The organism is Pseudomonas sp. F007 (assembly GCF_057814275.1).
The window spans coordinates 54646-167875 of the sequence record NZ_JBVATA010000007.1; the positions used below are offsets into that span (position 1 = coordinate 54646).

Sequence of the window (113230 nt, forward strand, 5' to 3'; positions counted from 1 at the left end):
CCACTTGGCCGCTTCCCAGTACTGCACGCGGCTGTCGTTGTAGCCGGCGATCACCAGGGTCGCCGGATAGGCCTGTGGCGCGACGTTTTCATAGGGCGCGTAGGCCTTGATCCGCGCATAGACCTCGGGTTCCTGTGGGTTGCCCCACTCGTCGTATTCGGTGACGGTCAGCGGCAGGTCCGGGTCGAGCATGGTGTTGAGTACGTCGACGAACGGCACTTCGGCAATCGCCACGGCGAACAGGTCCGGGCGCTGGTTGAGCACCGCACCGATCAACAAACCGCCGGCGCTGCCACCGCTGATCGCCAGTTTCGAGGATTCGGTGTAGCCCTCGGCGATCAAATGTTCGGCGCAGGCGATGAAGTCGTCGAAGGTGTTCTGCTTGTGTTCCTGCTTGCCGGCGCGGTACCAGGCTTCACCCAGTTCGCCGCCGCCGCGCACATGGGCGATGGCAAAGGCCACGCCCCGTTCGAGCAGGCTCAGGCGGGCGTGGGAGAACCACGGGTCGAGGCTTTCGCCGTAGGCGCCATAGCCGTACAGATAGAGTGGCGTCGGCTGGCCGAGGTGTTCGCGCTTGACCACCAGGCTGATCGGCACCTGCGTGCCATCCGGCGCGGTGGCCCACAGACGTTGGCTGACGTAGGCGTCGGCATCGAACGGGCCGAGCACCGGGGTTTCTTTCAGGACTTTCTGCTCGCCGCTGGCCAGCTCCAGTTGGCGCACCTGGGCCGGACGATTCAGCGCCTCGTAGCGCAGGCGGATCCTGTCGCTGACAAATTCCAGACTGTTCTGCACATACAGGCTGTAGGCCGCGTCCGGCAGTTGCACGCGATAGGCCGGCAAGCCTTGCGGGTGCACTTCGATGATCGGCAGGCCGCCGATGCGCAGGCTCAGGGTCATGGCCGTGGCGTTCAGGGTGACACCGTCGAGCATCACGCTGTCGCTGTGGGGGATCAGGTTCTGCCAGTCGCTTTCGGTAGGCACCACGTCGGTGTCGGCGGCCTGGTACAGGGCAAAGTTGATGCCGTCGCGGTTGCTGCGAATAAACCAGCTCCACTGGCCGTCGAGCTTGCCGTGATCGACCTCGTACTCGTGGTCTTCGACCCGTGGCGCCAGGCAAGTGAAGGCCTGCTGTGGCTGCGCCGCATCGAGGGCCCAGACTTCGCTGGTGGTCTTGCTGCCCAGCGCCAGCAGCAACTGGCGCTCGGAGCTGGAACGATAGCAATGCAGAAAGAAACGGCCGTCCGGCTCGTGGAACACTTCTTCGGCGGCGGTGCCGTCCAGGCGATAGCGATACAGCTTGTGCGGGCGATGGGTGTCGTCCAGTTCGGCGAAGAACAGCGTCAGGCTGTCGTTGGCCCAGGTCATGCTGCCGTCGCAGTCCTCGAAGCTCAGTTCGCTGACCTTGCCGTTGGACAGTTCCTTGACGAACAGGGTGTAGATCTCGTCGCCACTGGTGTCGAGGCTGTAGGCCAGGCGCTGGTGGTCGGGGCTGACGCTGAACGCGCCGAGGGAGAAAAAACCACCATTGGCCAGTGCGTTGGGGTCGAGCAGCAGCTCTTCGGCGCTTTCGTCGACCTGCTGGCTGTCATCGGCCGGACGCGGGCAGCGGTAGTGCCGGGCGTACTCGTCGCCGGCGGTGGTGCGGGTGTAATACAGGTACGGCCCCCAAGGGGAGGGCAGCGACAGGTCGGTTTCGAGGATCCGCCCCTTGATTTCGTTGAACAGGGTTTCCCGCAACTCGGCCTGGTCGGCGAGCATGGCTTCCTGGTAGGCGTTTTCCGCCTTGAGGTAATCGAGCACCGGCGCCGTGTCCCGTTCCTGCAGCCAGGCGTACGGGTCATCGCCGGCGGCCTGGCGGGCAATCGGGGCGCTGGGGACGTGGGCGGACTGGGGCATGGGCAGCTCTCGGCAAGGATGCAAAAAAGGCTTCACGGACGGCGGGGCAGCCTGATCGGTGAAAAGCCGTTATCATAAGCGCCTCTTTGCCTGCCATGCCATGGACACCATGACCGAGAACGACTATCTGATCGCCTGGGGCCTTTACGCCTTTGCCGCTGTGGGCTGCCTGCTGGTGTGGATGCGCATGACCCGCTGGATGTGGCGCTACCTGCGCGAGCCGCTGCGGGTGATCGTCGCCGTGCTGCTGTTCAGCCCGACCATCATCGACCCGGTCAAGGAAAAATTCGCCCCGGCCATCGCCATCACCGCCCTCGACCTGCTGTTCAAGGTCGGCAACAACGCCTGGCGGGCGATTTCCGACCTGTTCATGTACGGCATCATCGCCCTGGGCCTGTACCTGGTGTTCGTGGCGATCCGCCTGCCGATCGAGCGCGCCTCCCGGGCTCGCCAGCAGCAGGCTGCCGCTGCCCAGGCCGCCGCCCGTGCCGCAGATATCGAAGACGACCAGCCCTTCGGTGGTGCCGGCGATGACCGTTACGGTCGTCCACCGGTGCCGAGCAACCCTCAGCGTTCGCGCGTCGAACCGCGTATTTGACCGTCCTGCATTGATCCGAGAGTTCTGCCATGTGTGAGTTATTGGGCATGAGCGCCAATGTCCCGACCGACATCGTCTTCAGCTTCACCGGGCTGATGCAGCGCGGCGGGCGCACCGGTCCGCACCGCGATGGCTGGGGCATCGGCTTCTACGAGGGGCGCGGCTTGCGCCTGTTCCAGGACCCGGCGGCCAGCTGCGATTCGCAAGTCGCACAACTGGTGCAGCGGTACCCGATCAAGAGCGAAGTGGTGATCGGCCACATTCGCCAGGCCAACGTCGGCAAGGTTTGCCTGTCCAACACCCATCCGTTCGTCCGCGAGCTGTGGGGCCGTAACTGGTGTTTCGCGCATAACGGCCAACTGGCGGATTTCCAGCCCTCGGCCAGCTTCTACCGACCGGTGGGCGACACCGACAGCGAAGCGGCGTTTTGCGATCTGCTGAATCGGGTCCGCGAGGCTTTTCCCGAGCCGGTGGAGATCGAGCAACTGTTGCCTACCCTGGTAGAGGCGTGCGCCGAATACCGCAGCAAAGGCGTGTTCAACTGCCTGTTGAGCGATGGCGACTGGCTGTTCTGCTATTGCTCGACCAAGCTGGCGCAGATCACCCGGCGCGCGCCCTTTGGTCCGGCGCGGCTGAAGGATGTCGACGTGATCGTCGACTTCCAGGCCGAGACCACGCCCAACGACGTGGTGACGGTGATCGCCACCGAGCCGTTGACCGAAAACGAAACCTGGACCCGCTACGAGCCGGGCCAATGGAGCCTGTGGCGGCGCGGTGAATGCGTCAGCCACGGCCAGACCGAATAGGGAAACTCGCGATGCTGCTCAGTTATTTGCGTCTGGTGTTGTTCGCCGTGGGCCTGTTGGTGGGCGTTCAGGTGCCGGGCTTCATCAACGACTACGCCCAGCGTGTCGAAGCCCATCTGATCGAGGCACAGACCAGCCTGCGCGGCTTCCAGGGCACCGCCGAGCAATTCTTCAAGGGCGACCTGCAAGCGCTGGTGGCCCACTATCGCGCCAGCGAAGACCCGATCTTTCGCAGCGATGCCGACAGCCTGAACACCCTGCTGGTGCGCCAGGTGGCCTTGGACAAGCAATTCCAGGCCATGCAGGGGCCGTGGTACATCCGCTTCCTGCAGGTGGTGCTGGCCGCCGATCCGGATATCCGCAAGGAAACCTGGAACGGCTACAGCTACCAGTTGCTGCTCACCCCCGAAGCCATGGGCTGGGGCCTGGGCGGGGCGATGTTGCTGTCGTTCGGCCTGGAGTGCCTGTTCCGCCTGATCGACTGGGTGGTGCTGGGCGGCAAGCGCCTGCGCCAGAGCCGGCCAATCGAAGAGCGCGACCTGCGCGGGCTTTAATGCCGAAGAAGGGCCGATCGCCCGCGCCGGAACCGTTCCTTTGCGGGCGAAGGTCTACCAGTCGAGCGAGTAGCTCATGCTCAACGTCCGGCCTTCGGCGTTGGCATAGGGGGCCTTGGCGTTGGACTGGGCGAACAGGTTCTGGTAGTTGCGATTGGTCAGGTTGAACACCCCACCCTCAAGCCGGCCGACCGGCAGTTGCACGGAGCCGAGCAGGTCCACCAGGGTGTAGCCATCGATGTCGCGTCCGTTGTCATCCTTGAGGGCCGCGTCGTAACTCGCCAACTGCATGCCCTGCAGGCGCAGTGTGTAATCGTCCTCGGTATAACCGACGAACAGGGTGGTTTTTGCCGGTGAGATACGCGTGGCTGGCAGGTCGATCCATTTGCCGTTCTGCTGCGTCTCGCCCTTGGCCCAGGCATAAGTGCCGCCCACCGACCAGTGATCGGTGGCGCGATAGGTCAGGCTGTTTTCGATGCCGCGAACCCGTTCTTTCTGATCGATCAGGCGCAGCACGCGCTCATTGGCATCGTAGAACTGGGTCACGTCCGAGGTGTTTTCATAGACAGTGACATCGGCTTGCCATTGGTCCCAGTCGCCACGCCAGCCCAGCTCGTAGCTGTCGACCTTGATGGCCTGGGCGTCGAGGGTCTGGATGTCAAAGGAGCTGTTCACATCACGCAGGAAGCGCTGGATGTCCGGCAGTGAAAATCCCTGGCTGTAGTTGACGAAAACATCCTGGTTCTCGCTCAGGTGATAGACCGCCCCGAGGTTGTACAGGGTGGCGTCGTATTTCAGGGTTTCGCCGGGCAGGGTCGCATAATTGCCGGTCTGGACGATCTCCCCATAAGCGATGCTGTCGGAAACCTCGCTTTCGATCCATTCACGGCGAATACCGCCGCGCACGGTCCAGTCGGCGATGTCCCAGGACATTTGCCCGTAGATGGCCTTGGTGGTGGTCTCGGTATCCGGGCCCAGTTCGAAGGTGGTGCCGGTCTTGGTGTAGTCCAGGCCCTTGACGCTGTACTGGTCGCCGCGTTGAGTGGAGCGCTCGTTGTCGTAGTCGGCCCCCCAGACCAGGTTGCCCGTGGCACTGCCGATGGCGGGGAGCGGTGTGTCGACCGCCGCGCGCAGGCCATAGACATTCTGCACGCTATTGTTGTCGGAGATGCCGGCGAAGCCTCGCGACACGTCAGGGAAAAACAGCGCGTCAGCGCGGCGCCAGTAGCTTTCCAGTTGCAGGCCCTGGCCGTGGAAGTCCTTGTCGGTGTAATTGAGGTTGACCGCCTGGTTATGGGTATAGGGCTGATCGTCGAGGTGCAGCCCTTTGATTGCAACCGCTTCCTGCTTGTTTTTCGGGTCTTTGGTGTAGCCGGTGTCCTGTTCGTCCTTGTAGTCCTGGAGCGACAGGCTGACTTTCCTGTTCTCGTCCAGCTCGTAACCGAAACGACCTTGCAGGTCATAAGTCTCGGTGTCCATGTTGCTGCCCTGGGAAGTGTCCTGAGGGATGCGGTCACCGTTGCCGTCAAACTGATCGTTGCGTTGCGTCAGGTCGGCAGACACATACCAGTCCAGGGCATCCTTGCGCCCGGTGGCACTCTGGAAAGCCTCGTAGGCGAAGCCTTTGCGGTTGAAGTTGTTGCCTGTGGTCATCCCCAGTTTGCTGCTGTAGGCAGCGTCCTGGCCCTGATTGCGCTTGGTGATGATGTTGATGATGCCGCCTGAAGCACCGGCACCGTAGACACTGCTGGCACCGGAGACCACTTCGATGCGTTCGATGCTGGCCGGGGAGATGCTGTTGAGCTGGCGGAAATTGTCGCGCGTGGCGTTCTGCGATACACCGTCGATCAATACCAGCACGCTGCGCCCGCGCAGGGTCTGGCCGTAGTTGCTCATCCCGCCGGTGGACGGTGCAAGGCCAGGCACCAATTGCCCAAGCATGTCGGAGACCCGCCGACCCGCGCCGCTTTGCTCACGGATTTGCTGTTCGTCGATCACTTGGACCGAGCCCGGGATCGAGGCAATGCTCGCTTCACTGCGGGTTGCGGAAACGACGGTGGCCTGGAGGTTCAGGGCGTCGGATGGCTGTTCGGTGTCATCGGCCCAGCTGTGGGCACTGAAGCCACCGAGCAATGGAATCAACAGGCAGAGTTTGGTTCGGGTCATGAGGTCGTCTTTTTCTAGTTTTGTTGAGCGTGGGTAGATAAAGGTGTGGGAGCGGGTGTCACGGTGAATGCCCGCACCCAACGGATGCCGAGGGCCGCCAGTGCGTAGGTCAGGGCCACCAGCCAGAAGCTGTGGGCCAGGCCAATCACACCCAGGCCGACTCCGCCGAGCACAGTGCCGAGCAAGGCACCGGCCTTGGCCGCGCTGTTGCCCAGGCCGAGGGCAAAACCCTGCTGGCTGGCGCACACGGTATTGGCGATCAATGCATAGGCAACGGGAAGCAGGGCGCCTTGCCAGATGCCCCAGACCAGCCGGCTGGCGAGAAACCCCAGCCATTCGTTGGTCAGTGCTGTGGCGGCCAGCGTCAGGGCACACAGCCAGGCGACACCCTCGATGACGCGCAAGGTGTAGGCCGGTTGCCAGCGGTCGAACAAACGTCCCCACAGCGGTGCGCAAATCGCCAGGCTCGCGGCACTCGCGGCGTAGGTGGCGCCGATCAGCCAGCCCGGAGCGTGCAGGATGTTGGCGACGTACAGGGCGTAGAACGGCTGCGGGATCATCTTCGCGGCCTGGATCAACACGATCACCAACAAGATTGCATTCAGCCAGCCTTTGGGCAGGGCCACCGGCGCGGCGTTTTTTCGCTGTGAGGCCCGCGCCCTGTCGGCCGGCAGGAAAAAACTACCCAGCGCGCATAACAGGCAAATCGCCGTTGCGCCGTAACAGAGCAAGGCGAAGCCCGAGATGTCCATCAGCCAGCCGCCCAGCACTGGGCCGATCAACGAGCCGACGGCGGTCGCCGATTGCAGGCGGGCCAGGGTATGGCCTCGTCGGGAACTGTCGCAGCAGGCCAGGGCATAGGCCTGGGCCGCGGCGAGGAAACCGGCCAGGGCGCCTTGCATCACGCGAATGGCCACCAGCAACCAGGGGTCGTCGGTGATGGCCGCGAGCCCCTGGCAGAGCGCCAGCGCCAGCAATGCACGGATGATCATCGGCTTGTGCCCGGTGCGGTCACCCAGGCGACCCCACGCGGGCGTCAGGAGCATGGCCGCGAGCATCGGGCCGGCATAGACGAGTGCCGATAACAGGGCGGTGTAGCCAGCACCCTCTGGCCCGAGCAGATGCTGGATCTGCAAGGGCCAGAACGGGCCGCTCATTTCCATGGCGCCCATCGAGACAAACTGGATGACGATCAGCAGTCTCAATGCACGCCCGTCAGCGAGCATCGGTGCGGGCTCGCAGTGGGTTGTCGAGGCGTCCGACAATGTCGGCATGACTGTCGAGCAAGCGCATGCGCATGAACGACTTTGCCGGCCAGTCCTGCTCCAGCAAGGCCTGGCGTTCGCTTTCCCAGCGTGCCGGTTCGACGCGCTCGCGCACGCTGTCGAAACACTGTGCAACCTGCGTTGCCAGGCGATCCCAAAGGATGCTTTGCGACACATTCCAGAGGCGGGCACAGAGCAATGTCAGTTCACCCAAGTGACACATGAACGTGGTGTGCAGGAGCTTGTCGCGGACAAAACCTGCGTCGTCGTACAGGGTCATTTTCGGATCGTGCAACTGGATATCCAGGCCCTGGGCGTGGAGGGTCTTGCGATCGATGCGAATGTCACCAAAGTCCCGCAGCAACAGGCGATTCAACTGACCGTCAGCGCCCATCACCATGAAGCTGTTTTGCTGGTGGGCTTCGAACGCCACGCCATATATCAGGTAGATGCCCAGCAGCGCCGGCACGGCAATCGACAGGTAATCATCGAAGAACGCCTGCATGGCCGCGCTGTCATCACGACCCTGAGCCAGTTGGACCCAATCGCGCAGCAGCGGTTGTTCGAATTCGTTGACGGCGAACAGGCTGCCGACCGGTACCGCCAACTCGCCTTCCTGCAGCAGCGTCAGAGGGTTGTCACGGTACAACACGCCGGCATGCCGGGAGCGCTCCTCGTCTACCGGTTGTGCGGCGTAGTGCACGCCGATGCGCTCCGGCACGATGTTCAACAGGCGCTGAATCTGCGGTTCCTGGTCGAGAATCTGCAGTAGCAGCTGGCTGATGCGCGGGCCCATGCGAGCCGAGCGTGGCGACACGGTGCGTTGCACGCTGGTCAGGCGCAACGCCACTGGCAGCTTGACCATCGGCGCAACGCGGCTGACCTGCGGTAAAACCGTGCGAAAGGACATGGTTGGGTGGCCGGTGAAGGCGACGATGTCAGTGATGATCAGCAGGTTGTCCGCAATCTCGTTGGCGAACGAATGTGGCAGTTCCTCATGGGCTTGCCAGGGGTGCGCCGGCAACGGTAGGTAGTCCGCTACGTCCAGGCCCCGCTGATGCAAGTGGTGCCGTAATTGCTCGGCGGCCTGGGGGAAGTGGCCTTGCCACCAGTCCCGGTAATCGGCGGTGCCGGCCAGCGCTTCGACGTGGGCGTACTGGCGGTGCAGGGCGCACAACACGATCGGAAAGCTCGCTTCGAACTCGGGCGAGAACGCGATGACCTGAGCGGCACTCAAGCCCAGCTTGGTCTTGTAGTTCGGGTGCCATGGATGGCCGAGCGTGCCCCATTGTTCGAGCAGCGATGTCGGGTTCGGGTGCCCGGGACTGGCGTGGAGCCAGGCCAGCAGGTTGTTGTCGTGCTCAGCGCCGATTTGCTCCCTCAGGCGCTCGGTCCAGCCATGGTGGAACGCCAGGCACAGTGTGTCGTTGCTGAAGCTGTCATCCAGCTCCAGTGCCAGACGTTCCAGGACCTGAGCAGAAGCCGGTGGGTTGAGCAACGTGCCCAGGTGCTCGAGCAGCTCGCTGGGCAACTGGATCTTGTGCGGTTGGCGGTCGAGGGTGTGCAGGACGATGCTGCCACGGACATCCCAACTGTTCATCCGCGTGCCGCAGAGGTGATCGAAGTAGAGTTGCGCTCCGTCGCCAAGTGTTAGCCAGCAGTGGTTGTTGTCGTCGAACGTGCAAGCGTCGGGGGTAATCAGGCCTTCGCGAAACAGCGCCTGGATCAGGCGCTGGAAACTGCGTTGGGCCGCGGGAGCCAGGGCATTGCATAAATGATCGAGAGTGATGCGGTGGGACTGGAAAGCCTCGGTGTTGAAGGCTTCGCTCCAGCGAGTGAGCAACTGCTGTTGTTTTTGCGTATAGGCGCGCATCAGGCCCTGTTCCTTGAGGCTGAGGTTGACTGAAAGCGCGCGGAGAATACCAATTAAAAAGGCTAATGCAAATGATATAGATTACTATTTGTGAGTCTTTTCCTTCAGACCCTGTCCAACGGTTTGCTCTGCACCATGTACTGCTCGCCTACTTGCTGTGCATAGCGCTCCACCACGTGCTGGCACAAGGTCACGATTTCCTCGACCCATTCGGCCCCCACCCGCCACGACACCACCACCTGCAGATTGGGGGGGCGCTGGTCGATGGCCAGCAGGGTCAACTCGCCACGCGCCAGCTCTTCGCTCACCAGCACCGGCGGCAAGGCGCCGATGCCGAAACCATCACGCAGCAGGCGAGTGATCGCCGACACCGAGTTCACACAGTTGAGCCGTGGCGAGGGCACGCCGTTGGCCTGCATCAGGCTGAGGACTTCCTGGTGTGGGTGGGAGTTTTTCGAGTAGGTGATGACCCGCTCCCGGGCCAGTTCGGCGAGGTCGGCGTAGTCGCGGTTGTAGATTGACTGGCTGGCGACGATCCAGCCAATCGGGTGGCTGGCCAGCTCCAGGCTGCGCACGTTTTCCTGGCGCAGCAGGTCGGTCTGCAGGGCCAGGTCGAGAAAGCCTTTTTGCAGTTGATCGCAGAGGTTGAGCGAGGTGTCGGCCACCAGCTCGATTTCCAGCAGCGGGTAGTGATCGGTGATCTGCGCCACCAACGGGCTGAGCCAGGTGTGAATCACTGTGTCCATGACCCCGATGCGAATCCGTCCGGCCTTGCTCGAACGGGTTTCCAGTGACTGCTTCAATGCCTGCATGGTGTCGAGCATGCGCTCGGCATAGTCGAGCACCTTGAGCCCTTCGGGAGTCAGTTTCACCCCTCGCGAATCACGCAAGAACAGCTTCACCCCGAGCTCGCCTTCGAGCACCGCGATGCGGCTGGAAATCGAAGCCTGGGTGGTAAAGAGCTTGTCGGCGGTCAGGCGGAAACTTTTCAACCGGGCGACCCAGACGAAGGTTTCGAGGAACTTGAGGTTCATGTGATCAACTTTTTCTTATGCCTTGGCGCGGGTTTTATTAGTTGGACGGGCAGGGCGGTGCCATCGAAAAATGTGCCAGGACCCACGATATGCGTCGTAGCGGTCCAGAACAATACCAATAAAAAATCTGCGGAGAATCGCCATGAGTGCGCCCGACACGACCGATGCCATCCAGCCCCAGGTCGGCAGCCGCCCCGGTCCCTTTGACTGGTATCGCAACATCAACCAGCAAGAGCGCCGGACCTTCTGGAGCTGCAAGATCGGCTACGGCCTGGATGGCATGGACACCCAGATGCTCAGCTTCGTGGTGCCCACCCTGATCGCCATGTGGGGCATCACCACCGGTGAAGCCGGCTTGATCCACACCAGCACCCTGATCGCCTCGGCCATCGGCGGCTGGGTCGCCGGCATCCTCTCGGACCGCATCGGCCGCGTGCGCACCCTGCAACTGACCGTGCTGTGGTTTGCCTTCTTCACCTTCCTGTGCGGCTTTGCCCAGAACTACGAACAACTGCTGATCGCGCGGACCCTGATGGGCTTCGGCTTCGGTGGTGAGTGGACCGCAGGCGCCGTGCTGATCGGCGAAGTGATTCGCGCCAAGGACCGCGGCAAGGCGGTGGGCATGGTGCAGTCGGGCTGGGCGCTGGGCTGGGGCCTGACGGCGATCCTGTATGCCGTGCTGTTTTCCCTGCTGCCACCGGAAGACGCCTGGCGCGCCCTGTTCCTGCTGGGCATCGTGCCGGCGATCTTCGTGATCTTCGTCCGCCGCCTGGTCAAGGACCCGGAAATCTACCGCGAAGCCAAGGCCAGACAGGAACCGAGCAACCCGTCGAAGTTCTATGAGATCTTCGCCCCGGGCATGCTCAGCACCACTATTCGCGCCTCGTTGCTGACCACCGGCGCCCTCGGCGGTTACTACGCGATCACCTCCTGGTTGCCGACCTTCCTGAAAAACGAACGCGGCTTGAGCGTGCTCGGCACCGGCGGCTACCTGGCGATGGTGATCGTCGGCTCTTATGTCGGCTACGTGATCAGCGCCTACCTGACCGATCTGCTGGGGCGCAAAAAGAACTTCATCCTGTTCGCCGTCGGCTCGTTCACCATCGTCCTGCTCTACACCCAACTGCCGGTGAGCAACGGCGTGATGCTGTGGCTGGGCTTTCCACTGGGGTTCTTCGCCTCGGGGATTTTCAGCGGCATGGGTGCGTTTCTGACCGAGCTGTTCCCGACGCGGATTCGTGGTTCGGGCCAGGGTTTCTGCTACAACGTGGGCCGGGCGCTGGCGGCACTGTTCCCGCTGCTGATCGGTCTGTTGAGCCAGAAGGTGCCCTTGAGTGTCGGCATCGGCGCGTTTGCCGCGGTGTCCTACGGCGTGGTGATTCTCGCCGCCCTGAGCCTGCCGGAAACCCGTGGCAAGCAACTCGACGCGCAGTAACTGTTAGTCTGCGAGGCATTCGAAAGGGACTTCGGTCGAAACACTAAAAATTCACAGGAGCACTCAACGTGAGCCGCCTGTTATTGAATTGCGACATCGGCGAAAGCTTTGGCAGCTGGACCATGGGTCTGGATGCCGAGGTGATGCCGTTCATCGATTGCGCCAACATCGCCTGCGGGTTCCATGCCGGCGACCCGAGCACCATGCGCAAGACTGTGGCCTTGGCCGTCAGCCACGGTGTGCAGATCGGCGCCCATCCGGCTTATCAGGATCTGCAGGGTTTCGGCCGGCGCTCCATGGCCTACAGCGTCGAGGAAGTCCGCGACCTGCTGCATTATCAGATCGGCGCCCTGGATGGCATTTGCCGGGCGCAAGGCACGCGGGTGAGCTACGTCAAACCTCACGGCGCGCTGTACAACGACATGATGGCCAACCCGGCGCAGTTGCGCGCGGTGATCCAGGCCGTGGCCGCCTACGACCCGCAACTGCCGCTGATGCTGATGGCCACTCGCGACAACAGTGCGGCCCAGGTGCTGGGCGATGAGTACGGCGTGACGCTGTGGTTCGAAGCCTTCGCCGACCGTGCCTATGACGCCGCTGGACGCCTGGTCTCGCGCAACCTGCCCGGCGCCGTGCATCACGACCCCGCGACAATTGTCGCCCAGGCCCTGACCATCGCCCGTGGCGGCGAGTTGGTTGCCAGCGATGGCAGCGCCCTGCGCCTGCAGGCCAATACCCTGTGCGTTCACGGCGACAATGCCAGTTCGGTGGCGGCCGTGCAGCGTATTCGCGAGGCACTGAAACAACAGGACGCCTCATGAAGCCACGGATTGAAGTGGTGGCCCTCGATTGCCTGATGGTGCGGCTGTTCGATGAAATCGCCGAAACCAACATGCCGTGGATGCTCGCGGCCTGCGGGCGATTGCGCGAAGGTTTCGGCAGGCATTTGATCGATCTGGTGCCGTCCTATACCACGTTGATGGTGCATTACGATCTGTTGGCGTTGAGTCCGGCGCGGGCGCGAGATTTGATTGCTCAGGCCCTCGACGGTCTGCGACCTGACGCCCAGGGCCAAGGCCGCAAACATGTGTTGCCGGTCTGGTATGACCCGAGCGTCGGGCCGGAATTGCACTTGCTGGCGCAGCGCAGCGGCCTGAGTGTCGACGACGTGATTGCCCGCCACAGTGGCCGCGACTACCAGGTATTCGCCCTGGGTTTTGCGCCGGGCTTTGCCTTTATGGGGCTGGTCGAAGAAGCGCTGGCCGCGCCACGCCTTGATACGCCGCGCAAGCGCGTGGCGGCGGGCAGTGTGGGCATTGCCGAGCGGCAGACGGCGGCCTATCCGCTGGTCTCGCCCGGTGGCTGGAATCTGATCGGCCGCACCCCGGCGAAACTGTTCGACCGCGCGCGTGACGGCTACAGCCTGCTGCAACCCGGCGACAGCGTGCGCTACGAGGCGGTCAGCCACGCCGAGTTCATCCGCCTGGGCGGCGACGACACACCTCTGGAGACATCGGCATGAGCCGCTTGAGCGTTGAAGCCAGCACCGCGCTGTGCCTGTTGCAGGACGGCGGACGTTTTGGCGTGCGGCATCTGGGCGTCACCCAGGGCGGCGCGGCGGACTGGTTGTCGATGGCCTGGGCCAACCACTTGCTGGGCAATCCGTCGGGAGCGGCGGTGGTGGAAGTGACCCTCGGCGGCCTGACCCTGGAAGCGCGTGACGATTGCTGCCTGGCCCTGGCCGGCGCCGACCTCGGTGCGTTGCTTGATGGCCAGCCATTGGCGCCGTGGCGCAGCTTCACGGTGCGCAAGGGCCAGCGTCTGCAGTTCAGCCAGCCACGTCTGGGTGTGCGCGCTTATCTGGCGGCGCCCGGCGGCTTCAATGCGCCGACGGTGTTGGGCAGTTGCGCGACGGTGGTCCGCGAGGAGCTCGGGGGGCTCGATGGCTTGGGCCGACCCTTGGCCCGTGGCGCCGAGCTGAGTTATTCGGGGACAGCACAGGGTTTGCGTGAAGTGCCGCAGGTACAACGCCCGGACTTCAGCGACACGCAAGCGCTGGATCTGGTGCTCGGTGCCCAGCATGGCGAATTCAGCGGGCAAAGCCTGTTTGACGCCTTCAACCGCACCTGGACCCTCGACAGCCGCGCCGACCGCATGGGCATCCGCCTGCTCGGTCCGGCGTTGCACTATCAAGGCAAACCGATGATCTCCGAAGGCATCCCCCTCGGCGCCGTGCAAGTGCCGCCCGACGGCCAGCCGATCGTGCTGCTCAACGATCGCCAGACCATCGGCGGCTACCCCCGTCTGGGCGCGCTGACCCCACTGTCCCTGGCCCGCCTGGCGCAATGCCAACCGGGGCAAACAGTGCGCCTGGCGCCAGTGTTGCAGGACACCGCGCATCGACAGCATGTGGAGTATCTGCGGCGCATGAGCGGGCACTAAAATCGCGGCGGTGCCCCTGTTCCACAATGGGCCTGGGTGGATGCTGGTCTTGTGGTCCACCAGAAACCCTGTAGGAGCCAGCTTGCTGGCGAAGGCGGTGTATCAGTCGACATCGATGTTGACTGAGCAACCCTCATCGCTGGCAAGCCAGCTCCTACAGTGGTTTTGGGTGGATGCTGATCTTGTGGTCCACCAGAAACCTTGTGGGAGCCAGCCTGCTGGCGATGGTCGCGCCGCTTATTTGGAGAGAAACCGCATCCCTTCCTCCAACCCGCGCAAGGTCAGGGGGTACATCTGGTCTTCGATCAGATCACGCACGATGCCGGTGGAGGAGGTGTAGTTCCAGGTGTCTTTCGGGTAGGGGTTGATCCAGATGAGCTTCTTGTACTTCTCCATGAAGCGCTGCATCCACACGTAGCCCGGCTCTTCGTTCCAGTGCTCGACGCTGCCGCCGGCCTGGGTGATCTCGTAGGGGGCCATGGCGGCGTCGCCGACGAAAATCACTTTGTAGTCGGCGCCGTACTTGTGCAGCAGGTCCATGGTCGAGGTGCGCTCTGAGCCACGGCGCATATTGTTTTTCCACACCGATTCATAAATGAAGTTGTGGAAATAGAAGTACTCCAGGTGCTTGAACTCGGTCTTGCAGGCCGAGAACAATTCCTCGCAGATCTTCACGTGGGCGTCCATCGAGCCGCCGATATCGAACAGCAGCAGCAACTTGATGGTGTTGCGCCGCTCCGGGCGCATCTGGATGTTCAGCAGGCCGGCATCGCGGGCGGTGTGGTCGATGGTGCCGTCGATGTCCAGCTCTTCCGCGGCGCCCTGGCGAGCGAACTTGCGCAGGCGACGCAGGGCGACCTTGATGTTGCGCGTGCCCAGCTCGACCTGGTCGTCGAGGTTTTTGTACTCGCGCTGATCCCAGACCTTGACCGCCTTGCCCTGGCGTTTGCCGGCATCGCCGACCCGAATGCCTTCCGGGTTGAAGCCGCCAGAACCGAACGGGCTGGTGCCACCGGTGCCGATCCACTTGTTGCCGCCGGCGTGGCGTTCCTTCTGCTCTTCGAGACGCTTCTTGAACTCTTCGATCAGCTTGTCGAGGCCGCCGAGAGACTGGATTTGTGCGCGCTCTTCATCGGTCAGCGAACGCTCGAACTCCTTGCGCAACCAGTCTTCGGGAATCAGTGCCTGCAGGTGATCGTCGAGTTTTTCCAGGCCGTTGAAATACGCGCCGAACGCCCGGTCGAATTTGTCGAAATGTCGCTCGTCCTTGACCAGGATCGCCCGCGACAAGTAATAGAACTCGTCCATGTCGGCGAAGGTCACGCGCTGTTTCAGCGCGTTGATCAGGTCCAGCAGCTCGCGCACCGAGACCGGCACCTTGGCGGCGCGCATTTCATTGAACAGGTTGAGCAACATGGCATCAGTCTCTTAACGGGTGCCGCGACGGCTCATGAACGCCAGGCGCTCGAGCAGTTGCACATCCTGTTCGTTCTTCACCAGGGCGCCGGCCAGCGGCGGAATGGCCTTGGTCGGATCGCGTTCGCGCAGCACCGCTTCGCCGATGTTGTCGGCCATCAGCAGTTTCAGCCAGTCCACCAGTTCGGAGGTCGAAGGTTTTTTCTTCAGGCCGGGCACCTTGCGCACGTCGAAGAACACATCCAGCGCTTCGCTGACCAGGTCTTTCTTGATGTCCGGGTAGTGCACGTCGACGATCTTCTGCAGGGTCGGACGATCCGGGAAGGCGATGTAGTGGAAGAAGCAGCGGCGCAGGAAGGCGTCCGGCAGCTCTTTTTCGTTGTTGGAGGTAATGATGATGATCGGGCGTTGCTTGGCCTTGATGGTCTCGTCGATTTCGTAGACGTAGAACTCCATCTTGTCGAGTTCTTGCAGCAGGTCGTTGGGGAATTCAATGTCGGCCTTGTCGATTTCGTCGATCAGCAGGATCACCCGCTCCTCGGACTCGAAGGCTTCCCACAGCTTGCCCTTTTTCAGGTAGTTACGGATGTCATGCACCTTGTCCACGCCCAGTTGCGAGTCACGCAGGCGGCTCACTGCGTCGTACTCGTACAAGCCCTGGTGGGCCTTGGTGGTGGACTTGATGTGCCAGGTGATCAGGCGGGCGCCAAAGGATTCGGCCAGTTGCTCGGCGAGCATGGTCTTGCCGGTGCCCGGCTCGCCCTTGACCAGCAACGGCCGCTCCAGGGTGATGGCGGCGTTGACGGCCAGCTTCAGGTCATCGGTGGCGACGTACGCGCGGGTGCCTTCGAACTTCATCGGTAATTCCTCGAACGGTAACGCCGACCTGCGCCGGGCAGGGCGGGACAAGTAAATGCAATAGCCGACTATAACGCGGCGCCCGGTCGAGTGGGAACGCAGACGGCTTATTCAGTCTCTGAATGGGGCGTCACACGGTGACTCAGTCAGGCGTCGGCTTGGGCTGCTCGTAGCGGGCGTTGAAGGCCTGGATAAAACCGTTGCGCAGGATCTGCAAAAACGCCTGGAAGGCACTGATGTCCTGATTGTGCACACTGCCACTGAGCTCGACGCGGGTGGCGAACTGGTTTTTCGGCTGGTTCTTCAGCAGATTTTCGCTGGTGCCTACCAGCGCCTCCCACACCGAGCGCAAGATGCTTTTCTTCTCGTTCTGCACGTCCTGCTGCCAGTTGAACACCTCGACATCGCGCAATAACGGCTTGATGTAGCCCTTGAGTTGGCCCTTGTTGGCCTGGGCCTCGATCACCACATCGCCGTGGCCGGCATTGAAGTCGAACTTGCCGTAGGCCGAGGCGAAATCGTTGAGGCGCTTGAGTTCGATGTCCTTGACCCGCAGGCGGAACTCGAACTCCTCGAAATTGCTCATCGGGTCGAAGGTGGCGGTGCTTTCCAGCGGCGCATGTCCGAGCAATTGCGCCGTGCCCTCGAAGCGCGCGTCGCGGCGGCCCTTGAGGTCGACCACGTTGGTCAGGTTATAGAGGCTGGCGTTGACCTGGCTCGCCTGCATATTCACCGGTGGCTTGGAGTTGAAGTTGCGAAAGGTGATCTTGCCGTCACTGATGCGCACCTCATCAAGGGTGATCGGCAGCAACTTGCTCAACTGCGCGCGCCAGTCGGTGCCCTGACCGGTCTGCGACGCCGCTTTGTTACCGCCGTCGACGAAATTCAGCTCCGGGTTGACGAATTGTGCACGCGCCACCACGGCGTGGTCGTACCACAGCGAATGCCAGCTGACGGCGAGGTCGATCAGCGGCGCCTTGAGGAACGGCACCGGTACCTTGCCGTCGACCTTGACGATCTGCAGCCCGTTGATCCGGTAGGCGCCGCGCCATAACGCCAGGTCAACGTCGGTGATCTGGCCGCGATAGTCGCCCATGTCGGCGAGTTTGTCGTTCAGGTAGTCGCGCACCAGGTAGGGCAGGGCGATATGCAGGGTCACCAGCAGGAGCACGATGGCAGCCAGCGACCAGAGCGGCCAACGGTATCGACGTTTCATGGCGTCTCCCTCGGGGTTGTCTGAAACGGTGGACTACAGGCAGGCGCAGACGTTCGTCCCGACTGGACGCACAGGAGTGCGAGGCATACCCTTGGACGCTTCTTCAACGCTGTACAAGGACCCAGCCATGAGCCGTATTTTTGCTGACAACGCCCACTCCATCGGCAATACGCCGCTGGTGCAGATCAACCGCATCGCGCCGCGCGGCGTGACCATCCTGGCCAAGACCGAGGGGCGCAACCCGGGTTACTCGGTGAAGTGCCGGATTGGCGCGAACATGATCTGGGACGCTGAAAGCAGCGGCAAACTCAAGCCGGGCATGACCATCGTCGAACCGACTTCGGGCAACACCGGCATCGGCCTGGCCTTCGTCGCAGCGGCACGCGGCTACAAGCTGATGCTGACCATGCCGGCCTCGATGAGCATCGAGCGGCGCAAGGTCCTCAAGGCACTGGGCGCCGAGCTGGTCCTGACCGAGCCGGCCAAGGGCATGAAGGGCGCGATCGACAAGGCGGCGGAAATCCTCGCCAGCGATCCGTCGCGCTACTTCATGCCACAGCAGTTCGAGAACCCGGCCAACCCGGCCATTCACGAGAAAACCACCGGTCCGGAAATCTGGAACGATACCGACGGCGCAGTGGATGTGCTGGTAGCCGGCGTCGGCACCGGCGGCACCCTCTCCGGTGTGTCGCGCTACATCAAGTTGACCCAGGGCAAGCCGATCCTGTCGGTTGCAGTGGAACCTGTGGCTTCGCCCGTGATCAGTCAATTTATGGCCGGCGAGGAAATCAAGCCGAGCCCGCACAAGATCCAGGGCATCGGTGCCGGGTTTGTGCCGAAGAACCTCGATGTGGCGATGGTCGATCGGGTGGAGTTGGTGAGCGACGACGAGTCCAAGGCCATGGCCCTGCGCCTGATGCAGGAAGAAGGCATTCTCTGCGGGATTTCTTCCGGCGCGGCGATGGCCGTGGCGGCGCGCCTGGCCGAGACCCCGGAAATGCAGGGCAAGACCATCGTGGTGATCCTGCCGGACTCCGGTGAACGCTACCTGTCGAGCATGTTGTTCAGTGACCTGTTCACCGATCAGGAAAATCAGCAGTAATCGAGTGCTGTGGGCTGTGGGCTTTTTAACTGTAGGTGCGAGCCCGCTCGCGAAAAACTCAAGGACGCCGCGCTTATTCAGAATGATCGCGTCATCGTTGACGATTATCGCGAGCAGGCTCGCTCCTACAGGGGGCGGTGTCAGCAGGTGTTCAGCACGCCTGTGTTAACAAGCTCTTTGTTGCGCAGCCCTCAATACTGAATGTACAGATGTGCGGTTTATCTTTTGGCTACTAATGTGGATTATGGCCGCCTGCCACGTCGGGTAAATGGCGATGCGCAGTGAAGTATTTTCTCAAGGAGTGTTGCATGAGCTTTTCTTTTGCCGCCAAGGCCTCACTGTTGCTGCTGTTTATCGGCAGCACGCTTTATGTGCACTTGCGTGGCAAGGCGCGGTTGCCGGTGCTTCGGCAATTCGTCAACCACTCGGCGTTGTTCGCCCCCTATAACGCGCTGATGTACCTGTTTTCCGCGGTGCCGTCCAAGCCGTACCTGGACCGCAGCAAGTTCCCCGAACTGGACGTCCTCAAGGACAACTGGCAGGTCATTCGTGAAGAGGCCATGCACCTGTTCGACGAGGGCTATATTCGCGCCGCCGAAAAGAATAACGACGCCGGCTTCGGTTCGTTCTTCAAGAAAGGCTGGAAGCGTTTCTACCTCAAGTGGTACGACAAAGCCCTGCCATCGGCCGAAACCCTGTGCCCGCGCACGGTCGAACTGGTCAACAGCATTCCCAATGTCAAAGGCGCAATGTTCGCCTTGTTGCCCGGCGGCAGCCATCTCAACCCGCACCGCGACCCCTTCGCCGGCTCCCTGCGTTATCACCTGGGGTTGTCGACGCCGAACTCGGATGACTGCCGGATCTTTGTCGACGGTCAGGAATACGCCTGGCGCGATGGCGAAGATGTGATGTTCGATGAAACCTATGTGCACTGGGTCAAGAACGAAACCGAGCAGACCCGGGTGATTCTGTTCTGCGACATCGAGCGCCCCCTGAGCAATCGCTTCATGACCCGCATCAATCGCAGTATCAGCGCTTGGCTGGGTCGCGCCACCGCCCCTCAGAATCTGGACGACGAGCGTGTGGGCGGAATCAACCGGGCCTATGCCTGGAGCAAGAATTCCAGCGACAAATTCAGCGCCGTGTTCAAGCAATGGAAACGCCGCAATCCCAAGCTCTACCGCATCCTGCGCCCGGTGTTGGCGGTGGTGGTGCTGACGGCGTTGGGGTATTGGTTGTTCGGCTAAAAGCCCGGTACACCCCCGTTGTAGGAGCTGGCTTGCCAGCGAATTTTTCGTTAACGATAACGCGCCCATCCTGTTGAATCGCGGCGGCCTCTGGTTTTTCGCTGGCTAGCCAGCTCCTACAGGTACGGTGGTGAGCACCCATCCCAATCATTGCAAAATCTATCCAGCGCTGGTTATAGTCAGCGCTCTTGTGTCCACCCCCATCAAAAAGATCAGCCCATGCCTGCATCCCTTATCAACGCGGTAGTCGATTCAGCGGTCAACGCTGGCGTCGTGCCGTGCGGGAATCAGCAGCCTGCGCAGATCAGTCACTACCCCCCTCCTGTCAGTCGCACCCCAGTGTGCGCGGTGGTGTCCCCACCGGGTGTTGGCGTCTCGGGCTGATCAGCGCTCCTTGCTGATTCCTGTGCCTGCCTGAACCAGAAAAACTGAATTTCAGCTGCGGCTGAGTTGGCTTATTGCCTGATGACAGGTGGTTTTCATGTTGCACATTTCGAAAAAATCCGCGCTTGCGGCGGCCTCCACGAGCCTGTTTGTTTTGCTCTGGAGCAGTGGGGCGATCTTCTCCAAGTGGGGTCTGGCCCACGCTTCACCCTTTGCCTTTTTGTTGATTCGCTTTGCCATTGCCCTGGGCGGCCTGGTGCTATTGGTGCCGTTGCTCAAGCTGCGGTTGCCCCAAGGGCGCCAGCCAATGCTCTACGCGGCGGCGACCGGCCTGGTGCTGCTGGGCGCTTATCAGATCTTTTATCTGCTGGCGCTGGACCTCAAGGTCACGCCCGGGGTCATGGCGACGATCATGGGGGTGCAACCGATCCTCACCGTGGTGCTGATGGAGCGCCAGCGTTCCTGGAGCCGGATGTTCGGTCTGGCGCTGGGGCTGGCCGGGTTGATCATGGTGGTGTACCAGAGCATCGGTCTGGCCGGGACGTCCCTGGCCGGGATGTTGTTCGGGCTGCTGGCGCTGCTGAGCATGACCGCAGGTTCCATCATGCAGAAAAACATCACTCGCGATCCCCTCGGCACCCTGCCGGTGCAGTACCTCGCCGGGCTGTTGCTGTGCGGGATTTTCGTGCCGTTCCAGCCGTTCCACTTCGAACACAGCGCCGGGTTTTTCCTGCCGGTGTTGTGGATGGGCCTGGTGGTGTCGTTGCTGGCAACCCTGCTGCTGTATCGGCTGATCGCTCGCGGCAACCTGGTCAATGTCACCAGCCTGTTCTACCTGGTGCCAGCGGTGACGGCGGTGATGGACTACCTGATCTTCGGCAATCGCCTGGCGTTGTTGAGCCTGCTGGGCATGGCGCTGATCATCGTCGGCCTGGTGTTTGTGTTCCGTAAACCGAGCTGAGTCGAGGCCAGGCGCGTGGGCGATTCAAGGACGAATCGCCCCCCGCGCCGGACGCAACACCAGCCACAACGCTGCGCCGATCAACACTCCGCCATACAGGTGCGGCAGCGACAGTGGCTCGCCGAGAAACAACGCGCCCCATAGCACGCCGAATGGCGGGATCATGAAGGTCACGGTCATCGACTTGACCGGGCCGATGGCGCTCAGCAGGCGGAAGTAGAGGATGTAGGCAAACGCCGTGCAGCCCAGTCCCAGGCCCAGCAGCGACAACCAGACGTTCCAGCCGCCCCAACTGGCGGGCGGCTGACTGATCGCGCTGTAGGCGAACAACGGTAGCAGCAACAGGGTGGCGCCGAGCATGCTGCCCAGGGCCGAAAGGCGGCTGTCGAGGCCGCCTTGCTGGTCGAGCCAGCGCCGTGCGAGGAAGCCGGCAAAGCCATAGCAGGTGGTCGCCAGCAGGCAGGCGAGGGCGCCCATCAACAGTTCTGCATCGAAGGCCACCGGCCCGGCGCGGGTCAGGATCGCCACGCCAAACAGGCCGAGGGCAACCCCGGCGAGTTTCGACAGGCTCAGCCGCTCATGGAAAAACAGACCGCCGATCAGCACCCCCATCAGCGGGGTGGTCGCGTTGAAAATCGCCGAGTAACCAGCGGGCAGCACCTGCGCCGCCACCGAATACATGGTCGCGGGGATCCCCGAGTTGATCACCCCGAGCAACAGCACGGTCTTGAACTTGCCGCGAAAATCCCACGAGGTGCGCATCAGCACCAGGATCACCAGCAGGCCGGCGGCGGCAATCGACACCCGGAAAAACGCCGTGGGAACAGTGCCGATCTCCGGGGCGACAATGCGCATGAACAGAAAGCTCGCGCCCCAGATGGCGGCAAGCGACAACAAACGCAGAATATCGACGGGGTTCACAGCGCGTTCCTTCCTTAATCAGCGCGCCAGTGTCGCCGTCCGTCCCGGCCAAGGCAATGGTTGCGTTGCGTAACAATTGACCTCTAAGCTCAGCCTCCAACGACAAGAATCTTCCCGCAGAGGTCTTCCCATGCCGCAGCCCTGGCCCGCCGCCGACATCGCCCGTATGATCCTCGACGGTTTCGACGACTACCGCGAGCATTTCCGCCAGATCACCGATGGCGCCCGTGCGCGCTTCGAGCAGGCGCAGTGGCAGGAAACCCAGGTGGCTTCGGCGGCGCGGATCAACCTCTATGAAGAGAAAGTCAGTGAAACCGTGGGCCGGCTGCGCATCGCCTTCGACGAGCAGACCCTGGATGTCAGTTGCTGGCCGCTGGTCAAAAGCGCCTACATCAGCCTGATCGACCTGCGCTTCGACGATGAGCTGTCCGAGACCTGGTACAACTCGATTTTCTGCGGCCTGTTCAGCCATGACCTGATCAGCGACGGCTGCATGTTCATCCACACCACCCGCCCGAGCCTGCGTCGGGCGCGGGCGGCGCAGACCCGCACCTACAAGCCGCAAGGCCAGTTATCGGGGATGCTCGCGAGCATTTTTGCCGACTTCAGATTCAGCGAAGACTATGCCGACCTGGCCGGTGACCTGCGTCGGTTGGAAGCGCAATTGCGCGAGAACCTGCCCGACTGGGTGTGCAAGGACCCGAACCTGGCGGTCGAGCTGTTTTCCTCGGTGCTGTACCGCAACAAGGGCGCCTACCTGGTGGGGCGCATCTACACCGCCGATGAGCAATGGCCGCTGGTGATCCCGCTGCTGCACCGCGAGGGCCGGGGCATTCAGATCGATGCGTTGATCACCGACGAAGCCGAAGTGTCGATCATCTTCTCCTTCACCCGCTCCTACTTCATGGTGGATGTGCCGGTGCCCGCCGAGTTCATCGGCTTTTTGCGGCGGATCCTGCCGGGCAAGCACATCGCCGAGTTGTACACCTCGATCGGCTTCTACAAACACGGCAAGTCGGAGTTCTACCGGGCGCTGATCAACCACCTGGCCAACACCGACGACCAGTTCATCATGGCCCCCGGCGTGCGCGGCATGGTCATGAGCGTGTTTACCCTGCCGGGCTTCAACACTGTGTTCAAGATCATCAAGGACCGCTTCTCGCCGTCGAAAAACGTCGACCGCGCCACGGTGATCGAAAAGTACCGGCTGGTAAAAAGTGTCGACCGGGTCGGGCGCATGGCCGACACCCAGGAGTTCGCCGACTTCCGTTTTCCACTGAGCAAGTTCGACCCGGCGTGCCTCGCCGAACTGCTGGAAGTGGCACCCTCGACCGTGGCCGTCGAAGGCGATACGGTGTTGATCCGCCACTGCTGGACCGAGCGGCGGATGACGCCGCTGAACCTGTACCTGGAAAACGCCAACGACGCCCAGGTGCATGAGGCGCTGGAAGACTACGGGCTGGCGATCAAGCAGCTGGCGGCGGCGAATATTTTCCCCGGCGACATGCTGCTGAAAAACTTCGGCGTCACCCGCCATGGTCGGGTGGTGTTCTACGACTACGACGAGATCTGCTTCCTCACCGAAGCCAACTTCCGCCACATCCCCGAGCCGCGTACCCCGGAGGACGAAATGGCCTCCGAGCCCTGGTATTCGATCGGTCCGCTGGATGTGTTTCCCGAAGAATTCCCGCCGTTTCTGTTCGCCGATGCCGGGCAGCGCAAGTTGTTCGATCAACTGCATGGCGAGTTGTACAACGCCGATTACTGGAAAAGCCTGCAGGAGGCGATTCGGGCGGGGAAGGTAATTGATGTGTTTCCATATCGGCGCAAGGGGCTGGATAACGAGTAGTCCTGCATTCGACCCTCTGTAGGAGCCGGCTTGCCGGCGAAGGCCATCCTGAGCCTTGCATCGCCAGTGCGGGCGCCTTCGCCGGCAAGCCGGCTCCTACAAGGGATCTCGTTCACCCTGTAAATCTGCGACAATCGCCGACCTGCGCCACTAGACGACTGAATTGCGTACCCGATGACCGACGAATCGCCCTCCATCGACAAACTGCTGAAAAACCTTGATCACGCCATGCTCGCCGACCGCCACCGGCTGCGGCGGCAGTTGCTTGAGCTGCGCAAGAAACCCGATGAGGCCAAGCTGGCCCAGTGGGTGGCGCGGATGCAGGCGTCCTGTGATCAGGTGCTGGCGCGCAAGGCCAGCCTGCCGCAGATCCGTTACGACGACAGCCTGCCGATTGCGGCCAAGCGTGACGAAATCAAAAAGGCGCTGGAACAGCATCAGGTGCTGATCATCGCCGGCGAGACCGGATCGGGTAAAACCACCCAGTTGCCGAAAATCTGCCTGGAAATTGGCCGCGGCCAGCACGGTTTGATCGGCCACACCCAGCCACGGCGGATTGCGGCGCGCAGTGTTGCCAGCCGGGTTGCCGAAGAGTTGGCCACGCCGCTGGGCGCATTGGTCGGCTATCAGGTGCGGTTCGAGGACCAGAGCGACGCCAACACCCTGATCAAGCTGATGACCGACGGTATCCTGCTGGCGGAAACCCAGAACGACCGCTACCTCGAGCGCTACGACACGATCATCGTCGACGAAGCCCACGAGCGCAGCCTCAACATCGACTTCCTGCTGGGCTACCTGAAAACCCTGCTGCCACGGCGCCCCGACCTGAAGGTGATCATCACCTCGGCGACCATCGATCTGGAGCGTTTCTCCAAACACTTCGACGACGCGCCGATTGTCGAGGTCTCCGGCCGGACCTTCCCGGTGGACACCTGGTATCGCCCGCTGACCCTGGAGCAGGACGAGGAGGGCAACCGCGTCGAGGACGACCTGACGGTGGATCAGGCGATTCTCGCTGCCCTCGACGAAATCGCCGCCCATGAACGCAGCGAGCGCCGCAGTCCCGGCGACGTGCTGGTGTTCCTGCCCGGCGAGCGCGAGATTCGCGACGCCGCCGACATGCTGCGCAAGGCCCAGCTCAAACACACCGAGATCCTGCCGTTGTACGCGCGCCTGTCGCCGGCCGAACAGCAGCGGATTTTCCAGTCGCACCCGGGGCGGCGCGTGGTGCTGGCGACCAACGTCGCCGAAACCTCGTTGACCGTGCCGGGCATCCGTTACGTGATCGACAGCGGTACCGCGCGCATCAGCCGCTACAGCTACCGGGCCAAGGTCCAGCGCCTGCCGATCGAAGCCATTTCCCAGGCCAGCGCCAACCAGCGCAAGGGCCGATGCGGACGGGTCGAGCCGGGGATCTGCATTCGCTTGTACAGCGAAGAAGACTTCATCGGCCGCCCGGAATTTACCGATCCAGAGATCCTGCGGACCAACCTGGCGGCGGTGATCCTGCAGATGCTCCATCTGCGTCTTGGCGAGATTACCGACTTCCCGTTTATCGAGCCGCCGGACGGCAAGGCCATCAGCGACGGCTTCAACCTGCTGCAAGAGCTGTCGGCGGTGGACCGCAACAGCCAGCTGACGCCGCTCGGTCGGCAGTTGGCGCGCTTGCCGGTTGATCCGCGCATGGGTCGCATGCTCCTCGAAGCGGCCAAGCTCGGCAGCTTGCAGGAAGTGCTGATCGTCGCCAGCGCGATGTCGATCCAGGACCCGCGCGAACGTCCACCGGAACGCCAGCAAGCAGCGGACCAGGCCCACGCGCAATGGAAAGATCCCGACTCGGATTTCGCCGCGCTGGTCAATCTGTGGCGGGGTTTCGAAGAGCAGCGCCAGGCCCTGACCGCCAGCCCGCTGCGCAACTGGTGCCGGAAGAATTTCCTCAATTACCTGCGCCTGCGCGAGTGGCGTGATTCCCATCGCCAGTTGAGCCTGATCTGCCGCGACATGCAGTTGAGCCTGAATAAAGAACCGGCGGACTACCCGAAACTGCACAAGGCGGTGTTGGTGGGGCTGCTCAGCCAGATCGGCCAGAAAACCGAGGACGGCGACTACCTCGGTGCGCGTCAGCGGCGCTTCTGGATTCACCCGTCCTCGGGTCTGGGCAAGAAGCGCCCGCAGTGGCTGATGACCGCCGAACTGGTGGAAACCACCAAGCTCTACGCGCGCATGGTGGCGAAGATCGACGCCGACTGGATCGAGCCGCTGGCCGGGCACCTGATCAAGAAAAACCACTTCGAACCGCATTGGGAGAAGAAGCGCGGGCAGGTGGTGGCTTACGAGCAGATCACCCTGTTCGGGCTGATTGTGGTCGGGCGCCGGCCAGTGCATTACGGTCCGGTCGACCCAGTGGTGTCCCGTGAGCTGTTTATCCGCGAAGCGCTGGTGCGCGGCGAAATCCAGTCCAGGGCCAAGTGCCTGACTGCCAACGCACACTTGCTTGAGCAGCTCGATGAACTGGAGGCCAAGGCCCGCCGTCGCGACATCCTCGCCGACGAGGAAACCCTGTTCGCCTTCTACGACGCGCGGCTGCCGGCGGAGATTCACCAGACCGCGACCTTCGACAGTTGGTACAAGGTCAACAGCCAGAAGAATCCGCAGTTGCTGATCATGCGCGAAGAAGACGTGCTGGCCCGTGAAGCCAGCGAAATCACCGCGCAGCATTACCCGGACACTCTGCACATCGGTGATCTGGAATTGGCCCTGAGTTATCACTTCGAACCCAATCACCCGCGTGACGGCGTGACGCTCCGGGTGCCGGCGCCGCTGTTGCCAATGTTGCCGCCGGAGCGCCTGGAATGGCTGGTGCCGGGGATGATCGAGGCCAAGTGCATTGCCCTGGTGCGCAACCTGCCCAAGGCCCTGCGCAAGAATTTCGTGCCGGTGCCGGACTTCGTCAAGGCTGCCTTGCAGCGCATGACCTTCGCCGAGGGCTCGCTGCCCCAGGCGCTGGGGCGTGAGTTGTTGCGCATGACCGGTGCGCGGGTCAGCGATGAAGCCTGGGCCGAGGCCGCCCAGCAGGTTGAAAGTCACCTGCGGATGAACCTGGAAATCGTCGACGCCCAGGGCAAGTTCCTCGGTGAAGGTCGCGACCTGGCCGAGCTCACCGCGCGTTTCGCCGAAGCCAGCCAGGCCGCGTTGGCGGTGCCGCAAACCGCGAAAAGCCAGGAGCCGGTGCAGCCGAAAGCCTTTGCCGCGGTCGCCGAAAAAACCCAGCAGAAGATCGCCGGGCTGTCGATGACGGTCTATCCGGCATTGGTGGAAGAGGCGGGGACGGTCAAGGAGGGGCGCTTCTCGACCCCGGCCGAAGCCGAGTTCCAGCATCGTTGGGCCTTGCAGCGCTTGTTGCTGCAACAGCTGGCGGAGCCGGCGAAGTTTCTCCGGGGCAAGTTGCCGGGCCTGACCGAGCTCGGTTTGTTGTACCGCGATCTGGGCCGAGTCGATGCGCTGGTCGAGGACATCCTGCTGGCCAGCCTCGACAGCTGCATTCTCGAGGGCGAAGACCCTTTGCCCCGCGACGGCGCCGGATTGGCCTCGTTGGCCGAGCGCAAGCGGGGTGCCTGGACCGAGCACGCCGAGCGGGTGGCGAAGCTGACCCTGGAAATCCTCAAGCTCTGGCATGGCCTGCAAAAACGCTTCAAGGGCAAGATCGACCTGGCGCAAGCCGTGGCCCTCAACGACATCAAGCAGCAACTCAGCCATCTGGTGTACCCGGGCTTCGTCCGCGAGACGCCGATGCAGTGGCTCAAGGAGTTGCCGCGTTATCTGAAGGCGGTCGAGCAACGCTTCGAGAAAATCGGCGCCCAGGTCCAGCGTGACAGGGTGTGGAGCGGCGAATTGTCCGGCCTGTGGACGCAATACCAGACCCGCGCCAACAAACACGCCCAGGAAGGCAAGCGCGATCCGCAGCTGGAGTTGTACCGCTGGTGGCTGGAGGAGTACCGGGTGTCGCTGTTTGCCCAGCAGTTGGGAACCAAGGTGCCGATCTCGGACAAGCGCCTGAGCAAGCAGTGGGCGCAGGTAGAGCCGTAACCGCCGCCGCCCCCTGTAGGAGCGAGCCTGCTCGCGATGGGGCCATTTGATTCAGCATTGATGTTGATTGATAGACCGCTATCGCGAGCAGGCTCGCTCCTACAGGGGGTATGGCTTCAAACCGGCGTTATCCAGCAAACCACGCCAACTCCCACGCTTTATGGCAAACTTCGCCACCATAAACGCCGTTTTCGCGACCCAGAGCCTGGGCTCGGGTCGTAACGCGGAATAAAGCGACGCCCCGGTCTGCGTCCCAGGATGGGCTTGGACCCTTTACGTGTTGGTACGTCGGTGCCAATACTTTCTGCCTGAACAGATTAGAGAAGCGACCATGCATAACGTCGTCATCAGCGGCACCGGCCTGTACACCCCGGCCAACAGCATCTCCAACGAAGAGCTGGTGCAGTCTTTCAATACCTACGTCGCGCAGTTCAATGCCGACAATGCCGAGGCCATCGCCCGGGGTGAAGTCGAGGCGCTGACCGAATCCAGTGCAGCCTTCATCGAAAAAGCCTCCGGAATCAAAAGCCGCTTTGTCATGGACAAGGAAGGCATCCTCGATCCAACGCGCATGGCGCCGCGCCTGCCGGAACGCTCCAACGACGAATGGTCGGTGCTCTGCCAGATGGCCGTCGGCGCTGCCGAACAGGCCCTGCAACGCGCCGGCAAGACCGCCGCGGACATCGACGGGGTGATCGTTGCCTGCTCCAATCTGCAGCGCGCCTACCCGGCCATCGCTATCGAAGTCCAGGAAGCGCTGGGCATCCAGGGTTTCGGTTTCGACATGAACGTTGCCTGTTCGTCGGCGACCTTCGGCATCCAGGCCGCCGCCAACAGCGTGCAACTGGGCCAGGCCCGGGCGATCCTGATGGTCAACCCGGAAGTCTGCACCGGTCACCTGAACTTCCGTGACCGCGACAGCCATTTCATCTTCGGCGACGCCGCCACCGCGGTGATCATCGAGCGCGCCGACCTGGCAACGTCCGCGTACCAGTTCGACGTGGTCAGCACCAAGCTGCTGACCAAGTTCTCCAACAACATCCGCAACAACTTCGGCTTCCTCAACCGCGCGGCGGAAGAGGGCATCGGTGCCCGCGACAAGCTGTTCGTGCAGGAAGGGCGCAAGGTATTCCGCGACGTTTGCCCGATGGTCGCAGAACTGGTCGGCGCCCACCTGGAAGAAAACAGCCTGAACGTCAGCGACGTTAAACGCTTCTGGCTGCACCAGGCCAACCTGAGCATGAACCACCTGATCGTCAAGAAGCTGCTGGGTCGCGAAGCCAGCGAAGAAGAAGCCCCGGTGATCCTCGACACCTACGCCAACACCAGCTCGGCCGGTTCGGTGATTGCCTTCCACAAATACCAGGACGATCTGCCGGCCGGCTCCCTGGCGGTGCTCAGCTCGTTTGGTGCCGGGTATTCGATTGGTAGTGTGATCCTGCGCAAGCGTTGATCCGCAAGTCATGTTGTAAAGGCTGACGGCCTCTTCGCTGGCAAGCCAGCTCCTACAATTTTTGTGTTGTTCGTGAATCTTCCATACGACACAGATCCTGTGTAGGAGCTGGCTCGCCAGCGAACCGCGGTGCCCCTGACACCCCCTAAAACCCCTCTAGCTCGCCTCTCCCAACCCATCTCCCGACGCGTAGCAGATTTATTTCGAATCGAAGTAAAAAAGTTCCGTTGTCATCAAATCTTTATCTAATGGCAACTTGCCTGCAATACCCCCTCGCCAAGATTCCCTCCCAACACAAGCGGGCCTGAACCGCGTGTTTCAGCTTAAGACCACCAATTAGGGGAACTCTTCGATGATCCGTAAGCACTTCGCCGGTTTTGCTGCCAGCGCACTGGCCATGGCAGTGACCGCCCAGGCTTTCGCAGGCACCGTCACATCCGATGGCGCCGATATCGTAGTCAAGACCAAGGGCGGCCTTGAGGTCGCAACCACCGATAAAGAATTCAGCTTCAAGCTGGGCGGTCGTCTGCAGGCTGACTACAGCCAGTTCGACGGTATCTACACCAAGAACGGTGACACCGCGGACGCGGCTTACTTCCGTCGTGCGTTCCTCGAATTGTCCGGCGTGCTCTACACCGACTGGGCCTACACCATCAATTACGACTTCTCGCACAACACCGGCGACTCCGATAACGGCTACTTCGACGAAGCGTCGCTGGCCTACAACGGTTTCAAACCGGTTTCGATCAAAGTCGGCCGTTTCGACCCGGACTTCGGCCTGGAAAAAGCCACCAGCTCCAAGTGGGTCACCGCGCCTGAGCGCAACATGGCCTACGACATGATCGACTGGGCCAACAGCCACCAGAACGGCCTGGGCCTGCAAGCCTCGAGCACCTTCGCCGAATCGTTCTACGCCTCCGCCGGCGTGTTCAGCAAAGACACCGACGACACCGACGGCAACAGCGTCAAGCAGGTCAACGGTCGTTTCGTCTTCGCCCCGATGCACGAAGCCGGCAACGTGCTGCACTTCGGTGTGAACGTCGCTTCCCGTGACGTCTCCGACACCACCTTCGACTCCCGCTATCGCACCCGCATGGGCATGCGCGGCGTGGAAACCCTGGGCGGCAACGATGCCGGCAGCAACGGCAACCGTCCGGTACTGGGTGGCAACTCGGCATCGCCGGCCGGCTCCTATGACACCGACACCGCGTTCGGCCTGGAAGCCGCTTTCGCCATGGGCCCGGCGTCGATCCAGGGTGAATACATCACTCGCAAGACCAAGGCTGACGACAACGCGTTCGACGACATCAAGGGTCACGGCTTCTATGTACAAGGTGCCTACACCCTGACCGGCGAATCCCGCGGCTACAAGGTCGGCAAATTTGACGCAATCAAGCCACAGAACAAGTCGATTGGCGCGTGGGAAGTGTTCTATCGCTACGACAGCCTGACGGTCGAAGACGACAACATCACCGCTCCGACCCTGACCCGTGACGTCGGCGATGCTGAAGCCAAGGTGCACACCCTGGGCGTCAACTGGTACGCCAACGAAGCGGTGAAAATCTCCGCTGCCTACCTGAACGCCAAGACCGAAAAGGTCACCAACGCCACCGCTGCCAGCGGCACCACCCCGGCCCAGCGTACCGGCGACGACAGCGGCGACGGTTTCGTGGTTCGCGCGCAATACGTGTTCTAAAACGCAGTAAATCGCAGCAAGAGCTCTTTCTTCATCCGTTAAAGCTCCTTTCGTTTCACCCCGCCTCGGCGGGGTTTTTTTATTTCGGCAAGCGTCGGGGATGGGCGATACTCGGCGGGTCTTGAAGTTGCACCCGCGGGGAACAGCATGCCGTTACACGTTTTGGACAGTCTGTCCGCCATTGCCGCGCACGAGTGGGATGCCCTGGTGCCCGACTCGCAACCGTTCCTGCGTCATGCCTTTCTGAGCGCCCTGGAAGACAGTGGCAGCCTCGGTGCCCACAGCGGCTGGCAGCCGGAGCACCTGCTGCACATCGAAGACGGTCGCCTGTTGGCGGCATTGCCCAGCTATCGCAAATGGCATTCCTACGGTGAGTACGTGTTCGACCATGGCTGGGCCGACGCCTGTGAGCGTGCCGGGATTGCCTACTACCCCAAGCTGCTCACGGCCGTACCGTTCAGCCCGGTCAGTGGTCCGCGTTTGCTGGCCGCGAGTGTCGGGGACGGTTTTGAACTGCTCAACAGCCTGCCGGGCTACCTGGAGATCGAAGAACTTTCCAGTGCCCATATCAACTTCACCGACCCCTTCACCGACGCCGCGCTGGCCGGGCAAGCGGGGTGGTTGCAACGCATTGGCTGCCAGTATCACTGGCAGAACCGTGGTTATCGGGATTTCCAGGACTTCCTCGACGCACTGAGTTCGCGCAAGCGCAAGCAGATGCGCAAGGAGCGCGAGCAGGTGGCGGGGCAGGGCATCGAATTCGAGTGGCTGCGCGGTGAGCAACTGGACCAGGCGCAGTGGGATTTCGTCTACGCCTGCTACGCCAATACCTATGCCGTACGTCGGCAATCACCTTACCTGACGCGGGAATTTTTCAGCCTGCTGGCCGAGCGCATGCCCGAGGCGATTCGCGTGGTGTTGGCGCGCCAAGGCACGCGACCGGTGGCCATGGCCTTCAGCCTGGTGGGTGGCGACAGTTTTTATGGGCGTTACTGGGGCTGCCTGGCGGAGTTCGACCGCCTGCATTTCGAGACCTGTTTTTATCAGGGCATGGACTATGCGATCGCCCAGGGATTCCAGCGTTTCGACGCCGGCGCCCAGGGCGAGCACAAACTGATTCGCGGTTTCGAACCGGTGATCACTCATTCCTGGCATTACTTGCGCCATCCCGGGCTGAAAGCGGCGGTCAGCGACTTTTTGCAGCGTGAGCGCGAGGGCGTGCTGGCTTATGCGCAGGAAGCGAGGAACGCCTTGCCCTATCGGCAAGGCTGATCCTCGCACCGCAACCTAGTCGGACTCTTTGCCCAGCCAGCGATACAGCACCCCACCGACCACCGCGCCAAGCAGCGGCGCGACCCAGAACAGCCACAACTGCTGGATCGCCCAGCCGCCGACAATCAGCGCCGGCCCGGTGCTGCGCGCCGGGTTGACCGAGGTGTTGGTGACCGGAATCGAGATCAGGTGGATCAGGGTCAGGCCCAGGCCAATGGCAATCGGTGCGAAGCCGGCCGGGGCGCGTTTGTCGGTGGCGCCGAGGATGATCAGGATGAACATCGCGGTCATCACCAGTTCGGTGACAAAACCCGAGGCCATCGAGTAGCCGCCGGGGGAGTGGTCGCCATAGCCGTTGGACGCCAGGCCGCTGGCCAATTCGAAACCGGGCTTGCCGCTGGCGATGAAGTACAGCAGCGCTGCGGCAATCACCCCGCCGAGCACCTGGGCAACGATGTAGGCCGGCAGTTCGCTGGCCGGAAAGCGTCCGCCGACCACCAGCCCCAGCGACACCGCCGGGTTGAGGTGACAACCGGAAATGTGGCCGATGGCGAAGGCCATGGTCAGCACCGTCAAGCCAAACGCCAGGGCAACCCCCAGCAAACCGATCCCTACCTCAGGGAACGCCGCCGCCAATACCGCGCTGCCGCAACCACCCAACACCAGCCAGAACGTACCTACCAACTCTGTAGCCGAACGTTTTAACAGAGACATTTGAGAGTACCCTTTCGAGTTAACGCTGCCGTGTGCCCCCGCAGATGGACTACAGAACCATCTCCAGAACCTGTGCTGAGTACAGCAGGCTTTTTGCGAAATTCCAGCCGCACAGAAAAACGCCAGAGGCCCTGTACTGGGGCTCTGGCGCTTGAGGGGGAGCGCTTTCGGGGATCAATCGATGCCGACAAACCCGCCGGTCTGGTGCTGCCACAGCCGTGCATACAAACCGCCGTGGGCCAGCAGTTCGGCGTGGGTGCCGCTTTCGGCGATGCGCCCGTGTTCCAGGACCACCAGCCGGTCCATGCGCGCGATGGTCGACAGGCGGTGGGCGATGGCGATCACCGTCTTGCCTTGCATCAGGGTTTCCAGGCTTTCCTGGATCGCCGCTTCGACTTCCGAATCCAGCGCCGAGGTCGCTTCGTCCATGATCAGGATCGGCGCGTCCTTGAGCAGCACCCGGGCAATGGCGATGCGTTGGCGCTGGCCGCCGGAGAGTTTCACCCCGCGTTCGCCGACATGGGCATCGAAACCGGTTCGGCCTTCGGCGTCAGACAGCAGCGGGATGAACTCGTCGGCGCGAGCCTTGTGCACCGCTTCCCAGAGTTCGGCGTCACTGGCGTCGGGTTTGCCGTACAGCAGGTTGTCGCGGATCGAGCGGTGCAGCAGCGAAGTGTCCTGGGTGATCATGCCGATGCGCTCGCGCAGGCTTTCCTGGGCGACGTGGGCAATGTTCTGGCCGTCGATCAGGATCTGCCCGTCCTGCACGTCGTACAGGCGCAGCAGCAGGTTGACCAGAGTCGATTTGCCGGCGCCGGATGGCCCGATCAGGCCGATCTTCTCGCCGGGCTTGATGGTCAGGTTGAGGTCGCTGATGACCCCGCTGCGCTTGCCGTAATGGAAGGCCACGTGCTCGAAACGCACCTCGCCACGGCTCACTTCCAGGCGCGGCGCCGCTTCGCGGTCGGTGACGCTGATGGGCTGGGCGATGGTCTGCAGGCCGTCCTGGACCATGCCGATGTTTTCGAAGATGCCGTTGACCACCCACATGATCCAGCCCGACATGTTGACGATGCGGATCACCAGGCCGGTGGCCAGGGCAATCGCACCGACCGAGATCAGCGACTGGGTCCACAGCCACAGCGCCAGGCCGGTGGTGCCGACGATCAGCAGGCCGTTCATGCTGGTAATCACCACGTCCATGCTGGTCACCACGCGCCCGGCCAGTTGCGACTTCTCGGTCTGCTCGGCAATCGCTTCGCGGGCGTACTGCTGCTCGAAGTTGGTGTGGGCGAACAGCTTGAGGGTGGTGATGTTGGTGTAGCCGTCGACGATCCGCCCCATCAGTTTCGAGCGCGCATCGGAGGACACCACCGAACGCTCCTTGACCCGGGGTACGAAGTACCAGAGGGCGGCGATGTAGGCGGCGATCCAGCTCAGCAGCGGGATCATCAGGCGCCAGTCGGCCTCGGCGAACAGCACCAGCGAGCTGATCGCGTAGATCAGCACGTGCCACAGCGCGTCTACCGCCTGCACGGCGGAGTCGCGCAGGGAGTTGCCGGTCTGCATGATGCGTTGGGCGATGCGTCCGGCGAAATCGTTCTGGAAGAAATTCAGGCTCTGCTTGAGCACGTAGCTGTGGTTCTGCCAGCGGATCAGGCTGGTCATGCCCGGGCTCAGGGTCTGGTGCACCAGCAGGTCGTGCAGGCCGACAAATACCGGGCGCAGAATCAGCGCCACCACCGCCATCCACGCCAGTTCCCAGCCATGCTGCGCGAAGAAGTCGGGGTTCGGTGCACCCTGGGCAAGGTCGATGATCCGGCTCAGGTAACTGAACAGCGCCACTTCGACCAGCGCGGCAAACAGCCCGACCAGCAGCAGCGCGACGAAACTCGGCCAGACCTGGCGCAGGTAATAGATATAGAAAGGCAGGACCCCATCCGGCGGGGCCGCCGTCGGGGCTTCACGAAAAATATCGATGAGTCGTTCGAAGCGGCGATAAAGCATCAGTCAAACGCCCGCGGGCGGGCTCTCCTTGTCGTTGATGCGAGCGGCGCGATCAACCGGTCGCTGCCGCTCAGGACGCCTGGTACAGCTTAGTCGATGCGCTTGGCGGACTTGATGATGACCGGGTCGATGGGCACGTTCTGCATGCCTTGTTTGGTGGTGGTCGCCGAGTTGACGATAACGTCGACCACGTCCATGCCCTTGACCACTTTGGCGAACACTGCATAACCGGCGTCGCGGCCCGGGTTCAGGAAGTCATTGTCGGCGACGTTGATGAAGAACTGGCTGGTGGCCGAGTTCGGATCGGAAGTACGGGCCATCGACAGAGTGCCACGGACGTTATGCAGACCGTTGCTGGCTTCGTTCTTGATCGGGTCCTTGGTTTGTTTCTGCGACATCTGCTGGGTGAAGCCGCCGCCCTGGACCATGAACCCCGGGATCACCCGGTGAAAAATGGTGTTGGTGTAGAAGCCGCTGTCGACGTACGCAAGAAAGTTCTTGGTGCTGATCGGGGCCTTGACCGGATCCAGTTCGATCTCGATCTGGCCGTTGGTGGTGTCGATCAGTACGTGGGGGGCCTTGGTCACGTCAGCGGCCATCAGGTTGGCAGCGAACAGCACGGAGCCGGCCACGAGGGCGATTTTTTTCAGCATGGGTCAGTGATCCTGGTTGGGTGTATCGATAGTGGTTAGAAACTCGAGCACGGTCTGGTTGAAGCGTTGCGGCTGGTCCAGCGGGGTGGCATGGCGTGAATTCTCGATCACCACCAGCCGCGCATCGGGCAGCAGTTTGACATAGGCCTCTTTCAGCGCCACCGGCGTGTAGTCGCGGTCGGCGCTGACGATCAGGGTTGGACAGGTGACTTTCGCCAGTCGTTCCTGAACGCCCCATCCCACAATGGCATTGAAGCTGGCGAGATAAGCACGTTTGTCATTTTTTGCCCAGCGTTCGGCCATTTTCTGCCGCAGTTCGGCTTGATCCGGATGGGGGAACAGCTTGGCGCCCAGCGCCTTGCCAATCGCCCCGAGGCTGAGCAGGTGCATCAGGCTCCAGCGCTTGAACCATTGCCAATAGTCGTCGGCCGAGCGCAGCTTGACCTGCGGCCCGCTGTTGACGATGGTCAGGCTCTTGAGCAGGGCCGGTTGATCCACCGCCAGTTGAAAGCCGATCATCCCGCCCATGGACAACCCCACCAGGTGGGCCGGGCCGAGGTTCAGGTGTTCGATCAAGGCCACCAGGTCGGCGCTGAAGCCGGCAATGCTGTAGCGCTCCCGGGGTTTGTCGGAGCGGCCGTGCCCGCGCACGTCGGGAACGATCACACGGTAATGCGCCGACAACTCGGCAATCTGTTTCTCCCAGTCGAGAGTGCTCGACCCCAGGCCATGGACTAGCAGCAGCGGGGTGCCGTGGCCGTATTCCTCGTAGTGCAGGGTGCAACCTTCATGCTCGAAATAGGCCACGGTGCAATTCCTTGTCAGGCTTGTTCGGGGGCGGCGAACGGGGCGTCCAGCGGTGCGGTGTCGAAAGTGCGCAGCAACTCGATGAGAATCTGCGTAGCCGGGCCCAGGGGTTTGTCCTTGTTCGAGTAAAGATAGAAGCTGGGATTGCGACTGCCACCCTGATCCAGTGGCAGCGGCTTGAGCACGCCTTCTTTGAGCTCGCGCTCGATCATGTGCCGTGGCAACCAGGCGAAGCCCAGGCCGCTGCCGACGAAGGTCGCGGCGGTGGCCAGGCTGCCGACGGTCCAGCGCTGTTCGGCGCCGAGCCAGCCGACGTCACGGGGCTGCTGCCGGCCGGAGTCGCGGATCACCACCTGCAGCTGGCTTTCCAGGTCCTGGAAGTTCAATTCGCGATTGAGTCGGTGCAACGCGTGTTCGGGGTGGGCGACGGCGACGAACTCGACGTCGCTGAGTTCTGCACCGAGGTAGCCGGGAATACTGAAGCTGCTGATGGCCAGATCCGCCACGCCTTCGTGCAGCACCTCTTCGACCCCGGACAGCACTTCTTCGCGCAGGCGCACCCGGCAGCCACGGCTTTGCGGCATGAAGGCGGTGAGGGCGCGGACCAGGCGGGCGCTGGGGTAGGCGGCGTCGACCACCAGCCGCACCTCAGCCTCCCAGCCCTGTTCCATATGGTGCGCCAGGTCTTCCAGCTGGCTGGCCTGCTTGACCAGTTGCCGCGAGCGCCGCAGCAGCACGCCGCCGGCTTCGGTCAGCACCGCCTTGCGCCCATCGATGCGCAACAGCGGCACGCCGAGCTGGTCCTGCATGCGCGCCACGGTGTAGCTCACTGACGATTGCGAGCGGTGCAGCGCTTCGGCGGCCTGGGCGAAGCCGCCATGGTCGACCACGGCTTGCAGCGTGCGCCATTGATCAAGGGTCACGCGGGTCGCTTTCATGAGGGTTCCTCTTGTCCTAAGCTGGCGCCTCCCATTGGAGGCTGCCGAATGAAAAAAATCTGTTGTCTGGTGCTGGCGATGTTGCCGTTGAGTGCGTTTGCCTACCCCATCGATGTCGAAAAACAGCTCAACGGCCTGAAAATCGACTACACCACCTACGCCACCGACTACGACATGGGCTCGATCACCCTGAGCAACTACGGCGACCAGGCCGCCGACTGCAAGGTGATCTTTCGCAACGGTCCGGAATCCCCGCGCACCCGGCGGGTCAGCCTGGAACCGGGGAAAAACACCGAGCTGTCGGCCAAGTTCAGCCGCAAGATCATCAAGCTGTACCTCACCGTGAACTGCAGCCCGAAATGAGTTCGAGCGGAGCGCGTCGCGGGGCATGCTTCGCTTATAAACGAATTTCTTGATGGGTTATAGCAGTTATTTGCGCTTTTTCATCGATATGACTCTGTTTAATCTTCACTCCATCGACTTACCGCATTCACCGATGGAGCCTACAAGCCATGTCCCGTGTTCTGATCATCGAAAGCAGCGCCCGCCAGCAAGACTCGGTCTCCCGACAACTGACCCAGACCTTCATCGCCCAGTGGCAAGCCGCGCACCCGGCTGACCAGATCACCGTGCGTGACCTGGCCGCCCACCCGGTGCCACACCTCGACGCCAACCTGTTGGGCGGCTGGATAAAGCCTGCCGAGCAGCGCACCGAGATCGAACAGGCTTCGCTGGAGCGCTCCAACCTGCTGACCGACGAACTGCTCGCCGCCGATGTGCTGGTGATGGCCGCACCGATGTACAACTTCGCGATCCCCAGCACCCTCAAGGCCTGGCTTGACCACGTGCTGCGTGCCGGTGTGACCTTCAAGTACACCGCAACCGGCCCGCAAGGTCTGCTCAGCGGCAAGCGTGCCTATGTCCTGACCGCTCGCGGCGGCATCTACGCCGGCAGCAACAGCGATCACCAGGAACCGTACCTGCGTCAGGTCATGGGCTTTATCGGCATCCACGACGTGACCTTCATCCATGCCGAAGGCCTGAACCTGGGCGGCGACTTCCACGAGAAGGGCCTCAACCAGGCCAACGCCAAGCTGTCCCAGGTGGCTTGATATGTTAATCGCCAGATAATCCCTGGATGGTCTAGTGATCAGGCGCACCCCTTCAAGGTTCCACGCGCATCGAACCTCCCTTTGCACTTGTTGCTCCTGAGTGCTCCAGCCCGATTGCACGCTTTAGCGAGATCGGGCTTTTTTTTGCCTGGGGTTTTTACCCGAAACCCGCGCTTCCCTGTAGGAGTTGGCTTGCCAGCGATAGACGTCAACGATGACGCGGGCTGTCTGAATAATCGTGGTGTCCTGGTGTTTTTCGCTGGCAAGCCAGCTCCTACAAGGGACCTGTACCTCGCGATCAAGGGCAAAACCCGTTATCGTCGCCGCCATCAAAAATGAGGCGCATATGGGCTATCTACTTGTTGTCACGCTGATCCAGGCGTTTTCCTTCAGTTTGATCGGCGAATACCTTGCTGGTCATGTCGACAGTTACTTCGCGGTGCTGGTGCGGGTGCTGCTGGCCGGGTTGGTGTTCATCCCACTGACCCGCTGGCGTTCGGTGGAGCCTTCGTTCATGCGCGGCATGCTGGTGATCGGCGCCCTGCAATTCGGCGTGACCTATGTCTGCCTGTACCTGAGCTTCCGCGTGCTGACGGTGCCGGAAGTGCTGCTGTTCACCATCCTCACCCCACTGCACGTGACCCTGATCGAGGATGCGCTGAACCGCCGCTTCAACCCCTGGGCTCTGGTCGCGGCTCTGGTCGCCGTGCTCGGCGCCGCCGTGATCCGCTACGACCGCATCAGCCCCGACTTCCTGATGGGCTTTTTGCTGCTGCAACTGGCCAACTTCACCTACGCCGCCGGGCAAGTCATGTACAAGCACCTGGTCGCCCGCCACCCCAGCGACCTGCCGCATTACCGGCGCTTCGGCTACTTCTACCTCGGCGCCTTGCTGGTGGTGTTGCCGGCGTTCCTGCTGTTCGGCAAAAGCAACTTTCTCCCCGAAGCGCCGCTGCAATGGGCCGTGCTGCTGTTCCTCGGCCTGGTCTCGACGGCCCTCGGCCTGTACTGGTGGAACAAAGGCGCCTGCCTGGTCAACGGCGGCACCCTGGCGGTGATGAACAACCTGCATGTGCCGGTGGGGCTGTTGTTGAACTTGCTGATCTGGAACGAGCATGAAGCGCTGGGCCGGTTGTTGTTGGGGGGCTTGGTGATCATCGGCGCGGTGTGGATCAGTCGGCTGGGTGTGCGCCGAAAATCTCTCGCGTAAGAGGGTTCCGTAGTCCAGTTCTGAAAATTCAAAGCGACCGGTTTATCGGTTGTAGTGCCCAAAATGCATACGTAGGTTTGGCCTCTTGAGGGTTGGCAATTTGCCAGGTCTGCACATGAGGAAAACCTACGAATGCACACGCCAAAAACGTACCTGGCGAAGCCCGCCATCCAACAGGCGCTCACACAGATAGACCTGACCGAGCCTGCCTCTCCTGAACACGCCATTCGGCTGTTGCTCACTCAAATCCTCGACGGCCTCGCCAGCAAAGGTTGGCCGACTGCGCAAATCCAGACCGGCCCACGAATCGTCTCTGCCCAAGAGAACTACGGCCTGCTGGGCTACGACCCCGCTGAAATCACCCTGGGCAGCGAACACACTCGATGGGTCGATGAGTCTTCGTTGCTGCGTACCCAGACCACTAGCCAGATCCCAGCGGCACTGCAACGTGCAGCGGAGCAGCGTCGGCCAGGTGAAACCGTTCTGCTGGCAGCGCCCGGAATCACGTTCCGGCGTGACAGTCGCGATCGGTGGCATTGCGCCGAACCGCATCAGATGGATATCTGGGTCCTGGGCGAGCCGGAGCTGGCGACGCGTGAGCACCTGTTGCGGCTGGTCGGCGACATTCTTCAATTAGCGGTGCCTGATGCCGTCTGGGTCCATAGCGACAGCCCACACCATTACACCGAGGGTGGAATCGAGATCAATGTGCTCAACGATGGGCAACCGGTGGAGGTGCTGGAGTGCGGCTGCATCGCGAAATCGTTGTTGCAACGCTTGCAAATCGATCCCGCGCGCCATGGTGGCCTTGCCCTGGGCATGGGGCTGGATCGCCTGACCATGTTGCGCAAAGGCATCCCTGATATTCGTTTGCTGCGTGATGACAACGAGCGGGTGCAAGCGCAGATGCATGACTTGCTGCCCTGGCGGACCGTTTCACGCTTGCCCTCCATTACCCGGGACATATCCCTGGCGGTCACCCCGGGGCAAAGCGAGGAACTATTGACGGAAAAAATGCTGCTGGCCGCGGGAGAATGTTCAGGCTGGATCGAAGAGATGCAGATAATCGGACGCTGGGGCGAAGCGCAACTGCCAGCGCAGGCCATCGCGCGACTGGGGCTGTTGCCCGGCCAGGAAAACGTCTTGCTGCGGGTGGTTCTGCGCGATTGTTCGCGCTCGATCACGGCCGCTGAGGCCAATGCGCTGTACCAGCGAATTCAAGCGGCGCTGCATGAGGGCACCCCTGGTGCTGGCTACAAGATGGAGCTTCATCAGGGTTAGCACCTTTGCGCAGCGGCGCGACGCTCGTCCTCAACTAAAGCGCCGCATTTTTCCAAAGGTGCCATCTTGCATTGCTTCGCGGTGATGCAGCCTGATCAACCCGTGTGCTTCTCCAACTGCGCTACAGAGCTGGCCCCCAGCACCGCCGGCAGAATCCCGGCGCGCAGATCATTGCCACTCGGCTGCTGATACAGGCTCAAGCCGAACTCCGGCAGCACCGCCAGTAGATAATCGAAAATATCGCCCTGAATACGTTCGTAATCAGCCCAGGCGGTGGTGCGGGTGAAGCAGTAGATTTCCAGCGGGATGCCCTGGGCGGTGGTCTGCATCTGGCGGACCATGCAGGTCATGTTCGGCTGGATTTCCGTGTGGCTCTTCAAATAGGCCAGGGCGTAGGCGCGGAAGGTACCGATGTTGGTCATGCGCCTGCGGTTGGCGGACATCGCCGCGACATTGCCCTGGGCTTCGTTCCAGGCCTTGAGCTCGGCCTGTTTGCGGCCCATGTAGTCGGTGAGCAGGCGTACCTGGGTCAGGCGCTGTTCTTCGTCATCGGTGATGAAACGCACGCCGCTGGCATCGATGAACAGGCTGCGCTTGATCCGTCGGCCACCGGCGGCCTGCATGCCGCGCCAGTTCTTGAACGACTCGGACATCAGGCGCCAGGTGGGGATCGAGACGATGGTCTTGTCGAAATTCTGCACCTTGACCGTATGCAGGGTGATGTCGACCACGTCGCCATCGGCACCGACCTGGGGCATTTCGATCCAGTCGCCGACCCGCAGCATGTCGTTGCTGGTCAACTGCACACTGGCAACGAACGACAGCAGGGTGTCCTTGTAGACCAACAGAATCACCGCCGACATGGCGCCGAGGCCGGACAGCAGCAACAGTGGCGAACGGTCGATCAGGGTCGCGACGATGATGATCGCGCCAAACACGAACAACACCATCTTCGCCAGTTGCACATAGCCTTTGATCGAACGGGTGCGCGCGTGTTCGGTGCGCGCGTAAATGTCCAGCAGGGCGCTGAGCAGGGCGCTGATGGCCAGCGTCAGGAACAGGATGGTGAACGCCAGGGCGAGATTGTCGAGGAAGTTCAGGGTGATTTTGTTCAGTTCGGGAATCAGGTTCAGGCCGAACTGCACCACCAGCGAGGGCGTCATCTGCGCCAGGCGGTGGAAGACTTTGTTGTGCAACAGGTCATTGACCCAGTGCAGGGTCGGCTGCCGGCCAAGTAACTTGACGCCTTGCAGGATCAGGTAGCGCGCCACTCGTCCGACGATCAGCGCCACCGCCAGCAAGGCCAGCAGGGCCAGGGCGGAGTACAGGCGCGGGTGCTGTTCCAGGGTGATCCAGAGTTCCTGGGTGTTGAGCCAAAGCTGTTTGAGGTCCATAAGCTAAAACGATTCTTCTGTAGGGCAGGGCGGGCTCGATTAGAGCATTTACGGGCTGACAGGTCAGGTCCTGGGTCAAGTCAGCGAAGAAAATACCCAGTCTTTGTGTCCGTTTGCACAAAGAAACTCGGCCTGAGCGCTCGAAATTGTTACCCTATGCAGCTGATTTTTTGTATTTCCTCGAGGTAGCACCCGTGTTTTCCCAATTCGCCCTGCACGAACGCCTGCTCAAAGCCGTGGCCGAGCTTAAATTTGTCGAGCCAACGCCAGTGCAAGCAGCGGCTATTCCGCTGGCGCTGCAAGGGCGTGATCTGCGGGTGACGGCGCAAACCGGTAGCGGCAAGACCGCTGCATTCGTCCTGCCGATCCTCAATCGCCTGATCGGCCCGGCGAAGATCCGCGTCAGCATCAAGACCCTGATCCTGCTGCCGACCCGTGAACTGGCCCAGCAGACCCTGAAGGAAGTCGAGCGCTTTTCGCAGTTCACTTTCATCAAGTCCGGCCTGATCACCGGCGGCGAAGACTTCAAGGTCCAGGCCGCGATGCTGCGCAAGGTGCCGGACATCCTGATCGGCACGCCGGGGCGGATGATCGAACAACTGAACGCTGGCAACCTCGACCTGAAAGAAGTTGAAGTGCTGGTCCTCGACGAAGCCGACCGCATGCTCGACATGGGTTTTGCCGACGACGTCCAGCGTCTGGTCGACGAGTGCCCGAACCGTCAGCAAACCATGCTGTTCTCCGCCACCACCGGTGGTTCGGGCCTGCGCGAGATGATCGCCAAGGTGCTTAACAACCCTGAGCACCTGCAGCTCAATGCGGTCAGCCAGTTGAACGACACCACCCGTCAGCAGATCATCACTGCCGACCATAACCAGCACAAAGAGCAGATCGTCAACTGGCTGCTGGCCAACGAGACCTATCAGAAGGCCATCGTCTTCACCAACACCCGGGCCATGGCTGACCGCATCTACGGTCGTCTGGTGGCGCAGGAATACAAGGCGTTCGTCCTGCACGGCGAGAAAGACCAGAAAGATCGCAAGCTGGCGATCGATCGCCTGAAGCAGGGCGGGGTGAAGATCCTCGTTGCCACCGACGTTGCCGCCCGCGGCCTGGACGTTGATGGCCTGGACCTGGTGATCAACTTCGACATGCCACGCAGCGGCGACGAGTACGTGCACCGCATCGGTCGTACCGGGCGTGCCGGCAACGATGGCCTGGCGATCTCGCTGATCTGCCACGGTGACTGGAACCTGATGTCGAGCATCGAGCGCTACCTCAAGCAGAGCTTCGAGCGCCGCACCATCAAGGAAGTCAAAGGCACCTACGGCGGACCGAAAAAGGTCAAGGCTTCGGGTAAAGCCGTTGGCGTGAAGAAGAAAAAGACCGACGCCAAGGGCGACAAGAAGAAGTCAGTGGCCAAGACCCCGACCAAGCGCAAGAGTGCCAACCGGCCGAAGGCCGAGGCGCCGTCGCTGGTCAGCAATGACGGCATGGCCCCGCTCAAGCGCCGCAAGCCGGCTGCTGAGTAAGCCCCTGTAGGAGCGAGCCTGCTCGCGAAAAACGTCAACGATAACGCGTGTATCCAGGATGCGCGCGGTGTCCTTCGGTTTTTCGCGAGCAAGCTCGCTCCTACAATGATATCGACGATCAACTCTCGGCCTTCTGCTCCGCCGCATCCAGCTCCTTGAGCCGCTGATCAATCAGCTGGCACTTGTCCGGCAAATCAGCCGCTGCAGTCCCCAGATCCATCTTCTGCAATTCCTCATTCATCTCCTTGGCCTTCACCGGATTCTGCTCGGTGAGCTTGGCGACCCGTTGCGCCAGTTCTTCACGTTTGCTGGTGGCTTCCTCCGGCGTGCAGGCCCAGGCGGGCAGGGCGCTGCACAGGGTGGCGACAAGGGTCAGTTTCAACAGGCTGTTCATGGGCGTGGCCTCGGTTGGCGGAGTTAACCGGTTGAGGGCCACGGACGCACAATAGTTCAGCCGGAGTGACAGCAACTGACGGCAGCCTTTTCCTCGTAACGGTCGTGATGGCGTACCCATTCCATGATCTGGTCCTCGTTGCGCCCCTTGGGCATCAGGTCGAGGTAGTTGTAGGCGCCCACCAGCAGGTCCAGGCCACGGGCGTAGGTGGAGTAAGTGTGGAAAATCTCGCCGGCTTCGTTGCGATAAAACACGCTGAGGCCGGGGAGTTCCTGTTCGACGCCGTCGGTTTTTTCGTAGTTGTAGGTCGCGGTGCCTGCCGCTACGTCTTCGGCTCGGGCGGTGACGCCAAAGTCGTAGTTGAAATCGCAACCTTCTGACGACACCCAGTCGAATTTCCAGCCCATGCGACGCTTGAACGCCTGGAACTCGGCGAATGGCGCGTGGGAAACCGCCACCAGCGCCACGTCGTGATGGGCCAGGTGCTGGTTGGCACCGTCGATATGGTCCGACAGGAACGAGCAGCCCGGGCAGCCTTCGTCCCAGCCGTCGGCAAACATGAAGTGGTAGATGATCAATTGGCTGCGGCCGCCGAACAGGTCGGCCAGCTTCAATTCGCCGCCGGCGCCCTGGAAATGGTAGTCCTTGTCGATTTTCACCCAGGGCAGGGCGCGGCGCTCGGCGCTGAGCTTGTCGCGCTCGCGGGTGAAGGCTTTTTCGTGAGCCAGGTGTTGGCGGCGGGCGACGAGCCATTCTTCGCGCGACACCACCGGATGATTGTCGATGTGCATGTGCTGTTCTCCTGCGTGCGTGGAGTGTGCTCTGACAGAGACTAGTCGTGCGGCACGTCTGATCTTCGACATACCGCTGGTCAGTGCATGACCTCATCCCGGCTGAACGGCAGCACGAAGCCTTGGGTCACACGTTGGGTAGACCCTCTCATTTGCAGGCTTTGGAGGTTGATCAGGATGACTACTTACAATTGGGATTTGATCGAACGGCTGCTGCACGAAGTGCAGAACGGTGCAGACCACAGCTTTACCCCGCGGCCCTATGCCGAGCAGCACGCGGCGGCCAAGGCGGCGCAGGGCGAGCCAACCGGTAATCTGGATGAACTGAAAGTCACCGCCACCGAGTATGAAAAACTGCTTCTGGACCGTGGCTACATCGAGCCGCGTCCGGAGGATCAGGGCGGCAATGGCGAGAACTTTATCCTGACGGCGCTCGGTTCGCGCCTGCTGTCGATGATCGACAGCAGCATCCCGGGCAACGATCATCCGCGCCAGGTATTGGATGAGCAGGCCGATGGCCTGGACCCGACTACCTTCGAAGAGGTCGCGGCCAAGGCGCAGATCGCCTGAGTCCTACGACGCTCGGGCAGTTTTCAGGCACTTGAGACTTTCGAAGTTGCTGCGCAGCTTGTCGATTTTCTGCAGTACGCGCTGACGCTGGTCGGCGCTGCTGTCGGCCATCAGATCGACGATCAGGCTGCGGGCCTGGGCCTCGGTGTCACTGAACGCCTGACGATAGGCCGGGGTCCACAGGCTTTCGCGGTCCACCAGCAGGGTTTCGATACGCTTGCCGAAGTCGGGAGCTTGACGTTGGGCCATGGCGGCGCTGAATTGTGACTGCCAATGCGCGCGGTTGGCGATCCACTGCTGGTTCTGCTCGCCGAGCGCTGTGGACCAGGCCACCACGCGTTGCTGTTGCGCCTGATTCAGCGGCCCCAGCCAATCGCGCAGACGTTTGTCCATGCGTTCAGCGCGCTGTTTGATCTGCTGTGCCAGCGGCGGTTTCAGGTATTTGTCCTGGCGTTCGCGCAAGTCCTTGGCGAAGGCCTGATTCATCTCGCTGACCTGTTGATCGCTCATGCCTTGCAGCAGCTGCACGGCCGACGGGGTGATCTGCCGTGCACTGACCGCAATCGCCTGCCGCGCTTCAGCGGTCCTGGCCTGCAAGGTCGCATCGTTGACCTGATTGTTGGCGACCATCTGTTGCAGGCGGTCGAGCCAATCGAGGTAGCCGGGCAACTGGGTGCTGCAATGCCAGCTGAGGTGTTGCTGCAGGCGCTGGTCGAGCCAGTCCTTTTGCTCGCTGTTCATGTCCAGGTAGTCGTTGAGCGTCCACGGAATGATCACATCGAGGTTGCGGTAGGCCAGATCCACACGGTTGCAGGCCGTCAGCGCGAGGCTGAGGATCAGGGGCAGGCTCAGGTGATACAACCAGCGCGGCATGGGCGAGTCCTTGCGTAGGCGGTGTTTGCCATCTGAACGCGGAAGGTGCCCGGCAGTTCAGCCTGTCAGTAGAACGAGCGCTCGGCGCGGAAGGTCAGTGAGCCGTCGCACTGGCTGTTATGCCCGGAATAGGCGCTGCAGCCGTTGCCGCTGAGGTTGGAGTCACTGTAGATCAGGTTCAGGTCGATGCCCATCCACGGCCGTGACAGCTTGACCGACCAATCATTGAAACTGGAGACGTAGCCGCCGTTGGTGATTGGCGCCGGGGTGTACAGGCGGTAGGTGGTGTATTTGACGCTGAGGCCGACACCAAATGGCTCGTTGCCGCTGAGGTTGGCGAACAGGGTGCTGTTCTGGCGGTCCGGATCGAGGCTGAAGGCAGCGCCGAAGCGACTGCCGAGCAAGGTCAGGCCGGCAAAGAATTCCTGGCTGTCGAGGGTGTCCAGCTGCGGGTAGCTGTAGTGGATCATGCCCACTTCGTAGCCCAGGCTCTGGTCGAACGGGCGCTTGAAGCCCAGGTAGGAATCGACTTCCAGGGTGCTGTCGGGTGACAGGCCCATGCTCGGTGCCCACTGGCCGGCGTACCAGCCGCTGTCATGGCTGAGGTCGAGGCCGCCGTGAAAGGAGCCGCTGCTCGAAGGTTTGACCAGGCCCTGGGCCATGCTGCGACTGGGGCTGGTGCCCAGCTTGAGGTCGTAGTCGCCCAGTTCGCGCTGGAAAATCTGTCCATGGGCGGCAGTGCAGGCCAGCAGGCTGATCAGCGCAATTGTCAGTTTGAGCATGCGGGGAAGTTCAGGCGCGGGGTTCGCGGGAGGTGTCCAGTCCTGGCGCTTTGAGGCTCAAAGCGCTTGGGGACCAGGGTATTGCGGGGGGGGATTACTTTTTGCCCAGGGTAATCTGCTTGGACGGGGCGAACGTCTGGCCGCTGACGCCTTTGGCAATTTGCTGGATCTCGCCGCCGGACTTGAGGAACGCAGCAATCTGGTCGTTGATCGATTCGCTGGTTTCAACGGCTGGAGCTGGCTTTGCTTTGCTGGTGGATGCTTTTACACGCATGGCGGCCATTAACCTATAGAAAATTAATATGGCCAGCCATCGTACAGGAAATACTTGACAATTGCTTGGTAAATATCCCTCTGATTATTTTTAACCACGGCCTGGATATTTTTCCCCATCTTTTGGAATTCGACCTAAGCTACTGTTTTAATTAAGAACCTCGGCATCGACCAAGGTGGTGACGGCCGTAGTGAGGGGGCCACTGGTACTGCAAACGGCCTGACGAGCGGGGTGCCGGTCATGGTGCAACCCGCAAAATCCGAGCCTTGCAGCGGAAAATCCGCAGTCAGCCAACGGCGGCAGCAAAAACGGGTAGAATGCCGCCCACGCAATGAGGGTATTTGGAAATGGCTTTAGTCGGGCGCTACAACAGTTTGCAAGTGGTTAAACACACTAACTTCGGTTTATATCTGGACGGTGGTGCGGATGGCGAAGTTCTTTTGCCCAATCGCTATATCCCGAAAGATATTCCCAGCGAAGATGAAGATTGGCTGAACGTATTTGTTTATCTGGACAGTTCAGACAAACTCATCGCAACGACTGAAAAACCAAAAGTTCAAGTAGGTGAGTTTGCCAGCCTGAAAGTTGTTGAAGTCAACAGCATCGGTATATTTCTCGACTGGGGCCTGCCAAAGGACCTGCTGCTGCCGTTCTCAGAAGAAAAGCGCCAGATGACCGCCGGCGAATACTGCGTGGTGCACGTCTATCTCGATAAGCACACGCGCCGGATCACCGCGACCACGCGTCTGGATCGCTACCTGGACAAAACCCCGCACAGCTACAAGCCAGGCCAGGAAGTCGATTTGCTGGTGGCCGAAGCGACCGACATGGGTTTCAAGGCGATCATCAACAACAAGCACTGGGGCCTGATCCACAAGAACGAAATCTTCAAGTTCATGCGCGCCGGCAAACAAGAGAAGGGCTTCATCAAGGAAGTGCGCGCCGACGGCAAGATCAGCCTGAGTCTGCAACCGGTCGGCGAGGAAGCCGCCACCAGCCTGAACTCGAAGATCCTCGCCAAGTTGCGCGACAACAACGGCACCCTGCCGGTCAGCGACAAGAGCGACCCGGCGCTGATCAGCAGCCTGTTCGGGGTCAGCAAGGGCAACTTCAAGAAGGCCATCGGCGCGTTGTACAAGAACGGCCAGATTGTCATTCATGCCGATCGCATCGAACTGAGTTGAGTGCTTTTCGCCCCGGCCGAGTGCCGGGGCGTTGGTTTTTGTGCTGATTGAATGTCCTGTCGTTCACTGTCTGCGAGGTTTCCTGATGATCGCCACCCGGCGTAGCGTCGATGGCTTTGCCCTGCAAATCATGGTGGGTCTGTGCCTGGTCTGGGGCATCCAGCAGGTGATGATCAAGTGGGCGGCGGCGGACATCGCGCCGGTGATGCAGGCCGCCGGACGCTCCGGCATCTCTGCGTTGCTGGTCGGGCTGCTGATCTGCTGGAAGGGTGGCTGGACCCAGGTTGGCACGACCTGGCGCGGCGGCTTGCTGGCGGGCGCGCTGTTCGGCCTGGAATTCCTGTTTATCGCCGAAGGCTTGAAGCTGACCACCGCCGCGCACATGTCGGTGTTCCTCTACACCGCGCCGATTTTCACCGCGCTGGGGGTGCACTGGCTGTTGCCCAGCGAGCGCCTGCGGGCGGTGCAGTGGCTGGGCATCCTGCTGGCCTTCATCGGCATAGGCGTGGCATTTGCCGGCGGCGTGTCGTGGGACAACCTGGACCGGCGCATGCTGCTCGGCGATGCCCTCGGCGTGCTGGCCGGCGCGGCGTGGGGCGCTACCACGGTGGTGGTGCGTGCATCGCGGCTGTCGGAAGCACCGGTGACCCTGACCTTGTTCTACCAACTGATCGTCGGTTTCGTCGGCCTGCTGCTGATCGCGATCCTCAGCGGCCAGGTGACCCATGTCAGCCTGACCCCGGTGGCAGTCGGCAGCGTGCTGTTCCAGGGCCTGGTGGTCTCCTTCATCAGCTACCTGGTGTGGTTCTGGTTGCTGCGCCGCTACCTGGCGGCGAACCTCGCGGTGTTTTCGTTCATGACGCCGTTGTTCGGCGTGACCTTCGGCGTTTTGCTGCTGGGCGAAGAACTGACCCTGAATTTCATCATCGGCGCCGTGTTGGTGTTGCTTGGCATCACCTTCGTCAGCGCTGAACAGTGGGTTCGACGGCGTTTGCGCACGCTGCTGGGGCAGCACTGAACGAACCCAGCAGTAACCCTCCGGCCAGCACCAGGCCGCTGCCCGCCACCAGCAGCGCCGGTTGCAAACCACCGCTGAAATGGCTGCTGACTGCCGCCAGCAATGGTCCGCTGAGCTGACCCAGGGCAAAGCAGGCGGTCAACAGGCCGGCGTTGCGTTGGGTCGCCGCGGGCGCCAACTCTTGCGAGCGCTGCATCACCAGTTGCATGCAGGCCAGAAACGGCGTGCCGCAGAGCAGGACACCCAGCGCCAGACCGAAACCGCTGCCCAGCAGGCAGGCAAATACTCCGGCGGCCTGCAGCCACAAGGTGGCGATCAACCACCGGCGAGTCGAGCCCGGTGCGGGCCGCCGCAGACTCACCAGCAACACGCCAAACGCCGCCGCCAGACCAAAGCACGGCCAGAACAGGTCGGCCTGCCACTGTCCCTGAAACCGCGCACTGGCCATCTGCGAGAGAAAAGTCGCCGGGATGATGTAGCCCAATCCGTACAAAGCGTAGGTCCAGCCCAGACGGGAGATGCCAGCGCTGCTGGATTCATTCGCCGGCAGAGCAATGCTCGCACTCGGTGCGGGTTGCGGCAGGAAAGGCAGGATCAGCAGGAGCATCAACAGGCCGACCGCCGCGTAGATCAGCCACAGGACAGCCGAGCTTTGCTGAAGCAGGTTGGCGCTGAGTGCCAAAAGGCCTGTAAGAAAAATCCCCAGTCCAGGTCCGGCAAATACCAGTGCACCCCAGCGTGGACGGCCGGCGGCCAGGGCCAGTGGCTGACTCAATGCGGTGATCATCACCAGCACCCAGGCACTGGCCACGCCGGTGCCAAAACGCAGCAACAGATGGCTCCAGAATCCGTTGGCCCAGAACGAAGCCAGGGTCAGCAACACGCACAGCCACAGCCCGCCGAGCAGGCGGCGCTGCACCTGGGCGGGGCGGCGGGCGAACATTGCGTCCAGGGCGCCGATGAAATACCCCAGGTAATTGGCGGCGGCAATCAGCCCGGCGGCCGTCAGGTCGATCTGGCCTTCGCTGAGTAAATGCGGCAATTGCGGGGTGAGGGCGAAGCGACCAATGCCCATGGCCATCATCAGGGCAATAAAACAGGCGGATAAGCGAACGAAGGGCGACATGGTCAGACTTCCGGCAAGGAGCAATGACCGTCAGGCTAGGCCTGATTGACTTTCTGTAAAATTGAATAATAGTGAGTAACTTGTTCAGTTTTGGAGAATCGCCGTGGAGCTCAGTCAACTGCGGATTTTTCGTGCGGTCGCCGAAGAAGGTTCGATCACTCGCGCCGCTGAACGCCTGCATCGGGTGCCTTCCAATCTGTCGACCCGGCTCAAGCAACTGGAAGAGCAGCTGGGGGTCGAGTTGTTCTTGCGCGAGCGACAACGCTTGCAGCTTTCTCCTGCGGGAAAAGTGTTGCTGGACTACAGCGCCAGGTTATTTGCCCTGCATGACGAAGCCGAGGCCGCGGTGCAGGGTGGCCAGCCGGCGGGCAATTTTGTCCTTGGCACCATGTACAGCACTGCGGCCATTCAATTGCCACCGTTGCTGGCGCGTTATCACCGCAGCTACCCGGCGGTGAACCTGCAGGTGCAGTCGGCCCCCAGTGGCGAATTGCTTGAAGGCTTGCTCAGCGGGCGCCTCGACGCCGCGCTGGTGGACGGGCCGCTGCAGTTGGCGGGGCTCGACGGTGTGCCGTTATGCGACGAGAAGCTGGTGCTGATCAGCGAGGCCGATCACCCGCCGGTGCGCAGTGCGCTGGATGTGCAGGGGAGGGCGGTGTTCACGTTTCGCCAGGGTTGTTCCTATCGCATGCGCCTGGAAGCCTGGTTCGCGCATTCCCACGCGGCCATGGGCCGGGCGATGGAAATCGAGTCTTATCAAGGCATGCTGGCCTGCGTCATAGCCGGTTCCGGGGTGGCGCTGATGTCCGAGTCGATGCTGGCGAGCTTGCCGGGACGTGAAAGCGTAACAGTGCATCCGCTGGCCGAGCCGTTCGCCAGTACCACCACCTGGCTGATGTGGCGCAAGGGCATGGTGGGCGCCAACCTGACGGCGTGGATTCAATTGCAGCAAGAAGCTGAGCTCATCGGCCGGACCGACGGCCTTGATTCAGATCAATTCGGTAACAGATCTTTGCGTGCTGAGGCGAGCATTGCGTAGGAGATAGGACTACTATCTGTATGAAGCGTCTTCTTATGAGCCTGGTCGCTCGGCATTACCCTGAAGGGGGGCACCATGAAAGAGAAATTGCAAAACTGGCTCCTTGACCTCGGTGTCGCGCTTGGTCTGATCGAACCACCGCTGCAGCCGGTGCCTATTCGCACGGATGATGAACAACGTCGACGCCAGCAGCGTCGCCGCTAAGCACTTTCCCGCAGGCGAAAAAAAACGGGTGCAGCAACCGACGCTGCACCCGCCGAAGAAAGCATTACGACGTCTGACGTTAAATCAGATTGCGCTGGCTGCAATGGCTGGGCGACGCGACGCCAGACTCACCACGACGAAGCTCACCAGGCCCACGGCCAGGCTGTAGTAGATCGGCGTATTCGCATCCAACCCATCCTTGAACATGAACACCAACGCGGTGACAAAGCCCAGGCCCATGCTGGCGATGGCGCCGGCGGTGGTCGCGCGTTTCCAGAAGATCGCGCCGATCAGCGGGATGAGCATGCCGCCCACCAACAGGTTGTAGGCCAGGGTCAGGGCGCTGATCACGTCGTTCACCACCAGGGCGATGCCCAGCACGGCGATGCCGGTCAATGCGGTGAACAGGCGGTTGATTTTCAGGCTCGACTGCTTGCCGCCGCGCAGCTTCGGCAGCAGATCTTCGGTCAGGGTGGTGGCAGCCGCCAACAGACCGGCACTGGCGGTGGACATCATGGCGGCCAGGGCAGCGGCGATCACCAGGCCACGGATACCGTCAGGCAGCGACAGTTTGACGATGGCGGCGAAGGCGTTGTTGACGTTGTCCAGGTCCGGGATCAGCACGTGGGCGGCCATGCCGATCAGGGCGCAGGCCAGGCCGTAAAGGATGCAGTAGAAACCGGCCAGGGTGCCGGCGTACTGGGCGACCTTGGGTGTGCGCACGGTGAATACGCGCTGCCAGATGTCCTGGCCGATCAGGATGCCGAAGAAGTAGATCATGAAGTAGGTGATGATCGTGTCCCAGCCGATCGTGGTGAAGCTGAAGTTCGACGCCGGCAGTTTCGCCACCAGCTCATCCCAGCCACCGACGCGGTACAGGCAGATTGGCAACAGGATAAACATCAGGCCAACGGTCTTGATCACGAACTGGACGATGTCGGTCAGGGTCAGCGACCACATGCCGCCGATGGCTGAGTAAACCACCACCACGCCACCACCGAGCAGTACCGAGACCCAGAACGGCAGGCCGAACAGCACTTGCAGCACGGTGCCGATTGCCAGGATCGAGGTCACGCCGATCATCAGCGCGTACGCCAGCATGATGACCGCACTCGCCGAGCGGGCCATCGGGTTGTAGCGCTTTTCCAGGACCTGGGTAACGGTGTAGATCTTCAGTTTCAGCAGCGGCTTGGCGAGGAACAGGTTCAACGCGACGATCCCGCAACCCAGCGCCGCGCACAGCCAGAAACCGGAGATGCCATGCACATAGCCCAGGCGCACGGTGCCGACGGTGGACGCGCCGCCGAGGACGGTGGCGGCCATGGTGCCCATGTACAGGCTTGGTCCGAGGTTGCGGCCGGCCACCAGGAAGTCTTCGTTGGTCTTGGCTTTGCGCATGCCGTAGTAGCCGAGTAGCAGCATCGCGGCGGCGTAGATGAGTACGACGAATAAATCTAAAGCCATGATGGCGTGTCTCCGATTGTCTTTTTTATGGTGAAACCAAAGCGTTTCTGTGGGGCGTTTTTTGTAGGAGCGGGCTTGCCCGCGAAGGCGGCGGCACATTCAATATCAATGTGACTGACAGTCCGTCTTCGCTGGCAAGCCAGCTCCTACAGGGGTATCGGGGTCATGCCAGCTGGCGCATGACCGATGTTGCCGTGCTCTTGCTGCGTGAATCCCTGGGCCCGTAGACACTGGCCGACTCCGGGAACAGGCTGAGCAACGCCAGGTACACCAGCGAGGCCAGACCCAGGGTCACTGGCAGGCTGATGTCGATGCCGCCCGCCAACTCGCCGAGCACGCCGACGAATTGCCCCGGCAGGTTGACGAAGCACAGGCCGACCAGCGCGCTGGGAATCCAGGCCCCGAGACCGCGCCAGTTCCAGCCGTGGCTGAACCAGTAGCGACCGCCTTGTTCGCCGCGGGTGAACACTTGCAGGTCATCCGGGCAGTAGAAGCCGCGGCGCTTGAGCAGGCCGATGATCATGATCACCATCCACGGGGTGGTGCAGGTGATGATCAGCACCGCGAAGGTCGATACGCTCTGCACCAGGTTCGCCGCAAAGCGCCCGATGAAGATGAACGCAATCGACATCACGCCAATCAGCAGCGTCGCCTTGACCCGCGACAGTACTCGCGGAAACACGCTGGACATGTCGAGACCGGTGCCATACAGCGAAGTGGTCCCGGTGGACATGCCGCCGATCACCGCAATCAGGCACACCGGCAGGAAGAACCAGCTCGGTGACACCGCCAACAGACCGCCGACATAGTTGTTCGCCGCGATGTAGTCCGGCGCCTTGATCGCCACGATAGTGGCGGTGGCGAGGCCGAACAGGAACGGGATCAACGTCGCCATTTGCGCCAGGATCACCGCCAGCATGATCCGGCCCTTCGGCGTCTCACGCGGGATGTAGCGCGACCAGTCGCCGAGGAACGCACCGAAGGAAATCGGGTTGCTCATGGCCACCAGCGCGGCACCGATAAAGGCTGCCCAGAACCCGGCCTGGCCGAGGCCGACACTGCCGGCGTACTGGCTGTCGAAGGCCGGGGCGAAGGCGAATATCCCCAGCAGGAACAACAGGCTCGCGGCCCACACGGCAATGCGGTTGACCCACAGCATGAAGCGGAAGCCGTAGATGCACACGGTCAGTACCAGGATCGCGAACAGACCGTAGGCCAGGCCCAGGGTCAGGTCGGTTTCCGGCAGGTCGATCAGGCGTTTGGCGCCACCGATCAGCGCATCTCCCGAACTCCAGACCGACAGCGAGAAAAACGCGATGGCGGTCAGCAGCGACAGGAACGAGCCGACGATGCGTCCGTGCACGCCGAAGTGTGCACCGGAAGACACGGCGTTGTTGGTGCCGTTGATCGGGCCGAACAGGCCCATCGGCGCCAGAATCAGCGCTCCCAGCAGCACGCCGAGGACAATCGCCCAGACGCCGGCCTGGAAGGACAGGCCGAACAGCACCGGGAAACTGCCGAGCACGGCGGTGGCAAAGGTGTTGGCGCCGCCGAAGATCAGGCGAAACAGGTCGCTGGGCCGGGCGCTGCGTTCGTGGTCGGGGATCTGTTCGACCCCGTTGGTTTCAATGCTAAGGCTATGTTCTTTGTTGTTGTTATTCATGATCTGCTCCGATCATAAAGGCGCGCTCATCGTCCGTGAGCGTCACCTGTCTTGGCTAAGGGGAGGGCAGCCCTTCCGGCATCGCGGATAAATGTTCGTGGCAGGCCAGCCAGTGGCCTTCTTGTTGTTTGCGAAACACAATGGTTTCGCGTTCCTGGCTAAAGTGTTGCTCCCCTTGCATGCGCAGCCGTGTCGCCACGTCATGCACAAACACCGCGACGTCACCCTGCAGGCTGACGAACGCGTTGCTCGAGGCGCACGACAGCACCTCGAAGCCTTCCTCGATGCGCCAGTTGTCCCACAACACCTGATAGGCGTCGCGGGTCAGCAAGGGCTTGTCGAGGGTGTAGAAGACGAAGCTGGCATCGGCACTGAACGCGCCGAAATAGGCTTCGCGATCGTTGCGGGCAAAGGCCGCCACCAAGTCGGCGGCGGCTTGCAGGACCTGATCCTGTGGGTTCATGGTCCTGCCCTCAGCGATGGGCCACGCCCGGCAGTACGCAGAGCATTTCGTACAGCAGGTTGGCGCCCAGCAGCGAGGTGTTGCCGGTGGTGTCGTACGGCGGCGAGACTTCCACCAGGTCGCAACCGACCAGGTCGAGGCCCTGGCAGCCACGGACAATTTCAATCGCCTGGATGGTGGTCAGGCCGCCGATCTCCGGGGTGCCGGTGCCAGGCGCCCAGGCCGGGTCGATGCCATCGATGTCGAAGCTCAGGTACACCGGGCCGTTACCGACTTTCTCGCGGACTTCGGCCATCAGCGGCGCCAGGGATTTATGCCAGCACTCTTCGGCCTGGACCACGCGGAAGCCCTGCTTGCGGCTCCAGTTGAAGTCTTCGGCGGTGTAGCCCTGGGCGCGCAGGCCGATCTGCACCACGCGGTCGCAGTCCAGCAGGCCTTCTTCGACAGCGCGGCGGAAGGTGGTGCCGTGGGCGATTTTCTCGCCGAACATGTGGTCGTTGACATCGGCGTGGGCGTCGATGTGGACCAGGCCGACCTTGCCGTGTTTCTTATGAATGGCACGCAGGATCGGCAGGGTGATGGTGTGGTCGCCGCCGAGGGTCAGCGGGATCACGTCGTGTTCGAGAATCTCGTCGTAGGACTCTTCGATGATGCGCACGGCGTCCAGCAGGTTGAAGGTGTTGATCGCCACGTCGCCGATGTCGGCAACCGACAGCGAGTCGAACGGCGCGGCTCCGGTGGCCATGTTGTACGGGCGGATCATGACCGACTCGGCGCGGATTTCACGGGGCCCGAAACGGGTGCCGGCGCGCAGCGAGGTGCCGATGTCCAGCGGTACGCCGACGAAGGCAGCGTCGAGGCCGGCAGCGGTAGGCAGGTGAGGGAGTCGCATCATGGTGGCGATGCCGCCGAAGCGCGGCATTTCGTTGCCGCCCAGTGGTTGGTGAAGAATTTTGTCCACGGGTAGGGCCTCATCGTCTTTGTTTTATTTATGGGGTTGCGCAGCGCATCGGGAATGCACGGGCACCTGTTGGGCGGATTCTGCGAAATGTAGTGGCAGGGAAGAATCGCTACGGGCAAATACTTAGTTCAGAAATTTCTAAACTAATGGCGGGGGAGGGGGATAGAATTCTGGCTTTGTTGATGTGGTGTGTTGTGGGGCCCCTTCGCTGGCTTGCCAGCGAAAGCGTCCGCAATACCCGCGAAGATTCACCTGACACCCAACGAGCACCCCAATGGCCAACCCCTTACCCGACCTGAAACTGTTGCGCATCTTCGTCAGCGTGGTGCGCCACCAGGGGTTCGCCAATGCCCAGCACGAGCTCAACCTCTCGACCTCGGCCATCAGCACCTACATGAGCCAGCTGGAAACCGCCCTGGGCCTGGTGCTGTGTCATCGCGGGCGTGGGGGGTTCAGCCTGACCAGCAAGGGCGAGTTGTTCCATCAGGAGACCTTGCGTCTATTGGGCGAACTCGAAGGTTTCGAACAGTACGCCGCTGCGCTCAAGGGCGAACTGCGCGGTACGCTCAACCTCGGGGTGATCGACTCAACCGTCAGCGACAAGGCCCTGCCGTTCGCCGAAGCCATTGGCGCCTACACCCTGGAACACCCCGCTGTGCATTTGCATTTGTCGGTGATGAGCCCCTACGAGTTGCAACTCGGGGTGCAGGACAACCGCCTGGACCTGGCCATCGGCGCGTTCTCCAACCGCATGAGCGGACTGGTCTACATGCCGCTGTACCGCGAGCAGCACTGGCTGTATTGCAGCAACCGCCACCCGCTGTTCACTGAGCGGCGGATTCCCGAGCAATTGATCACCCAGCAGCGCATGGTCGGCCGTGGCTACTGGAGTCAGGCCGAACTGGCCCGCCACGGCTTCAAGCACAGCGCGGCGACCGTCGACAGTATGGAGGCGCAGCTGATCCTGGTGCTGTCCGGCGCCTACATCGGCTATCTGCCCGAGCACTACGCCCAGGCCTGGGCCGACAAGGGCGATTTGCGAGTGTTGCTGCCGGCGACCTTTGGCTACCAGGCGCCGTTCTCGATGATCGTGCGCCGGGGCCGCAGCCGCGAACCGCTGATCCAGACCTTCCGCGACTTGCTCAAAGCGCAACTGAACCAGGCTTGAACACCATGTCGAGAATCCAATGTCCGCGCTGCCTGCGCCCGCAAACCCACTGCCTGTGCCCGCTGATACCCAGCCTCGACAGCCGCACCCGGGTGCTGTTGTTGCAACATCCCAGCGAGGTCAACCACGCCCTGAATACTGCGCGTCTGGCGGCGCTGGGGCTGAGCAACAGTCAGTTGCTGGTGGGGGAGGTGTTCGAGGATTTGTCCGAATTGCTGAACCCGCCGGGCTATACCGCGCGCCTGCTGTTTCCGGCGGACGACGCCCAGCCGCTGCAAGCCTACACACCCGGCGAGCAGCCGCTGTTGCTGGTAGTGCCCGACGGCACCTGGCGCAAGGCGCGCAAACTGCTGCACCTCAACCCGCTGCTCGCCGGCTTGCCGAGAGTGACCCTGGCCAATGGCGGAGTCTCGCGCTATCGCCTGCGCAAGGCACCGGGGCCGGGGGCGTTGTCGACGGTGGAGGCGATTGCCCAGGCGTTGCAGGTGCTGGAAGCCCCGCAGTCTTTCGATGCCTTGCTGCAACCGTTCGAGGCGTTGATCGAGGGGCAGATAGCGGCGATGGGGCAGGAGACTTATCGGAAGAATCATTTGTAGGGCGCGTTCTACCAGACGCTACAAACCTTTGTAGGAGCTGGCTTGCCAGCGATGGCGGTCTATCTGATGGACCTCTGCGCCTGCATCGCTGGCAAGCCAGCTCCTACAGAGTATTGTGTTTGCACCTGCGATCAGCGCTCACGCATCGCCTCGGTCCGCGCCTTGAGCACCGGTTTGAGCAGGTAATCAAGCACGCTTTTCTCGCCGGTGATGATGTCTACAGTCGCGACCATGCCTGGAATGATCAGCAGCGGTTTGACGTCGCCGCCCAGGTGGTTTTTGTCGGTACGCACCTGGATCAAGTAGAAGCTGTTGCCCTTGTCGTCGGTGATGGTGTCGGCGCCGATCAGCTCCAGTTTGGCGCTGAGGCCGCCGTAAATGGTGTAGTCGTAGGCGCTGAACTTGACCATGGCTTTCTGCCCGGGGTGCAGGAACGCCACGTCTTGCGGGCGGACCTTGGCTTCGATCAGCAGGTTGTCCTCCAGTGGCACGATCTCCAGCATGTCGCTGCCGGGCTGGACCACGCCGCCAATGGTGTTGACCTTGAGCACCTTGATGATTCCGCGCACCGGCGAGACCACGGTGGTGCGGGTCACCCGGTCGTCGATGGCGATGCTGGTGGCGGTGATTTTCGACAGTTCGGTGCGTTTCTCGTTGAGCTCCTTGGCGGCGTCCGAGCGAAAGCTCTGCACCGATTCGTCGAGCTTGCTCTTGATCTCGTCGATCGCCGATTCAGCCCGTGGGATCGCCAGGGTAGTCGCATTCAACGAGCCACGGACTTCCACGGCGCTGCGTTTGAGCCGCAGGATTTCCACCGGCGACACCGCGCCGGTGCCCACCAATGGCGCCGACATGTTCATCTCCTGGTTGAGCAGCGCCAGGCTGGAACTGTACTGCCCCTGTTTCGAGCGAAATTCCGCCAGTTCCTGGGTCTTTTGCCGAAGTTGTTCGCTAAGCGTGCGTTGTTCGCTGGCCAATCGGCGCTGCCGCTGGTCAAACAGCGCGCGTTCGTCTTCGGCCACTTGCGGGGCCTTGGCGATGACCTCGTCAGAGAGCTTGAACGGCCGCCCCTCGGCCTCGGCGGACAGGCGCTCGACCTGCGCGGTGAGCGCGTAGCGATCAGCCTCGCTCTCGCCCTTGTTCGACAGAAAGCGTGTGTCATCCAAACGCAGCAAGGTGTCGCCCTTGTTCACCATCTGCCCTTCACGAACGAAGATCTCGGTGACGATCCCGCCTTCAAGGTTCTGGATCACCTGGACCTTGCTCGACGGAATCGCCTTGCCTTCGCCCATGGTGACTTCCTGCAGCACCGCGAACCTGGCCCAGACCACCGCCGTGACGATCAGCGCGGCGGCCAGCCACACGGTGATGCGCGACCAGCGTGGCGAATCCTGCAGCGAAGCGTTGGCGGTTTCCGGCATGAACTCGCTTTCCGCGCTTTTGCCGAAGCTGCCAAAGTAGCCGCGCTCACCTGTTGAACCGGACATAAGCGACTCCTAATCGGCCGCAGAGCCGACCCGGCCCTTGCGCAGTGCATCGATGACCACCTCTTTCGGGCCGTCGGCGACGATTCGCCCGTTGTCCAGCACCAGCAGCCGGTCGACCAGGCTGAGCATCGAGGTGCGGTGGGTCACCAGCAACAGGGTCTTGCCCTGGACCCAGCCCTGCAGTTTCTGGCGCAGGGCGTCTTCGCTGCTGTTGTCCATGGCGCTGGTGGGTTCGTCGAGCACCAGGATCGGCGGGTCGAGCAGCAAAGCCCGCGCCAGTAGCACCGCCTGGCGCTGACCGCCGGACAGCAACTGGCCACGTTCGCCCACCGGGCGGTCGAAGCCCTGGGGGTGCTGGCGCGCCAGTTCGGTGACCCCGGTCAGTTCGGCGACTTCGAGCATGCGCGCGTCGCTGACATAGCGCGCGCCGAGGGTCAGGTTGTCGCGCAGGCTGCCGGCCAGCAGCGGCAGGTCATGGGCGACGTAGCCGATCTGCTGGCGCAGGTCAGCGACATCCAGTTGCCGCAGGTCGAGGCCGTCGAGCAGCAATTGGCCTTCGTCGGGCGCGTAGAAGCCCATCACCAATCGGGCCAGGGTGCTTTTGCCCGAGCCGCTGCGGCCGATGATGCCGATCCGCTCGCCGGGCTTTAGGTTGAAACTGACGTTGGCCAGGGCCGGGGCGTTCTGACCCTGGTAGTGGAAGGTCACGCCGCTGACATCCAGCGCACCCTGCAGCTGCGTGCGCTCCAGTGGCCGCTGCCCGGTTTCGCGCTCCTGGGGCAGGGACATCAGCGCGTCGGTGCTTTTCATCGTCAGTTGCGCTTGCTGGTAGCGGGTGATCAATCCGGCGATCTGCCCCAGCGGCGCGAGCACGCGGCTGCCGAGCATGTAGGTCGCCACCAGCGCGCCGACACTGAGGTTGCCGGCGATGATGCTATAGACCCCGGCGACGATGGTCGCCATGCCGCTGAACTGCTGGACGAACAGGGTGCCGTTAGTGGCCAGCGCCGAGAGGTTGCGCGCATGGCTGTCGAGGCGGGTCAGCGCGCCGTGGGTGCTTTCCCAGCGGTGCTGGCGTTCGCTCTCGGCGCTGCAGGCCTTGAGGGTTTCCAGGCCGCCGAGGGTTTCGATCAACAGCGCCTGGCGTTCCGCGCCGAGGGCCAGGCTTTTCTGCACGGTGTCGCGCAGGCGTGTCTGGATCAGCAGGGCGAAGACAATGGTGATGGGAAATGCCAGCAGCGGGATCACCACCAGCCAGCCACCGAGCAGGCCGATCACCAGCAGCATCAGCGCGGCGAAGGGCAGGTCGATCAGGCTGGTCAGGGTCACGGCGGTAAGGAATTCGCGCAGGCCCTGGAAGTCATGGATGCTCTGGGCAAAGCCGCCGACAGTCGCGGGCCGGGCCTTCATCGACATGCCGGTGATGCGCTCGAACAGGGTCGCGGAGAGAATCACGTCGGTCTTGCGTCCGGCGCTGTCCAGCAAGTGCGCGCGCACCACCCGCAGCACCAGCTCGAAGGCGGTGCCGATCAACAGCCCGATGGCCAGCACCCACAGGGTCGAAGTGGCCTGGTTCGGCACCACCCGGTCGTAGGTCTGCATGACGAACAGCGGCACCATCAGGCCCAGCAGGTTGATCAGCAGACTGGCGAGGATCGCATCGCTGTACAGCCAGCGCGACAGCTTGAGGGTGTCGCGAAACCACGCCTTGACCCTCGGCACCAGCGGCGCGCGCAGTTCTTCGAGTTCATGCCGGGGCCGGGCGAACAGCGCCTGGCCGCTGTACTCGGCGGCCAGTTCTTCACGGCTGACCCATTGCTCGCCGCCCTCGGCTTCGCTGGGCAGGATCAGCGCCCGGCCGTCGTCGCCCCAGCGCCGCAGCACCGCGCAGCGACCGTTGTGCAGCAGCAACAACAGCGGCAGGTTGAGCGCCGAGATCGACTCCAGCTCGCGGCGCAGTATCCGCGCCTGCAGGTTGGCCCGGGCGGCGGCGCGCGGCAGCAGGTCGAGGCTCAGGCGTTGCTTGTCCAGCGGCAGACCGGCACTCAGGCTGGCCCGGCTGACGGCGCAGTCGTGCAGCTTGCACAGGATCAGCAGGCCATCGAGCAGCGGGTCGTCGAAGCTCAGGCGCGGATCGGCGCCAGTGTTGCCGGGTTCCATGCTGGTCAACTGCAGTTCCCCCGTGGGCTAGCGCATGTCCGGCAGACGCGCCTGGCTTTTCACTTCGCTCTGGGCAATGGCTTCGGCCGGCACCACGACTTTCGATTTGTTGAGCAATTCGCCCATGTTCGCCAGGATCCGGTACATCGAGAATTCCTCGGTGTAGCGCACTTCGGTGTAGCGGCGATTGGCGTTGTACAGCTCGTTTTCACTGTCCAGCACGTCGAGCAGGGTGCGTTGGCCAAGGCCGAACTGATCCTGATAGGCGGCGCGTACACGCATGGTGGTGTCGGCGTATTCGCGGGCGGTCGGGGTTTGTTTCTTCGCGTTGACCATGGCGTTCCAGGCCAGGGTGATGTTCTCGTTGAGGGTGCGCAGGGCGTTGTTGCGGATGTCCATGGCCTGGTTGATCTTGTGCGCGTCCGATTGCAGGCGCGCCTTGTCGCTGCCGCCGCGGAACAGGTTGTAGTTCATCACGATGCCCACGCGCCATTGGTTGTCGTGGCCGATGTCGCCCTGGATGTTGTCGTTGGCGCCGACGGCGGCCTCGGCGTCGAAGCGCGGGTAGAACGGCGACTTGGCCACTTCGTACTGACTCTCGGCGGACATTACGTCGGCCTGGGCGGATTTCAGGTAGGGGTTGTTTTCCATCATCGACTGCCGGGCATCGCCGAGGGTCTGTGGGACTTCGCCGCGAATCGACGGCAGGGTCTCAAGTTCGTCGGGCATGCGTCCCACGGCACTGAAGAAATTCGCCTCGGCATCGGCGAGGTCGACCTGGGCGGTGTCCAGGTTGTTTTCCGCCAGGGCGCGGCGCGCCTTGGACTGGTCGAGGTCGGCACTGCTGCCAATCCCGCGCTCGGTGCGCAGGCCGATCTGGTCGTTGACCCGCAAATGCGCCTGCAGGTTGTTGGTGGCCAGGGTCACCAACTCGCGGCGCTTGAGCACTTCGAGGTACACCTCAATGGTGCGCAGGGCCAGGCTTTCGGCCGTGCCGCGGGTGAAGTACGCGCGCGAATTGACGATCCCCTGGGTGCGCCCGACTTCGTTGGCGGTGTTGAAGCCGTCGAAGAGCATCTGCCGCATGCGCAGTTCCGACTGGGTGTACCACTGGGTCTGGGTGTTGTGGTTACCCAAGGCGCGGGTGCTGGAGTTGTCGCTGTAGCCACGGCCATAGCCGCCGAACAAATCCACGGCGGGGTAGTAACCACCCTTGGCGACCTTCACGTCCTCATCCGCCGACAGACGGTTGTTCTCACTGGCCAGCAGCTCCGGGTGGTAGTCCAGCGTGCTCTGGATGGCCTCGGTTAGGGACATGGCCTGGGCCTGCTGGGCACAGGTCGCAGCCAGTAAAACCGCGCTGCAGAGGGGGGTAAGGACGCGCATGAAGGACATCTCCCTGTTCACCAATGGTGCCTGTCTGTCGCCAATAATTTGGCGTTATTTTCGGCTAAAACCGTTTCAGCCTTGTAACAACAGAGCTAAGAACATCTGAGGCAGAAGCTAAGAAGAATTTCTCATAGGCCTTATGCCGAAAAAAACTTATGCGCTTCGCTGGATCCAGCACATTGTTCAGGGCACAAGCCTTGTATTCACGAGCTTTAGGGAGCTTTGCAAGGCCCGAAAAAGTTCCAGCACTTTTGCAACAGAGGGTGGAGAAACGTTGGAGGGGAAGGAGGCTGAGCGGTTTTTGAACGACAAAATATTGTCGTTCACCGTCGGCCGCCCTCGCAGGCAACCTGAACTGCGCTGAGTGAATGATTTCATTCAAGTTTGTCCCGCAATAAGGACCTCGCCTGCGTAGGGCACGCGCGACCCGATCGTCGTCAGGCAAGGGCTTGCACCTTGAAGTGCAAGTGCTGCCAGGCCGAAGGTCGGCGAGGCGACCCGGTAGTGCCCTGCCAGTTTCTGCGCGCAACCCAGGTGCCGATGGATGTCGGCGGCGGAGGACTTCACATGGCAAGGCTCATCGGAATCGTCAGCAAGGTCGTGGGTCAGGTGTTCGCGCAGGCGGGTAATGGCACCCGCCGCGTCCTGACCGAGGGGGACCGGTTGTACGCCGGTGAGCAGTTGGTGACAGGCGCCGCCGGTGCCGTCGCCGTGCACCTGCAAAACGGCCAGGACCTGACGCTGGGGCGTGGCAGCAGCCTGCACATGAATGATTCATTGCTGGCCAGCCAGCCGGCCCATGTCGACAGCTCCGCAGGCACGGCACCCAGCCAGGCGCAATTGACCGATGTCGAGCAATTGCAAAAAGCCATCGCCGCCGGCGTCGATCCGACCCAGGCCGCTGAAGCCACCGCGGCCGGCCCCAATGGCAGCGGCGCACCCGGCGACGCCGGTGGCGGTCATTCATTCGTGTTGCTGCAGGAGACGGCGGGGCGGGTCGATCCGGTGATCGGTTTCCCTACCGCCGGTTTCAATGGCATTCCCGAGTTCGTCTTCGGTTGGCGCGACGGCACGCCGGATGGCGATGGCGCTGACAATGCCGCTACTCCTGGTACACCGGGTACACCCTCGGTCAACCCACTGTCGCCCGAAACACCCAACCCTCCTGGTCCACCGCTGGTTCCGGAAAACCATCCGGTCACCCTGACTGGCCTATCGGTGGTGGGCGGTGAGTTGACCCTCAACGAAGCCAACCTGGCCAACGGCTCCGCCAGCAATCCCGGCGCCCTGACCCAGAACGGCACCTTCAGGGTGTCGGCGCCGGACGGTCTGCTGACTTTGAGTATCGGCGGGATGAGCATCGTCAGTGGTGGCACCGCCACCGGCTTCCCGCAGTCGATCACCACCGGCCTGGGCAACACCCTGACCATCACCGGCTACGACCCGGCCACCGGCATCGTCAGCTACAGCTACACCCTGGTCGGCAATGAAAGCCACGCTGCAGGCGATGGCCTGAACAATCTGAGCGAACACTTCAGCGTGATCGCCAGCGACACCAATGGCGATTCAGCCAGCAACACCCTGGACATCAACATCACCGACGACGTGCCCCAGGCCTACGACGACAGCAATGGCGTCGCCTCGGAAACCCACCTGACGCTGACCGGCAACGTGCTGGACAACGACACTCAAGGCGCCGACCGGGTGCCCAGCGGACCGATCACCCCCGGCACTTTCAACGGCACCTACGGTACCCTGGTACTGGCCGCCGACGGCTCCTACACCTACACCCTGCACAGCAACGATCCGGCGTTCATCGGGCTCAAGGGCGGTGGCAACGGCAGCGAAACGTTCACCTACACCCTGACCGATGCCGACGGCGACAGCAGCAGCGCCAAGCTGGTGCTGAACATTCACAACAACGACGACCCGGTAAAACTCGATGGCCTGACCCTTGAAGGCGGTGAACTGACCGTCTACGAAAAACACCTCGGCACCGGCAGCGATCCCGCTCCGGGCGCACTGACGGTCAACGGCACCTTTACCGTCACCGCCCTCGACGGCTTGCACAGCCTGACCGTCGGCAGCCTCAACGTGATGACCGCCGGCATCACTGCCGGCTTCCCGCAAACCCTGACCACCGCGTTAGGCAACACCCTGACCATCACCGGCTATGACTCGGCAACCGGTGTGGTCAGCTACAGCTACACCCTCAACGGCAACGACGCCCACCCGAATGCCAACGGCGCCAACAGCCTGAGCGAACATTTCACGGTGACCGCCACCGACGTCGACGGCAGTACCAGTAGTGCCTCGCTGAACGTCAATGTGGTCGATGACCTGCCCGATGCAGCCGATGACAGCAACCCTGGCGTGGCCTCGGAAACCCAGTTGACCCTGGTCGGCAATGTGCTCGACAACGATCAATTGGGCGCCGACCGCGTGATCGGCGGCCCGGTCACCCCCGGCAACCTGGCGGGCACCTATGGCCATCTGGTGCTGGCAGCGGACGGTACTTACACCTACACGGTCGACACCAGCAATCCGGCGTTCCTCGCGCTCAAGGCCGATGCCCACGAAGTCTTCACCTACACCATCACCGACTCGGACGGCGACACCAGCAGTGCCACCCTGACTCTGACGGTGCACAACAACGACGACCCGGTGCTGATCGATGGCCTGAACGTTTGCGGCGGTGAACTCACCGTTTACGAGCGGGCCTTGAGTGACGGTTCGACCCCGGGCACTCCGGCGCTGACCCAGAGCGGCACTTTCACCGTCACCGCACTCGACGGCGTGCAGAACCTGAGCGTAGGCGGCTTGAATGTGGTGACAGCGGGCGTCACCGCCGGCTTCCCGCAAACCCTCACCACCTTCCTCGGCAACACCCTGACCATCACCGGCTATGACTCGGCGACCGGCGTGGTCAGCTATAGCTACACCCTCAATGACAACGAAAATCACCCCACTGCCAACGGCGCCAACAGCCTCAGCGAACACTTCACGGTCACGGTGACCGACAGCAACGGCAGCACCGCCAGCGACTCGCTGGACGTCAATATCATCGACGACCTGCCGACCGCCAACGCCGATTGCGCCACGGTATTCGAAGGCGCGACGGTGAACATCGCGGTGCTCGGCAATGACAGCAACGGCGCCGATGGTGCGGCCGAGGGCGGCGCAGTGGTCGGCGTGCGCGCCGGTGGCAACACCGCGACCTCGGTGATCGGCGGCCTCGGCGATCAAATTCAGGGTGCCTACGGCTACCTGACCCTGGATGCTGCCGGCAACGCGGTCTATCACAGCACCGCCAACGGCGTTTGCCCACCGGGTGCGACCGACGTGTTCACCTACACCATCCGCGACGGCGACGGTGACGAGAGCACCACCACCATCACCATTAATGTCACCGACAGCGGCCTGCACGCCTGTGTCGACTCCTGTTTGACGGTGTTCGAGAAAGGCCTGGACCTGAACAAGGACGGCCAGGACCTGGCGGCGGGCACGGTGATCGGCAGCGATCCGACCTCCACCAGCGAAACCGCCCACGGCAACCTGGCCGGTTCGGTCGGTGGCGGCAGTGGCCCGCTGACCTTTACCCTGCTCGGCAGCGCCACCGGCACTTACGGGCAGATCCTGCTCAACCCGGACGGCACTTACACTTACACCCTGACCTCGGCGCCGAAAACCGTACCCGGCGGCAATGACGGCGCCAACCTCATCACCGAGACCTTCAACTACAAGGTCACCGACGCCTTGGGCAACAGCACCACCAGCAGCATTGTGGTGAACATCGTCGACGACGTGCCGCAAGCCCAGCATTCCGAACGTTTTGCTCCGGCGGGTGAAATTGATACCAACCTGCTGCTGGTGATCGATGTGTCCGGCAGCATGGCCGACTGCTCGGGTGTCGGCTCGCTGTCGCGCCTTGAATTGGCCCAGCAGGCGATCAGCGCCTTGCTCGACAAATACGATGCACTGGGCGACGTCAAAGTGCAGTTGGTCACGTTCAACGGCGATGCCAGCGGGCAGAGCGCATTCTGGGTCGACGTGGCCACGGCCAAGTCGATCATTGCCTCGTTGACCGCTGGCGGCGGCACAAACTACGACGATGCCCTGGCCGCGGCCAAGCTGGCCTTCGGTACCGAGGGCAAACTGGTCGGCGCGCAGAACGTCGGCTACTTCTTCTCCGACGGCAAACCCAACGTGGGCGGGCAGATCGACCCGGCAGACGAGGCAGCGTGGAAAGCCTTCCTCGATGCCAACGGGATCAAGAACTACGCGATCGGCCTCGGCGGTGGCGTCGATGCCTCCCATCTCAATCCGCTGGCCTACGACGGCAGCAACCACGTCGACACCGATGCCCATCTGGTCACCGACCTCAACCAGCTCAATTCGGTGCTGACCGGCACCGTGGTCGGCGTGCCGATCACCGGCTTGCTGATGGGCGACGGCGGTGGTTTCGGCGCCGATGGTGGCTTTATCAAAACCGTCATCGTCGAAGGCACCACCTACAGCTTCGATCCTCGGGGCGACAACAATCACGGCACGCTGTCGGTCATCGAAGGCTTCAATCGCGGGGTGTTCAACACCCTCGACAACAGCCTGACCATCAGCACCCTCAAGGGCGGCGTGCTGGTGATCAACCTCGACACCGGCGAATTCACTTACACCTCGCTGAAAGCCACAGCGGTCGAGTTGACCGAGCAGATCGCCTTCACCGCCAGCGACTACGACGGAGACCTGGCCAGCCGCACCCTGAACATCAAGGTGGTGCCCAACACGGCGCCGGTGGCGGTGGATGATCATGTGATTACCAACATTCTCTCGAGCCATATCACGGTGCCGGCCGCGGCACTGTTGGCCAACGACAGCGATGCCAACGGCGACCCACTGACCGCCAGCCCGAGCACCTTCAACACCGGCTGGATCGCCAAGGGCGCGGACTTCACCGGCAGCGGGGCGATTGATTTCAGTGCGCCTCAGAACATCTCCGCCAACCGCAATCTGGCAGATGTGCGTGGCGCCTTTGCCGCCGATGCCGCAGCCATGACCGCCTTGCTGGTGATCAGCGGTTTCCTCGGCCAGGTCAGCAACAGCAGTGCCAACGACGAGGACATGATTACCGTCAACCTGAAAAAAGGCGAAACCCTCAACCTCGATCACAACCTGGCGGCCGGTCATATCGGCATGGAGTACTCGCTCAATGGCGGTGGCTTCCTCGGGATCGACAACGACGGCACCCTGGTTGCCAACGAAGACGGCAGCTACCGGATCCACATCAGCAACCTGCACAACCCCGACGGCAGCCAACCGAATGCCGCCGAAAGTTATCAGTTGAGCATGACCCTCAACTACGCCGGCGCCCACGAAAGTTCGCCGGACTTTGTCGGCAGCTACAGCGCCAGCGACAACCACGGCGGCAGCGACTCGGCGGCAGTGAGCATCAGCTACCAGCAAGGCCAGACGCTGACCGGCACCGCCGGCGACGACGTGCTGTTGGCCGGCAATGGCGACAACGTCCTCAACGGCGGTGACGGCAACGACGTGCTGACGGCGGGCAACGGTAACAACGCACTGCACGGCGGCGCGGGCAACGACCTGTTGTTCAGCGGCCTGGGCAACGATTTGCTGGACGGTGGCGATGGCATCGATACCGCCAGCTATGCCCATGCGACTGCCGGCGTGACCGTCAACCTCGCCCTGCCAGGGGCGCAGAACACCGTGGGGGCGGGAGTCGATACCCTGGTCAGTATCGAGAACCTGACCGGCTCGAACTGGAACGACACGTTGATCGGCAACGACCACGACAACCTGATCATCGGCGGCCTGGGCAACAACACCCTGACCGGCGGTGGCGGTGCCGACACCTTCAAGTGGCTGGCCGGCAACAGCGGGCATGATGTGGTCACCGACTTCACCCCCGGTACCGACAAGCTCGACCTGTCGCAACTGCTGCAGGGCGAGCATGCCTCGTCAACCTCGCTGGATGACTACCTGCATTTCAGCGTCAGTGGCAGCGGTGCGTCGCTGGTCACCAGCATCGATATCAAGGCCACGGTCGGCGCGCCGTCGACCCAGACCCAGACCATCGACCTGGCGGGGGTCAACCTGGCCGATCACTACGGCGTGACGCCGGGGGCGGGAGGGGTGATTGCCGGCGGCCACGACACCGCGACCATCATCAACGGCATGCTCAATGACCATTCGTTGAAGGTCGACACGGTCTGAGGATCAGTCGTCCGTGGCGCGGGAAGCAGCTCCCGCGCCACACCTTCACTGTTCGCCAGGCACCGGTTGCGGCGCACCGATCAAGCGTCCCATCGCGCCAAAAATCCCCAACTCCTTGAGCGCCTCCAGCTCACCCGCGGTCTCGACCATTTCCGCAATCAGCGGCAGGTCGATGCTGTGGGTGGCGCGATAGATCGCTTCGATAAACAGTCTCTTGTGGCTCTGCGTGTCGATGCTGCGAATGTAGCTGCCGTCGATTTTCAGGTAGGCCAGGCCGAGCTGGGTGAGGTTGCCGATCTGGCTGAAGCTGCCGCCGAAGTGCTGCAGGCCGATGCGATATCCGGTGTCGCGCAGGCTCAGGCTCAACTGGCGCAGGTCTTCGGGCGGCGGCAACTGGTGCTCGTCGATTTCCAGGGTCAGCAGCGGTGCCAGGTCTGGCAGCGCGTTCAGCGTGTCGAGGATGATCCGCAGTTGCGTGGCGTCGCGCAGGGTGCTGCCGGACAGGCTCAGGGCCAACGGCTGGCGGTGTTCGGCGAGGTATTCGAGGGTGTGTTCGAGCATCGCCAGGTCGAATCGAGCCGACCAGCCCAGGCGTTCGATCCAGGGCAGGAAGTGCCCGGCGGCAATTGTTTCGCCCTGCGGGTCGAGCAGGCGCGCCAGGACCTTGTGGTGCAGCAGTTGGCTGGTGTCGGCGCAGTCCACCACCGGCTGGAAGTACAGCTGCAGCTTGCCGTGGGTCAGGGCGTCGTCGATCCAGGCGCGCCAGTCGTGGGCGTTCTGGGTCGGCGCGGCCCGTGATTGCTCGAGATAGACCCAGGGTCGCTCCGGTTGCAGTTGCGCCTGGGCCAGGGCCTGGTCCAGGCGCATCAGCACCGTGGCAGCGGTTTCCCCCGGAATGTAAGGCACCACGCCGAGATGGGCGACGGGCATGCAGTCGCTGGCACCGGTCAGGCGCAAGTTCTCCAGGGTGGCGCTGATTTCCCCGGCCAGGCGGGTCGCTTCCTGGTTGTCCAGGCCCGGGGTCAGCAGGCTGAACTCGCCGCCACGGTTGCGCGCGGCCAGCCAGGCATGACGCTCGGGTGGCTGGGTGAGCCGCTTGAGCAACTGGCCGATCTGGCTGATCAGGGCGTCGGTGGCCTGGCCACCCTGGCGCTGGTTGAGGCCGCCCAGGTCGTTGACCCGGAACATCAGCACATGCCCGGCACTGCTTTGTTCGCCGGGCAGCAACTGGTCGGCCAGTTGTTCATCGAGCAGGCGCCGGTTGGCCAACCCGGTCAGCTCATCCTGATAGGACGCGGCACGCAGTGTCTCGCTGCGCGCGGCTTCTTCGACGAACAGTGCCTTGAGCTTCTCGACCATCTGGTTCATTGCCAGCACCACCCGTTTCAGCTCCGGCGTCCTGGGCAGTTTCTTCACGCTGCGAAACTCGCGCTGGCTGATGGCGTGGGCCTGCTTGACCAGACTGTCGAGTGGCCGCAGTTGACGGCGCAGCAACCAGCCACCGAACACCGCGCTGAGCAAGCCGCACAACAGCAGCCAGAGCAGGCTGCCGACGCTGCTGTCCCAGAGCTTGGCGAGGGCGAACTGGGGATTGCTCTGCACTTCGACCCGCGCCGCCTGTTCCCAGCCGCGCATGATCAGCGCATCACCGCCTTGCGGTCGCAGGTCCACCAGTCTGACGAACCAGGCGGGAATGCCTTCAGCGGTGGCGTGGGTGCTGCGTTCCACCAACAGGCGCTCATCTTCGATAGCGATCACCCGGATGCTGGAGAAGTAGCCGCTGTCGAAGATTGAGCTGACCATCAGTTCGGTCATGGCCGGGTCGTCCAGTTGCGTGGTCAACGACAGGCCCAGTGCCGTGGCGGCGTCCTGGGCATGGGAGCGCAACTGGCCGAGCATCTGTTCGCGCGAACTCTCCAGGCCGACAAAAAAACTGCCGCTGAACGCCACCAGCAGGAACAGGCAGATGGCGAGGAACAATTGTTTGAGTAGGGACATGTGACGCTCCTGTGCTCGTCAGTCTCAGCCATCGCCCACGGCAAAACCCTCGGCCTGCATCTTGCGCAGCACATCCTGCCAGCGTGACAGGCGCTTGGCGTCGCCCTTGCGCTGGCCGCCATTGGCCCCCGGCGTGTACAGGCCTTCGGCATTGAAGGCGTACACCGGCAGCAGGTCCTTGCGTTGCGAAGCGGGACGGATCTCGCCGATCAGGTTGTCGAGGACCAGCGGGTCGGCCGTGGGGCTGGGGTAATACGTCAGGACCATATGGGCCTGGTTCTGGGTCAGCGCCTTGACGTAGGTGATGCGCAGTTTTTGCGCAGCGACGCCGAGTTGGCGCAGGCTGAAGTATTTGGCCAGGGCATAGTCCTCGCAGTCAGCGGCGCCCTTGACCAGCGCTTCGACCGGGGTTGCCCAGTAATCGATCTGCTGCCAGACGCGGCTGTCGTCGCGAAAGCTCAATTGCTGGTTGAAGAAACGATTGACCGCCGTCAGTTGCTCGCGTTCGGGTTGTCGGGCCTGGCTTTGCAGCATCTGGTTCCACGCCTCAATCCGTCCCTGGGCACTGCCCAGGGGGCCATAGCGTTGTTCGGCCGTGGCCAGGATGTCAGCGAAATTCCAGTTCGCCCGAACCGCACCCAACCCTGATAGCAGAAAAACACCGAGTAGCAGCCATCCGCCGAGCCGCAATCGGAGCGTTGACCATCCTGGACTTCGCGGGCGACGAGGCATGCCGGGCTGCTCACATGCAGATCTGTGGAGTCTAGGCGCTGTGGGGCAAAAGGCCGGGCGAATTGTCGCGCAGGGTGCTCAGGGTTTTTCCAGGGTTTTCTGGCGCAGGATGTACACCGTCACCAGCACCGCGCTGGTCAGCATGAAGCCGCGGGCCCAGGGCAGGGGCACCAGGTAGCAGGAAAACAGGATGCTCAGCCACATCAGGCCAATGGCGTAGACCTTGCCCTTGAGGGGAATGCCGTTGCCGTCCAGGTAGTCGCGAATCCACGGGCCGAGGCGCGGGTGCTCCACCAGCCATTGATAGAAACGCGGCGAACTGCGGGCAAAGCAGGCGGCGGCGAGCAGCAGGAAAGGGGTGGTGGGCAGGACGGGCAGGAAGATGCCGATCACTCCCAACGCTACGCTCAACCAGCCAATGGCCAGGAGGACGTAGCGCAGCATCAGGGAGCGGTTGCCTATGGGATCAGCCACAGGCAGGAACTCAGTGGTGACGAGGCTTGAGAATCGCCGGTTTTTCGTCCGGGGCGTTGCACAGCAGGTACAGCGCGGTCAGGGCTTCCGGGATCTGCACGATCATGTCGTCCATCAGATTGGCGTCGGAGGCGATGTCGGAGAACTCCGGTTGCTCGTCGAACAGGCCGGAACCGACCATGATCGGCAGCAGCATCTCGCTGACTTCGTCTTCGGCGGTTTCGAACCAGGCTTCTTCACGCAGGAACACGCCCTCCATGAAGCCGATGCACCAGCCGCGCAGTTCGGAGTCGTCCGGGTCATCGCCGAGGTCGAGGTCGCACGGCAGCTCGAACTCTTCATCGGAAGCCAGTTGGCGGGCGATGTGGGCCTTGAGGCCGATCAGCGTGGCTTCGATTTCTTCACGCTGGGCGTCGCTGCTGTAGTGCGGCTCTTCGGCGAACAGGGCGTCGATCCACTCGCGGTCCGGTACGGTTTCGGCACAGATCGACAGGGCGGTGAGGTAGCCATGCGCGGCCACGTAGTCCAGCGCCTCGTCATGCAGCTCGTCGGCGTCGAGGAAGACTTGCAGGCGGGTTAGTTGCTCAGCGAAGGACATTGGGAGGGCTACCTTGGGAATATACGATGCCCAAGTTTAGGCGTTCTTGAGCGCCCAAGCCAGCCGCGTGGCGGATTTGCCGGTAATCCGCTGCCGGTTGCGGGCAGCCAGGGGACTATTCGTCAGTGAAGTCCATTGCCGCGCAGTGCTCGGGTATACTCGCGCGTTTTGTGATGCCCGGCAGGGTGTGCGCAGGCCTCGGACAAATCCGCTAACGGATCTGCCCGTGAACATCGCGCGGTTTTGATCCAGCCTGCACCCCGGGATTTTCAGCACCATTTGGAGTTTTTCATGCTCGAACAGGCTCAGCGCGTCCTCAAGGACATCTTCGGCTATGACAGTTTTCGCGGTCGCCAGGGTGCCATCATTGAGCGCGTGGCCAGCGGCGGCGACGCCCTGGTGCTGATGCCGACCGGCGGCGGCAAGTCCCTGTGCTTCCAGGTGCCGGCGCTGCTGCGCAATGGCCTGGCGGTGGTGGTGTCGCCGCTGATCGCGTTGATGGACGACCAGGTCGCGACCCTCGAAGAACTGGGTGTCGCGGCGGCCTCGCTGAACTCGACCCTGAGCCCCGAGCAACAACGCGACCTTGCCGCGCGCATCCGTCGCGGCGAAGTGAAAATGCTCTACCTGGCGCCCGAGCGGCTAGTCCAGCCACGCATGCTGGCGTTCCTGCAGAGCCTGGAAATCGCCCTGTTCGCCATCGACGAAGCCCACTGCGTGTCGCAATGGGGCCACGATTTCCGCCGCGAATACCTGCAACTGGGGCAGTTGGCCGAGTTGTTCCCCAATGTTCCGCGCATCGCCCTGACCGCCACGGCCGACAAGCGCACCCGTGAAGAAATCGTCGAGCGCCTGCATCTGCAGAATGCCGAGCGTTTTCTGTCGAGCTTCGACCGGCCGAACATTTTCTACCGTATCGTGCCCAAGGAGCAGCCGCGCAAGCAATTGCTCGCGTTCCTCGCCGAGCGCCGCAGCGACGCCGGCATCGTCTATTGCCTGTCGCGCAAGAAGGTCGACGAAGTGGCGGTGTTCCTCAGCGAGCAGGGCTTCCCGGCCTTGCCCTATCACGCCGGCTTGGCCAACGAGGTGCGTGCCGAGAACCAGAAGCGCTTCCTCAACGAGGAAGGCCTGATCATGGTCGCCACCGTGGCGTTCGGCATGGGCATCGACAAGCCCAACGTGCGTTTTGTTGCGCATCTCGACCTGCCCAAATCGCTTGAGGCGTATTACCAGGAAACCGGTCGCGGCGGTCGTGACGGCCTGCCGGCGGATGCCTGGATGGCCTACGGCCTGCAGGACGTGGTGATGCTCAAGCAGATGCTGCAGAACTCCGAGGGCGATGAACGCCACAAGCGCCTGGAGCAGCACAAGCTCGACGCCATGCTGTCGTTGTGCGAAGAAACTCGCTGCCGTCGGCAGACCTTGCTCGCCTATTTCGACGAAGACATGCCGCAACCCTGCGGGCACTGCGACAACTGCGTCGACGGCGTGCAGACCTGGGACGCCACCGAGCCGGCGCGCCAGGCCTTGTCGGCGATCTACCGCACCGGCCAGCGCTATGGTGTCGGCCACCTGGTGGAAGTGTTGCTGGGCAAGGACAACGAAAAGGTCCGCGGCGCCGGCCATCAGCACCTGGCGGTGTTCGGCGTCGGCAAGGGCCGGGCCGAGGGCGAATGGCGCTCGTTGTTCCGCCAGTTGGTGGCCCGCGGCCTGGCCGATATCGACCTGGACGGCTACGGCGGCCTGCGCCTGAGCGACAGCTGCCGGCCGCTGCTCAAGGGCGAAGTGACCCTGGAGCTGCGTCGCGACCTGAAGCCGCAAACCACCGCGAAAACCGGCTCCAGCCAGGCCAGCCAACTGGTGCGTGGCGAAGAGCGCGAACAATGGGAAGCCTTGCGCGCCCTGCGCCGCAAGCTCGCCGAAGAACACGGCGTACCGCCTTACGTTATTTTTCCGGACTCGACCTTGCTGGAAATGCTCCGCAGCCAGCCCGGCTCCCTGGCCGAAATGGCCCGGGTCAGTGGCGTCGGCGCGCGCAAGCTGGAGCGCTATGGCGATGCGTTCCTCGAAGTCCTTGGCGGCCAGGCCGAGGCGCCGAAAGTGGTGGCCGACCTGCGCCACGAACTGATTACCCTGGCCCGCGCCGGCATGACCCCGCTGCAGATTGCCGGGCAACTGCAATGCTCGGAGAAAAACGTCTACACCCTGCTGGCCGAAGCCATCGGCAAGCAGCAGTTGTCGCTGGAGCAGGCGCTGGATCTGCCGGAAGACCTGCTCGGCGAAGTACAGGATGTGTTCCTCGACGGCGAGGGCGAATTGCCGGCTGTGGCGGAAGTTGCACCGCTGTTCGCCGGGCGGGTGCCGGAGGGCGTGTTGTACTGCGTGCGCGCGGCCTTGCAGTCGGAATTCGAGATGTAACTTGATGCATCTCAAGATGTAACGATTCAGTACAGTCCCGCCCTTGCTTCGTACCGAGGGTCATGCTTAGCTGGCTAATAATTAGTACAACTTCGATATCAGTCTGATCATGAGTGTTTTATGCCGTTAACCGAACAACACCGCTTTGGCATGCAGTTGGCGCAAATGTCTCGCGGTTGGCGCGCCGAACTGGATCGCCGTCTCGCCGGCCTCGGCCTGTCCCAGGCACGCTGGCTGGTGCTGCTGCACCTGGCGCGTTTCAAGGACGCGCCTACCCAGCGCGAACTGGCGCAAAGCGTCGGCGTCGAGGGGCCAACCCTGGCGCGACTGCTCGACAGCCTGGAAACCCAGGGCCTGGTCCAGCGCCTGGCCGTCGCTGAAGACCGCCGGGCGAAGAAAATCCTCCTGTGTGATACGGCCCGTCCGCTGATCGAGCAAATCGAAACCATCGCCAACGCGCTGCGCCAGGAGCTGTTCGAAGGCGTCGATGAAGAAGAGATCAAACTGTGCATGCGCGTCCACAGTCGGATCCTCGCCAACCTCGAAAAGTGATTCGCCCCTCTTCTGTGTGAAGCCGGCCAGCCTTAGAAGGTCTGGCCCAGGTTCATGTAAATCGCCTGCTGATCATCGTCGTTGAAGCCGTAACTGAAGTTCAGTGGCCCCAGCGGCGTGTCGAATCCGAGGAAGATACTGGCGGCATTGATGTAGCCGCTGTCGAACTCGTTGTCGTTGTTCCACGCCCGGCCGCGTTCCAGCGAGCCGCCCACGTACAGTGGGAAGTCCAGCGGCAGGTAGGAGCGCGGGGTCAGGCGCCGGTAGTACACGGCGCGTAGCAGGCTGGCGTTCTGCCCGGAAATCGCATCCTCGCGAAAGCCCGAGAGTTGTCGCGCGCCGCCGAGCAGGAAGCTCGATGTCACCACGTTGGCCTGGTCCAGGGTGCGTCCGTATCGCCCGCCAAGGACGTAGGTGTCGGGGCCGAAGCTCAGCGCCTTGTCCAGCTTGAATTCCCACTGTCGATAGCGCTGGTCCGAACCCAGTTCCGGTTCGAATTGGCGGAACGCCAGGCCAATGTCTTCGCCTGCATGGGGGAAGTAGACGTTGTCCAGTGAATCGAACCAATACTTGAGCTGATAGAAGCCTTCATTGAAGCTCTCGCTGGGCAGGTCCTGGTCGCCGATGCGCACATCGGCCTTGCCCCAGGCTTCGCCGACCCCGAGGCGAATCTCGCCGCTGTTGCCGATCTGTCGTCCGACGTTCAAACCAAAACCGTAGCGTTCCAGGCGGTACTCGGCCACGGGGTCGTTGTCGAGGATGGCCTCGACATTCTGCGATTCGATCGCCGCGTAGGGCGCGATGAAGTAGCGCGAACCGACGTCCAGTGGCTGGTAGAACTCGGTGTACAGCTCTTGCTGATCGCCGATCTGCAAGCGGGTCAGCCATTCGGCGCCGAGGCGGTTGATGCCGTTCATGCGGTAACTGGCGCCGATGTTGAAAGCGCTGTCGCCTTCCATGTCATCCGAGAGGTTCAGGCCCAGGCGCAGGTAGTCGGTGCCACTGCGTTTGCCTCGCGCGCGGATCACCAGGGTGTGCTCATCGCCCTTGTGCACCACGCGGTATTGCACCTGCTCGAAGTAATCCAGGCCGTACAGGGTGCCCATGTCGGTCTGCAGGCGGCCCATGTCCAGCGGTTCGCCGATGTGCTGGCGGATGTAGTAGCGGATCACGTCGTCACCGACCTTCGAATCGTTTTCCACCTTGATCGCGGTGATGATCGGGGTGCGCTGTCCCGGGGCGCGGGCGGCGTCGAGTTCGGCGTCCACCGGTTCGGCGGGGCGCAGGCTGGCCAGGCGGGCATCGAGGATGCGGGTGGCGCGGTAGCCGGCGTCGATCATTTCCTCGGCCTTGCCGAAATCGGTGACGCCGAAACTGGCCAGCGGCGGCTCGATCAGCACATCGTGGGGGTGCAGGGCGGCCAGTTGTTCTTCGGAGTTGCGCCGGGTCATCAGGGTGATCGACTGGTTCAGTACGTCGACCACCGTGGTCAACTGCTTGCGGCTACGCAGTGGCGTGCCGATGTCGACCACGATGGCGATGTCCACGCCCATTTCCCGCGCGACATCCAGCGGGATGTTGTCGGTCATGCCGCCGTCCACCAGCAGCCGGCCGTCCAGTTCGACCGGGGCGAACACCGCCGGGATCGACATGCTGGCGCGGATCACCTGGGGCAGGTGCCCCTTGCGAAACACCACCTTTTCGCCGCTGGCGATGTCGGTGGCCACGGCGCGGAAGGGGATCGGCAGCTTGTCGAAATCCCGGGTATCGCTGGCGTGGGCCAGTAGACTTTCCAGCAGCAGCGACAGGTTTTGCCCCTGGATCACCCCCAGCGGCAGGCCGAGGCTGCCGTCGTCGCGAAAGCTGAGTTTCTGTTTGACCAGGAAATCGCGGTCATCCTGTTTGCGCCGGAACGGCACATCGGCGCGCGGCGGAGCATCCGACAGGGCTTGTTGCCAGTCAATCTTCAGGGCGAGCTTTACCAGTTCGTCGACCTTGTACCCCGAGGCATACAGCCCGCCGATCACCGCACCCATGCTGGTGCCGGCAATGGCGTCGATCTTGATCCCCTGTTCCTCCAGCGCCTTGAGCACACCGATGTGCGCCAGCCCGCGGGCGGCGCCACCGGAGAGCACCAGGCCGACTTTCGGTCGCGGCGTTTCGGCGGCGAGCACACTCAGGGAGCACAAACACAGCAACAGGCAGGACAGCAGGCGGCGCATCGGGAGTCTCGGGTGATCGTCAAAGGCCGCTATTATAGCGACGCCATCGCCCTCAGGAGTCTCGCCCGCATGACCGTCAGCAAACCGGAAATTGTCATCACCTACTGCACTCAGTGCCAATGGCTGTTGCGTGCCGCCTGGCTGGCACAGGAACTGCTCAGCACCTTCAGCGACGACCTGGGCAAAGTGTCATTGGTGCCCGGTACCGGCGGCATCTTCCGCATTGACTGCGACGGCGTGCAGCTCTGGGAACGCAAGGCCGACGGCGGTTTTCCGGAAGCCAAGGTGCTCAAGCAGCGGGTGCGCGACCAGATCGATCCGCAGCGCGACCTGGGGCACAACGATCGCCCCCGGTAACGCCCGGCCAACCCTCAGTGGGCGCTGGCCGCGACCGTGGGTTTGTTGCCGGGCGCGCGGTTGCCCAGGCTGCTGGCGACGACAATCGCGACGATGATCAACGCGCCCCCGAGCAGCATGCGCAGGGTCGGGGTTTCGCCAAACAGCAGCCAGGCCACCGTGATCCCGTAGACCGGCTCCAGGGCGAACACCACCGCCGCCGTGCGCGCCTTGATCACCGCCAGGCTGGCGACGAACAGGCTGTGGGCCAGACCGGTGCAGAAGATGCCGAGCAGGGCGATCCACAACCAGTCGAGTGCACGCACTTCGCTCAGGCCCGGTGCTGCCACCGGCAACAGGCACAGGGCAACCACCACGTTCTGGCACAGCGCGGCCTGCACCGCGGGAATTCGCCCCGAACTGGCCCGGTTGGTCAGCGACAGCAACGAGAACAGCAGGCCGGAGCCCACCGCCCAGAACAGCCCGGTGGTGGCCTCGCTCGCGAGGTCGAAGGCCGGCGTTACCAGTACCAGGCCAATGCTCACCAGCACCACCAGGACGATCTCGTTGAGGCGAATCCGCTCGCGGAAAATCAGGCCCTCGAGGATCACCGTAAATGCCGGGAAACTGGCAAAACCCAGGGTCGCAATGGCCACGCCGGCGACTTTCACCGCGATGAAAAAGCTCACCCAGTGCCCGGCCAGTAGCAGGCCGCCGAGCAGCAGGCGACGCAGGTCGCGGGCGTCCAGGCGGTGCCAGGTGCTGCTGCGGGAAAGCCGCGCGAAGCAGGCCAGGGCGAGCACGGCGAAGGCGGCGCGGCCGAAGACGATGATGGCGGGGGAGGCGGCGGCGAGTTTGCCGAACACCCCGGTCAGGCCAAACATCAGTGCACCGATATGCAGGGCGCCAAGGGCGGAACGCGGAGTCATTGCAATCCTTGAGATGAAAAAACAGACAGGCGTTCACTTTACTGGGGCGGCGGTTGAGTGTCTGTCGCCAGACTCGCGTCTTTTAGCGCCGGTCTATTGTGGGTTCGCCGCGCGGCGCAGGCTGCCCGGCGAGGCACCGAACTCGCGCTGCACCGCGGCGCTGAAGGCACTTTGCGAGCTATAGCCGACGCGGCAGGCCACTTCGCCGATGGGCAGCGGCGTTTCGCGCAGCATCTTCACCGCCAGGTGCAGGCGTCGGCTGCGGATGTAGTCCATCGGCGTCTGCCCGCACTCGGCGACGAAGCGTGCATGCAGGCGGGCCGTGGACAAACCGGCGACCTGCGCCAGGTCGGCGACTTGCAGCGGGTAGGCGGCGTATTGATCGATGTGCGCATTCAGCGCAGCGTAGGGCAGGCGGCGCCCGCCAAGGTGCTGCGGCGCGACATTGTTGAGGCTGGCCAGCAACAGCACGGCGCCTTGTTGGGCAATCAGCGGATCCTGCACCGGGCTGCTGGCCAGCCAACTGACCAACTGGCTCTGCCCGGCATCCAGCGGCAGCCGCCCGGGGGTGTCGAGCAGGTGTCGACTGGCCTCGGCGTGTTCGCCCAGCGACTGGCCCACCCACTGATCGCTTGGCACGTCGAGCACCAGGCAACGGCTGCCATGCGGACTGCCGCAGGCGTGATGGGCGCCGGCGGGCACCACCACGAAGCTCTGTTGCAGCACCTGGCTGCCATGCCCGTCGACCTCGAAGTCCAGCGCGCCCGACAGGCCGAACACCAATTGGGCGTGGTCGTGGCTGTGGACGATCAGGTCGTGGCTGTATTGGCGCAGGGTGAGTATCGGGCGCATCGTGTGGTCCTCGGCAGACCGACAGTCTACACCGCCTGCAGGGCTGTCATCGGACTGCCGCATTTATGTCATGGGCTATTAATCGCTGCGGCGCAAGCTGGCGGAAAATCTGCCGGGGATTGCCCATGACCAGTGCTGAACTCACCAGGCCCAGCCGCAAGCAACGGGTGCGCACTTTATGGATTTCCGACGTGCACCTGGGCACCCGGGATTGCCAGGCCGAGCATCTCTCGCACTTTCTCAAGGGCTATCAGGCCGACAAGGTCTACCTGGTGGGCGACATTATCGACGGCTGGAAACTGCGCAGCGGCATGTATTGGCCCCAGGCCCACACCAACGTGATCCGCCGGCTGCTGACCATGAGCAAGCGCGGCACCGAGGTGATCTACGTCACCGGCAACCATGACGAATTCCTGCGCCGTTATTCGAAGCTGATCCTCGGCAACATCCAACTGGTGGACGAGGCCGTGCACGTCACCGCCGACGGCCGGCAGCTGCTGGTGATCCACGGTGACCAGTTCGACGTGATCACCCGATACCACCGCTGGCTGGCCTTTCTCGGCGACTCGGCCTACGAATTCACCCTGACCCTCAACCGCTGGCTCAATCATTGGCGCGCCCGTTATGGCTACGGCTACTGGTCGCTGTCGGCCTACCTCAAGCACAAGGTCAAGACCGCCGTCAGCTTCATCAGCGATTTCGAAGAAGCGATCGCCCACGAATGCGTCAAGCGTGAGCTGCACGGCGTGGTCTGCGGGCACATCCACCACGCGGAAATCCGCAAGGTCGGCGGGGTGGATTACCTCAATTGCGGGGATTGGGTGGAATCCTGTACTGCATTGATCGAGCACTGGGACGGCACGATCGAGTTGTACCGGTTGGCGGATGCGCAGGCGTTGGCGGCGCAGATGAAAGTGGCGGAGGCTGTTTGAATGTCTATTGTAGGAGCCGGCTTGCCGGCGAAGGCGGTCGCAAGTTTTGCATAGACAGTAAGGACGCTTTCGCTGGCAAGCCAGCTCCTACGGGCCAGCTCCTACAGGCCTTCAAGCCGGTGCATACTGCTCCATCGCCGCTGTATAAATCGAATTCTTCGGCTGACTGAACAACCGCTCCATCATCGGCTCGAAAAAACTCAAGGGCAGGGTGTCGTAGTCAGGATCGAACGCCGCCGCATCATATTTGGCGCAGAACTCGATGGTCTCGCGGTACTGCGGATGTTCACTGAATTGCTCGCGCAGGTGCCGGTCCATGCCCAGGTGATGGAAGAAATAGTAGCCCTGGAAAATCCCGTGTTTCTCCACCATCCACAGGTTCTGCGCGCTGACAAAGGGCTTGAGAATGGCCGCGGCGATGTCCGGATGGTTGTAGCTGCCCAGGGTGTCGCCGATGTCGTGCAGCAAGGCACAGACCACGTACTCCTCGTCGCGACCATCACGCCAGGCGCGGCTGGCGGTTTGCAGGGAGTGGGTCAGGCGATCCACCGGGAAGCCGCCAAAATCCCCTTCGAGCAATTTCAGGTGCGCGACGATCCGCGCCGGTAACTGCCTGGCGTAGGCACTGAAGTCAGCGGCGATGATGTCCCAGTCCTCTTGCGTACCGTCCTTCATGTGGGTGAAACGGGCGTGCGCGTTCATCGGCTATCCTTTCAGTGTTTTCAGCAGGATGGGTCTGAGTCTAAAGCCTGGATGCCACAGCGCAGTGGCCCCACGGGACGGCTTGATGGCCTGGCGGGCCGCGCGTTAGAACGGCACCTTGCCAAGGATCATGTCGCGGTACATGACGAAGTCGCCGAGCAGGCTGTAGAGCGGGTGCTGGAAGGTGGCGGGGCGGTTTCGCTCATAGAAGAAGTGCCCGACCCAGGCAAAGCCGTACCCGGCGATCGGCAAGGCCAGTAACAGCAGCATGGAGCCTTTGGCAATGGCCATGGCGAGGATGAAAATCACCAGGGTGGTACCGATAAAGTGCAGTCGTCGGCACACACTGTTGCTGTGCTCGGCCAGGTAGTACGGATAAAACTCGGCGAAACTGTTGAAACGTCGGACGTTTTCCACAACTGCAATCTCTCTGGTTTTATTGTTCTGCTGGTCGGATGTTCTACGGGCAGCTTATTTGAGTCTAGAGTGATCATTGGCAACGGCCAGTGACAATAGGCGCCACTTTAGTATCCTTGGGAAATTGGCCGTCAATCGCGAGTCATCAACTAAGAAAACGCCATGAGCGAACGAACGACTTCTGCAAGTTGGGCAATGGGGATTGTCAAGGCACTGGAAATGGACGGCCTGGATTGCCGGGTGCTGTTCAACCAGTTGGGGCTGGACTATGGGGCGCTGGACGATCCGGATGCGCGCTTCCCGCAGGATTCCATGACCCGGCTCTGGCAGTTGGCGGTGGAGGTGTCGGGCAATCCGGCGATTGGTCTGAACATGGGCAAGGTGGTACGCCCGGCCTCTTTTCATGTCGCCGGCTACGCCCTGATGTCCAGCCAGACTCTGGCCGAAGGCTTCCAGCGCCTGGTGCGTTATCAGCGGATCATCGCCGAAAGTGCCGACCTGAGCTTTCGCCTGTTGCCGGAAGGTTATGCGCTGATCCTGACCGTGCACGGCGACCATCTGCCCCCCACCCGACAAAGCGCCGAGGCCTCGCTGGCCTGTGCGCTGGGCCTGTGTGGCTGGTTGACCGGGCGCACTTTGCAGCCGCGCAAGGTGCTGGTCCAGGGCGCGCAACCCCTCGACCTCGAACCCTACAAGCAAGCCTTCCACGCGCCGCTGGAGTTCAATGCACCGTACGACGCGTTGATCTTCGAGCGGGCCGACATGGAGGCGCCGCTGCCCACGGCCAACGAGGCCATGGCGTTGCTGCACGACCGCTTTGCCGGTGAGTACCTGGCGCGCTTCTCGGAAAGCCGGGTGACCCACAAGGCGCGCCAGGTATTGTGTCGGTTGTTGCCTCAGGGCGAACCGAAACGCGACGCCGTGGCGCAAACCCTGCACCTGTCGCAGCGCACCCTGCAGCGCCGCTTGCAGGAAGAGGGCACCAGTTTCCAGACCCTGCTCGATGACACCCGCCGCGAACTGGCCGAGCAGTACCTGGCGCAACCGAGCATGACCCTGCTGGAAATTGCCTACCTGCTGGGGTTTGCCGATCCGAGCAACTTCTTCCGCGCGTTCCGCCGCTGGTTCGACGTCACCCCCGGCGAATACCGCTTGCGGTTGCTGGAAGCACCTGCGGCGGTCAGTGACGCCAAAACGCCGGAATACACAACACAAACACGGTAATGATCTCCAGGCGCCCGAGCAGCATGCCCACCGACAGGATCCATTTGGCGGCATCCGGCAGGCTGGCGAAGTTGCCGGCCGGGCCAATGGTCTCGCCCAGCCCCGGACCCACGCCGGAAACGGTACTGGCGGCGCCGGTCAGCGCGGTCATCCAGTCGACGCCCAACAGCGACAGCAGCAGGGCGATCACGCAAATGGTGATGGCAAAGAAGAACGAAAAGGTCAGGATCGAACGCACGATCTCCTCGTCGAGGCGGTGACCGTTGTATTTCTGCTTGATGACCGCCCGTGGGTGAATCAGCTGGTTAAGGTTGGCCTTGAGCAGGATGTAGGCGACCTGGAAACGGAAAATCTTGATCCCGCCAGCGGTCGAGCCGGAGCAGCCGCCAACAAAACCTAGGTAGAAGAACAGCATCAGCGAGAAATTGCCCCACAGGCTGTAGTCCCCCAGCGCGAAGCCGGTGGTGGTGACCACCGAGGTCACGTTCAGCGCGACATGCCGCAGCGCTTCCAGCCAGTGCAGCTTGGTGGTCCACCAGTACCAGGTGCCGAGCACCAGCCAGGTGACCAGCAGCATGCCGATCAAGCCCTGCACCTGCTGATCCTTGATCAGTGCCCGGCGATTGCCACGCAGCGTCGCCACGTACAGGGTGAAGGGCAGGCTGCCGAGAATCATCACCACCACGGCGACCCAATGCACCGCCGGCTCGGTCCATTTGGCCAGGGACTGGTCGGAGGTGGAGAAGCCGCCGGTGGAAATCGCCGACATGGCGTGGTTGATCGCGTCGAACGGGCTCATCCCGGCCCACCAGAACGCCAGGCTGCCGAGGATGGTGATCCCCACATACGCGGCGACGATCAGCCGCGCCACCATGTGCGAGCGCGGCATGACCTTTTCCGAGCGGTCCGAGGACTCGGTCTGGAACAGGCGCATGCCACCGATGCGCAGCAACGGCAGGATCGCCACCGCCATGCCGATGAAGCCGATGCCGCCGAGCCAGTGCAGCAGCGAGCGCCATATCAGGATGCCTGGCGACATGGTGTCCAGCCCGCTGAGCACGGTGGAGCCGGTGGCGGTGATGCCGGACATGCTTTCGAAAAACGAGTCGGTGTAGCTGATGTGCTGGGTCAGCAGGAACGGCAGTGCGGCGAAAATGCACACCACCACCCAGCTTGTTACTGTAAGTAGGTACATGTCCCGCGGGCGCAGGTGCACGTGTTCCGGGCGCCCGGGAATGACCAGGGCCAGGCCGGCGAGGAAGGTGATCATGCTCGACCAGAGGAATGACGGCAGGTCGCTGGTGCGCTCGTAGATCACCAGCGTCGCCATCGGCACCACCATGCTGACGGACAGGGTGATCAGGAAGATGCCGATGATGAAACCAATGATCCGCAGGGTCGGCAACGCCATGAAGTCCGCTCGGGCTGATGTGAGAAGGGCGCCATTCTACCCGCGAGGCGGGCTATGTAAACCGGCATGCCAGTGGCAGTTACCGCTAGAATAGCCAAACATTTTTTCAGGAGGTGGCCGATGCAGGCTCTCGACGCTTTGCTCAACCGAGTTTCCGTTCCCCGTTTGCTGGACCCGGCACCCACCGCTGAACAGCGCGAGGTGCTGTTTGCCGCGGCCATGCGTGCGCCGGATCACGGCCATCTGCAGCCGTGGCGCTTTTTGACGGTGGAAGGGCAGGCGCGCGAGCAACTGGGAGAGATCCTCGCCCAGGCCGCATTGGCACAGGATGCCGAGGCACCGCAGGCGGTGGTCGACAAGGCGCGCAACGGCCCATTGCGCGCACCGCTGGTAGTGGTGGTGATCGCGAAGTTGCAGGATCACGTCAAGTATCCGAAATCCGAGCAATTGCTGGCCGCGGGCTGCGCGGCCCACGGTATTTTGCTGGCGGCCTATGCCCAGGGCATCGGCGCGGTGTGGCGCACCGGTGAGTTGGCGTATTCGCCGCAGGTGGCTCAGGGCCTGGGCCTGGCGGAGGGGGAGGAGGTGATTGCGTTCCTTTACCTGGGCACCCCGCAGAAAGAACCGCGGGTGGCCGAGAAGGTGGATCTGGCGGAGTTTGTCAGCGCCTGGTCGCGATAACGCTCCCGGCTACCCCACAACCCCCGGCTCCAACGGCAACTCCAGGCTGGCAACAAACCCGCCCTCTGGATGATTGCCCAGCACCAGGCTGCCGCCATGACGCTCCGCAGCACGCCGTGCGATGGCCAGACCCAGGCCATGCCCGGCGGCGCTCTGGCCAGGTGCACGGAAGAACGGCTCGCCTAATTGCGGCAGGTGTTCGGCCTCGACGCCGGGGCCGTGATCGCGCACGCTGATGACGATGCGTTCGCCCTGGCGCAAGGCCAGGACTTCGATGGCTTGGCCGGACGGGTTGAAGCGTTGGGCGTTGCGCAGCAGGTTGTCGAGGGCGCGTTCGAGCATGGTCGGCCAACCCTTGAGGTGCAGGTTCTGTTCGGCCTGGAGTTCGATCTGCTGCTCCGGTGCGGCCATCCCCGCGTCCTTCTGCACGCTGCTCAGCAGTGCATTGATATCCACTGCTTCGGCACTGGCGTTATCGGCGTCCACCCGTGCCAACACCAGAATCTCGCTGATCAACGCTTCCAGGCGGTCGCACTCGCGGGTCAGGCGTGGCCAGAGTTTTTCCCGCTCTTCGGGGCTGGCCCGTTCGGCCAGGGCCAGGGCAATACGCAGGCGCGCCAGGGGCGAGCGCAGTTCATGGGAGACATCGCGCAGCAGTTGCCGCTGGCTGCCGATCAGACTTTGCAGGCGCGCGCCCATGCGGTTGAAATCGTTGGCCAGCACGCCAAATTCGTCGCGGCGGTTGGCCAGGCGCGCCAGGCTGTTCTGCTGGTAGGTGGTTTGCCCGAGGTCATGCACGGCGCCGCGCAAACGGCTCAGCGGGCGGGTGATGGACAGCGTCACCAGCAGGCTGAACAAGGTCAGGACCACCAGCGCGATGCCCAGCGCACTCAAGGGCCAAAGCAGGCTTTCACGGTGCCAGGCATCGAGTTCCGGGTGGGGAATGCGGTAGATCAGCAAGTAGGTTTCGCCGGTTTTCGGGCTGGTGTATTCATCGGTCAGGCGCCGCCATGGCAGGTGCCGGTCGTTGCTGTCGTTCTGCCGGGCTTCAAAGGCTGCGGCACGCTTGGGGAAGGTGCCGCGCACCACCGGGTCGCCGCTTTCATTGAGCACCTGGACGTCGATGTGATAGCGCCGCTTGCGTTTTTCCAGCAGCGCTTGCGCCGCATCTTCGCCGTTTTCCTCGTAGCGCTCGGTCCACTGTTGCGCCAGGGTATTGAGGCCGGGGTGGCGGCTGAGAATCCAGGCGTCCTGGTTGAGCATGTGCCCCATCAGGATCGACAGCCCTGCAACCAGGGCGATGGCCAGCCAGAAACTGGCGAGGATGCGCCAGAACAATGAACGCACGGGAAACCCTCAAACAAGGAAAGCCCAATGGTGTTGGCCATTGGGCTGGGGAGTAGCGTCTGGAGATTATTGCGCTTTTTGCGGTTGCTGGGCTTTCCAGGCCTGGAACTGCTGCCATTCGGCCTTGCGTTCGGCGCGTTGTTTCTGGATCTCGTCGAACTTCTTCTGCTGGTCAGGCTTGAGCAGGGCGCGGACGTCGGCTTCGGCTTTCTGCTTACTGGCAGCCATTTCGTCTTGCATGGCCTTCTGTTCGGCTGGCGGCAGTTTTTCCAGGTACTTGTCGACCAGTTGCTTACGGTCGTGCATCTGTTCGCCCATGATCTTGCGGATCTGCTCGCGCTGTTCGCGGCTCAGGTCCAGTTGGCTGTAAGGGCCCTTACCGTGTTCGTGCATCTGGCCGCCGTGACGCGGGCCATCCATCGGACCCATCGGCCCCTGGCCTTCAGGCATGGCCATGGCGACGGTGGGCAGGGCAGCAGCGAACATCAGAGCGATAAGAGTCTTGCGCATGGTGTATCTCCTTGTCTCGTTCCCGGTGTGTTCCGGATGAGTTCAGATTACCGGGATCAAGGTCAGCTGCTGTCAGCCAAGCGTAAAGCTTGGGTAAAGACGTTCAGCATCGAGGCTGACATCAGAGGCTGTAATAATACCCACGGCTGCGCAAGGCAACGATCCGCGGACGGCCGTCGGGGTGCGGGCCGATCTTCTTGCGCAGGTTGCTGACGTGCATGTCGAGACTGCGGTCGTACAGGGTCAGTTTGCGACCGAGGGCGATCTGCGCCAGTTCCTGCTTATCCAGCGGTTCGCCGGGTTGCTTGAGCAGGGCTTCGAGCAGGCGGCTTTCGGAGACGGTCAGGGTGAACTCTTGCTCGTCGATACTGACCACCCCCCGCACCGGGCTGAAACACAGGTCGCCCAGTTCCATCTGGCTCGGGGCGGCGGCCGGGTGACTGCGGCGCAACACCGCGCGCAGGCGTGCGGTCAGCTCACGGGGGTCGCAAGGTTTGGCCAGGTAATCGTCGGCGCCCAGTTCCAGGCCGAGAATCCGGTCCAGCGGTTCGCCACGGGCTGACAGCATCAGCACCGGCAAGTCGGGATGGTCGTTGCGCAGTTGCTTGAGCAGTTCCAGGCCGCTGCCATCTGGCAGCATCACGTCGAGCACCACGGCCGCCGGCGCCGAATCGGCCAGCGCACGCCGCGCGCTGCTGCCATCGTGGCAAGCGTGCACCACAAAGCCTTCCTGGCTCAACCAGCTCCCCAGCAGCTCACAGAGCTCCTGGTCATCATCAATCAGTAACAGCTCGCTCATGACTCACTCAATTTAGCCATTGTCGACGTCGACGGTGTCCGCCACTGGCAAAGATACCGCAGAGCAGGGCCAATAGCGCGACTCCCGCACCGGTGACGAACCATTGTTGCTGCTCGGTCAGCCAGCGCGGCGTGGTACTGGCCTGGGCCTCGCGCAGTTGCAGCTTGAGTCGTTGGTTGTCCTGGCGCAGGCGGCCCAGTACGGCGCTCTCGCGCGTGCTATCGGCAGTCTGCAGTTGTTGAAGCAACGTTTCGCGTTGTTGCTCGCTGTCCTTCAAGCGCTGCTGCAGTTCGACAATCTGCCGTTCGACGGCGGGATCAGGCACCTGATCGCCATGCGCGGGGCTTCCGATCGACAATGTGAGCAACAGCAGACACAACGGACCCTGACGCATCGCAACTCCTGATTCCAAACGAATGTTGGTCAGGTTGTCGGCCGTTATGTAAGAAGGATGAGTAATGGAGTGCGCGATGAACCGAAGGTTCACCGCGCGGGTCAATCAAGGAAGGACTTGCTTGAACGGCTTGACGATCACGTTGGCGTAGACGCCGGCGGCGATGTACGGGTCGGCGTCGGCCCAGCTCTTGGCTGCTTCGAGGGAGGCGAACTCGGCGACGATCAGGCTGCCTGTGAAACCAGCGGCGCCCGGGTCATTGCTGTCGACCGCCGGGTGTGGACCGGCCAGCACCACGCGGCCTTCGGCCTTGAGTTGCTGCAGGCGCTCGAGGTGGGCAGGGCGTGCAGCCAGGCGGGCATCCAGGGAGTTGGCGACGTCTGTGGCAATGATTGCGTAAAGCATGTCAGTCCTCGGTTTTTGGCGTAGTGGAGTCAGCGTCGTGCAGGTGGCGCGACAGGTAGATGCCCTGGGCCACCAGGAACAGTACGGTCATGCCCAGGCTGCCGAACACCTTGAAGTCGACCCAGATGCTCTGGAAGGTGAACGCGACGAACAGGTTGGCCGCGCCGCAGAACAGGAAGAAGCCGATCCAGGCGATGTTCAGGCGGGTCCAGACCGCATCGGGCAGGGTCAGGGCGTGGCCCATGATGCGCTTGATCAGCAGTTGCCCGCCGATGAAGTGACTGCCAATGAAGGCCAGGGCGAACAGCCAGTTGACCACCGGGGCCTTCCACTTGAGGAAGGTTTCGCTGTGGAAGGCCAGGGTCAGGCTGCCGAAGACCAGGCAGGCGATCAGTGTCAGCCACTGGCTTTTTTCCAGTTTGCGCTGGGAAATGAACAGGGTGCCGTAGACCACGAGCGAGCTGACTATCAGCATCGCGGTGGCGCTGTAGATACCGCCTACAGTGAGTGGATAACCGGCAACGTCGACGACCCGAGGGTCGATTTTGAAGACAATGAAGAACAGCAGCAGCGGGATGAAGTCGATGAATTGTTTCACAATGGCAGCCAGAAGCAGGATGTGGCGGCATAATAACAAACATATTGGGCCGCGAAAGCGCCAGCTGATTTGAGGTTACACATCCTGTGAATGTTGATTTGCACTGCCACAGCACGGCCTCCGACGGCGCCCTGGCGCCTGCGGTACTGGTGGCGCGGGCGTTCGAGAACGGCGTGCGAGTCCTGGCCCTGACCGACCACGACACCGTCGAAGGCCTGGCTGAGGCGCGAATTGCCGCGCAGGCCCTGGGCATGCAACTGATCAACGGTGTCGAATTGTCCTGCACCTGGGGCGGCGCGACCATCCACGTGCTGGGCTACGGCTTCGATGTCAACGCGCCGGCCCTGGTCGAGGCCATCGCCAAACTGCACGAGGGCCGCTGGCTGCGCTCCGAGGAAATCGGCCGCAAGCTCGCACTCAAGGGCATGCCCGGGGCGCTGGAAGGCGCGCGGGCGATCCAGCAGGAGCTCGGCGACAGCGGCAACGCCCCGGCCCGACCGCACTTTGCCGACTATCTGGTGCGCGCCGGCTTCGTCAAGGACCGCGCCGAAGCCTTTCGCAAGTGGCTGGGCGCCGGCAAGCTGGGGGATGTCAAGCAGCACTGGCCGACCCTCGAGGAAACCGTCGGGACCCTGCGCGAAGCAGGTGCCTGGGTCAGCCTGGCGCACCCCTGGCACTACGATTTCACCCGCAGCAAGCGCCGAAAGCTGATTGCCGACTATATTCAAGCTGGGGGTCAGGCGCTGGAGGTGGTCAATGGCTATCAGCCGGCCGAGCAGGTCGGCAGCCTGGCCATCCTGGCACGTGAGTTCGGTCTGCTGGTGAGCGCCGGCAGTGATTTCCATGGCCCGGGAGGCTGGTCCGAGATTGGCGAATATCGCCCGGTCCCGGAGGATCTGCCACCGCTTTGGTGTCGATTCAAACATGACCCAATTATTGCCGCCGTCTGAACAGGTAGAGAATGTGAGTCAATTTTTCCAGATTCATCCGGAAAACCCGCAAGCGCGCCTGATTAAACAGGCTGTTGAAATCATCCGCTCGGGCGGGGTGGTGATCTATCCCACGGACTCCTCCTACGCCATCGGTTGCCAGATCGGCGACAAGACCGCCGTCGAGCGGGTGCGCCGCTTGCGTGGGCTGGATGAAAAGCACAACTTTGCTTTGATCTGCAGCGATCTGTCGCAGCTCGGGGTATTTGCCAAGATCGACACCGGCACCTTCCGTATCCTCAAGGCGCACCTGCCGGGGCCCTATACCTTCATTCTCAACGCCACCCGCGAAGTCCCGCGGCTGTTGCTGCACCCGAAGAAACGCACCATCGGCCTGCGGGTGCCCAGCCATCCGATCGCCCTGGCGCTGCTGGCCCAACTGGGTGAGCCGCTGATGAGCGTGACCCTGATCATGCCCGGCGACACCGATCCGTTGAGCGACCCCTATGAAATGCGCCAACTGTTGGAGCATCAGGTCGACCTGATCATCGACGGTGGTTTCGGCGGGATCAAGGCGTCCACCGTGATCAATCTGGCGGACGGCGATCCGGAGGTGATTCGCGTCGGCTGCGGTGATCCGACCCCATTCATGGTCGAGGCCTGAATGTCGGTGGTGGAAACCGTCGACAGCCAGGCGGGCGCTCAGCAGGAACTGCCGTTTGCCATGGTCTATGGCCAGGCCGTGCTGGAAATGCCGCAGGATCTGTACATCCCGCCGGATGCCCTGGAAGTCTTTCTTGAAGCCTTCGAAGGCCCGCTCGATTTGCTGCTCTATCTGATCCGCAAACAGAACATCAACATTCTTGACATCCCGGTGGCGGAAATCACCCGCCAGTACATGGGCTATGTCGAGTTGATGCAGTCGGTGCGCCTGGAGCTGGCCGCCGAGTACCTGGTAATGGCGGCGATGCTGGCCGAGATCAAATCGCGGATGTTGCTCCCGCGCTCGGCGGAGATCGAAGCAGAAGAAGAGGACCCGCGCGCCGAGCTGATTCGCCGCCTGCAGGAATATGAACGCTTCAAGGCCGCCGCCGAGGGCATCGACGGTCTGAGCCGGGTGGGCCGCGATGTGATCGTGCCCAAACTCGATGCGCCACAGGCGCAAGCGCGCAAGTTGCTGCCGGATGTCCGTTTGAGCGAGCTCCTGCTGTCGATGGCCGAAGTGCTGCGCCGTGGCGACATGTTTGAAAGCCATCAGGTCAGCCGCGAGGCGCTGTCGACCCGCGAGCGCATGAGCGATGTGCTGGAGCGACTCAAGGGCGGCGGTTTCGTGCCTTTTGTCGAGCTGTTCACTGCCGAGGAAGGCCGCCTGGGAGTGGTCGTGACCTTTATGGCGATTCTCGAACTGGTCAAGGAATCCCTGGTCGAGCTGGTGCAGAATGAGCCCTTTGCCGCCATCCACGTGCGGGCGCGAGCCGAATAACGAGCAGAATCCATGAATTTGAGTGAACCCCGCGAGCTGGCCCCCTTGCTTGAAGCCTTTCTGTTGGCCTCGGGAAAGCCGCAATCGATGGAGCGTCTGTTCGAGCTCTTTGAAGAAGGCGAGCGCCCGGAACCATCGGTGTTCAAGAAGGCCCTGACGCTCCTCGAAAAATCCTGCGATGGCCGCGCCTTTGAACTCAAGGAGGTGGCTTCCGGCTACCGCCTGCAAATCCGCGAGAAGTTTGCACCCTGGGTCGGCCGCCTCTGGGAAGAGCGCCCGCAGCGTTATTCCCGGGCGATGCTGGAGACCATGGCGCTGATCGCCTATCGCCAACCGATCACCCGGGGCGAGATCGAGGACGTGCGTGGCGTCGCGGTCAACAGCAACATCGTCAAGACCCTGCTGGAGCGCGAGTGGATCCGGGTCGTCGGTTACCGCGAAGTGCCCGGCCGACCGGCGATGTTTGCCACCACCAAGGCGTTTCTCGACCACTTCAACCTGAAAAACCTCGACGACCTGCCGTCCCTGGCTGAACTGCGTGAACTGGAACCTGAGCCCATGCTCGAGTTCGAAGACGCGCCGGTGCCGCAGAGTTTGCAGGAATTGGCGGATGCCAGCGCCGAGCCGGAAGAGCCGAAAGACGAAACCAGCTTTCACAGCCTGTTGCTGGAACTGGACTCGATGGAGGAGGGAATCAAGACCGACTTCGACGACCTGTTGCGGGACGGCGAGCCTGGCGGGGTGCAGGAGGCGGGCGAGGTCACCGAGCTTGCCGAAGCCGAAGCCGAGCCCGAGCCCGAGCCAGTCGAGGAACCGTCGCAAGAGGATGTTCTCGGTGTCGCCGAGGCCCGCGAAAAACTCCTCGCAGCGGTGGCGGCCCTGGAAACCCCAGCGCCGCAGCCCGAATTGAGCGACGAAGAGGCCGAGGCCCTGGCCCTGGCTGAAGCGATCGAGGCCGAGCGCCGGCAGTTCGAAGACGACTGATTCGCCACCGGTCGGCGGAAAAAGCGCTGGCCGACCGTTTATCCGCTAGTCTCTGATGCGCAAGCCGCGCCATGCGCGTATGATTCGCGACCCTTTGGCGATCTCTTCGCCAAAAACCAGCTTTCAACTCTTCAGGCCAGGCCTGAACAGATCACACCGGGAGGTGCCCAGATGAGTATCAAAGACCAGCAAGACGACCAGGAAATTCGCCCAGCAGGCGAAAAACTGCAGAAAGTCCTCGCCCGTATCGGCGTTGGCTCGCGCCGTGACGTAGAGGCGTGGATCAGCCACGGCCGAATCAAGGTCAACGGCAAGGACGCGACCCTCGGTCTGCGTGTCGACATGCACGACGCCATCACCATCGACGGCAAGGTCATCAAGCGCGAAGAAGCGGCCGAATCGGTCCGCCGCGTGATCATGTACAACAAGCCCGATGGCGAAATCTGCACCCGTGACGACCCGGAAGGCCGTCCGACCGTATTCGACAAGATGCCGCGTCCGAAAGAAGGTCGCTGGATCAACATCGGTCGCCTCGACATCAACACCACCGGCCTGCTGATGTTCACCACCGACGGTGAACTGGCCAACCGCCTGATGCACCCTTCCTACGAGATGGACCGTGAATACGCGGTGCGTGTGCGTGGCGAAGTCGACGACGAGATGATCGAGCGCCTGAAGGCGGGCGTGGTCCTCGAAGACGGCCCGGCCAAGTTCACCGACATCAAGCAGGCGCCGGGCGGCGAAGGTTTCAACCACTGGTACCACTGCGTGGTCATGGAAGGTCGTAACCGCGAAGTACGTCGCCTGTGGGAATCCCAGGGCCTGGTGGTCAGCCGCCTGAAGCGTGTGCGTTTCGGTCCGGTGTTCCTCAACTCCGACCTGCCGATGGGTCGCTGGCGCGAAATGAGCCAGTACGAAGTCGACGTGCTCAGCGCCGAAGTCGGCCTGACACCGGTGGCAATGCCGCAGATGAACGCCAAGAGCAAGGACAAGCTGGAGCGCATGCAGCGTAAATCCTCGCGTCCGGTGGGCAAGGGCGAGCGTGTGCGTACGCTGCGTCCGGCCAACCCGGCAGCACCTGCAGCCGGCCCGCGTCCAGCCCGTGAACCGCAGATCGAAGGCGAGCGTCCAGCCCGCAAGCCGGCTGCGCGTCAGGACGGCGAGCGCGGCCCACGTACGCCGCGTCCGGCCAATGGCCGCACCGAACGTGGCGAAGGCCGTGGCGCTCCTGCTGGTCGTGGTACGCCAGTTGCCGATCGTCCAGCCGACACCAAGCGTCCAGCCAAGCCGGCTGCGAAGCGTCCGGGGATCAAGCTGGTCGAAGGCGACAAGCCATCGGGCAAGCGCCGCGGCGCACCGGCCGGTTCCGGCCAGCGTCCAGGCTTTGGTCGGCGGTAGGAGCCGGCTTGCCGGCGAAGCTCTTCAATGAAAACGCCAACCTTCGGGTTGGCGTTTTTTTTGTCTGGTTTTTTTGCAGGTGTAGGTCTCACGGCCGCCATCGCGAGCAGGCTCGCTCCTACAGTTGAGTGGCATTAGCTTGTAGGAGCGAGCCTGCTCGCGATGGCGTCATCAGCCACACTGGAAACCCCAGCTTACGCACTGTAAAGAAATCCTGACAAAATCCACAGATTTACCCGGTGAATCACATCGCTTTCCATGCCTGTAAGAAAACTCTTCCACTGCGACACCCTCCACATCAGTCGCCACCCCTCTAGCCCGCTTGTTTCACCCACCCAGACAAGGTCAGATGCGCCCCATGCCTGTCGTGCAGGTGGATAACAAGAAGGAGGCGCTATGTACGCCGTGAGTCATCTTCATCTCTCTTCGTGGGGCGATTTTTCCGTCTCCCCCGTCACTGACCAGCAAAGGTCTGACCTCATTTTTGCAGCCGTCCGAGCCTCTCGAGACGGACACAGGCAATCCCGGCCCACGCCACGCTGATCCAGCGAGGTCTGGCGGCAGGGGGTTACAGGTGTACAATGCGCCGCGTTTTAACTGTGACCCCCCGCGTAATCGCGCAAACCTCAAGGCTACCCGCCTTGTTCACTCCGTCGCGTCACGAGCGTGTCGGGTTCGATTTCGTCACAGATAAAAACAAACAGGTGACGCATGACTGTTGTAAATACGCTGAACTCCTGGTGCCTGCGCTGGGGTTTGATCGGCGCTGCTGGAGCCTGATCCGCACAGCAACGTCGTAACGAACATCATCAAACCTTGCGTGAGACCGTTTTTATGAGTGGACAAAACTCGCATTCAGGCGAGCTGAAGCGCGGCCTGAAAAATCGTCATATTCAATTGATCGCCCTCGGTGGCGCGATCGGCACCGGCCTGTTCCTCGGCTCGGCCGGGGTCCTGAAATCCGCCGGCCCGTCGATGATCCTCGGCTACGCCATCTGCGGCTTCATCGCCTTCATGATCATGCGCCAGTTGGGCGAAATGATTGTCGAAGAACCCGTGGCCGGTTCGTTCAGCCACTTCGCCCACAAGTACTGGGGCGGCTTCGCCGGCTTCCTGTCGGGTTGGAACTGCTGGATCCTGTACATCCTGGTGGGCATGTCGGAGCTGACCGCAGTCGGCAAGTACGTGCACTACTGGTGGCCAGAAATCCCGACCTGGGTCTCGGCAGCCGCCTTCTTCCTGTTGATCAACGCAATCAATCTGGCCAACGTCAAAGTCTTTGGCGAAGCCGAGTTCTGGTTTGCGATCATCAAGGTGGTGGCCATCGTCGGCATGATCGGCCTGGGCAGCTACCTGCTGGTCAGCGGCAACGGCGGCCCGCAAGCGGCAGTCAGCAACCTGTGGGAGCACGGCGGGTTCTTCCCCAATGGTGTGAGCGGTCTGGTGATGGCCATGGCGATCATCATGTTCTCCTTCGGCGGCCTGGAAATGCTCGGCTTCACCGCCGCAGAAGCCGACAAGCCGAAGACCGTGATCCCGAAAGCGATCAACCAGGTGATCTACCGGATCCTGATTTTCTACATCGGCGCCCTGGTGATCCTGCTGTCGCTGACCCCATGGGACAGCCTGCTGACCACCCTGAATGCCTCGGGCGATGCCTACAGCGGTAGCCCGTTCGTCCAGGTGTTCTCGATGCTGGGCAGCAACACCGCAGCGCACATCCTCAACTTCGTGGTCCTGACCGCAGCGTTGTCGGTGTACAACAGCGGCACCTACTGCAACAGCCGCATGCTGCTGGGCATGGCCGAGCAGGGCGATGCCCCTCGCGGCCTGGCGAAGATCGACAAGCGCGGCGTACCGGTGCGTTCGATCCTGGCGTCGGCAGCCGTGACCCTGGTCGCGGTGCTGCTGAACTACCTGATCCCGCAGCACGCGCTGGAACTGCTGATGTCGCTGGTCGTGGCAACGCTGGTGATCAACTGGGCGATGATCAGCTTCTCGCACTTCAAGTTCCGCCAGCACATGAACCGCACCAAACAGACACCGCTGTTCAAGGCGCTGTGGTACCCGTACGGCAACTACGTCTGCCTGGCGTTCGTGGTGTTCATCCTCGGCATCATGCTGATGATCCCGGGCATCCAGGTCTCGGTGTACGCGATTCCGGTTTGGATCGTGTTCATGTGGGTGTGCTACGGCATCAAGAACAAGCGCAGTGGCCAGGTACTGAATGCGGCGCCTGTCGCCGAATAAGTTGCTGCTGTAAACATGACAAACCCGGCTAATGCCGGGTTTGTCGTTTCTATTGCTGCTCCGGCGTCACCACCTTCCAACTGTCATCCGGATCAAAGCGCTTCATCGCCAGCGCCTGTTTCTCGCTGTCCGGCCCCAGGTCTTTCTCGAATACCTCGCCCTCGTGACTGATCATGAAACTCATGACGCCCGTGTCGTCGTATTTCAGCGGCCAGGCGATGAGGGCGAACCCGCGGCTCATCTTGTCGCCGATCAGGTAGCTATAGGCGCCGCCCGGTGCCGAGGGGCCCTGGGCATTGAGGATGCGGAAGCGGTAGCCGTGCCAGCCTTCGCCGGCGATGGTCTTGCCGAACTCGGGGCCGAGCGGGCTGATCTGGCCGCTTTTGTCCTCGGCCCAATAGAGGCCGTCGTGGGTGCCGGGGGTGCTGTAGATGTTCTGCGCGTACTCCAGCGCACCATCACCGTCGCGGTCCACTGAGGCGTAGTCCATCTGGGCGTCGTGGTAGGCCAGCACCGATTGCACCGCGTCCAGTTCGTTGCGACCAATGCGCCGGGCGCGGACTTCGGCGCCGCCGGCCTTGAGGTCGAAGCGCCAGCCCTTGGCGTCCTTGACCAGGGGGATGGGCAGGGTCCAGTTGTTCGGGCCGACGGCCAGCATGGCCTTGTTGTCGCCGGTTTTCTCGATGTGATGCTGCTCGCGGTATTGCTGCAAGAACGCTTCGACATCCTTGCGCTGATTGCCGGCACGGGGGATGTAGGTGCGCCAGTCTTCGCCCAGCAGTTCGATCAGGCGCTGCTGATCAGCCTGATGAGTGCCCAATGCGTCGACGAACGCCTGGGCGGCTTTCTCGGGCGTTGGAAAAGACTGCTGCGCCGCTGCCACGCACGACCAGGCCAGGCCAGCGGTGATGGTCAGGGCCTGCAGGAGCCGACTGATGGGCGCCTTGCTTCGAGGATGCTTGTTCAACGGCGGCCCCCTCCGGAACGTGATGGTGGCCGTGAAGGCCGACTGACTTGATGGCCGGCCGAGCGCGCGGCAGTCGGGCGCTGGGCGGAGACCTGGCTGGCGCGGCCGCGATTGGCTTGCAGGTTGGTCTGTGAAGGCGAACGCGCGCCGGCGAACACGTTATTGCTGGCGCTGCCGCGGCTGGCAGCCGGCCGCTGGCTGGTGGTTTGCCGAGCTTGCTCGCGCCGCTGGTTGGCCTGGGCGGTCTGTTTGCGCGGTTGCTGGTTGGCCTGGGCCGTCTGATTGCGCGGTTGCGGGTTGTCCCGAGTGTTTCGCGCGGTGTTCTGGCTTCTGTCGGCCGCTCTCGGCCGTTCTGCGCCCTGTTGCATGCGGTTGTTGACCGAGCCCGAGGAGCGGGCCTCGCGCATTTGTTCGCGAGCCTGCAGGTTACTGGTGGCGGGGCGTTCGATGCCAGCACGGTCCATGGAGGTACGCGCCTTTTCGCGGGCCTGGGCACGCTGGGCGTTGTCACCGCGATAGGCCTCGCGCTGAGTGGCACCGTTCAACTGCCGACCGAACTGCTCGCGGCTACGGGTATCGCGATAGGGCACGCCATTGCGGTGTACCGGGTTGTGCTGCCATTTTTGCGAGTTGTTGTTGAACTGGGTGTTGCGGTTGATCTGATTGTTGCGGTTGAAGTTGTTGTAGCGATCGACATCGATGTCGACGTCGTGGTCGTCCCAGTCGCAATCACCCCACAGCGAGCCGATGATCGCCACCCCGGTGCCGAATGCCAGCCCGGCCATCAGGGCCTGGCCAGGGTAGTAGGCTGGTGGCGGTGGATAGTAGGCGGGCGGGGACGCCGGGTAGGCCCAGGTGCCGTAGGTGGTGGTCGGGTTGTAGGTGGGGACGTACACCACCTGCGGGTCGGCCGGTTGGATGATGATGGTCGAGGGGCTGGACGTTGCCGCAGGCGCTGGCGCTGAAGTCGCAGCAGGCGCGGCCGCCTTGGGCGCCGCTGCCGGTGCCGCCACGTTCTGGATGGTCACGTTCTGGTACTGGTTGCTCTGCAGATTGCCGGCGGCCTGGGCCTGATGGCGCAGGCGTTGCACTGCATTCATCACGTCATCCGGCTGGGCGAGGAAGGCATCACCCAGGCGCTGCACCCAGACCGGATCCTGGCCCAGAGTGACCAGCACCTGGGGAAAGGCCACCAGTGCCTGCACGCTCGGGTCCCAGGGCTGCTCCGCCACTTGCTTGACCGCATCGTCGCCCTTGGCGTCCGGGTGGGCCTTGGACCAGGTGACCGCCTCGGCGACTTCCCCGGGGTAGGTCACTGCCATCAGCAACTGGGCCAGCAGCGGGTCGGGGTACAGCGCGATGGGCGCGATCATTTGATCCAGCTGTTCCTCATTGAACACTGGATCCTTGGCCGGCGCCGTTGCAGGCGCAGCAGCGGCCGTACTGGCAGGTGCAGGCACAGCCGCTGGCGCATCCGCCGCCTGCGCTGCACCAAGGAAACCGCCGAGAACAAGCACAGCCGACATCGCATAGATAAATGGAATGCGCATTGCAACTCCATGGGGTCAGTGGATCAGTGTCAGCGCAAGCCGGCGTTGAACGGCGTATTTCGCCGCTGCAAAGACGTTGCCTAACTAGCGTAGCAAACATCCGGTTTTTGCCACGCGCTGCAGGATAAAACCCTGAGACAATAGTCCAACGCTTGAATCCCTCTCGGGATAACGAGTGCTTTTCGACATGACTGCGAGACTGCAATGCTGGTGATATCCAACAACGTGCATCTGCCCGATGCCGAGATCGAATTGACGGCCATTCGTGCGCAAGGCGCCGGTGGGCAGAACGTCAACAAGGTCTCCAGCGCCGTGCACCTGCGCTTCGACATTCCGGCCTCATCGCTGCCCGAGTTCTACAAGGAACGCTTGCTGGCCCTGCGCGACAGTCGGATCACCAGCGACGGCGTGATCATTATCAAGGCCCAGCAATATCGCACCCAGGAGCAGAACCGCGCGGACGCCCTCGAGCGTTTGACCGAGCTGATCCTCGCCGCGACCAAGGTGGAAAAGAAGCGCCGCCCGACCAAACCGACCCTTGGCTCGAAGAAGCGCCGACTGGAAACCAAGAGCAAGCGGGGCGACATCAAGGCCGGTCGCGGCAAGGTGGACTTCTAGCGGGACTGGCGCTGGCGTTGGGTCTGGCGGTAGAGGTAAATGCTCAGCATCAATCCGCCGAGTGCGGCCAGCGCGGCGAACAGGAAGATCGAGGCGAAGCCGAATCCGGCGGCTATCGCGCCGGCCAGGGGCCCGGTGATCCCCAGCGACAGGTCGATGAACAGCGAGTAGGCACCCACCGCCGCACCCCGGCTGGAGGCTGGCACCAGGTTCACAGCCTCAACCCCCAGTGCCGGGAACACCAACGAGAAACCGAAGCCGCTCAGTGCCGCACCCGCCAACGCCCAGTGGGCATCGGGTGCCAGCCACAACAGCAGCAACCCCAGGGTTTCCACCGACAAGCAGGCAATCGCCACGCGAAAGCCGCCGAGCCGATTGATCAAATGCCCGAACAGCAGGCGCGCGCCGATGAAGCTGGCGCCGAACAGGCTCAGGCACAGTACCGCGTTGTCCCATTGGCGGGTCGCGTAGTAGAGGGTGATGAAGGTGGCGATGGTGCCAAAGCCGATCGAGCCCAGCGCCAGCCCGCAGCCGTGGGGCAGGACTCGACCGAGCACATGCATGAAGGGCAGGCGTTCGCCGACGACAATCGGCGCCGCGGTTTTCGGCCAGGCCAGCCCCAGGCCAAGCAGCGCCAGCAGGATGATGCTGACGCCCATGCTCCACAGGCCGAACTGATGCACCAGCAGCACGCCCAGCGGGGCGCCGACCGCCAGCGCGCCATAGCTGGCGATGCCGTTCCAGGAAATCACCTTGGCGGTGTTCGCTGCGCCCACCCGACCGATGCCCCAGCCAATCGACCCCGAACCCACCAGGCTTTCCGCGCTGCCGAGCACCAGCCGACCGATCAGCAGGCAGCTCAGACTGAGCATCGGCAAGTGTTGGGTCCAGGCCGACAGCAGCATGAACACGCCGCTCAAGCCGCAACCGGCAAGGCCATAGATCACCGCCAGCTTGCTGCCCTTGTTGTCGATGATGCGTCCGGCATAGGGGCGGCTGAGCAAGGTGGCGAGGTACTGCACGCTGATCACCAGGCCGGCGATCACCGCGCCGAACCCCAGGTCGCTGTGCACATAGCCGGGTAGGACGGCCAGCGGAATGCCGATATTCAGGTAGCCGATAAAGGTAAACAGGACGATGGAAACGACTTGCAGCGTGACCGAGAGGGGGCGCTGGGAATCTGGCATGGGGAGGTCCACGGGACAGCAGGATAGATAGGCTGCTTATGATACCGGTGGTTGGGCTGGATCAGCAGGAGAAATTCGCGTCGCTGTGGTGACCATGGGTCAGGATTGTTTCGGTGTGACCAACTGGGTGGCAACCAGAGCGGCGAGGGCTTTTTCCCGGGTGCCGAAACGGGCCAGGAGCAGGGCCTGTTTTTCCGGGCTCAGGCGGCTCCAGATGTCGATCATCCGTTGGGCGGCGTCGATCAGCACGCTGGCCTGGTGTTCATCGAAGGTGTCGGTCATGGCGGGGGACTCGGGTTTCAGGCTGTGTGGAAAGCGCATGAATGAGCGCTTTCCACACGGTCTGGGTAGTGCGCTTACTCTTCGCTGTCGGCCTTGCGGCCACCAGTGGCTTCTTGCGGCTCGGGCTGTTGGGCACCGGCTTGTTGCGGGGTTGTCTGCTCAGTCTCGTGCAGGCTTGGGAAGGGGAGATTCGGGATCTCGTGCATGGTGATTGCTCCTCGCAAAGTCTGTTTTTTAAATCGCTGTGTAGAACCGCGCTGCTACAAAAGCCTGGGCAGGATACAGCAGCAAAGATGACAAACAGACCTTTATCTCGATTTTCTGCGACAGATGGCCGCATCGGCGAGTCGGGGAAGGGGGCGCAGGCTCCCCGATCACGGGGAGCCCGGCTTTTTCACTTGCAGACGTCGGCGATCGCTTCGGCCAGCAGATCAAGGCGCGTGGCGTCGATCCCGGCGACGTTGGCGCGACCGGAACTGACCATGTACACGCTGTGTTGCTCGCGCAGCTTTTTCACCTGCTCCGGACTCAGGCCGGTGTAGGAGAACATCCCGCGTTGCACGCCGATGTGGGCAAAGCGTTCACGCAAACCGTGGGGCTCCAGCGCTTCCACCAGACCGCTACGCAATTGCGCGATGCGCTGGCGCATGGCTTCCACTTCGTCGGCCCATTGCTGTTTCAGCTCCGGGTCGCCAAGGATGGTGGCCACTACCGCAGCGCCGTGATCCGGTGGTGTCGACCACAGGTTGCGGGCGATGTGCGCCAGTTGGCTGCGCACATCGGTCAGCTTCTCGGCGTCCTTGGCGCAGACAATCAGCGCCCCGGTGCGGTCGCGGTACAGGCCGAAGTTCTTCGAGCAGGAACTGGTGATCAGCAGCTCGGGCAGTTCGGCGGCGAACAGCCGGACCGCCCAGGCGTCCTGTTCCAGGCCATCGCCAAAGCCCTGGTAGGCAAAGTCGATCAGCGGCAGCAGTTCGCGGCTGCGCACCACGTCCAGCACCCGGCGCCAGTCATCCCGGGACAGGTCGAAACCGGTCGGGTTATGGCAGCACGCATGCAGCAGCACCACGTCACCCTTGGGAATCAGGTTCAGGGTCGCCAGCATGGCCTCGACGTCCAGGCGGTTGTCACTGCCCACGTAGGGGTAGTGGCTGACCTTGAGGCCGGCGGTGGCGTAGATGGTTTCGTGGATCGGCCAGGTCGGGTTGCTCAACCAGATGCCACGGCCCGGCAGGCACTGGGCAATGAAGTCGGCACTCAGGCGCAAGGCCCCGGTGCCGCCCGGGGTCTGGGTGGCACCGGCACGTTGGGCGGCGATCAGTGGCGAGTCGGCGCCCAGCACCAGCTCGTTGATCACCTTGCCAAACGCGGCGTCGCCGTGACCACCGATGTAGGTCTTGGTGGTCTGGCGATCGACCAGGCGCAGTTCGGCCTGTTTCACCGACTGCGGGATCGGCGTCAGGCCCTGGGCGTCTTTATAGACGCCCACGCCGAGGTCGAATTTGCGCGGGTTGCTGTCTTGCGCATAGGCCTCCATCAGGCCGAGGATCGGGTCGCCGGGCACCCGGCCGATGGCGTCGAAATGCATTACTTGCGGCCCTCGGCGTCCTTGGCCACTTCGTCGGTGCGCGCGGCCATGATGAAGTCGTTGCGGTGCAGGCCCTTGATCGAGTGGCTCCACCAGGTCACGGTGACTTTGCCCCACTCGGTCAGCAGACCAGGGTGGTGACCTTCGGCCTCGGAGATTTCACCCATGGCATTGGTGAACGCCAGGGCGAACTTGAAGTTCTTGAACAGGAAAACTTTTTCCAGCTGCATCACGCCGTCGCGCACTTCGATGTTCCAGTCAGGGATCTGCTTGATCAGTACCGGCAGTTCTTCGTCGCTGACTTGTGGGGCATCGGCACGGCAGGCTTCGCAATGGGCTTGGTTCAGAGCGGTCATGGTGGTTTCCTGAATTCGATTTCTTGTTAGACGTTACTATTTTTTGCCGGTCGCCGCGACTGCGGCGACCTTATGCCGCCTTGGGTTTTGGCGGGAATTTCGGTGCGTGCAAGCCCAGCTGCATGCCTTTGTGGACCATGCCCATGATGTCTTCGTGGGCGAGGTCGAACAGGCGCTTGAGGTCGGGCAGGACAAAGTACAGCGGTTGCAGGATGTCGATGCGATACGGCGTGCGCATGGCTTCCAGCGGATCGAAAGCCTGGTGCTCCGGCTCGGCGGACAGGCTGTACACGGTTTCCTTGGGCGAGGAGAGAATGCCGCCGCCGTAGATCCGTTGGCCTTCTGGCGTCTCCACCAGGCCGAACTCGATGGTCATCCAGTACAGGCGCGCCAGGTACACCCGTTCTTCCTTAGTCGCCTTGAGGCCGAGCTTGCCGTAGGTGTGGGTGAATTCGGCGAACCAGGGGTTGGTCAGCAGCGGGCAGTGGCCGAAAATCTCATGGAAAATGTCCGGCTCTTGCAGGTAATCCAGCTCTTCGCGGGTACGAATAAAGGTCGCGACGGGAAATTGCTTGTTGGCCAGCAATTCGAAGAAAGTCTGGAACGGGATCAGCGCCGGAACCCGGGCGACTTGCCAGCCGGTGGTTTCACCGAGGACCTTGTTGATTTCATCGAGCTGGGGAATGCGGTCATGGGGCAGGCCGAGTTTTTCGATGCCTTCCATGTATTCCGGGCACGCACGGCCCTCAAGCACTTTCAACTGGCGAGTGATCAGCGTGTTCCACACCGCGTGTTCTTCAGCGGTGTAGTGGATAAAACCTTGCGCATCGGGCTCGCGGGCCACGTATTGCGTCTGCTTCATGCTGCTCTCCTGCAAAGGGATACATTCTTGTTATGTCCTGCTATGGACCTAGGAATACCTCGAAGTGGGCGTGCTTGCAGCAGGTCGCAGGGGCGGTGCGTAGGAAATGTCCGTGGTTTTCGTAAAGTTTTCGTTACGAATCGGCGGCTGTGGCGCAGATGCTGAGATTTTCAGCTGTGAAAAGCCCTGGGGCTGTCACATAATCTTGACGACTAACTTGGCGCGGCAGCAGAAAAAAGCCGGCCGCGCGCCGCTTTCCACCTCAGTTCGGGCCTTTTCATGCGTATCAAAGTCCATTGCCAGAATCGCATCGGCATCCTGCGCGACATCCTCAACCTGCTGGTGGAGTACGGGATCAACGTCGCCCGTGGCGAGGTGGGGGGCGAGCATGGCAATGCGATCTACCTGCATTGCCCGAACCTGATCAACCTGCAATTCCAGGCCTTGCGGCCCAAGTTCGAAGCGATTGCCGGGGTCTTCGGCGTCAAGCGCGTAGGCCTGATGCCCAGCGAGCGTCGGCACATGGAGCTGAATGCCTTGCTCGGTGCGCTGGAGTTCCCGGTGCTGTCGATCGACATGGGCGGTTCCATCGTTGCCGCCAACCGCGCGGCGGCGCAGCTGCTGGGGGTGCGGGTCGACGAGGTGCCGGGGATTCCGCTGTCGCGCTACGCCGAGGACTTCGACCTGCCGGAACTGGTGCGGGCCAACAAGTCGCGGATCAACGGCTTGCGGGTCAAGGTCAAGGGCGACGTGTTCCTCGCCGATATCGCGCCGCTGCAGTCCGAACACGACGACAGCGAAGCCATGGCCGGCGCGGTGCTGACCCTGCACCGCGCCGACCGGGTCGGCGAGCGCATCTATAACGTGCGCAAGCAGGAACTGCGGGGCTTCGACAGTATTTTCCAGAGTTCGAAAGTGATGGCCGCCGTGGTCCGCGAAGCGCGGCGCATGGCACCTCTGGATGCACCGCTGCTGATCGAAGGCGAGACCGGCACCGGCAAGGAATTGCTCGCACGCGCCTGCCACCTGGCCAGCCCCCGCGGTCAGTCGCCGTTGATGGCGCTGAATTGCGCCGGCCTCCCGGAGTCGATGGCCGAGACCGAGTTGTTCGGTTATGGCCCCGGCGCCTTCGAAGGGGCGCGGGCCGAGGGCAAGCTCGGGCTGCTGGAGTTGACGGCAGGCGGTACGTTGTTTCTCGATGGCGTGGGAGAAATGAGCCCGCGCCTGCAGGTGAAATTGCTGCGGTTCTTGCAGGACGGTTGCTTCCGCCGGGTCGGCAGTGACGAAGAGGTCTATCTGGATGTGCGGGTGATCTGCGCCACCCAGGTCGATTTGTCCGAGCTGTGTGCCAGCGGTGAGTTCCGCCAGGACCTGTACCACCGCTTGAATGTGTTGTCGCTGCACATCCCGCCACTGCGCGAATGCCTGGATGGCCTGACGCCGCTGGTCGAGCACTTCCTCGACCAGGCCAGCCGGCAGATCGGCTGCCCGTTGCCGAAGCTGGCGCCGGCGGCCATGGACCGGCTCGCCCACTACCATTGGCCGGGCAATGTGCGACAACTGGAAAACGTGCTGTTCCAGGCGGTGTCGCTGTGTGACGGCGGCACGGTCAAGGCCGAACATATCCGCCTGCCGGACTACGGCGTGCGTCAGCCGCTCGGTGATTTTTCCCTCGACGGCGGCCTCGACGAGATTGTCGGACGGTTCGAAAAGGCCGTGCTGGAACGCCTGTATTCCGAACATTCCAGCAGTCGATCCCTGGGCAAGCGCCTGGGGGTTTCCCACACCACCATTGCCAATAAGCTGCGCGAATATGAAATCGGCAAACTTGAGCGGTGATGGTTAGATTGACTTTACTAATGATAATTGTTTGCGAAAAGTCCGCTGTTACTTGAACTTTCCCTGACCTGCAACATGGAAATTGTCATCACCGCGATCTAGGCTCCTTTCACTCAATGGCAGGAGCCTGGCCATGTCAGCGGTCGACGACGGCGCGCAACGCGCGCGCAAGGAAACACGGCTGTTTCTATTCCTGGTGATCTTCCTCTTTCCGCTGTTGTCGGTGGCGATAGTCGGCGGCTACGGCTTCTTTGTCTGGTTCCTGCAAATGCTCTTCGGCCCTCCCGGGGCTCCTCACTGATTGCTACTTGACCGGCAAGGAGGGTGAGTCATGGAACAGAACATTCATATCGCCAGTTTGATCGTGCTCGCCCGCCCCGAGTTGTTTGACGGGGTGAAGGCCAATCTGCGCTTGCTGCAGGGCGTCGAACTGCATCAGGAAAGTCCCGAAGGCAAGTTGGTGGTGGTCCTGGAAATGCCCGGTGAGTCGCCGTTGCTGCAACGTATCGAGCAAATCAACCGCTTGCCCGGTGTGCTCAACGCCTCCCTCGTCTACCACGAAATTCTCGATGTCAGCGGAGAACACTCATGCCCATGACCCGCCGTGAGTTCGTCAAGGCCCAGGCCGCCGGGATTGCCGCGGCTGCGGCCGGGCTGCCGGTGTTCACCTCGGCCAGCAACCTGATCACCGAACAGGACATGATCTCCCTGACCTGGAACAAGGCGCCATGCCGGTTCTGCGGCACCGGATGCAGCGTGATGGTGGCGACCAAGGACAACCGGGTGGTGGCGACCCACGGCGACGTCAAGGCCGAGGTCAATCGTGGGCTGAACTGCGTCAAGGGCTACTTCCTGTCGAAGATCATGTACGGCGTCGACCGCCTGACTCAACCGCTGCTGCGCATGCGCAACGGCCAGTACGACAAGCAGGGCGAGTTCCAGCCGGTGTCCTGGACCCAGGCCTTCGACATCATGGAGTTGAAGTTCAAGGAAGCGATCAAGAACAAAGGCGCCGATTCGATTGCGATGTTCGGCTCCGGACAGTGGACGGTGTGGGAGGGCTATGCCGCCAACAAACTGATGAAGGCCGGCCTGCGCTGTAACAACATCGACCCGAATGCCCGGCATTGCATGGCCTCGGCGGTGATGGGCTTCATGCGCACTTTTGGCATCGACGAACCCATGGGTTGTTACGACGATATCGAGGCCACCGACACCTTCGTGTTGTGGGGTTCGAACATGGCGGAGATGCACCCGATCCTCTGGAGCCGGGTCACCGACCGCCGCTTGAGCCAGCCCGGGGTCAAGGTCGCGGTGCTGTCCACCTTCGAGCATCGCAGCTTTGACCTGGCCGATATTCCCATGGTGTTCAAGCCGCAGACCGACTTGCTGATCCTCAATTACATCGCCAACTACATCATCGAAAGCGGTTCGGTGAACAAGGAGTTCGTCAGCAAGCACACCAAGTTCGCCAAGGGCGCCGACGACATCGGTTACGGCCTGCGCGGCGATAATCCGTTGGAGATGAAGGCGAAAAACGCGGCCAAGGCCAACACCTGGACGGACATCGATTTCGAGCAATTCGCCGCCTTCGTCAAACCCTACACCCTGGAGCGCACCGCCAAGGAAACCGGGGTCCCGGCCGAGCGTCTCAAGGCCCTGGCGCAGCTGTATGCCGACCCGAAACGCAAGGTGGTGTCGTTCTGGACCATGGGCTTCAACCAGCACACTCGCGGGGTCTGGGCCAACAACCTGATCTACAACATCCATCTGCTGACCGGCAAGATCAGCGAGCCGGGCAACAGTCCGTTCTCCCTGACCGGGCAACCGTCAGCCTGTGGTACCGCGCGGGAAGTGGGGACCTTCTCCCATCGCCTGCCGGCAGACATGGTGGTGACCAATCCGAAGCACCGGGCCAAGGCCGAAGAGATCTGGAAGCTGCCCGCTGGCACCCTCAATGAAAAGGTCGGCTTTCATGCGGTGCAGCAGAGCCGCATGCTCAAGGACGGCGTGCTCAACGTGTACTGGACCATGGCCAGCAACAACATGCAGGCCGGTCCGAACCTGATGCAGGAAACCTTGCCCGGCTGGCGTAATCCGCAAAACTTCGTGATCGTTTCCGACGTCTATCCGACGGTTTCCGCACAGGCCGCCGACCTGATCCTGCCGACGGCGATGTGGGTCGAGAAGGAGGGTGCCTACGGCAACGCCGAGCGCCGCACCCAGTTCTGGCATCAGTTGGTGACCGCGCCGGGGGATGCCAAATCCGACCTGTGGCAACTGGTGGAGTTTTCCAAACGCTTCACCACCGATGAAGTGTGGCCGGCCGAATTGCTCGCCAGTGCCCCGCAATACAAGGGCAAGACCCTGTTCGAGGTGCTGTTCAAGAATGGCAACGTCGACCAGTTCCCCAACGAGCAACTGAGCGCCGACTTCCAGAACCACGAAGCCAAGGACTTCGGCTTCTACCTGCAAAAAGGCCTGTTCGAGGAATACGCGCAATTCGGTCGCGGCCACGGCCATGACCTCGCGCCGTTCGACCTGTATCACAGCGAGCGCGGCCTGCGCTGGCCAGTGGTGGACGGCAAGGAAACCCGCTGGCGCTTTCGCGAGGGCTACGACCCTTACGTGGAGAAGGGCAGTGGCGTGCAGTTCTACGGCTACCCGGACAAGAAGGCGATCATCTTTGCCCTGCCTTACGAGCCGCCCGCCGAAGCACCGGACAAGGACTTCCCGTTCTGGCTGAGTACCGGTCGGGTCCTCGAGCATTGGCACACCGGCAGTATGACCCAGCGCGTCGAAGAGCTGTACAAGGCAGTGCCCGATGCCCTGGTCTACATGCATCCGGCCGACGCCAAGGCGCTGAATGCGCGGCGCGGCAGCGAGGTGAAGATCATCAGTCGGCGCGGCGAAATGCGTGCACGGATCGAAACCCGAGGCCGCAACAAGCCGCCGGAAGGGCTGGTGTTCGTGCCGTTCTTCGATGCCAACAAGCTGATCAACAAAGTCACGCTCGATGCCACCGATCCGATCTCCAAGCAGACGGATTACAAGAAGTGCGCGGTGCGCATCGAACTGATCAAGACGGCCTGAGGAGCGCTTTGATGAACAATCCCCTGCTGTCCTTGCTCGCCGCGCTGTTGATCTGGATGCCGCTGGCGTTTGCCGCAGAGCCCGGGTATCCGCTGGATGCACCGGCGCCGGATGGCCGCCGCAGCGCTGGCACCCTGACCCAGGACATGCCCGCGCCGCCGCTGGCCGAGGATGAGAACAAGGACCTCAAGCGCGAGCGCAATTACCCCGAGCAACCGCCGACCATTCCCCACAGCATCCGCGGTTATCACATCGATACCAACAGCAATAAGTGCCTGACCTGTCACAGCCGCGCCAACAGCGCGCGGACCCAGGCGCCGATGATCAGCATCACCCACTACATGGATCGCGACGGCCAGCCGCTGGCGGCGGTGTCACCACGGCGCTACTTCTGCGTGCAGTGCCATGTGCCGCAAAAAGACGTCAAGCCTCTGGTCAACAACAGCTTCAAGAACATCGACCAGGTGCTGCAAGACGAAATCACCGACAAACAGAAGCCCTGAGGAGCGGACATGAAGTCATTGCTGGCGCTGCTCAAGGATTACTGGCAAGTCTTGCGTCGACCCAGTGTGCACTACAGCCTGGGCTTCCTGACCCTCGGCGGATTCATCGCCGGGGTGATTTTCTGGGGCGGTTTCAACACCGCGCTGGAGGCGACCAACACCGAGAAGTTCTGCATTTCCTGTCACGAGATGCGCGACAACGTCTATGTCGAATTGCAGGACACCATCCACTACACCAACCGCTCCGGTGTGCGTGCCACCTGCCCGGATTGCCATGTGCCGCACGAGTGGACCCACAAGATCGCGCGCAAGATGCAGGCGTCCAAGGAGGTCTGGGGCAAGCTCTTCGGCACCATCAGCACTCGCGACAAATTCCTCGGCATGCGCCGCGAACTGGCGGAGCACGAATGGGCGCGGCTCAAGGCCAACGATTCGCGCGAGTGCCGCAACTGCCACAACTTCGAATTCATGGATTTCACCCGCCAGAGCAAGCGGGCCTCGAGTATGCACTCCACCTCGCTGGCCAGCGGCGAGGCCACCTGCATCGATTGCCACAAGGGCATCGCCCACAAGCTGCCGGACATGAGCGGGGTCAAGGGCTGGTAGTCGCGCGCTGCGCCGGCTTGCCGCCAAGCGGCAGCGGCGCGCCGGTTTTTCGTCTTCTTCCTACCGCTTCCTCTTCCTTCAATCACCGATAAGTCCTGTGTTTACAGGACTTGGTGCGGCTGCGCGCAAGTTGGTCTGCAAATTGCTAAAGCCAGTGCAGTACAGCAGTGGGCGGCAATCGTCCGGCATGCAGAGGAACGACTGTGGACAAGTACCTATATGTGGCCATGACCGGCGCCAGCCAGAACGCGGCGGCGCAAAAGGCCCATGCCAACAACCTGGCGAACATCTCCACCAATGGCTTCCAGAAAGACCTGGAGCAGGCGCGCTCGATGCCGGTGTTTGGCGACAGCTTTCCGGCGCGGGCCTTCGCGATGTCCGAACGTCCCGGCACCGATTTCAGCCCTGGCTCGCTGGTGGAAACCGGGCGTGACCTCGACGTGGCGGTCAGTGGCAATGGCTGGATCGCCGTGCAGAACCCTGACGGCAAGGAAAGCTACGTGCGCACCGGTAGCCTGAACATCGATGCCCTCGGCGTATTGCGCGCCGGCAACGGCATGCCGGTGATGGGCAACGGCGGACCGATCGCCGTGCCGCCGGAGCAGAAGGTCGAAGTCGGCCAGGACGGCACCATCAGCATCCGCGCCATGGGCGAAGGCCCGCGTGTGATGGCCGAGGTCGACCGGATCAAGCTGGTCAACCCGGACCTGAAGAACATGACCAAGGGCCTCGACGGTTCGATCCACACCAAGGACGGCCAACCGGCGCCGGCCGATGCCAACGTGCAACTGGTGTCGGGTTTCCTCGAGTCGAGCAACGTCAACGCGGTGGAAGAAATGACCTCGGTGCTGGCCCTGGCCAAGCAGTTCGAGCTGCACGTAAAGATGATGAATACCGCCAAAGAAGACGACCAGGCCATGGCTCGGGTCTTGCAGATCAGCTAATTATCAGAACGTCGCGCCGTAAAACAGGCGCACGAGGAGAATCGAATGCTTCCGGCTCTTTGGGTTGCCAAGACAGGCCTGTCCGCCCAGGACACCAACCTGACCACCATTTCCAACAACCTGGCCAACGTCTCGACCACGGGTTTCAAGCGTGATCGCGCCGAATTCCAGGACTTGCTCTATCAGATCAAACGCCAGCCAGGCGCCCAGTCGACCCAGGACAGCGAACTGCCGTCGGGCCTGCAACTGGGTACCGGTGTGCGCATTGTCGGCACTCAGAAGAACTTCACCGCCGGTAGCCTGCAGACCACCGAGCAGCCGCTGGACATGGCCATCGACGGCCGGGGTTTCTTCCAGGTTCTGCAGCCGGATGGCACCACGTCCTACACCCGTGACGGCACCTTCCACCTGGACTCCAACGGCCAGATCGTCACCGCCAGCGGTTATGCGCTGGAGCCGGCGATTGTCATTCCTGCCGAAGCCCAGACCTTCACCGTGGGCCGCGACGGCACCGTGTCGATCACCATCGCCGGCAACCCGGCCGCCCAGGTGATCGGCAACCTGCAGACCGCCGACTTCATCAACCCGGCCGGCCTGCAGGCCACCGGCAACAACCTGTTCCTGGAAACCGCCGCCAGCGGCGCGCCGCAGATCGGCACCCCGGGCCTCAACGGTTTCGGCACCACCCTGCAGAGCACCCTGGAAACATCCAACGTGAGCACGGTCGAGGAGATGGTCAACATGATCACCACCCAGCGCGCCTACGAGATGAACTCCAAGGTGATCTCCACCGCCGACCAGATGCTCTCGTTCGTCACGCAGAATCTGTAATCAAGTCCAAGGGGCGGCCTCGGGGTCGCCTGCAATACCGTGAGGTTAGGGTCATGAATCGCTTTGTATCTGTTCTCGCATTGAGTGGGATCGCCGCGTTGGCGGGCTGCGTCGGGCCGACGCCGAAACCCAATGACCCTTACTACGCCCCGGTGTTGCCACGCACGCCGTTGCCGGCCGCCGCCAACAACGGCTCGATCTACCAGGCCGGTTTCGAACAGAACCTGTACAGCGACCGCAAGGCATTCCGGGTCGGTGACATCATCACCATCACCCTGAATGAAAAAACCCAGGCCAGCAAAAACGCCAACTCGCAAGTGGGCAAGACCAGCAAGGCCGACATCGGCCTGACCTCGCTGTTCGGCAGCGTGCCCAATACCAATAACCCGTTCGGCAGTGGCGACCTGAGCC

103 protein-coding genes (2 of these 103 running past the window's edge) are annotated in these 113230 nt (G+C 62.4%); 51 read left to right on the forward strand and 52 right to left on the reverse strand.

Going from position 1 to position 113230, the window contains the following annotated elements; all coding sequences use genetic code 11:
- Positions 1–1899, reverse strand: partial view of a S9 family peptidase gene (locus ACZYR5_RS18100; protein ID WP_489090868.1) — the 5' portion only. 156 nt of this gene lie to the left of the window's left edge; 1899 of the gene's 2055 nt are visible here — the first part of the coding sequence; the start codon lies at positions 1897–1899; its stop codon lies off the left edge, out of view.
- A 100-nt stretch (positions 1900–1999) separates the two neighbouring features.
- On the opposite strand from ACZYR5_RS18100, the gene ACZYR5_RS18105 reads away from it, so the two are divergent.
- The 3 genes from ACZYR5_RS18105 to ACZYR5_RS18115 are packed head-to-tail and all read left to right on the forward strand — an operon-like array spanning position 2000 to position 3857.
- Positions 2000–2497 carry an MFS transporter gene (locus ACZYR5_RS18105; protein WP_489090869.1) on the forward strand — a complete coding sequence of 166 codons (498 nt, stop codon included), beginning with the start codon at positions 2000–2002 and terminating at the stop codon, positions 2495–2497.
- Positions 2498–2526: 29 nt separating this feature from the next.
- Positions 2527–3303, forward strand: a complete 777-nt coding sequence (locus tag ACZYR5_RS18110) for a class II glutamine amidotransferase (protein WP_489090870.1) — start codon at positions 2527–2529, stop codon at positions 3301–3303.
- Positions 3304–3314: 11 nt separating this feature from the next.
- On the forward strand, positions 3315–3857 hold the full coding sequence (locus ACZYR5_RS18115; RefSeq protein WP_489090871.1) for a DUF2937 family protein: 543 nt from the start codon (positions 3315–3317) through the stop codon (positions 3855–3857).
- 54 nt (positions 3858–3911) lie between these two features.
- On the opposite strand, the gene ACZYR5_RS18120 is transcribed toward ACZYR5_RS18115, so the two are convergent.
- The 4 genes from ACZYR5_RS18120 to ACZYR5_RS18135 all read right to left on the reverse strand — a co-directional run bounded on the left by ACZYR5_RS18120 (position 3912) and on the right by ACZYR5_RS18135 (position 10195).
- Entirely contained in the window at positions 3912–6023 is a 2112-nt protein-coding gene (locus ACZYR5_RS18120; protein WP_489090872.1) for a TonB-dependent receptor, read from the reverse strand.
- A 14-nt stretch (positions 6024–6037) separates the two neighbouring features.
- Positions 6038–7249 (reverse strand): MFS transporter, encoded by a 1212-nt coding sequence (locus ACZYR5_RS18125; protein WP_489091219.1) that lies wholly within the window; start codon positions 7247–7249, stop codon positions 6038–6040.
- Positions 7239–9161: an IucA/IucC family protein gene (locus tag ACZYR5_RS18130; RefSeq protein WP_489090873.1), complete on the reverse strand. Its 1923-nt coding sequence runs from the start codon at positions 9159–9161 to the stop codon at positions 7239–7241. The genes ACZYR5_RS18125 and ACZYR5_RS18130 overlap by 11 nt, the downstream gene beginning before the upstream one ends.
- 104 nt (positions 9162–9265) lie before the next feature.
- Positions 9266–10195 carry a LysR family transcriptional regulator gene (locus tag ACZYR5_RS18135; RefSeq protein WP_489090874.1) on the reverse strand — a complete coding sequence of 310 codons (930 nt, stop codon included), beginning with the start codon at positions 10193–10195 and terminating at the stop codon, positions 9266–9268.
- A 142-nt stretch (positions 10196–10337) separates the two neighbouring features.
- Here ACZYR5_RS18135 and ACZYR5_RS18140 point away from each other — a divergent pair, with 142 nt between their 5' ends.
- The 4 genes from ACZYR5_RS18140 (at position 10338) to ACZYR5_RS18155 (ending at position 14072) form a co-directional block, all read left to right on the forward strand.
- Complete coding sequence (locus ACZYR5_RS18140; RefSeq protein ID WP_489090875.1) at positions 10338–11630, forward strand: MFS transporter; 1293 nt, start codon at positions 10338–10340, stop codon at positions 11628–11630.
- Between the two features lie 68 nt (positions 11631–11698).
- Positions 11699–12451: a 5-oxoprolinase subunit PxpA gene (locus ACZYR5_RS18145; protein WP_489090876.1), complete on the forward strand. Its 753-nt coding sequence runs from the start codon at positions 11699–11701 to the stop codon at positions 12449–12451.
- Positions 12448–13152, forward strand: coding sequence for a 5-oxoprolinase subunit PxpB (gene pxpB / locus ACZYR5_RS18150; RefSeq protein WP_489090877.1), 705 nt, complete (start codon positions 12448–12450; stop codon positions 13150–13152). The genes ACZYR5_RS18145 and pxpB overlap by 4 nt, the downstream gene beginning before the upstream one ends.
- Complete coding sequence (locus ACZYR5_RS18155; RefSeq protein ID WP_489090878.1) at positions 13149–14072, forward strand: 5-oxoprolinase subunit C family protein; 924 nt, start codon at positions 13149–13151, stop codon at positions 14070–14072. The genes pxpB and ACZYR5_RS18155 overlap by 4 nt, the downstream gene beginning before the upstream one ends.
- Positions 14073–14309: 237 nt before the next feature.
- On the opposite strand, the gene ACZYR5_RS18160 is transcribed toward ACZYR5_RS18155, so the two are convergent.
- The 3 genes from ACZYR5_RS18160 to ACZYR5_RS18170 form a co-directional block, all read right to left on the reverse strand.
- Entirely contained in the window at positions 14310–15488 is a 1179-nt protein-coding gene (locus ACZYR5_RS18160) for a vWA domain-containing protein (protein WP_489090879.1), read from the reverse strand.
- A gap of 12 nt (positions 15489–15500) precedes the next feature.
- Positions 15501–16346, reverse strand: a complete 846-nt coding sequence (locus tag ACZYR5_RS18165) for an AAA family ATPase (protein WP_027619209.1) — start codon at positions 16344–16346, stop codon at positions 15501–15503.
- A 142-nt stretch (positions 16347–16488) separates the two neighbouring features.
- Complete coding sequence (locus ACZYR5_RS18170; RefSeq protein ID WP_489090880.1) at positions 16489–17562, reverse strand: DUF748 domain-containing protein; 1074 nt, start codon at positions 17560–17562, stop codon at positions 16489–16491.
- 127 nt (positions 17563–17689) lie between these two features.
- Between ACZYR5_RS18170 and cysK the strand changes: the two genes are divergently transcribed.
- The 4 genes from cysK (at position 17690) to ACZYR5_RS18190 (ending at position 21256) form a co-directional block, all read left to right on the forward strand.
- Positions 17690–18664, forward strand: a complete 975-nt coding sequence (cysK, locus tag ACZYR5_RS18175; RefSeq protein WP_489090881.1) for a cysteine synthase A — start codon at positions 17690–17692, stop codon at positions 18662–18664.
- Between the two features lie 308 nt (positions 18665–18972).
- Entirely contained in the window at positions 18973–19911 is a 939-nt protein-coding gene (locus ACZYR5_RS18180; protein WP_489090882.1) for an aspartyl/asparaginyl beta-hydroxylase domain-containing protein, read from the forward strand.
- Between the two features lie 219 nt (positions 19912–20130).
- The gene (locus ACZYR5_RS18185; RefSeq protein WP_489090883.1) at positions 20131–20295 is read left to right on the forward strand and encodes a hypothetical protein; all 165 of its coding nucleotides are present in this window, start codon (positions 20131–20133) and stop codon (positions 20293–20295) included.
- Positions 20296–20392: 97 nt separating this feature from the next.
- Entirely contained in the window at positions 20393–21256 is an 864-nt protein-coding gene (locus ACZYR5_RS18190) for a DMT family transporter (RefSeq protein WP_489090884.1), read from the forward strand.
- A gap of 24 nt (positions 21257–21280) precedes the next feature.
- Here ACZYR5_RS18190 and ACZYR5_RS18195 read toward each other — a convergent pair whose 3' ends face one another.
- Positions 21281–22177: a DMT family transporter gene (locus tag ACZYR5_RS18195; protein ID WP_489090885.1), complete on the reverse strand. Its 897-nt coding sequence runs from the start codon at positions 22175–22177 to the stop codon at positions 21281–21283.
- Between the two features lie 130 nt (positions 22178–22307).
- Between ACZYR5_RS18195 and aceK the strand changes: the two genes are divergently transcribed.
- The 5 genes from aceK (at position 22308) to ACZYR5_RS18220 (ending at position 32533) form a co-directional block, all read left to right on the forward strand.
- Positions 22308–24026 carry a bifunctional isocitrate dehydrogenase kinase/phosphatase gene (aceK, locus tag ACZYR5_RS18200; RefSeq protein ID WP_489090886.1) on the forward strand — a complete coding sequence of 573 codons (1719 nt, stop codon included), beginning with the start codon at positions 22308–22310 and terminating at the stop codon, positions 24024–24026.
- 174 nt (positions 24027–24200) lie between these two features.
- Positions 24201–28112, forward strand: a complete 3912-nt coding sequence (gene hrpA, locus ACZYR5_RS18205; protein WP_489090887.1) for an ATP-dependent RNA helicase HrpA — start codon at positions 24201–24203, stop codon at positions 28110–28112.
- 331 nt (positions 28113–28443) lie between these two features.
- Positions 28444–29565, forward strand: a complete 1122-nt coding sequence (locus tag ACZYR5_RS18210) for a beta-ketoacyl-ACP synthase III (protein WP_489090888.1) — start codon at positions 28444–28446, stop codon at positions 29563–29565.
- Between the two features lie 352 nt (positions 29566–29917).
- A complete protein-coding gene (locus ACZYR5_RS18215; protein WP_489090889.1) occupies positions 29918–31261 on the forward strand; it encodes an OprO/OprP family phosphate-selective porin in 1344 nt (447 codons plus the stop codon).
- 147 nt (positions 31262–31408) lie between these two features.
- Entirely contained in the window at positions 31409–32533 is a 1125-nt protein-coding gene (locus tag ACZYR5_RS18220; RefSeq protein ID WP_489090890.1) for a GNAT family N-acetyltransferase, read from the forward strand.
- Positions 32534–32548: 15 nt separating this feature from the next.
- Here the strand turns inward: ACZYR5_RS18220 and aqpZ are convergent, their stop codons facing one another.
- From aqpZ to ACZYR5_RS18245, 5 genes are all read right to left on the reverse strand, one after another.
- Positions 32549–33247 carry an aquaporin Z gene (gene aqpZ / locus ACZYR5_RS18225; protein WP_489090891.1) on the reverse strand — a complete coding sequence of 233 codons (699 nt, stop codon included), beginning with the start codon at positions 33245–33247 and terminating at the stop codon, positions 32549–32551.
- Between the two features lie 174 nt (positions 33248–33421).
- Positions 33422–35254, reverse strand: a complete 1833-nt coding sequence (locus ACZYR5_RS18230) for an ABC transporter ATP-binding protein (protein WP_489090892.1) — start codon at positions 35252–35254, stop codon at positions 33422–33424.
- 89 nt (positions 35255–35343) lie between these two features.
- Positions 35344–35907 carry a peptidylprolyl isomerase gene (locus ACZYR5_RS18235; RefSeq protein ID WP_489090893.1) on the reverse strand — a complete coding sequence of 188 codons (564 nt, stop codon included), beginning with the start codon at positions 35905–35907 and terminating at the stop codon, positions 35344–35346.
- 3 nt (positions 35908–35910) lie between these two features.
- Entirely contained in the window at positions 35911–36714 is an 804-nt protein-coding gene (locus ACZYR5_RS18240) for an alpha/beta fold hydrolase (RefSeq protein WP_489090894.1), read from the reverse strand.
- 14 nt (positions 36715–36728) lie between these two features.
- Complete coding sequence (locus ACZYR5_RS18245) at positions 36729–37652, reverse strand: PA3225 family LysR-type transcriptional regulator (protein ID WP_489090895.1); 924 nt, start codon at positions 37650–37652, stop codon at positions 36729–36731.
- A 48-nt stretch (positions 37653–37700) separates the two neighbouring features.
- Between ACZYR5_RS18245 and ACZYR5_RS18250 the strand changes: the two genes are divergently transcribed.
- The 4 genes from ACZYR5_RS18250 (at position 37701) to srmL (ending at position 41255) form a co-directional block, all read left to right on the forward strand.
- Positions 37701–38015, forward strand: a complete 315-nt coding sequence (locus ACZYR5_RS18250; RefSeq protein WP_489090896.1) for a 3-phosphoglycerate kinase — start codon at positions 37701–37703, stop codon at positions 38013–38015.
- A 149-nt stretch (positions 38016–38164) separates the two neighbouring features.
- Positions 38165–38764, forward strand: coding sequence for an FMN-dependent NADH-azoreductase (locus ACZYR5_RS18255; protein ID WP_489090897.1), 600 nt, complete (start codon positions 38165–38167; stop codon positions 38762–38764).
- Between the two features lie 346 nt (positions 38765–39110).
- A complete protein-coding gene (locus ACZYR5_RS18260) occupies positions 39111–39974 on the forward strand; it encodes a carboxylate/amino acid/amine transporter (protein ID WP_489090898.1) in 864 nt (287 codons plus the stop codon).
- Between the two features lie 132 nt (positions 39975–40106).
- Complete coding sequence (srmL, locus tag ACZYR5_RS18265) at positions 40107–41255, forward strand: PheS-related mystery ligase SrmL (RefSeq protein WP_489090899.1); 1149 nt, start codon at positions 40107–40109, stop codon at positions 41253–41255.
- Between the two features lie 95 nt (positions 41256–41350).
- Here the strand turns inward: srmL and ACZYR5_RS18270 are convergent, their stop codons facing one another.
- On the reverse strand, positions 41351–42649 hold the full coding sequence (locus ACZYR5_RS18270; RefSeq protein WP_489090900.1) for a mechanosensitive ion channel family protein: 1299 nt from the start codon (positions 42647–42649) through the stop codon (positions 41351–41353).
- 194 nt (positions 42650–42843) lie between these two features.
- Between ACZYR5_RS18270 and ACZYR5_RS18275 the strand changes: the two genes are divergently transcribed.
- On the forward strand, positions 42844–44181 hold the full coding sequence (locus ACZYR5_RS18275; RefSeq protein ID WP_489090901.1) for a DEAD/DEAH box helicase: 1338 nt from the start codon (positions 42844–42846) through the stop codon (positions 44179–44181).
- Positions 44182–44299: 118 nt separating this feature from the next.
- Here ACZYR5_RS18275 and ACZYR5_RS18280 read toward each other — a convergent pair whose 3' ends face one another.
- Positions 44300–44575 carry a hypothetical protein gene (locus ACZYR5_RS18280; RefSeq protein WP_489090902.1) on the reverse strand — a complete coding sequence of 92 codons (276 nt, stop codon included), beginning with the start codon at positions 44573–44575 and terminating at the stop codon, positions 44300–44302.
- 56 nt (positions 44576–44631) lie between these two features.
- Positions 44632–45366, reverse strand: coding sequence for a DUF899 domain-containing protein (locus tag ACZYR5_RS18285; protein WP_489090903.1), 735 nt, complete (start codon positions 45364–45366; stop codon positions 44632–44634).
- Between the two features lie 177 nt (positions 45367–45543).
- On the opposite strand from ACZYR5_RS18285, the gene ACZYR5_RS18290 reads away from it, so the two are divergent.
- The gene (locus ACZYR5_RS18290) at positions 45544–45936 is read left to right on the forward strand and encodes a transcriptional regulator (RefSeq protein ID WP_489090904.1); all 393 of its coding nucleotides are present in this window, start codon (positions 45544–45546) and stop codon (positions 45934–45936) included.
- Positions 45937–45939: 3 nt separating this feature from the next.
- Here ACZYR5_RS18290 and ACZYR5_RS18295 read toward each other — a convergent pair whose 3' ends face one another.
- The 3 genes from ACZYR5_RS18295 to ACZYR5_RS18305 form a co-directional block, all read right to left on the reverse strand.
- The gene (locus ACZYR5_RS18295) at positions 45940–46809 is read right to left on the reverse strand and encodes a DUF6279 family lipoprotein (protein WP_489090905.1); all 870 of its coding nucleotides are present in this window, start codon (positions 46807–46809) and stop codon (positions 45940–45942) included.
- A 65-nt stretch (positions 46810–46874) separates the two neighbouring features.
- On the reverse strand, positions 46875–47591 hold the full coding sequence (locus ACZYR5_RS18300; protein WP_489090906.1) for a TorF family putative porin: 717 nt from the start codon (positions 47589–47591) through the stop codon (positions 46875–46877).
- 94 nt (positions 47592–47685) lie between these two features.
- Positions 47686–47874: a hypothetical protein gene (locus tag ACZYR5_RS18305; RefSeq protein ID WP_027619171.1), complete on the reverse strand. Its 189-nt coding sequence runs from the start codon at positions 47872–47874 to the stop codon at positions 47686–47688.
- A gap of 338 nt (positions 47875–48212) precedes the next feature.
- Here ACZYR5_RS18305 and ACZYR5_RS18310 point away from each other — a divergent pair, with 338 nt between their 5' ends.
- Both ACZYR5_RS18310 and ACZYR5_RS18315 read left to right on the forward strand, forming a co-directional pair.
- Positions 48213–49049, forward strand: coding sequence for a CvfB family protein (locus tag ACZYR5_RS18310; RefSeq protein ID WP_489090907.1), 837 nt, complete (start codon positions 48213–48215; stop codon positions 49047–49049).
- Positions 49050–49134: 85 nt separating this feature from the next.
- Positions 49135–50067 (forward strand): DMT family transporter, encoded by a 933-nt coding sequence (locus ACZYR5_RS18315; RefSeq protein WP_489090908.1) that lies wholly within the window; start codon positions 49135–49137, stop codon positions 50065–50067.
- Here the strand turns inward: ACZYR5_RS18315 and ACZYR5_RS18320 are convergent.
- On the reverse strand, positions 50012–51193 hold the full coding sequence (locus tag ACZYR5_RS18320; RefSeq protein ID WP_489090909.1) for an MFS transporter: 1182 nt from the start codon (positions 51191–51193) through the stop codon (positions 50012–50014). The genes ACZYR5_RS18315 and ACZYR5_RS18320 overlap by 56 nt on opposite strands.
- Positions 51194–51296: 103 nt before the next feature.
- Between ACZYR5_RS18320 and ptrR the strand changes: the two genes are divergently transcribed.
- A complete protein-coding gene (gene ptrR / locus ACZYR5_RS18325) occupies positions 51297–52232 on the forward strand; it encodes a putrescine utilization regulator PtrR (protein ID WP_489090910.1) in 936 nt (311 codons plus the stop codon).
- Positions 52233–52307: 75 nt separating this feature from the next.
- Positions 52308–52436, forward strand: a complete 129-nt coding sequence (locus tag ACZYR5_RS18330; protein ID WP_489090911.1) for a PA1414 family protein — start codon at positions 52308–52310, stop codon at positions 52434–52436.
- A gap of 84 nt (positions 52437–52520) precedes the next feature.
- Here ACZYR5_RS18330 and ACZYR5_RS18335 read toward each other — a convergent pair whose 3' ends face one another.
- The 4 genes from ACZYR5_RS18335 to speB form a co-directional block, all read right to left on the reverse strand.
- Positions 52521–53900, reverse strand: a complete 1380-nt coding sequence (locus tag ACZYR5_RS18335) for a sodium:solute symporter family protein (protein ID WP_489090912.1) — start codon at positions 53898–53900, stop codon at positions 52521–52523.
- A gap of 163 nt (positions 53901–54063) precedes the next feature.
- Entirely contained in the window at positions 54064–55563 is a 1500-nt protein-coding gene (locus ACZYR5_RS18340; RefSeq protein ID WP_489090913.1) for a purine-cytosine permease family protein, read from the reverse strand.
- A gap of 55 nt (positions 55564–55618) precedes the next feature.
- Entirely contained in the window at positions 55619–56026 is a 408-nt protein-coding gene (locus ACZYR5_RS18345; protein WP_489090914.1) for a YybH family protein, read from the reverse strand.
- 10 nt (positions 56027–56036) lie between these two features.
- Positions 56037–56987, reverse strand: a complete 951-nt coding sequence (gene speB, locus ACZYR5_RS18350) for an agmatinase (RefSeq protein WP_027619164.1) — start codon at positions 56985–56987, stop codon at positions 56037–56039.
- 274 nt (positions 56988–57261) lie between these two features.
- On the opposite strand from speB, the gene ACZYR5_RS18355 reads away from it, so the two are divergent.
- Together ACZYR5_RS18355 and ACZYR5_RS18360 are read left to right on the forward strand one after the other, a co-directional pair.
- Entirely contained in the window at positions 57262–58155 is an 894-nt protein-coding gene (locus ACZYR5_RS18355; RefSeq protein ID WP_489090915.1) for a LysR family transcriptional regulator, read from the forward strand.
- Between the two features lie 5 nt (positions 58156–58160).
- On the forward strand, positions 58161–58751 hold the full coding sequence (locus ACZYR5_RS18360; RefSeq protein ID WP_489090916.1) for a tRNA-uridine aminocarboxypropyltransferase: 591 nt from the start codon (positions 58161–58163) through the stop codon (positions 58749–58751).
- Between the two features lie 131 nt (positions 58752–58882).
- Here the strand turns inward: ACZYR5_RS18360 and ACZYR5_RS18365 are convergent, their stop codons facing one another.
- Genes ACZYR5_RS18365 through ACZYR5_RS18375 form a run of 3 tightly spaced genes read right to left on the reverse strand, consistent with a single transcriptional unit; the run spans position 58883 to position 63784 of the window.
- Positions 58883–60238 (reverse strand): HlyD family type I secretion periplasmic adaptor subunit, encoded by a 1356-nt coding sequence (locus ACZYR5_RS18365; RefSeq protein ID WP_489090917.1) that lies wholly within the window; start codon positions 60236–60238, stop codon positions 58883–58885.
- Positions 60239–60247: 9 nt separating this feature from the next.
- Complete coding sequence (locus tag ACZYR5_RS18370) at positions 60248–62407, reverse strand: type I secretion system permease/ATPase (protein WP_489090918.1); 2160 nt, start codon at positions 62405–62407, stop codon at positions 60248–60250.
- A gap of 18 nt (positions 62408–62425) precedes the next feature.
- Positions 62426–63784 carry a TolC family outer membrane protein gene (locus ACZYR5_RS18375; RefSeq protein ID WP_489090919.1) on the reverse strand — a complete coding sequence of 453 codons (1359 nt, stop codon included), beginning with the start codon at positions 63782–63784 and terminating at the stop codon, positions 62426–62428.
- 570 nt (positions 63785–64354) lie between these two features.
- On the opposite strand from ACZYR5_RS18375, the gene ACZYR5_RS18380 reads away from it, so the two are divergent.
- Positions 64355–70018 (forward strand): retention module-containing protein, encoded by a 5664-nt coding sequence (locus ACZYR5_RS18380; protein WP_489090920.1) that lies wholly within the window; start codon positions 64355–64357, stop codon positions 70016–70018.
- 45 nt (positions 70019–70063) lie between these two features.
- On the opposite strand, the gene lapD is transcribed toward ACZYR5_RS18380, so the two are convergent.
- The 4 genes from lapD to ACZYR5_RS18400 all read right to left on the reverse strand — a co-directional run bounded on the left by lapD (position 70064) and on the right by ACZYR5_RS18400 (position 73820).
- On the reverse strand, positions 70064–72016 hold the full coding sequence (gene lapD, locus ACZYR5_RS18385; protein WP_489090921.1) for a cyclic di-GMP receptor LapD: 1953 nt from the start codon (positions 72014–72016) through the stop codon (positions 70064–70066).
- A gap of 24 nt (positions 72017–72040) precedes the next feature.
- A complete protein-coding gene (gene lapG, locus ACZYR5_RS18390) occupies positions 72041–72748 on the reverse strand; it encodes a cysteine protease LapG (protein WP_489090922.1) in 708 nt (235 codons plus the stop codon).
- Between the two features lie 78 nt (positions 72749–72826).
- Positions 72827–73192, reverse strand: a complete 366-nt coding sequence (locus ACZYR5_RS18395) for a YbaN family protein (RefSeq protein WP_489091220.1) — start codon at positions 73190–73192, stop codon at positions 72827–72829.
- 40 nt (positions 73193–73232) lie between these two features.
- Complete coding sequence (locus tag ACZYR5_RS18400) at positions 73233–73820, reverse strand: UPF0149 family protein (RefSeq protein ID WP_489090923.1); 588 nt, start codon at positions 73818–73820, stop codon at positions 73233–73235.
- 291 nt (positions 73821–74111) lie between these two features.
- Here ACZYR5_RS18400 and recQ point away from each other — a divergent pair, with 291 nt between their 5' ends.
- Both recQ and ACZYR5_RS18410 read left to right on the forward strand, forming a co-directional pair.
- Positions 74112–76238 carry a DNA helicase RecQ gene (recQ, locus tag ACZYR5_RS18405; protein ID WP_489090924.1) on the forward strand — a complete coding sequence of 709 codons (2127 nt, stop codon included), beginning with the start codon at positions 74112–74114 and terminating at the stop codon, positions 76236–76238.
- Positions 76239–76358: 120 nt separating this feature from the next.
- Positions 76359–76790, forward strand: coding sequence for a MarR family transcriptional regulator (locus tag ACZYR5_RS18410; RefSeq protein WP_027619152.1), 432 nt, complete (start codon positions 76359–76361; stop codon positions 76788–76790).
- Between the two features lie 32 nt (positions 76791–76822).
- Here the strand turns inward: ACZYR5_RS18410 and ACZYR5_RS18415 are convergent, their stop codons facing one another.
- Positions 76823–79012, reverse strand: coding sequence for a patatin-like phospholipase family protein (locus ACZYR5_RS18415; RefSeq protein WP_489090925.1), 2190 nt, complete (start codon positions 79010–79012; stop codon positions 76823–76825).
- Positions 79013–79081: 69 nt separating this feature from the next.
- On the opposite strand from ACZYR5_RS18415, the gene ACZYR5_RS18420 reads away from it, so the two are divergent.
- The gene (locus tag ACZYR5_RS18420; RefSeq protein ID WP_489090926.1) at positions 79082–79369 is read left to right on the forward strand and encodes an Rdx family protein; all 288 of its coding nucleotides are present in this window, start codon (positions 79082–79084) and stop codon (positions 79367–79369) included.
- Positions 79370–79383: 14 nt separating this feature from the next.
- Here the strand turns inward: ACZYR5_RS18420 and ACZYR5_RS18425 are convergent, their stop codons facing one another.
- Both ACZYR5_RS18425 and ACZYR5_RS18430 read right to left on the reverse strand, forming a co-directional pair.
- On the reverse strand, positions 79384–80277 hold the full coding sequence (locus ACZYR5_RS18425; RefSeq protein ID WP_489090927.1) for a DMT family transporter: 894 nt from the start codon (positions 80275–80277) through the stop codon (positions 79384–79386).
- A gap of 93 nt (positions 80278–80370) precedes the next feature.
- Positions 80371–81129: a helix-turn-helix transcriptional regulator gene (locus ACZYR5_RS18430; protein ID WP_489090928.1), complete on the reverse strand. Its 759-nt coding sequence runs from the start codon at positions 81127–81129 to the stop codon at positions 80371–80373.
- Positions 81130–81254: 125 nt separating this feature from the next.
- On the opposite strand from ACZYR5_RS18430, the gene ACZYR5_RS18435 reads away from it, so the two are divergent.
- Positions 81255–82061, forward strand: a complete 807-nt coding sequence (locus tag ACZYR5_RS18435; protein ID WP_489090929.1) for a UDP-2,3-diacylglucosamine diphosphatase — start codon at positions 81255–81257, stop codon at positions 82059–82061.
- Positions 82062–82172: 111 nt separating this feature from the next.
- On the opposite strand, the gene ACZYR5_RS18440 is transcribed toward ACZYR5_RS18435, so the two are convergent.
- On the reverse strand, positions 82173–82763 hold the full coding sequence (locus ACZYR5_RS18440) for an HD domain-containing protein (protein WP_489090930.1): 591 nt from the start codon (positions 82761–82763) through the stop codon (positions 82173–82175).
- A 105-nt stretch (positions 82764–82868) separates the two neighbouring features.
- Positions 82869–83180, reverse strand: coding sequence for an Mpo1-like protein (locus ACZYR5_RS18445; RefSeq protein WP_489090931.1), 312 nt, complete (start codon positions 83178–83180; stop codon positions 82869–82871).
- A 162-nt stretch (positions 83181–83342) separates the two neighbouring features.
- Here ACZYR5_RS18445 and ACZYR5_RS18450 point away from each other — a divergent pair, with 162 nt between their 5' ends.
- A complete protein-coding gene (locus ACZYR5_RS18450) occupies positions 83343–84404 on the forward strand; it encodes an AraC family transcriptional regulator (RefSeq protein WP_489090932.1) in 1062 nt (353 codons plus the stop codon).
- Here the strand turns inward: ACZYR5_RS18450 and ACZYR5_RS18455 are convergent.
- Positions 84361–85815, reverse strand: a complete 1455-nt coding sequence (locus tag ACZYR5_RS18455; protein WP_489090933.1) for a TrkH family potassium uptake protein — start codon at positions 85813–85815, stop codon at positions 84361–84363. The genes ACZYR5_RS18450 and ACZYR5_RS18455 overlap by 44 nt on opposite strands.
- A gap of 120 nt (positions 85816–85935) precedes the next feature.
- On the opposite strand from ACZYR5_RS18455, the gene ACZYR5_RS18460 reads away from it, so the two are divergent.
- Positions 85936–86496, forward strand: coding sequence for an NAD(P)H nitroreductase (locus ACZYR5_RS18460; RefSeq protein ID WP_489090934.1), 561 nt, complete (start codon positions 85936–85938; stop codon positions 86494–86496).
- Positions 86497–86505: 9 nt separating this feature from the next.
- Here the strand turns inward: ACZYR5_RS18460 and ACZYR5_RS18465 are convergent, their stop codons facing one another.
- From ACZYR5_RS18465 to ACZYR5_RS18490, 6 genes are all read right to left on the reverse strand, one after another.
- Positions 86506–87843 carry a sensor histidine kinase gene (locus ACZYR5_RS18465; protein WP_489090935.1) on the reverse strand — a complete coding sequence of 446 codons (1338 nt, stop codon included), beginning with the start codon at positions 87841–87843 and terminating at the stop codon, positions 86506–86508.
- A gap of 66 nt (positions 87844–87909) precedes the next feature.
- Positions 87910–88353 (reverse strand): Spy/CpxP family protein refolding chaperone, encoded by a 444-nt coding sequence (locus ACZYR5_RS18470; RefSeq protein WP_489090936.1) that lies wholly within the window; start codon positions 88351–88353, stop codon positions 87910–87912.
- Positions 88354–88474: 121 nt separating this feature from the next.
- The gene (locus ACZYR5_RS18475) at positions 88475–89152 is read right to left on the reverse strand and encodes a response regulator transcription factor (RefSeq protein WP_489090937.1); all 678 of its coding nucleotides are present in this window, start codon (positions 89150–89152) and stop codon (positions 88475–88477) included.
- A gap of 7 nt (positions 89153–89159) precedes the next feature.
- Positions 89160–89546, reverse strand: coding sequence for an SH3 domain-containing protein (locus ACZYR5_RS18480; protein ID WP_489090938.1), 387 nt, complete (start codon positions 89544–89546; stop codon positions 89160–89162).
- 105 nt (positions 89547–89651) lie between these two features.
- The gene (locus ACZYR5_RS18485) at positions 89652–89951 is read right to left on the reverse strand and encodes a YciI family protein (RefSeq protein WP_489090939.1); all 300 of its coding nucleotides are present in this window, start codon (positions 89949–89951) and stop codon (positions 89652–89654) included.
- Between the two features lies 1 nt (position 89952).
- Positions 89953–90549 carry a septation protein A gene (locus ACZYR5_RS18490; protein ID WP_489090940.1) on the reverse strand — a complete coding sequence of 199 codons (597 nt, stop codon included), beginning with the start codon at positions 90547–90549 and terminating at the stop codon, positions 89953–89955.
- 86 nt (positions 90550–90635) lie between these two features.
- Here ACZYR5_RS18490 and ACZYR5_RS18495 point away from each other — a divergent pair, with 86 nt between their 5' ends.
- The 6 genes from ACZYR5_RS18495 (at position 90636) to ACZYR5_RS18520 (ending at position 97593) form a co-directional block, all read left to right on the forward strand.
- Positions 90636–91499 carry a PHP domain-containing protein gene (locus ACZYR5_RS18495; protein WP_489090941.1) on the forward strand — a complete coding sequence of 288 codons (864 nt, stop codon included), beginning with the start codon at positions 90636–90638 and terminating at the stop codon, positions 91497–91499.
- Between the two features lie 13 nt (positions 91500–91512).
- Complete coding sequence (locus tag ACZYR5_RS18500) at positions 91513–92142, forward strand: L-threonylcarbamoyladenylate synthase (RefSeq protein ID WP_033866515.1); 630 nt, start codon at positions 91513–91515, stop codon at positions 92140–92142.
- Entirely contained in the window at positions 92143–92961 is an 819-nt protein-coding gene (locus tag ACZYR5_RS18505) for a segregation and condensation protein A (RefSeq protein ID WP_105754342.1), read from the forward strand.
- Between the two features lie 12 nt (positions 92962–92973).
- Positions 92974–93945 (forward strand): SMC-Scp complex subunit ScpB, encoded by a 972-nt coding sequence (gene scpB / locus ACZYR5_RS18510; RefSeq protein ID WP_489090942.1) that lies wholly within the window; start codon positions 92974–92976, stop codon positions 93943–93945.
- A gap of 171 nt (positions 93946–94116) precedes the next feature.
- Positions 94117–95343 carry a 23S rRNA pseudouridine(2605) synthase RluB gene (gene rluB / locus ACZYR5_RS18515; RefSeq protein WP_489090943.1) on the forward strand — a complete coding sequence of 409 codons (1227 nt, stop codon included), beginning with the start codon at positions 94117–94119 and terminating at the stop codon, positions 95341–95343.
- 834 nt (positions 95344–96177) lie between these two features.
- Complete coding sequence (locus tag ACZYR5_RS18520; protein ID WP_489090944.1) at positions 96178–97593, forward strand: amino acid permease; 1416 nt, start codon at positions 96178–96180, stop codon at positions 97591–97593.
- Positions 97594–97642: 49 nt separating this feature from the next.
- Here the strand turns inward: ACZYR5_RS18520 and ACZYR5_RS18525 are convergent, their stop codons facing one another.
- Both ACZYR5_RS18525 and ACZYR5_RS18530 read right to left on the reverse strand, forming a co-directional pair.
- Positions 97643–98518, reverse strand: coding sequence for a DUF2950 domain-containing protein (locus tag ACZYR5_RS18525; protein ID WP_489091221.1), 876 nt, complete (start codon positions 98516–98518; stop codon positions 97643–97645).
- A 38-nt stretch (positions 98519–98556) separates the two neighbouring features.
- A complete protein-coding gene (locus ACZYR5_RS18530) occupies positions 98557–100110 on the reverse strand; it encodes a DUF3300 domain-containing protein (protein WP_489090945.1) in 1554 nt (517 codons plus the stop codon).
- A gap of 204 nt (positions 100111–100314) precedes the next feature.
- Here ACZYR5_RS18530 and arfB point away from each other — a divergent pair, with 204 nt between their 5' ends.
- Positions 100315–100728 (forward strand): alternative ribosome rescue aminoacyl-tRNA hydrolase ArfB, encoded by a 414-nt coding sequence (gene arfB / locus ACZYR5_RS18535; RefSeq protein WP_489090946.1) that lies wholly within the window; start codon positions 100315–100317, stop codon positions 100726–100728.
- On the opposite strand, the gene ACZYR5_RS18540 is transcribed toward arfB, so the two are convergent.
- From ACZYR5_RS18540 to phhA, 6 genes are all read right to left on the reverse strand, one after another.
- Complete coding sequence (locus tag ACZYR5_RS18540; protein ID WP_489090947.1) at positions 100725–101915, reverse strand: MFS transporter; 1191 nt, start codon at positions 101913–101915, stop codon at positions 100725–100727. The genes arfB and ACZYR5_RS18540 overlap by 4 nt on opposite strands.
- Before the next feature lie 99 nt (positions 101916–102014).
- Positions 102015–102197, reverse strand: a complete 183-nt coding sequence (locus tag ACZYR5_RS18545) for a hypothetical protein (protein WP_489091222.1) — start codon at positions 102195–102197, stop codon at positions 102015–102017.
- A 74-nt stretch (positions 102198–102271) separates the two neighbouring features.
- A complete protein-coding gene (locus ACZYR5_RS18550) occupies positions 102272–102403 on the reverse strand; it encodes a hypothetical protein (protein ID WP_489090948.1) in 132 nt (43 codons plus the stop codon).
- Positions 102404–102591: 188 nt separating this feature from the next.
- The gene (locus ACZYR5_RS18555; protein WP_489090949.1) at positions 102592–103785 is read right to left on the reverse strand and encodes an amino acid aminotransferase; all 1194 of its coding nucleotides are present in this window, start codon (positions 103783–103785) and stop codon (positions 102592–102594) included.
- Positions 103785–104141 carry a 4a-hydroxytetrahydrobiopterin dehydratase gene (locus tag ACZYR5_RS18560; RefSeq protein ID WP_027620983.1) on the reverse strand — a complete coding sequence of 119 codons (357 nt, stop codon included), beginning with the start codon at positions 104139–104141 and terminating at the stop codon, positions 103785–103787. Before ACZYR5_RS18560 ends, ACZYR5_RS18555 begins: the two co-directional genes overlap by 1 nt.
- Positions 104142–104211: 70 nt before the next feature.
- On the reverse strand, positions 104212–105003 hold the full coding sequence (phhA, locus tag ACZYR5_RS18565) for a phenylalanine 4-monooxygenase (RefSeq protein ID WP_489090950.1): 792 nt from the start codon (positions 105001–105003) through the stop codon (positions 104212–104214).
- A gap of 279 nt (positions 105004–105282) precedes the next feature.
- Between phhA and ACZYR5_RS18570 the strand changes: the two genes are divergently transcribed.
- The 9 genes from ACZYR5_RS18570 to flgH form a co-directional block, all read left to right on the forward strand.
- Complete coding sequence (locus tag ACZYR5_RS18570; RefSeq protein ID WP_489090951.1) at positions 105283–106842, forward strand: sigma-54-dependent transcriptional regulator; 1560 nt, start codon at positions 105283–105285, stop codon at positions 106840–106842.
- Between the two features lie 133 nt (positions 106843–106975).
- On the forward strand, positions 106976–107143 hold the full coding sequence (gene napE, locus ACZYR5_RS18575; RefSeq protein WP_489090952.1) for a periplasmic nitrate reductase, NapE protein: 168 nt from the start codon (positions 106976–106978) through the stop codon (positions 107141–107143).
- Positions 107144–107173: 30 nt separating this feature from the next.
- The gene (locus tag ACZYR5_RS18580; protein WP_489090953.1) at positions 107174–107440 is read left to right on the forward strand and encodes a chaperone NapD; all 267 of its coding nucleotides are present in this window, start codon (positions 107174–107176) and stop codon (positions 107438–107440) included.
- Entirely contained in the window at positions 107431–109935 is a 2505-nt protein-coding gene (gene napA, locus ACZYR5_RS18585; RefSeq protein ID WP_489090954.1) for a nitrate reductase catalytic subunit NapA, read from the forward strand. Before ACZYR5_RS18580 ends, napA begins: the two co-directional genes overlap by 10 nt.
- Positions 109936–109946: 11 nt before the next feature.
- Positions 109947–110438 (forward strand): nitrate reductase cytochrome c-type subunit, encoded by a 492-nt coding sequence (locus ACZYR5_RS18590; RefSeq protein WP_489090955.1) that lies wholly within the window; start codon positions 109947–109949, stop codon positions 110436–110438.
- A 9-nt stretch (positions 110439–110447) separates the two neighbouring features.
- Positions 110448–111044 carry a cytochrome c3 family protein gene (locus tag ACZYR5_RS18595; RefSeq protein WP_489090956.1) on the forward strand — a complete coding sequence of 199 codons (597 nt, stop codon included), beginning with the start codon at positions 110448–110450 and terminating at the stop codon, positions 111042–111044.
- A 203-nt stretch (positions 111045–111247) separates the two neighbouring features.
- Positions 111248–111988, forward strand: coding sequence for a flagellar basal body rod protein FlgF (locus ACZYR5_RS18600; RefSeq protein ID WP_489090957.1), 741 nt, complete (start codon positions 111248–111250; stop codon positions 111986–111988).
- Positions 111989–112033: 45 nt separating this feature from the next.
- Entirely contained in the window at positions 112034–112819 is a 786-nt protein-coding gene (gene flgG / locus ACZYR5_RS18605) for a flagellar basal-body rod protein FlgG (RefSeq protein ID WP_027620992.1), read from the forward strand.
- A 53-nt stretch (positions 112820–112872) separates the two neighbouring features.
- Positions 112873–113230 carry the 5' portion of a flagellar basal body L-ring protein FlgH gene (flgH, locus tag ACZYR5_RS18610; RefSeq protein WP_027620993.1) on the forward strand. The gene runs 338 nt beyond the window's last position, so the window shows 358 of its 696 coding nt (coding positions 1–358); its start codon is at positions 112873–112875; the stop codon falls past the right edge of the window.

Coding starts and splice junctions, on each gene's coding strand:
- ACZYR5_RS18255 (WP_489090897.1), top strand. CDS start 38,165: ATGTCCCGTGTTCTGATCATCGAAAGCAGCGCCCGCCAGCAAGACTCG.
- napA (WP_489090954.1), top strand. CDS start 107,431: ATGCCCATGACCCGCCGTGAGTTCGTCAAGGCCCAGGCCGCCGGGATT.
- rluB (WP_489090943.1), top strand. CDS start 94,117: ATGAGTATCAAAGACCAGCAAGACGACCAGGAAATTCGCCCAGCAGGC.
- ACZYR5_RS18230 (WP_489090892.1), bottom strand. CDS start 35,254: ATGCTTTATCGCCGCTTCGAACGACTCATCGATATTTTTCGTGAAGCC.
- ACZYR5_RS18440 (WP_489090930.1), bottom strand. CDS start 82,763: ATGAACGCGCACGCCCGTTTCACCCACATGAAGGACGGTACGCAAGAG.
- ACZYR5_RS18180 (WP_489090882.1), top strand. CDS start 18,973: ATGAGCTTTTCTTTTGCCGCCAAGGCCTCACTGTTGCTGCTGTTTATC.
- ACZYR5_RS18210 (WP_489090888.1), top strand. CDS start 28,444: ATGCATAACGTCGTCATCAGCGGCACCGGCCTGTACACCCCGGCCAAC.
- cysK (WP_489090881.1), top strand. CDS start 17,690: ATGAGCCGTATTTTTGCTGACAACGCCCACTCCATCGGCAATACGCCG.
- ACZYR5_RS18165 (WP_027619209.1), bottom strand. CDS start 16,346: ATGAAGTTCGAAGGCACCCGCGCGTACGTCGCCACCGATGACCTGAAG.
- ACZYR5_RS18115 (WP_489090871.1), top strand. CDS start 3,315: ATGCTGCTCAGTTATTTGCGTCTGGTGTTGTTCGCCGTGGGCCTGTTG.
- ACZYR5_RS18450 (WP_489090932.1), top strand. CDS start 83,343: ATGAGCGAACGAACGACTTCTGCAAGTTGGGCAATGGGGATTGTCAAG.
- flgG (WP_027620992.1), top strand. CDS start 112,034: ATGCTTCCGGCTCTTTGGGTTGCCAAGACAGGCCTGTCCGCCCAGGAC.
- ACZYR5_RS18540 (WP_489090947.1), bottom strand. CDS start 101,915: ATGCCAGATTCCCAGCGCCCCCTCTCGGTCACGCTGCAAGTCGTTTCC.
- arfB (WP_489090946.1), top strand. CDS start 100,315: ATGCTGGTGATATCCAACAACGTGCATCTGCCCGATGCCGAGATCGAA.
- ACZYR5_RS18340 (WP_489090913.1), bottom strand. CDS start 55,563: ATGAATAACAACAACAAAGAACATAGCCTTAGCATTGAAACCAACGGG.
- ACZYR5_RS18335 (WP_489090912.1), bottom strand. CDS start 53,900: ATGGCTTTAGATTTATTCGTCGTACTCATCTACGCCGCCGCGATGCTG.
- ACZYR5_RS18280 (WP_489090902.1), bottom strand. CDS start 44,575: ATGAACAGCCTGTTGAAACTGACCCTTGTCGCCACCCTGTGCAGCGCC.
- ACZYR5_RS18245 (WP_489090895.1), bottom strand. CDS start 37,652: ATGAAAGCGACCCGCGTGACCCTTGATCAATGGCGCACGCTGCAAGCC.
- hrpA (WP_489090887.1), top strand. CDS start 24,201: ATGACCGACGAATCGCCCTCCATCGACAAACTGCTGAAAAACCTTGAT.
- ACZYR5_RS18135 (WP_489090874.1), bottom strand. CDS start 10,195: ATGAACCTCAAGTTCCTCGAAACCTTCGTCTGGGTCGCCCGGTTGAAA.
- ACZYR5_RS18250 (WP_489090896.1), top strand. CDS start 37,701: ATGAAAAAAATCTGTTGTCTGGTGCTGGCGATGTTGCCGTTGAGTGCG.
- ACZYR5_RS18530 (WP_489090945.1), bottom strand. CDS start 100,110: ATGCGCATTCCATTTATCTATGCGATGTCGGCTGTGCTTGTTCTCGGC.
- ACZYR5_RS18550 (WP_489090948.1), bottom strand. CDS start 102,403: ATGCACGAGATCCCGAATCTCCCCTTCCCAAGCCTGCACGAGACTGAG.
- aceK (WP_489090886.1), top strand. CDS start 22,308: ATGCCGCAGCCCTGGCCCGCCGCCGACATCGCCCGTATGATCCTCGAC.
- ACZYR5_RS18470 (WP_489090936.1), bottom strand. CDS start 88,353: ATGCGCAAGACTCTTATCGCTCTGATGTTCGCTGCTGCCCTGCCCACC.
- ACZYR5_RS18110 (WP_489090870.1), top strand. CDS start 2,527: ATGTGTGAGTTATTGGGCATGAGCGCCAATGTCCCGACCGACATCGTC.
- ACZYR5_RS18105 (WP_489090869.1), top strand. CDS start 2,000: ATGGACACCATGACCGAGAACGACTATCTGATCGCCTGGGGCCTTTAC.
- ACZYR5_RS18595 (WP_489090956.1), top strand. CDS start 110,448: ATGAAGTCATTGCTGGCGCTGCTCAAGGATTACTGGCAAGTCTTGCGT.
- ACZYR5_RS18505 (WP_105754342.1), top strand. CDS start 92,143: ATGTCGGTGGTGGAAACCGTCGACAGCCAGGCGGGCGCTCAGCAGGAA.
- phhA (WP_489090950.1), bottom strand. CDS start 105,003: ATGAAGCAGACGCAATACGTGGCCCGCGAGCCCGATGCGCAAGGTTTT.
- ACZYR5_RS18160 (WP_489090879.1), bottom strand. CDS start 15,488: ATGTTGCTCAACCTGTTCAATGAAATGCGCGCCGCCAAGGTGCCGGTC.
- ACZYR5_RS18420 (WP_489090926.1), top strand. CDS start 79,082: ATGACCGTCAGCAAACCGGAAATTGTCATCACCTACTGCACTCAGTGC.
- ACZYR5_RS18570 (WP_489090951.1), top strand. CDS start 105,283: ATGCGTATCAAAGTCCATTGCCAGAATCGCATCGGCATCCTGCGCGAC.
- ACZYR5_RS18590 (WP_489090955.1), top strand. CDS start 109,947: ATGAACAATCCCCTGCTGTCCTTGCTCGCCGCGCTGTTGATCTGGATG.
- ACZYR5_RS18120 (WP_489090872.1), bottom strand. CDS start 6,023: ATGACCCGAACCAAACTCTGCCTGTTGATTCCATTGCTCGGTGGCTTC.
- ACZYR5_RS18555 (WP_489090949.1), bottom strand. CDS start 103,785: ATGCATTTCGACGCCATCGGCCGGGTGCCCGGCGACCCGATCCTCGGC.
- ACZYR5_RS18410 (WP_027619152.1), top strand. CDS start 76,359: ATGCCGTTAACCGAACAACACCGCTTTGGCATGCAGTTGGCGCAAATG.
- ACZYR5_RS18130 (WP_489090873.1), bottom strand. CDS start 9,161: ATGCGCGCCTATACGCAAAAACAACAGCAGTTGCTCACTCGCTGGAGC.
- ACZYR5_RS18295 (WP_489090905.1), bottom strand. CDS start 46,809: ATGCCGCGCTGGTTGTATCACCTGAGCCTGCCCCTGATCCTCAGCCTC.
- ACZYR5_RS18320 (WP_489090909.1), bottom strand. CDS start 51,193: ATGTCGCCCTTCGTTCGCTTATCCGCCTGTTTTATTGCCCTGATGATG.
- ACZYR5_RS18330 (WP_489090911.1), top strand. CDS start 52,308: ATGAAAGAGAAATTGCAAAACTGGCTCCTTGACCTCGGTGTCGCGCTT.
- ACZYR5_RS18425 (WP_489090927.1), bottom strand. CDS start 80,277: ATGACTCCGCGTTCCGCCCTTGGCGCCCTGCATATCGGTGCACTGATG.
- ACZYR5_RS18305 (WP_027619171.1), bottom strand. CDS start 47,874: ATGGCCGCCATGCGTGTAAAAGCATCCACCAGCAAAGCAAAGCCAGCT.
- ACZYR5_RS18155 (WP_489090878.1), top strand. CDS start 13,149: ATGAGCCGCTTGAGCGTTGAAGCCAGCACCGCGCTGTGCCTGTTGCAG.
- ACZYR5_RS18580 (WP_489090953.1), top strand. CDS start 107,174: ATGGAACAGAACATTCATATCGCCAGTTTGATCGTGCTCGCCCGCCCC.
- ACZYR5_RS18185 (WP_489090883.1), top strand. CDS start 20,131: ATGCCTGCATCCCTTATCAACGCGGTAGTCGATTCAGCGGTCAACGCT.
- ACZYR5_RS18455 (WP_489090933.1), bottom strand. CDS start 85,815: ATGGCGTTGCCGACCCTGCGGATCATTGGTTTCATCATCGGCATCTTC.
- ACZYR5_RS18140 (WP_489090875.1), top strand. CDS start 10,338: ATGAGTGCGCCCGACACGACCGATGCCATCCAGCCCCAGGTCGGCAGC.
- ACZYR5_RS18400 (WP_489090923.1), bottom strand. CDS start 73,820: ATGTCCTTCGCTGAGCAACTAACCCGCCTGCAAGTCTTCCTCGACGCC.
- ACZYR5_RS18300 (WP_489090906.1), bottom strand. CDS start 47,591: ATGCTCAAACTGACAATTGCGCTGATCAGCCTGCTGGCCTGCACTGCC.
- recQ (WP_489090924.1), top strand. CDS start 74,112: ATGCTCGAACAGGCTCAGCGCGTCCTCAAGGACATCTTCGGCTATGAC.
- ACZYR5_RS18485 (WP_489090939.1), bottom strand. CDS start 89,951: ATGCTTTACGCAATCATTGCCACAGACGTCGCCAACTCCCTGGATGCC.
- ACZYR5_RS18380 (WP_489090920.1), top strand. CDS start 64,355: ATGGCAAGGCTCATCGGAATCGTCAGCAAGGTCGTGGGTCAGGTGTTC.
- ACZYR5_RS18220 (WP_489090890.1), top strand. CDS start 31,409: ATGCCGTTACACGTTTTGGACAGTCTGTCCGCCATTGCCGCGCACGAG.
- ACZYR5_RS18475 (WP_489090937.1), bottom strand. CDS start 89,152: ATGAGCGAGCTGTTACTGATTGATGATGACCAGGAGCTCTGTGAGCTG.
- ACZYR5_RS18435 (WP_489090929.1), top strand. CDS start 81,255: ATGACCAGTGCTGAACTCACCAGGCCCAGCCGCAAGCAACGGGTGCGC.
- ACZYR5_RS18315 (WP_489090908.1), top strand. CDS start 49,135: ATGATCGCCACCCGGCGTAGCGTCGATGGCTTTGCCCTGCAAATCATG.
- ACZYR5_RS18545 (WP_489091222.1), bottom strand. CDS start 102,197: ATGACCGACACCTTCGATGAACACCAGGCCAGCGTGCTGATCGACGCC.
- ACZYR5_RS18125 (WP_489091219.1), bottom strand. CDS start 7,249: ATGCTCGCTGACGGGCGTGCATTGAGACTGCTGATCGTCATCCAGTTT.
- ACZYR5_RS18560 (WP_027620983.1), bottom strand. CDS start 104,141: ATGACCGCTCTGAACCAAGCCCATTGCGAAGCCTGCCGTGCCGATGCC.
- scpB (WP_489090942.1), top strand. CDS start 92,974: ATGAATTTGAGTGAACCCCGCGAGCTGGCCCCCTTGCTTGAAGCCTTT.
- ACZYR5_RS18310 (WP_489090907.1), top strand. CDS start 48,213: ATGGCTTTAGTCGGGCGCTACAACAGTTTGCAAGTGGTTAAACACACT.
- ACZYR5_RS18430 (WP_489090928.1), bottom strand. CDS start 81,129: ATGCGCCCGATACTCACCCTGCGCCAATACAGCCACGACCTGATCGTC.
- ACZYR5_RS18375 (WP_489090919.1), bottom strand. CDS start 63,784: ATGCGCGTCCTTACCCCCCTCTGCAGCGCGGTTTTACTGGCTGCGACC.
- pxpB (WP_489090877.1), top strand. CDS start 12,448: ATGAAGCCACGGATTGAAGTGGTGGCCCTCGATTGCCTGATGGTGCGG.
- ACZYR5_RS18235 (WP_489090893.1), bottom strand. CDS start 35,907: ATGCTGAAAAAAATCGCCCTCGTGGCCGGCTCCGTGCTGTTCGCTGCC.
- aqpZ (WP_489090891.1), bottom strand. CDS start 33,247: ATGTCTCTGTTAAAACGTTCGGCTACAGAGTTGGTAGGTACGTTCTGG.
- ACZYR5_RS18170 (WP_489090880.1), bottom strand. CDS start 17,562: ATGAAACGTCGATACCGTTGGCCGCTCTGGTCGCTGGCTGCCATCGTG.
- ACZYR5_RS18395 (WP_489091220.1), bottom strand. CDS start 73,192: ATGCTGCGCTACGTCCTCCTGGCCATTGGCTGGTTGAGCGTAGCGTTG.
- ACZYR5_RS18215 (WP_489090889.1), top strand. CDS start 29,918: ATGATCCGTAAGCACTTCGCCGGTTTTGCTGCCAGCGCACTGGCCATG.
- ACZYR5_RS18355 (WP_489090915.1), top strand. CDS start 57,262: ATGGCCAACCCCTTACCCGACCTGAAACTGTTGCGCATCTTCGTCAGC.
- napE (WP_489090952.1), top strand. CDS start 106,976: ATGTCAGCGGTCGACGACGGCGCGCAACGCGCGCGCAAGGAAACACGG.
- ACZYR5_RS18270 (WP_489090900.1), bottom strand. CDS start 42,649: ATGGACCTCAAACAGCTTTGGCTCAACACCCAGGAACTCTGGATCACC.
- ACZYR5_RS18260 (WP_489090898.1), top strand. CDS start 39,111: ATGGGCTATCTACTTGTTGTCACGCTGATCCAGGCGTTTTCCTTCAGT.
- ACZYR5_RS18415 (WP_489090925.1), bottom strand. CDS start 79,012: ATGCGCCGCCTGCTGTCCTGCCTGTTGCTGTGTTTGTGCTCCCTGAGT.
- ACZYR5_RS18345 (WP_489090914.1), bottom strand. CDS start 56,026: ATGAACCCACAGGATCAGGTCCTGCAAGCCGCCGCCGACTTGGTGGCG.
- ACZYR5_RS18520 (WP_489090944.1), top strand. CDS start 96,178: ATGAGTGGACAAAACTCGCATTCAGGCGAGCTGAAGCGCGGCCTGAAA.
- lapD (WP_489090921.1), bottom strand. CDS start 72,016: ATGTCCCTACTCAAACAATTGTTCCTCGCCATCTGCCTGTTCCTGCTG.
- ACZYR5_RS18360 (WP_489090916.1), top strand. CDS start 58,161: ATGTCGAGAATCCAATGTCCGCGCTGCCTGCGCCCGCAAACCCACTGC.
- ACZYR5_RS18365 (WP_489090917.1), bottom strand. CDS start 60,238: ATGTCCGGTTCAACAGGTGAGCGCGGCTACTTTGGCAGCTTCGGCAAA.
- ACZYR5_RS18285 (WP_489090903.1), bottom strand. CDS start 45,366: ATGCACATCGACAATCATCCGGTGGTGTCGCGCGAAGAATGGCTCGTC.
- lapG (WP_489090922.1), bottom strand. CDS start 72,748: ATGCCTCGTCGCCCGCGAAGTCCAGGATGGTCAACGCTCCGATTGCGG.
- ACZYR5_RS18480 (WP_489090938.1), bottom strand. CDS start 89,546: ATGCGTCAGGGTCCGTTGTGTCTGCTGTTGCTCACATTGTCGATCGGA.
- ACZYR5_RS18290 (WP_489090904.1), top strand. CDS start 45,544: ATGACTACTTACAATTGGGATTTGATCGAACGGCTGCTGCACGAAGTG.
- srmL (WP_489090899.1), top strand. CDS start 40,107: ATGCACACGCCAAAAACGTACCTGGCGAAGCCCGCCATCCAACAGGCG.
- ACZYR5_RS18460 (WP_489090934.1), top strand. CDS start 85,936: ATGCAGGCTCTCGACGCTTTGCTCAACCGAGTTTCCGTTCCCCGTTTG.
- ACZYR5_RS18190 (WP_489090884.1), top strand. CDS start 20,393: ATGTTGCACATTTCGAAAAAATCCGCGCTTGCGGCGGCCTCCACGAGC.